Genomic DNA, 82,698 nt, shown 5'->3' with positions numbered 1-82,698 from the left:
CCGCACCCCGGGCACTTAACACTCGTCATTCATAACAGAGTGCCAAACCCCTAAAACACACCAACTACAACACCCAGTTTCCCCCGCAATAACGCCAAAAAATCCCGACAAAAGCAACACAATTTGTCCGACCAATTAGTTGACTACAACCAACTAAAACCCCCACTTTCGCGCATCAACACAACGAAAAACCCGAAAAATAGCAACACATTTTGTCCTATAACCCGGAAACTATGGGGGAATAGAGTTTTTAGAGGGTAACAAAAAATCCCGTATCTTCCCTGGTCAAACCGGAAAAACACGGGATGTGTAGTGGAGCTAACGGGACTCGAACCCGTAACCCCCTGCTTGCAAAGCAGGTGCGCTACCAATTGCGCCATAGCCCCGAGATCGCAACAACAAGCTGCTCGGAAAAGCCCTCAGGAATGATCGACTGAATCTGTGACCTCATGCCAAACCACGTGACGCTGATGCCGATCCATAATGGCCAGGAATAAACCATAACCACCGGCAAGGGCAAGGAGCGTGATGAAAAGTTTCTTCACCATCTCACCCTCCGATCTTCCGTGGGCGTAGGTGGACTCGAACCACCGACCTCCACATTATCAGTGTGGCGCTCTAACCGACTGAGCTATACGCCCGGATGCATTCTCAATGCTGGTTCAGATTAACGCATCTTGCCAGGAACATTCAAACCACATAATCACCAAGCAATGCACATCACATTTTCACCGGATAAGATGACGTTTTTCGTGAGCTTATTCATCCGTCACTGTGATATATAAACCACCAACCAGCATGGAAACGACGTTGTACAGCAAGGCGAGCACGCCACCTAAAGCGGTGAACAGCACAATCTCAATAACTCCCACCACCACGGCAAAAGAAACCACGCGACCAAATTCCATGAACTGACCCAGCTCAAGAAGATCCTTAGAATTCAGAGTCACCAATAAATCATCGATGCGCGCCCAGACATGCATTGAATCCAAAACAAACCACAAAACGATGGTTGCAATCACGATCATGATGCCGATTCCAACGGATAGTAAGAACGACAGCTTCAATGCTGACCAAGGATCAACTCGCGAAATAGTCATTCGCACACGACGAATACCGACGTCCTGGCGAGCAGGAGCAACTTCCGGCTCTTCGTTTTGCGTGTCCTCAAAAGCAGTGCTGGTATTACTCATCGCGTTCTCCGTTATTTGGTTCGTTCACGACGATGCTACCTTGTTTACATCGTCACATGATGGTTCCTGCGGGTGATCTTATCTGATTTCCCTTGGGTTCCCTATATCTTTTCGTCTCCTATGTGAGTGGGTAGCCACACATGGCAGCTACCCACTCATTGTTTGTCTCATTCTTCTCCAACAGGAGATGTTGCCTGCTCCGCATTTTGCTCAGATGGTTGTTCACTGTTTTCTGATTCAGATTCCACGTCAGCACTCTGCTCAACCTGTTCGGCATCATCTGCTTCATCAGATTCTTCGTCTTTTTCTTCAAAGTGCGGGGCAACTGCAATTACCCGATCATCCGAATCTGGCTTAACGAAGGTCACACCCTGAGTATTACGCCCCGTGAGATTAACCTCGGCAACCGCAGAACGGACGACTTTCCCGTTTTGCATGATGACAATAACCTCATCATTTGGCTGAGTAATCAGCGCTGCGATCAAATCACCGCGCTCCTCGACCAAATTTGCCACCTTAATGCCCAGGCCACCACGACCCTGCACACGGTATTCAGAAACCTTCGTGCGCTTCGCAAAACCACCAGCAGTAACCACAAAGACTTCTGCGTCTGCTCCTGCCGGAATAACCACCATGCTCAGCAAACTATCACCGGCACGGAACTTCATTCCGGTCACACCCGAGGTACCGCGTCCCATCGGGCGCAAAGCTGAATCGGTTGCTGTGAACCGCAGGGATTGACCTTTCTTAGAGACTAAGAGGATGTCGTCAACATCATCAACCAATCGAGCCGATACCAGTTGATCGGAAGAACCGTCCGAGCGTTCCCGCAGTTTAATCGCAATCAACCCGCCCGTGCGAGATGAATCGTAGTCAGCGAGAGGACTCTTCTTAACAAGGCCATCTTCCGTCGCCAACACCAGATACTGCGCCTGATCATAAGATCGCAACGTAATGGCCGACGCAATCTGTTCTCCGGGCTGCAAGGCCAACACATTCGCAACGTGTTGCCCTTTCGATTCCCGCGATCCTTCTGGAATCTCGTAACCCTTTACCCGATACACCCGACCAAGGTTCGTGAAGAATAAATGCCAATCATGCGTGGAGGCGATGCCCATGTGTTCTACCACGTCATCGCTGCGCAAGGTTGCCCCCTTCACGCCCTTTCCACCGCGTCGTTGAGCACGGTACTCCGAAACCTTGGTGCGCTTTATGAATCCAGAGCGGGTGAGGGTAACGACGACGTCTTCCTCAGGAATGAGGTCTTCCTCGCTCATTTCCCCGTCAAACGGCAAAATAACAGTACGGCGATCATCCCCGTGACGATCCACGATTTCCTGTAGCTCTTCAGAAATAATCGCTCGTTGCCGCTCCGGCTTTGCCAGAATATCTCGATAATCCCGGCACAACGCGATCTTTTCTTCCCGTTCGTCAATGATCTTTTGGCGTTCCAGCGCGGCTAACCGACGTAACTGCATTGCCAGAATATGATCTGCCTGGATTTCGTTGATGTCTAGCAGATCAATCAATCCCAAACGGGCTTCATTCGCTGTTGGAGAGCGGCGAATCAACGCAATGACCTCATCAAGCATATCTAAGGCTCGAACGAGGCCCTCCAAAATCATGAGGCGCTCTTCCGTCTTACGTAACCGATATTCAGTACGACGACGAATGACTTCAATTTGATGTTGCACCCAATGATGAATAAATCCATCTAGGGATAGTGTTCGCGGCACACCGTCAACCAAAGCGAGCATATTTGCCGGAAAGTTGTTCTGCATTTGGGTGTGCTTAAACAGGTTATTGAGGACAACTTTCGGTACCGCATCGCGCTTGAGAACAATGACGATACGCTGACCGGCACGACCGGAGGATTCATCGCGAATATCAGCGATACCCGGCAATCGACCGTCCTTAATCCCCTCAACCATCTTATCCAGGAGCCGATCTGGATTAACCTGGAAGGGCAGATCCGTCACCACCAAGCATTGGCGTCCGTTGATTTCTTCAATATCAACGACTGCCCGCTGCACAATTGAGCCATGACCAGTGCGATACATATCCTCGATTCCTTTTGAACCAAGGATGACTGCGCCCGTGGGGAAATCCGGGCCAGAGATGCGCTTCATCAGCTCTTCTAGCAATACCTCACGGGAAACATCTGGATTTTCTAGGTACCACTGCGCACCGGAGATAACTTCGCGTAGATTATGTGGCGGGATTCGGGTTGCCATACCCACAGCAATGCCCTCTGACCCGTTAATCAACAGGTTAGGAATTCGTGCTGGCAACACCACCGGCTCTTTGACAGAACCATCAAAATTTGGCTGAAAATCAACTGTATCTTCGTGAATATCACGAATCATTTCGACGGCTAATGGTGCCATGCGCGCTTCGGTGTATCGTGGCGCTGCCGCCCCAAGATCACCAGCCGTACCAAAGTTTCCCTGCCCAGCAACAAGGGGGTAACGCATATTCCACGGCTGGACGAGGCGCACCATCGTGTCATAGATTGCCGCATCACCGTGCGGGTGATAGTTTCCCATCACGTCGCCAACGATTTTCACTGACTTTGAGAAGGATGAATCCGGCCGATATCCGCCATCCCACATCGCATAGATGACGCGACGGTGGACGGGTTTCATCCCGTCGCGCACATCCGGGAGCGCACGCCCCACAATCACTGACATCGCATAGTCGAGGTAGGACGTCTCCATTTCGCGCTGGAGATCAACCTCTTTGATAGCGCCGTGAATACTGTTTGAGTTTTCTGGTGTTGTCTTTTCGTTCACGATCGTCCCTTAGCTGCTTTAGATGTCGAGGAATCGCACGTCTCGAGCGTTGCGCTGAATAAAAGAGCGACGTTCCGAAACGTCTTCGCCCATGAGAATGGAAAAGGCTTCATCCGTTGCAGCCGCTTCCCCGATGGTGACTCGTTTAAGAATCCGAGTTTGTGGGTTCATAGTGGTATCCCACAATTCAGAATCATTCATTTCACCCAAACCTTTATATCGCTGGATGCCCTGCCCTTCAGCTTTTGGCAAAGTCTTTCCAGCTTCCAATCCCGCCGCTAATGCGTCGTCGCGCTGTTCATCAGAGAACACGTATTCGTGCGCGGAATTCGTCCATTTAATGCGATATAGCGGTGGCATTGCCAGATATATGTACCCACCTTCTACCAAAGGACGCATATACCGATACACCAAAGTCAACAACAAGGTTGCGATATGCTGACCATCCACATCAGCGTCGGCCATGAAAACAATCTTGTGATAGCGCAGTTTCTCGATGTCGAAATCCTCGCCCACGCCAGTTCCAAACGCAGTGATGAGGTTCTGAATAGTATCTGAGGAGAGTGCGCGATCCAACCGCGCCTTTTCGACATTCAAAATCTTGCCTCGAATCGGCATAATGGCTTGATTATGCGGATCTCGACCATTAACGGCAGAGCCACCAGCCGAGTCACCCTCTACAATGAAAATTTCACATTCGCGGGGATCACGTGAGGTGCAGTCCTTCAATTTTCCTGGCATTGCTGCAGATTCCAGCACAGATTTGCGGCGCGTTGCTTCGCGGGCTTTTCGCGCGGCAAGACGAGCAGAGTATGCCTGCATTGCTTTGCGGATTACGTCGCGCGCCTCCGAGGGATGCATATCTAACCAGTCTGTTAGCTGTGCATAGGTCTGCTGCTGAACATAGGTGCGAGCCTCGGTGTTGCCAAGTTTTGTTTTCGTCTGCCCCTCAAACTGTGGCTCTCCAAGTTTGACCGAGAGCACAACCGTCAACCCTTCGCGAATATCCTCACCAGAAAGATTTGGATCTTTATCTTTCAAGATGTTTTTATCGCGAGCATATTTGTTAATGACGGAGGTCAGAGCTGTGCGGAAACCTTCTTCATGCGTTCCGCCCTCGGTGGTGTTGATCGTATTGGCAAAGGTGTGCAGCGTTTCTGAATATGCCGACGTCCATTGCATCGCGACTTCCACGGAGATCTTGTTCTGTTCGTCGTTCGATTCTGCTTCGAAATAGATCGGCTCGTCGTGTAACGGATCAGCTTTGCGGGTTTTCACCAGGTGGCGCACATAATCTTGCAAGCCGCCCTCATAACGGTAGCTGACCTCGCGCTTACCAGGCTTCGTCGTTTCCGAGCCAGTAACTTCTTCCCCTTCGCCAACAGCACCTTGACGTTCATCAACCAAGGTAATCCGCAGACCCTTGTTCAAAAATGCCATCTGCTGCAAGCGATGGCGCAGGGTTTCAAAGTCATACTCCACCGTCTCAAAGATCTCGGGATTAGCCCAGAAAGTCTGAGTTGTTCCGTTTTCTTCGGTGGCTTCGCCTTTTTCTAGAGGGCTGACGGGGACGCCGTTCTCATACGAAATCCGCCAGACAAAGCCGTCGCGCTTAACAATGGTATCCATTCGCGTGGATAATGCGTTTACGACGGAGACGCCCACGCCATGCAAACCACCGGAAACCGCATACGAGCCCGTTCCGAACTTGCCGCCGGCGTGCAAAACCGTCATAACAACTTGAACCGCAGGCAACCCTTCAGTGGGGTGAATATCAACTGGAATTCCGCGCCCGTTATCCTCAACCCGCACTCCACCGTTATCTAGCAGGGTGACGATGATGTTGTCACAATACCCAGCAAGCGATTCATCGACAGAATTATCCACAACCTCATAGACAAGATGGTGTAATCCTCGTTCTCCGGTTGACCCAATGTACATGCCCGGACGCTTACGGACGGCCTCTAAACCATCAAGTACGGTAATTTGCGACGCATCGTATGCTTGATCGGCAGATACCGTTCCGAGTTTAGGTTCTTCCGATGCCGACGTGCCGGCTGATGGCGTACTGGGCGCTGAGTTCTCAAAATCTGCCACGCTTGCTGATCTCCTTGACTTGTTATCCCCAACCGAAGATCACATGAAGTATCTATCGCCATCTCCTAAGATGAGCTCAGAAGTGTGGCACATATCTCTATTTTGCTCACGCATAGCGCTCTGAACGAAGAGAAGCCCGCATGTGTAGGAACCTACGGCAACAGGGTGCCGAACCATTCTACCCAAATTTCAGGTGCTATTCGACTTTCACCACAGCAGTTGCAACACCCACAGCACAAACACACACGAGGTCTTTTTATTTCGGATTTAGTCGTATGTATCGCGCGGTCCTCGCCCAGGCACAGAATATCGTCCGTGTTTCCACGAACGGACATGTGGCCCGTTCACCACAATCTTTTTGACCACGCCTTCCCCGATTTCCGTGGCAATCTTTTTATCCAGCATGGCGAGTAGCGCTCTAATCTGGGTATGCCACGAGGTTGTTCGTGTTCGCAGGGTCAGGATGCCGTCATCAGAGAATTCTTCGATCCAACAATTTTGTGCGATTGCTGGGCCTACTAAGCTCTCCCAACGATTTATCAGAGATCCCACCTCAAGCTGCGATGACCACCCGCGCGAGGAAAGGACCATTTCCATAATCTCGCTGAGCATCTTCGGATCTCGTTGCGAGGGGTGTGCACCAGAGCCGACCTCTTGCCCGGGGCTGGGAACAAAAACATCACTAATATGCTCGATCTGTAGCACGGGTTTTTGGCTTTCTAATCGCCGACGAACCCATCCATGATCGGCAGCCATTTGTCGCACTCGCGCTAAACATTTCATCGGAAGAAGATCGCCAAATTCTTCTCTGTCCCTGTTGTGCCGCCTTTTTTCGGTGGCATTGCGGGGTTGCTCGCGCTGCGCGTCAGTGTCTGAGGGGGAAAATGTTGGGGGTTTCATTGCTTATCACTTCTCCGTCACTGCCTGTTCGGAGAATCTTTCCCGAGTGCCCTCATTTTCCACTTGTGTAGAAATATCGCTATCTTGAACAACGTGACCAGCATGTACGCGAAATCTTATCCCGCCTAAATCTGGTAAATCGTCTCCCACGGCCGCCGTAACAAAAACTTGCTGCGCTTGGGTAACAATTTCGGCAAGGCGGGTTCGGCGGCGCGTATCAAGCTCTGCAAAGACGTCATCCAGAATTAATATCGGTTCATCGTCTTCATCATCGGCTCGTCGGCGCAATAATTCCCATGCTCCAAGACGCAAAGCCAACGCATACGACCAGGATTCTCCGTGTGAGGCAAAGCCTTTTGCTGGTAGTGAGCCGAGCGTCAATTCCAGATCATCCCGATGCGGGCCGACGAGATTCACACCCCGAGCAATTTCCTCGTCATGCCATGTGGATAATAATTCTCGTAATTTCTTTTCCACGGAAACGGTATCCGTCAGCTCGTTCTCATACAGATCACGTTGTGCACAGACCTGAGGATCAGTTCGCTGTGCCGGATCGGGCAACTCTCGACCAAGGCGCTTATCAATATTTGCCGCATAATCAATTCGGGCAATACCCCGACCACCAGAAACGTCGGTGTAATAATCCATAACAAAAGGTCGTAAATCGTGAATCATTTGCGCGCGGGCAGCGATAATCTGTGCCCCAAGCCGCGCCAATTGTTGATCCCAAATATCAAGTGACGTGTAATCAATAATCATTCCCCGCCGACGACTTTTCGCCAATGTTTTTAGTAATGCGCCCCGTTGCCGCAATACTTTGTCATATTCCGATTTCACGGCAGCCAGGCCTGGCCGTAACTGAACCATCAACGTGTCAAGGAATTTTCTTCGTCCTGCTGGATCATCTCGAACCAGATCAATATCTTCTGGAGCAAAAACCACGCAACGGATAATTCCTAAAACCTCGGCAGGGCGAACATTGCCCCTATTTATTCTCGCTCTATTTGCTCGCCCAGCATATATTTCCACTTCAACAATGGTTTCCGAGTGCCCCCGTCGAACTTTTGCGCGAACAACGCCCGCAGAACAACTTTGGCGAACTAATGCTGTATCAGAAACCACTCGGTGTGAAGTGAAGGTCGCCAGATATGCGATTGCTTCAACAAGATTCGTCTTACCTTGCCCGTTTTCCCCAACGAAGGTGACGACGCCCGGCTCAAAATGAAGCAGGACGTCGTCATATGAACGAAAATCGTTAAGCGCGAGATCTGTTAAATACACGAGACTTACGAGACGAAAGTACGAATTGGCATCAGCAACAGCTTGAAGGAATCGTTAACTTTTCCATCATTATCTTGCCCAACCATAATCACTGGCTTCGATGCCGTGGTAAACGAGATTCGCACATTTTCTTCTTCAATGACGGCAAACCCCGCTTGGAGGTATTCCGGTGAGAAGAAGATAGTAATATCTTCCCCTTCTAGCTGTGCCTCCATCGTTTCTGATGCTTGCGCTTTATCACCATGACCAGCCTCTACCGTGACCGATGATTCTGAAAGCGAACACTTCACAGCGGCATCTTTTTCCACAACCAGGCGGGCTCGCTTGATCGCATCAAGAAACTCCGTCCGGTTCATTACTACATTCCCGTTAACCTCTTCCGGAAAAAGCGCTCTTACCTGCGGATATTCGCCATCTATCAACTGAATCATGTTTTGCCGGCCCGCAGCAGAAATGCCTAACATTGCCGTGCCGCCTTCTTGATCAAGCGATAATTCAAGACGACCCGAGGACGCATATGATTTTGCGACGTCCAGCAATCGTGCCGCAGGAACAAGGATTCGTGCGGAAATATCGCTTTCCTTTGGCTCCCATGTGATTGTTCGCAGTGTTAACCGGAAACGATCTGTTGCCATCAACGAGATGGTATCCCCATCAATCTCAATACAAATCGACAAAAGTAAGGGCAGGGTTGCATCGTGCGATGCCGCAATACTGACTTGGGATACTGCTCGTTCCCACTCCGCACCATCTACTGTTCCAATAACTGGTGGCATCTGAGGTAGTTCCGAATAATCTTCCCGAGCCATCGTTTTAATCGAAAACTGTGCTGATCCCGCTTTAATTTCCAGTTTTCCGCCATCTACCGTCAAATTAACCTTGTTATTCGGTAGTGCTCGAGCAATTTCAGCAAGCAACTTTCCATTGACGAGAATATCACCCGGATCTTGAACGTCACCATCAAATGTAATGTGTGAGGTAACATCCGAATCCCGCGATCCAAGAGAAATTCGCCCGTCTTCTTCGGCAACAAATCTCATTCCAGCTAATACCGGAATAGCTGGACGATTTGGAATTGTTCGGGCATTCCACGTGACTGCATCTGCGAAGACGTCATGATCAACGCTTAGTTTCACCGCGACCTACTTTCCTTATGTAACTGAGATTTATTCTATGTTGCTAGCTGGATGTGAGCTAGTCAGATTAGATTACCTCGTTCCCAATAATTCGGCAGTCGATGGCAGCATGACGTGGAATATTCTTAAGTAGTAGTTGTAATAGGGCATGTGGATATCGTGGATAACAGTTCTTTTTATTGAGAATAAGCCGAAACGGAGGTGAATAAAACAGTGTACTTTGCTGTGTATAAGCTGTCTTTTTTGTGGATGAGACATTTTTGAATGGTATTTGTTCACAAGGAGAAAAGATCTTTCCACAGAAAAAGAAAAGTTACTCAGCAATAAAACACATATAATGAACAAGATAAAAAGGAAAAAGTTATACCGGGATGCTGTGCGGGGCATAGCTGTTTATTAGAGCAACACTCTCGGATATACGATGAGTATCTACCTCACAGAAGATGCCAAGGTATTTCGTATAGATCTTAGCGATCTTGACGTATTGGTTAGATGTGCCAAAGAGAAACGAATATAAAATAAAGCAAGAACGTATATCACTTTTGTGAAGTGAGTGTGCGCTTATCTTAATTTTCGCCAAGCTGTGACTGCTTCTTTGCACTTTGTTTGATGCGCGCCATTAACTCAGTAACCTGATTGAAAATGGTTTGTTTTTCTGCCATTACACCGTCAATTTTTCGGATGGCGTTCAAAACCGTTGTGTGATCGCGACGATCGAACACTTCAGCAATTTTTGGTAACGACAGATCCGTCATCTCTCGGCACAGATACATTGCGATGTGCCGAGGTTGAGTTAAGGTGCGCGTGCGAGCAGGGGATTTTAGGTCGTCAATTGTAACGTTGAAATAGCTCGCTGTTTGCGCCATGATAAGAGCGGCAGAAACCGTAATAGAAGAACTATCAGAAATAATATCCTTTAAGGCGTTTTCTGCAACGGATAAGGTAACAGGTTGGTGGAAAAGACCAGCGAACGCGGCAACTCGACGGAGAGAACCTTCCATTTCCCGCACATTCGTCGTGATGCGCGAAGCAATAAATTCGAGAACGTCACGCGGGACATCGAATTTTTCAGCGGCGGCCTTCTTCTCCAAAATAGCAATACGTGTTTCTAGGTTAGGTAAATCAATATTTGCCACAATGCCTGAGGAGAAGCGCGAAACCATCCTGTCTTCAAATCCGTCTAGGAGACGAGGCGCAACATCAGAAGTAATGACGATCTGTTTATTAGCAGTTGCTAACGCGTTGAACGTATTGAAGAATTCCTCAAGCGTTCCCTCCTTATTCGAGAGGAATTGGATATCGTCAATCAACAAAATATCCACAGAGCGGAAACGATTCTTGAAGTTATGCCCTTCGTTGTTCATCATCGCGTTAATGAACATATTTGTGAATTCTTCTGAGCTGACATACAGCACTTTTGAACCAGGGAAGAGATTTAAGTAGTAATTTCCGATGGCATGTAGCAGATGAGTTTTACCCATACCGGAATCAGAATATAGAAACAACGGATTGTATGTTGACCCGGGAGCTTCCGCTACGGCTAGTGCTGTGGCATGGGCAAATCGGTTTGATTCCCCAATAACAAAGTTTTCAAAGGTAAACCGCGGATTGAGATGTGCATCCGACTGAGATTTATTACTCTCTACCCGAGGCGGTGGATTTAGGGTGTTGGTTGTTCGGTGAAATTCCGGTTTCTGCGATGCTTCTGTGGAATATGTTTCCGTTGTGGATTCTTTATGGTGGTGTTCTCGTGAGTGAGTAACTGACTGCTGTAGGGATTCCACAGATGTCGGATGGGAATACGGATAAGACGGTGTTTCCTCTGAGTGCTCGTCGGAGGAATATTCAGAATAAGCCGAATATGAGGATCGGTCAGTCTGCGATTCATGCACATTAGCGCTATCTGCAACGGAAGAGGAGACGACGCTTTGTGATGAGAACGGATCTATCGCTTCTCCGTTATATCTAGGTTCGTCGGAGAATTGTTCCTTTGAGGAAAAAGACGAAAATATATGGGCTGTGGAGGAAGTTTCTGGCGTATTGGACTGTGGAGTGCTGGAAGATTCACCAGCGGAGGAAGGAGAAATCCACTGCGGCTGCGTCGCAGAGGATTGCGATATGGGTTGCTCGGAAAGAGAAGTATCCACAGATATTGTTAACTGAACGGCACGACCGAGGATTTCAGACAGGGTTTTTTGCATAATGTCGGCAACATTTTCGTTGATCCAGTCTTTAACAAAGTCTGATCCGACGCCGATCATAAACACGGAATCCATCGTGGCCAAGGGTCGCGCAAGATGGAGAAAAGCTATTTGAGAGTCCGAAAGACGGCCTTGTGCGCGAAGCAATTCGATTGCCGCTGTCCAGGCTGCCCGGGCGGGCGATTCGTCAGTCATGGACGATCCTTTCGCTGATTCTCTCGCATATCACGAACATAGTAGAGGAAAAAGTGTGGAGAGTCAGCACAGTTTTCCACAGACTTTCTCACAGGTGTGGATATTACATTCATGTAATTTATTCGCGCTTTTGGCGCGGTATCACCTCAAACAAGGGAAGAAAGAATTACACACAGATGTGGATGGAAGCCATAATTGGAATTGTCACAATTTTTCTACGGTTCATAATCGACGGGAAGCCTTGAGATATCTATCACCGGAGGACATGCTTCATTGACCGAATGCCAAAAACTCCAGTAGAGTCAGGTAGGCATGTGTGCTGGGGCTGTACCAGCGCACCGAAGAACATTCGTCAGAAACTAGAGGTGGTCACCAATGACTACGAAGCGTACCTTCCAGCCGAATAACCGTCGGCGTTCCAAGGTTCACGGGTTCCGCAAGCGTATGTCCACGCGCGCGGGTCGTGCAGTTCTCGCTGCTCGTCGCCGTAAGGGGCGGGCAAAGCTGTCTGCATAAACAGATACGAACCGGGAGAGCTGGTTGTTACCTAGGGCCAACCGGATGCGTCGTTCAGAAGTTTTTACCACAACGATGCGTCACGGGCGGCGCTGTGGAGATACTCTCCTCGTCATGTATATCAATGACGAGCCTGAAGCCGACCTTGAGGTCGGCTTCACTGTTAGCAAGAAGGTTGGAAACTCTGTCGTTCGTCATCGGGTGGCGCGCCAACTTCGGCATATCATGCGTGGATACCTTCCAATATTGGTGGAAGAGTCCATCTCCGGAGTTGTTATTCGTGCGCTTCCCCCAGCGGCTAAGGCATCCTCGTCGGAGTTACAAAACAGCATCGAAAAATGCTTAATGCGATGGGGGATCTGTGGCTAACTTTTTCGCACGCGGCATTATCGGTGCTATCAGGTGGTATCAACGCAGAATATCGGTTGCTTTCCCCCGTCGTTGTCGCTACGAACCAACATGTTCCCAGTATGTTGTGGATGCAATTCAGATTCATGGCGCAATTAAAGGTACACTTTTAGGTGGTTGGCGAATCCTTCGATGCAATCCGTTTTCGAAGGGTGGTGTGGATTGGGTTCCGCAACGCGGAGCGTGGCCCACGAAGCCGTTAGGTTATCAGGAACTGATTGCGCGTCGGGCGCATGAGGAGAACAATAATGGTCCTGATCATCCGGTCACGTGTGACAGCGCGGATGCTCCCAGGGCAGTGTAGGAGTACAGACTAGCGTGGATACGATCCTCTACCCTATCGTTTGGGTAATTTCCTGGATTTTGTACGGAGTTCATCAACTCCTCACCGTTATTGGATTCTCACAAGAATCCGGTCCTGCTTGGGTTTTGTCGATTGTTGGCATGACGATCGTTATTCGTACCCTGACGATCCCTCTTTTCAACAAGCAAACTCGAGCGAGCCGTGCAGGCCAAGAGTTAAACCCTGAGATTCAGAAGATTCAACGTAAATACAAGGGTCGGACGGATCAGGTTTCGAAGCAGCGTCAGCAAGAGGAGCTGATGGCACTGTATCGGGAGCACGGAACCTCACCTTTTGCTTCGTGTCTACCGGCACTGATTCAGATGCCAATTTTCTTCTCGCTGTATCGTTTGCTGAATTCTGTGCTACCTATTTCTCTTGGCAATAAGCAAGCTATCGGGCCAATTAAGCAGAGCATTGCGTCAGATATTGCTCACTCGACGTTCTTTGGTGCGCCACTGTCCTCTGCTATCGGGACGGCACACGGGTATCCACATCCGACACGGATTATCGTCGTTGCAGTTATCCTCATTTCTTTGATGATTATTACGCTGTTCTTCACTCAGCGTCAGATCATGACGAAGAATCTTCCAGAATCCGCTATGGATCCTAGTAATCCGGCGTACAAGATGCAGAAGTACATGCTGTATGGCATGCCGCTGATCTACATTTTCTCTGGTGCGTTCTTCCAAGTTGGTGTACTGGTCTACTGGTTAACAGGTAATTTCTGGACGATTGGGCAGCAGACGTGGCTTATTACCACGAATCCTGCTCCTGGTTCAGTGGCATACAAGAAGCGTCAAGCAAAGTTACGGGAAAAGCGTATTCAAAAAGGTTTGCCGCCAGAGGAGGACGCGGAGGCATCCTCTCTCCAAACTGGGCAGCGCGTACAGCCGATGGGTAAAGCCCGTTCAAAGAAGGCACGAAAAGCGGCGAATTCTCCGTTTGCAGTGAATGATTTTGAGCAGAACAACGATTCTGTATCGGAAGAAAGCGACGAGGAAGTTCGTGGTATTGACGGATTAACTGATGCGGAGCGTGCGAGGAAACGGTATGAGCGTCGGCTTGCTGAACGTCAGCGCTCGAAAGAAAAGAAAGCGGCTAAGGCAAAGCGCCAGCAGCAAAACCGCAAAAATCGAAATTTTTAAGCTATATCATCTCGAAGGACGATCATGAGTAAGCAACCAGAGCATCTGAATAAGCTGGATCAAGAAGGCGATATTGCCGCGGATTATCTCGAAGAGCTTCTCGATATTGCCGATCTTGATGGGGATATTGAGATCGGAGTGGAAGCAGACCGCGCAACAGTTGGTATTGTTTCGGACGATGGCGGCGATCGACGGTTGAAGCGGTTGATCGGGCGTCGTGGTGAAGCCCTTGACGCGCTTCAGGAGCTCACTCGTTTGGTTGTTCAGCAAGAAACCGGAGAGCGTTCTCGGTTGATGCTCGACATTCTTGGTTATCGGGCAGCGCATCGTGAAGAGATTGCGGCAATTGCTAGAGAAGCAATTGAACACGTTGAGGAGACGGGTGAGCCGGTTTCCATGAAGCCCATGAATCCTTTTGAGCGCAAGGTTGTGCATGACGTAGTTGCAAAGGCTGGGTTAATTTCTGACTCTTCGGGAACAGGGCCAAATCGTCATGTTGTTATCTCGCTTCCCGATGATTTAGATGAAGAATACGACGATACGGAGAACAGCCCTGCAGAATATGTGGAATCTGGCGAATCGTCTGACTCTGCCAATTCAGTAGATTCTGTGGATTCAGTCGATTCTGTTCCGTCGGCAGAATCTGGTGACGAGGATGCTGACGAGTAACTAACAGCAAATCCGGTCTGCTGTCAGGGATTGGTAGTGCAAGATGACGTTTTCTGAAGTTGCTCCACAGGGCGGAGCTGAACATTTTGGTGTTCCTACCTGGGAGAAGCTATGTCGTTTTGCTGATCTTTTGACAGCAGAGGGAGAGAAACGAGGGCTTGTCGGTCCGCGAGAGCTTGATCGGATCTGGACGCGGCATATCCTCAATTCTCTGGCGCCACTAGATTTCTTGCCTACTGCTGGTGATATTGCTGATGTAGGTTCCGGTGCAGGATTTCCAGGTATTCCTCTAGCTATTGTTTTGCCTCAATGCCACTTCGATCTCATCGATTCAATGGATCGCCGTATCCAGTGGTTAGGATATGTTCAGGAGCAGCTTCAGCTTGATAACGTTCGAGTGATACGCTCGCGAGCAGAGGAATTGTTGCCAAACTATGCTGTTGATGTGGTGACAGCGCGGGCAGTTGCTGCACTAAAGAAACTTGTTCTCTGGACGCTACCACTTCTTAAACCTGGCGGATCTCTAGTTGCTTTGAAAGGTGAACGAGCTGAACTAGAGATTGACGAAGCTGATCGACAATTACGCCAATACGATGCACAGTGGGTAGATATTCATAACGTTTTTGTGTGGGGATCAGAAGAACCGACGCGGATTGTGGAAGTTAGGAAAGTAGCATCTGGCTCGATGTGATTCGTCATGGATTTCATCATGACATGATGAAAGTGGGACTCTGACTAATACTGGTTATTTTCATCAATAGATTTCATTCAGTCCTTATCGGGATATGTAAACTGTTTAGCATTGCGCAGCATGTGTTCTGAACACACATTCACAACATAGTAGCTAGGTTCAAGCTGATAAGTTTTCGTGCTTTGTTTTTCTGATCGCTTCAGCATATCTCTATTTGAAAATATGTTTCACGTGAAACGATGATCAGAGTCTGGTGGAGCTTGTTAACAGGCACAGTTATTGTTGTGATAATGCTTGATTTGGCCGTGTTTTATTCTGTTGTTTATATGTAAAAGATGTGTATTCACAGAAAAGATACCACTCTGCTTTTATATACCAGTGGCACGATATAACTTCAGGCAGTCCTTTGTGGAATAAAATTGTGTGCGGCACATTTCTAGCAGATTAGTCATAGAGGAATACTGTGTTTTCCACAGAACTTTCATAGTCTGCGTTCTGAGCACAATATAGAATGTGTGGGCACTTAGTACTGGATCAGCAAGCGCTAATAGACCAATGCATAGTGAACCTGTGACTATGTGATTATAGATGTTTCACGTGAAACAATAATGTGTACTTGTTTCTATGTGCATGATGTCTTGCGAGTGATTTTGCTATTTGTAAGCAGTGACAGATTGTTTTGTTCCTTCAACACGTCTGTGTTTTGACGCATATAAGTCTCGTAACATGAATGTTTCACGTGAAACATTCATAGTGCGGGTTGGTATTTATTCTCTTGATACAACATGGTGGCAAAATTTGTTATCCAGCTTTACATGTAACTATGAGGGTTAGAACAGTGTAAGGAAAACAGAGCCCTGTTTTTAGATTGCTCCCCTGTCGCGACAACTCTTCTATTTCACAGTGCCAGCCAGCTCTCTATCCCATGCCTAGTTATGCAAAATCTCTGGCTATAGGAAAATATAGTAGGAGTGTTTAGCGCTAAATATTTACAGATGTAATCCACGTGCTTCTTGGTTAGCTATCATGACAGCATGACAAATCAAGCGATGTAACAACAGATGCCTGTGTACGTTGCGAGAACATGAGGAATTTTCCATGCGATGCCTGCTAAAACAAAACAAGAGGATTCTAGGTCTGTAGCAATTTATGATAAGAACATGCTAAAGCTGTGTTGTTGAAGATGGTTAACAGTAAAAACGAGCTTATATATGGCAGGGCGGTGCTTCATAAGCAATACGTGTTTTGGTGGAAAAACAAACCAGGAACACGAAATCGTGGCGTATTAGTCTATGGTTCCAATAGGCGTTGTTATCTTCCTTTTTCATAAAATACTATCGGTATTCCTTGGGGTAGACGGAGCATGCGCACATGTTTCACGTGAAACGAACTTGTGTGGAAGAAAAATCTGTCCTTGTGAATCTCGTATAAGATTATGACGTTAACTAAAGGAGAGAGCATGGGCGAGAGTACAACAGTGGATGGTCGTAATAGTTCGCGCCATAACAGGAGCTTCGATGGTATCGCGCAGCAATTTAGTGATGATTTATCACCATTAGGGGCAGAGTTGCTGCGTGATCGAGAAATGTTACGTCAGTTATCTAATAAGACGTTCCCCCAGCCAAAAACCACCCGCGTTATAACGGTTGCCAACCAAAAAGGTGGCGTTGGAAAAACAACGTCAACTGTAAATCTTGCAGCAGCCCTAGCACAAGGAGAATTACGAGTCCTTGTTATCGATGCTGATCCACAAGGTAATGCCTCCACTGCTTTGGGAATATCACATCCTAGTGGTACCCCCTCTGTTTACGATGTTATTACCGGAGAAAAAACATTAGCTGATGTTATTCAGCCATGTCCGGATGTTTCAGGTCTGTTGGTCGCTCCCTCATCTATTGATGTTTCTTCAGCGGAAATTTTTTTGGTGATGGAGGAGCGTCGGGAATATCGTTTACAGGAAGCAGTAAACGAATACCTAAAGGATAACGAATGTGATTATGTTTTGATTGACTGCCCACCCAGCTTAGGATTACTTACCTTAAATTCTCTCGTTGCGGCACATGAAGTTCTTATTCCGATTCAAACAGAGTACTACGCTCTTGAGGGATTAACTCAATTAATGAATACGGTAGATCTTGTTCGCCGCAGTGCAAATCCTGAGTTAATTATTTCAACAATTTTGTTGACCATGTTTGATCGTCGGACTAATCTCGCGCAGGAAGTCGCCGCCGATGTGCGGTCACATTTTCCGCAGCAGACACTGACTGCTGAAATCCCCCGCAATGTACGAATTTCAGAAGCACCAAGTTATCAGCAAACTGTGATGACCTATGATCCACGATCATCCGGGGCTGTTGCCTACTTGGCGGCAGCGTATGAAATAGCAGTTCGCGGTGCACAGACAGAAGACGATTCATCAGATAGCGGCATGGTAAATGAAGGGTAAGAGATCAATGGCAGGAAAACGAAGCGTACTTGGCCGAGGTTTGGGATCTTTATTTCCAGAGGAACAGACCGAACATAAACACAGGGCCATTGATGTCTTTTTTAGTTCTCATGATGAAAAAGAACGCGATAGCCAGCGTGTGGAGGCATTAACAGCAGATGAGTCTCATACTGCTGACAATGAAAGCTATCCATCTTTCCCTAACTCCACGCAGGGAATAACGGAAAATACAGAAAGTTCTCTTCATCCAGAGCAGGAGCCCGCCGAAACGGAAACAGCGAGAGCAACACAAAAGAATCTCCGCAATTCTCGGAAAAGTAGAAAAACACCGATTGAGAATCCGCAAAGCAGGCAATCAGACCAAGAAAAAGCAGGAAAGAAAGATACTGCTAGCGAAAAGAGCACGCCCTCGCGCTCTCGCTCATCTCGTAAGGGAGGAGAGGCAAGCTCTCATTCGTCTGCTCATACCACTTCCCTGAGTGTGAAAACACTTAACGAAAAACGTGAAGCTAAAAACGAAAATAAAACGCATATTAGCGTAAATTCGTCTGTTTCCTCAGCCGACCAACACTCTGTTGCAAAACCAAAGGGGCGTTCCGGTAGCGCCACAGATACAAACGCGGATACCAATAATGCGCAAAGGATGCAGACGGATACTCCTCAACTGGTACCTGTTCCAGGTGCTTCATTTGGGTACCTTAACGTCCGGGAGATTGTGCCGAATCAACGGCAACCACGAGAAACCTTTGATGAATCTGAGCTTGCGGAACTTGCTGAATCCATCCAGCAAGTCGGAGTATTACAACCAGTAGTTGTTCGCCCATTAGCCGCTCCTCTCGCAGAACACCCAGAAGCTCGCTATGAATTAGTGATGGGTGAACGCCGTTGGCGGGCAACACAGCGAGCCGGAGAAACAGAGATTCCTGCGATTATTCGCCACACTCAAGACGAAGACCTACTCCGAGATGCTCTTTTGGAAAATCTCCACAGATCCAATTTGAACGCATTAGAAGAAGCTGCTGCATATCAACAACTTCTTGAGGATTTTGGCTGTACCCAAGAGGAACTTTCCCGTCGGATTGCTCGATCACGACCGCAAATCTCTAACACCTTGCGTTTATTGAAGCTCCCTCCGCTTGTTCAACGCCGAGTTGCCGCGGGCGTTCTTTCTTCAGGGCATGCGCGCGCATTGCTCAGCTTGAAAGATCCGGCTGCTATGGAACGAGTCGCTCAACGGATTGTTGCTGAAAGTCTTTCCGTTCGCCAGGTAGAAGAGATTGTTGCTTTGGGCGAGGACGGAGCAGAAGAACGAGTGCGGCGCGTTCGCCGAGGTCGCTATCAAGCTGAATTGAATGAGCTTGCAATACGCCTCACAGACCGCTTCGATACCAGAGTGAAGATCAATATGGGAGCAACGAAAGGAAAAATTGCGATTGAGTTTGCCTCTATTGAGGATTTGAACCGTATCCTGGACACTATTAATGAACAACATGTTGATCTCATGGAATAGCTATATCTTCAGCGCAACAAAATAAGATAGCCACTTTTAGGATAAAACGGATCATGTGATGCTTGTCAGTGTAAAGATAGCTGATGAGCACCACATGACGTGATACAGAGAAACCTGGTAAGGGCTACCTGTTACCTGGTAGTAAGCGTCACCCGTTATACCTGTAACAGGTGGATACCGCTACCTCGAACAACAGCTACTAATCGCTGCTATAACCACACGCCCGAGCATGCAAAGCCGGCGTATTTCCCGTCGGTCTTTAAGAAGTACGGGCAGCAGTAGTGAGAATATCTAAGTAGACGTCATCCACAGAGCGCCTCTCACGACGAGCCAATGCCGCCGCTGCCTGCGGGAAGATTGACGTTTCCGTCATGCCTGGAGCGACATTAATATCAATAAACCAAGCCTGCCCGGAATCATCAACAATTACGTCAGTACGCGAAATATGGCGCAGACCCAACGCCCGATGAACATCCTCTGCGATCTGCTGCACGCTACGAATAACGCTATCGGAGGTATCTTCCGAGATCACATACTCCACTCGACCAGGATTATACCGAGCGTCATAGTCATAAAGACCGCTGGCGCGCACCTCAACAGGCGGCAAAGCTACTGGCCCCTCACCCAGATCAGCAACAGCAACGCCAAACTCACGCCCAGCAATAAATTGCTGAATCAACGCCACATCTCCGTAAGCAAAACAGTCCACCATTGCGCCAGGCAGTTGCGCCCGATCCGTTACGATGGATAGGCCCATTGAGGATCCCGCCCGCGTGGGTTTAACGACAAGCGGAAAATCGTAGCGCTCTTCCACTAAATTCAAGATATTGGATACGCCCACTTCACGGAAAAGCGTCTGCGGTAAGGCAGTTGATTCCGGCACGTTGATGTGTGCTCGCGATAAAACGGCAGAAGCCACCGATTTATCAGAAGCTAAACGGCAGCCATAAGATTCCGTACCAACAAAGGGGTATCCAGCCAAAACCAGCAAATCCTGCAACGAGCCATCTTCACCGATAGAGCCATGCACAAGTGGCCAGACGACATCCGGTGATAATGCGTCAAGGCGCTGTAACAGTTGCGCGTCAACGTCTAAGACCTTGACCTGAATACCGGAATTCTTCAAAGATTCAGCCACACGACGGCCAGAGTGGAGCGACACGTCACGCTCATGGGTCAAACCACCGGCGAGAACAGCGACAGTCAACGGATTCATGAAAATCTCCCTCCGAAGGAGTTACTGCTGGTTAGATAACGGCGTTTCAACCCCAGTATCAACATTGCGGGGTGGCGTGCCGAACATAGTGATCGTCTCAAGTTCATTCTTCAATACGACAGAAAGACGACGAACGCCCTCTTCGATTCGCTCCGGCGGCGGGTAGCAGAATGACAGGCGCATATGGTCAGAACCTTGCCCGTCAGCATAGAAAGCAGTACCTGATACGTAGGCGACAAGATTCGTGGTTGCGCGGGGAAGCATTGCTTTCGCGTCAATCCCTTCTGGTACTTTCACCCAGGTATAGAACCCACCTTGAGGGATATTCCAGGAACACTGCGGCAAATACTTCGCAAGAGCATTCGTCATTGCGTCGCGCCGCTCCCGATACATCCCGCGATACTCTTTGATTTGGGACATCCAATCGAAAGTGCGCAAATATTGCGCAATCGATAGCTGCCCGACCTTTGTTGGCGAGAGCACGGCACTCTCATTTGCCAAAATGAGACGTTGCGTGACGGCGTGCGGGGCAAGGGCCCAACCGACGCGATATCCAGGGGCGAACGTCTTGGAGAAAGATCCTAAATACACCACACCCTCTGGATTAAAGGTTTGCAGTGGCGGGTAGACTTGATCGTCAAATCCCAACATTCCGTAAGGATTATCCTCCAAAATGAGGACGTGGTGGCGAGCACAAATCTCTGTGATGCGCGGGCGGCGCTCCAAGGACATAGAAATACCTGCCGGATTATGGAAATTCGGCACAGTGTATAGGAATTTTACTTCCCGCCCCTCGCGTTCCAGTTTGGTTAGCGTCTCTTCCAAGGCCTCAGGAATAAGACCGTCTTTATCCAAAGGAACATGAACCACGTTAGCTTGATAGGCACGGAAAACGCCGAGTGCGCCCACGTAGGATGGGGCTTCTGCCACGATAACATCGCCAGGATTGATGAAAATCTGAGTGACGATATCGAGCGCCTGTTGCGATCCGGTTGTGATAGTGATGTCGTCCGGATGAGCACGGATACCTTCCGGGCGCATAACCTCAACAATTTGCTCACGGAGCTCTTCTTCGCCTTGACCACTGCCGTATTGCAATATCTGCGGGCCGCGGTCCCGGATTAACTGTGCCGTCATATCGGCAAGAAAATCCAGAGGTAGACTTGAGATATTCGGCATTCCCCCAGCAAGTGAAACAACTTCCGGGCGATTTGCGACTGCGAAAAGGGAACGAGTTTCTGACTGGCGCATCCCCAGGGCGCGGTCAGCATAGCGATCAAACCACGGGTCAAGACGGGTGCGAGATTCGTGCGATGCACGTACTACGCCGTTATTTTCAGAATTCGCCATCTACTCACTCCTCACACGCTTCGACCATAGGATAGGGGTTATTTGTGGGAAAAATTCTCCGTTAAATACATTTCCGCGTCGAGAGCGGCCTTACATCCCGAGCCGGCGGCGGTGACCGCTTGCTGATAACGGAAATCAACGACGTCTCCGCAGGCAAATACGCCGGGAACGCTGGTGAGCGTCGTTGGCTCGTTAACAGTAATATAGCCAGCCGGATTACATTCAAGCTGATTCGCAACAAGCGCTGAACGCGGTTCATGACCGATAGCAACAAATAAGCCTTTTACCTCAAGGGTGCTGGTCTGATTCGTTACCGTATCGCGCAATACCAGGGATTCCAGAGCGTCCTCGCCACAGATTTCGTCAACCACCGTATTCCAGTGAATGACGATCTTTTCGTTCGCCATTAACCGATCAACAAGAATCTGTGAGGCCCGCAATTCATCTCGACGATGGATGAGATGAACGGTTGATCCGAAACGAGAAAGGAATTCGGCTTCAGTCGCCGCGGAATCGCCTCCGCCAACAATAGCGATTTCTTGACCAGAGAAGAAGAAACCATCACAGGTCGCGCAGTAGGATACGCCGTGCCCGGATAGCCGTTCCTCGCCCGTAACACCCAATTTCTTATATTCCGAACCGAGCGCCAAAATGACTGTGCGCGCCTGATACGTCTCAGATTCGGTGACGATTTCCTTAATGTCACCCGCTAACCGCAGTTCGATGGCGTCCTCGTAACGCATATCTGCCCCGAAGCGGGTGGCTTGCTCTTCAAACTTTTCCATCAGCTCTGGGCCCATGATGCCTTCCGGCCAGCCAGGAAAGTTCTCGACTTCCGTCGTCGTCATCAATGCGCCGCCGGCGTTTAACGTTCCCGCTAACATCACTGGCTGTAATCCAGCGCGGGCGGTGTAGAGGGCTGCCGTCCAACCGGCTGGTCCGGATCCTACGATAACAACGTCGTGGATAGTCATGATGTCCTTTCGGTTACTTCACAGAGACTTCGTTGAGAACGAATTGGAATGTACCTTCTGAGCTTACCGGCATTTCAGTAATCCACAGCAGGAACGCGGATCCAGTAAAAGGCTCAGCTAGTTTGAATGTTGTTGTCGGTGAAATTGTGGATTCACCGAGAAGTTTGCCCGACGTGGGAGCGCTAGGCACAGTATCGCGCAGTTGGATATGACCGCCTTGCCCGCTGACGTTTAAGGTCACCTCAGTAATCGTCGCTGGTTGCGCCAATTCGATATATAGCCCAAGGCCGGTGCTGGGTGCCATTGAAGCTACCTGATACGTCCAGGTTTTCCAGGCGGTTTGCGGGTTTCCGTCGATTGCTTGCCCGACGGTTTGCGGATTATCCTGAATCGCTGGGTCGGCTGAGGTGATCTTTTGGGCGTCCGGATTCACCAAGGTTGCCTTGGCGATCTGCGGCGGCGCGCTCGGAGCTGGTGGCGGATTTTGCGCCGGTGCGGGCTCGCTATGTGCGGAGGTAACTTCCGGCTCACTGACGTCAACCGAGTGGAACGGCGCGAACAAATGCTGCAGTGCGAGCACGCCCAAAATCAGCACAATGATAAGGAAAAGCGGCAAAACAATTAGTTCGGCGCGGAACTTGCGATCCTGTGTCGGAGTGCGCGACGAGGTTTTCGCCTTGGTGGTGTGCGTTCTGCTTGCGCCCGCTGTTGCCGGATCTGCCTGTCGAGATGCGCTAGCAGCGGCAGGAAAATCTGGGTATCCCCGTGCCGGCTGTGCCTCTTGGTGATAACCGGCGGTGGCATGCGGCCCTGGGAACGGACGATTCTTCGCCGGAGAGGAAGCTGAAGAACCGGAGGAATCCGACGCGGTAACGGGGACACCATGCTGATCTGCCGCTGTTGGGGAATTGCCTGCACCAAATACGGATACCCGATGTGGCGCCTGCGGGATACGAGTGGTCACCTCTGCATCGGTGGCTGATACCACATCGTCAGGATCTGCCGGCTGCTCCTCGTCAGCGAAATCATCAACAAGCCCACCCGCTGCAGTAGATTCGCTATCTGCTGCTCTCTGCTCATCATCGTTGTTTTCGTCGGGGGAATCACTGACGGGAATCTCTGCCGTATGCGGCTCGCCAGCATCATGGCGCTCATAAGGCAGATTTTCTTCTGCTGCTGCGGCAGGTACCTCACTATCGTAAGATTCCTCGGATGGAGCTACTGCTGCTGGTTCATACTCAGGCAGATTCTCCGTCGCTTCCTGATCGGAGAGAGCAGTATCCTCGGCAAGAGATTCTGCCGGTAAATCTGAGTTAAACGAGGATTCGTCCACAGCGTTATCCGGAGCACTGGAAGTCGAATATTCCGGATCTGCCATACCGGACGCCGAGGCATCGTCTGAGGAAACCGCGGCGGCAGCGCTATCGTGGAGAGCTGGCCATTGAGGAGCCTCCGAGAGATCTGCGTCATGGCTAATGTTGAGCACTTCGTCAATTAATTCAGTGGCTTCTTCTCGGGAGGAGGCCAGTGGCTCAGCGTCAGTATCTGAATACGCTGCCAGCGGTTCATCCAAGGTATCCTGCTCGAAAAAGTCGCCGGTTTCCAAGGAATCTTCCTCAGATGTGGAAATCTGTGCGGCTTGCGGTAAAGCGCTATCCGCTGCGCCCTCGGCAGAAAATTCCGTGTTTTCCTCGGCATCCCCATCTTCCCAGGCACTATCGCTTTCCCCAGATGGCGGGGGCGGCGGCACTAAAGAGGCTTCACTACTCCCAGCTACCGCCTCGATTTCCTCGTTTTCTAAAGCGCTCGCATTTAGTGCTCCACCATCCGTTTCCGCTGTTGCAGCTACCTCAGCTACCTCAGCACCCGCGTTCTCAGCGAACTCGTCGTTAGCCGAAGGGTGCTCCACGCCAGGTAGCGGTGGATGTGAAACAGCATCAAAGGATGCGTGATCCGAGGGCGTATTCAAAGCATCGAGGACGGGTTCGTGCAGCGGAGGAAGCTGGGCAACGTCAATTGCTGCCCAAGGCACAATCCGACGAGTGAAATCAACCGGCGAAATGGGACCATCTGCGCTGATTTCGCTGTTGAGAACGTCAGCTAACTCTTCAGGAAGATCTTTATGTGCTGCACGCTGAATGATGTCATCATGCTCTGCTGGAGGCGGGAAAGTCGTTCCGCATAGCAGGCACGCAGTGAGTACGGTTAGCCCGCGAGCTTCATCGCGGTCGAGATCATGGCTGGATTTATCAGTATCGGCTTGCGCCATCGCTGCAGCAATTCCCAGTCCATCTAGAACGACATCGCCTTCACGTGTGAGGTAGATATTTTCTGGAGTGCATTGCAGATGGCGTACTCCGCGGCGTGCTCCCGTGGCAATCGCATTAGATACTTCGCCGACGATGGCATGTACCTGTTGCGGAGGCAGCGCCGTGCCGTCAAGCCGCGCACTCAGTGGAGAACCCGGGGGAATTTCTGTGATAACCGCAAAGGCATCGTGATCGACGACATGAATAATCGAAACGAGGTGCGGATCAGAGATCAAGGCCGCACGCCGTGCCGCGTCAGTAATTGGGCGAGCAAGCGGAGATTGTGGATCAATAACGATTGCCCGTACTTGCCGAGATAGGACTGCGTCGCGGGCAACCCAGGAGGCAATATGCGCGAAAGGTGGCTGATAGGCATAGGGAAAAACGAGGTCGAATCGACCTGCGATCCGCTGCCCGGCTCGTGCGAAAGAACTGCTCACTGTTTCCCCTGAAGTTGTATGTAATTGCGCTTATTCTAGCGCTGTGCCGTCGTTTGCTTCTAGCTCGGCGTCCTACTGTGAGTGGTGGATGCGCCACGTCCACGGAAGGATAAGAGCCGTCGTTTGCGGTCGCTTTGCGCGGCAACGAATTCTTCGGGCGCAATCGGTTGTGATCGCCGCCCGCGACGGACGGATTTAATTAATCCCAAAATAAAGATGCAACCGACGACAGTGGTGATGACCAGCGTCCCCACATGCTCCCAATCGGCGCGAACTCGGATTGTGAGGGTGTGCGGTGTTCCTACCACCTGCCCGCTGGTGTTCGTCAGCTCTACCCGAACGGAAACATTGCCGGATCCGTGCGCGTTGACGGGGACGGAAACAGAGGTTGTGGTATTCGCGGCAAGCGTAGCCGATATCGGTTTGGGTGCGCGCAGCCGATTGTCTTGGCTGGTGAGAGTGACAACGACGTTAACTGGCTCGTCGAATCGGTTACGAATAACAATTGGGAGGGCTGAACTCTCAGAGATCAGGTTAATTGTCGAGCTGGCAGTAACTTCGATCTTGTTGAGCTCGCGAGAGCTAGGCAGAAGCCCATTGCTGTGGTGTAGGCGAAGATTCGGGTGTTCTCGCCACGATACCGCCAGCAGGGTGCGCGCCTGGTGTTGAGCATATTCCATGTATTGCGTGCCGTGGCCTGGGAAAATTGCGGCAAATTCTTGGAACATGCTGAGGTTGTGGTCGATATTCTGGAGCTGATCTGCCAGGAGTTCCCCGAGATTTGCTTCGTTTCGGGTGCGAAGATCGCGGTGTTCTGGGCTTGGTGCACGGTCAGTAATATCGGATAGCGAGGCAGGTTTAACCCACGGGCTTGCCAGTACTTCTCTAACTACTTTCGCCGTATCCGTATCGACGTTGCGCGGTAGCTCGATAACCACTGAGCGCTGTTTATTCGGTAATTGCCGGTATTGCATTGCCGACAACGCGATGGCGGCCTGTTGGGTATCCAAAGAATCAAGTTTTATGGTTTCTCCGGAGGGATCGCTCAGATTCCCAAGAACGGCTTGTGAGAGCGCATTATTTGATACAACGACGGGAATGTTCTTATCCAAAAAGACGCTCCCGTGTGCATCTGGGGTGTAGGTGAGGGTATCTGCGGGAGTAACCCACTGATCTGAGGCAAGAATCGTCATGTGCAGATCACGGGCTGCGCGAATGGCTGCGTCGGAGGGAGTATCCCAGGGTAGATACACCGCATTGCGAGCGAAATCCTCGGCCTGTGTGATACGCCCCGCATCAGCTAAAGCCATGAGATCAATATCGTAGGTCGGGAGCGGATAGACCTGCGAATACTGCGGTTTGACGGAGAATTGTGGATCAGCGAGGAAACTAACGCCGGCCATATCCCAGCTTTTCACCAGATTATTACGGGATTTTTCGGCGTTATCCCGATCAGTATTCCAGGTGGATTCTGCGCGCGAATCAGAATTGAAAGCGTATTGGACGGCTGTTGGCATTGTGCTTAACGTGGTGTCAATGACGGGCACGGTTGCCGTTGTCAGCGTTGGAGTAACCGGATTTTCTGGGGTGGTGATGACGATAGAGCGGTCGGTGAACTGATCCCAATCGTCAGTATAAGCTGCTACTTCGATACCTCGTGGTCCCCACCCAAATTCACTGTGTGACCAGGGCAAATTCTGATATGGAATAACAATGGTGTGGTGCAGGCTTTGATAAGGATTGACGGTTAAATCGCAGTTCACGCTGTATAGCCGCACCGGATAGCTGCTCCCATTGAACCAACGGTACATCTGCGAGTTCGTGATGATGGTTGTGCTTTGGGCGTTAATATCCATCCAGGACATGTGCAGTGTTTCCTGCGTGGGGTTGGTGATCTCAATCGTAATAGAGAGATCGGTGTGAGCGGCAAGCGTGGCAGACCCCAGGCTTGTGATGTGCAAGGACGGCTCGGTAGCTGAATCTGTATTTGGGCGCGAGGGAGCCGCTGGCGTGCTCGGCTGGGTTGTTGCGGGGCGTTGCTGCGCTAAAGAGGTGGCGGATGCCGGCGCCGCGCTCAGGGGGTGAGTGGTAGGAGCATTTGCCGTGCCAAAAGCCATCGGCGCATCTAATCCAAGAAATGAGCCAGATACTGCCAGGGCGATAGCAAGGCTGGCGATAACCGTCTGAATAATAGGAATCCGACGACGGTGCAGGCAGCCTGTATGTGAGCGACGCGAGCGCCAAGGCTGCCAATGCGACCGGAAAACGCTGGTGGCGTGCACTGCGGCAGTGAGGCATTTAGTCAGAGCCAGAAGTATGCCCGCTGGTCTTTCTGCTTTCTGCTCTCCCAGCGGAGCAGCCGTGGGATCTTGGGTGGACGGCCAGTGCCTGCGCGACAATCGGGATTGTTTATCTGACGTCGGTTCATAATGCAAAGATGGGCGATGAGATGGGGAAATATTGGCAGAGCGCCTCAGGTTTTTCATGAGCGCTCCCCATACAGAATTGACCGCGCCATCCCGATGATTCGTCGCTCATTCGGATACGCTAGGCGGCCAGACACTTTATCAATATGGACCCATTCCACTCGTTCAGCTTCATGGTCGGGGTCGTTTTCCACGGTTAACGTCCCCGAGAGAGCTTCGAGGAGGAAATGATGCACGACCTTATGGACTCGGCGATCTGATCCAGAGAACCAATAATCAATAGAGGATAGATGGCACAATACTTGCCCGAAAATCCCCGTCTCTTCGCAGACTTCCCGAACTGCGGCCTGCTCTGCCGTTTCCGTGCCTTCAAGGTGCCCTTTTGGCAGGCACCATTCCAGGCGCCCACCCCGATTACGTCGAGCAATTACGGCCACGTAGGCTTCCGCATCAAAAACCGCAACGATAACCCCGCCTGCTGAGGTTTCGTGAACCACAGGCGGGAACGGACGACGCGGGGGAACTCCGTGTCGCCTTCGGCGCGGTCCCCTGGCGGAAGGAACCGGATGAATGCTCGACATACTATTTTCTACTGTCAGTGATATAGGTCTGCGAAGATGTGCATACCTGTGCTTTTCTGGCACTCTTGAAGAGTGACGACAAAACCAGACACCACATCCCATCAGACGACGGCCATCACTGGAATGAACCAGCGTGCCCAGTTGCTCGTCCAAGGGCAGGTGTCCTTGAATAAGCTTCCTCGGGCAATTCTTGAACTAGGATCTATTTTCGCACGTTCCGGAGAAGAATTGGCGTTAGTCGGTGGTCCGGTTCGGGACGCTTTTCTTGGACAACCGATTCACGATTTTGATTTCACTACCTCGGCGCGCCCGGATAAAACCGCTCAGTTACTTGATGAGTGGGGGGATACGACGTGGGATATTGGCAAAGAGTTTGGCACAATTGGGGCCGCTCGCTCTGGGCTTGTGGTGGAAGTGACAACCTATCGGAGTGAATCCTACGATCCGCACTCCCGCAAGCCAGAAGTCGTTTATGGGGACAGCCTAGAAGGCGATCTGACTCGTCGGGATTTTACCGTCAACGCAATGGCTGTTCGCTTACCGCACATGGAGCTGGTTGATCCGTGCGGGGGTGTGGATGATCTCATCGCCGGCGTGTTGGAAACTCCGGCTCCAGCAGAGCAATCTTTTGACGACGATCCCCTACGAATCATGCGGGCGTGCCGTTTTGCCTCGCAACTGGATTTTGACGTTTCTGAGCGGGTCATGCGGGCTATGGCCGATATGGCACAGCGATTGAGCATTGTTTCAGTGGAACGGATCAACAGCGAATTAACTCGGTTAATGACGGGCATACATCCACGTAAAGGCTTGGAGCTGATGGTGGAAACCGGCGTGTGCGATGTTGTTTTGCCGGAATTTTCACAACTGCGAGATATTAGTGACGAGCACGGCCGCCATAAAGACGTTTTCGAGCACACCTTAACCGTGCTGGATCAAGCCATTGAGCTGGAAACTGAGGCTGACGGGCCGGTTCCGCGGCCAGATTTCATTCTGCGATTCGCTGCCCTCATGCACGATATTGGCAAACCGGCTACTCGTCGATTTGAACCAGATGGCACAGTATCCTTTTATGCCCACGACATCGTCGGTGCTCGACTAACCAGAAAACGGATGAATCAACTGCGCTTTGATAAAGCAACAACGAAAGCCGTATCCCGACTCGTGGAGTTGCACATGCGATTCCATGGATACGGAGATAGTGCCTGGTCGGATTCTGCGGTTCGCCGATACGTCACCGACGCTGGAGAACTGGTTGAACGCCTCAACCGTCTCACCCAAGCGGATTGCACAACGCGTAACCGACGCAAAGCGGCGCGAATTCTTCATGGGATTCATGATCTGGAACGGCGGATTGCGGAACTTAAAGCCCAAGAAGAAATTGACGCGATTCGCCCGGATCTCGATGGCACACAGATTATGGAATTACTCCAGTTGCCGCCTGGTCGGCAGGTTGGTCACGCGCGTAAATTCCTTCTGGAACTGCGAATGGAAGAGGGGCCGCTCGGGGAAGCAGAGGCCACTCGGCGCCTTTTGCAATGGTGGGAAGAGAACCGCCCAGATCGGGCGGAGATGGAAGTGTCGGATGTGGTGGCGGATAGGGAGGCTGCTTTGCATCCGGCTACTTCAGATAGGGCTACCTCGGATACCGCCACCTTGGATGCAGTCACTTCGGATACAGCTAATACAGACGCGACCACTTCATGAGCCAGCCTTTCTCCCAAATTGGCGTGATCGCCCAGCTTAGGGCGTGCCTCGGTTACCGCTCCTACCGGCGATTATTGCTGGTACGGCTCATCTCCCAATGCGGCGACGGCATGTTCCAAGTCGGATTAGCGACCCTCTTTTTCTTCTCCCCACAGCATGCCGCCACGGTAACCGGAGTAGCTGGTGCCTTCGCGGTGCTCCTCATTCCCTTTACCGTGGTTGGCCCGATTGCGGGCCCGTTCCTTGATCGTTGGCGTCGGCGCAATGTGCTGTATTACGCCAACAGTTTGCGTATGGGATTAGCTTTAGTGATCGCAATATGTATTGCACTATCGCCAAAGAACCCAGTGATTTATGTACTAGCCCTCATCACCTTGGGGATCAATCGTTTTCTCCTGTCAGCGCTATCAGCCGGTCAGCCGCATACCCTGCCTGCGCACCTGCTGGTTATGGCAAATTCGATCACCCCAACCCTGGGATCTATTTCGGCTGGATGTGGGGCTGGCGGTGGCTTTCTCATTAGCCTTTTTGCCAGCGGGGCGGTGCGCAACGTCTTGGCATTGGGGATGGCAGCCATCTTGTTCTGTGTTGCGGCGCTATGTGCATTGCGACTATCCGCCGACGAGTTAGGCCCGAATCGGCATGCCGTGACGAATACTGCGTGGGAGAGTTTGCGTCATACCGTGACGAATATGCGGATAGCGACGCGATACCTCCGGGCGCGCGGCACCCCTTTTTATGCCTTAGGTGTGATGGCGACCCAGCGTTTCCTGTACGGGATGAACTTCATTTCTTTGCTGGTAATGAGCCGACATCTCTTGGTTAAATCGGGGGACATCACGGCAGGGTTAAAGATTTTTGCGACGATTGCCGCTATATCTTTTGTTGGAAATGCGCTCGCGATTCTGGTAACTCCGGCGGTGTGCCGGTATTGCCAACCAGCGTATTGGATTGTGTCGTGCTTGTGCTGCGGCATGATCTCTCAACTGCTGTTGGCAACAAGCTATGCTCGGCCAGTGCTGTATGTGAGCGCGGTATTACTAGGTTTTGCCGTCCAAGGCGGAAAAATTGCAGTGGATTCTATTGTGCAAAGCGATACGGAAGATCATGTTCGCGGTCGAGCCTTCGCCCTCTATGACATGATGTACAACGCGAGCTTTGTGGCGGCAGCCTTCCTGGCAGCTCTCACTCTCCCGCAATCAGGATGGCAACCGAAACTCTGCCTCGTTTTAGCAGCGGTCTACCTCGTTGCGGCTGGATGCTATGCCCGCGCAATCCGTCGTGTGGGCAACGCACCACGCTAATTTTCGCCGCTCCCTACTCCTGACGCATAATGTAGCCCATTATCAGAACATGAGAAGATAAGCCTATGAGTATTTCTGAGTCAACTTCTGCTGCTGAGTCATCGGATGTGGTTATCGAAGAAGTTGTTGTCGAGCCAAAAGACAATGACACGAACGGCATTATTATCCTCGCCGTCCTCGCACTGATGACCGTGGCAGGCCTTGGCCTGCACTTTATTGCCCCAGTTTTCACCCCGATTTTCTTGTCGTTCACGCTTGTTTTAGCCGTTCGACCTGTTGGGCGTGGGCTGATCCGGCGGGGTGTGCCCTCGTGGATAGCTTCCTCTTGCGTCATTATCGTATTGATTATTGTTGTTTTTGGGTTGCTGGGGATTACCGTTTTACTGCTGACTCCCGTTCCGCAGACGCTCATGAATTACTCGGAGAATTTCGAAGTAATAACCAAACAATTGATGGATTGGCTGGAAAAGCACGGATCAAAGACGATTGATCTGCAGTCTTTCCTGGAGCAATTGAACTTCAATTCACTGATTTCGATGGCCCTAGATCTCGTCGATAAGCTCACATCCTTTGGCGGGCTTATCATGATCGTTATCGTCGCGGCCTTCTTCATTGCTATTGATACCACGGTGACGGCTCGACGCTCCTTACTGGTCAACGAGCGGCACTCCAATATTGGTCGGGCGATGAAAGAATTTGAGCGGCGTGTGCGCTCCTACTGGCTGGTATCGACCTTCTTCGGTCTGATTGTGGCGGTAGTTGATGGTGCGGTTTTGCAGATAATGGGTATTCCCCTTGCCTGGACGTGGGCGTACTGGGCGTTCATCACGAACTACATCCCGAATGTGGGATTCATCGTCGGTGTTACCCCACCGATGGCAATGGCATTGCTGGATCAAGGGTGGCAGTCGATGGTGTGGGTGCTCGTGCTGTACTCCGTTATCAACGTCGTTATCCAAACCTTTATTCAGCCCAAGTTCACCGGAGATGCCGTGGGATTATCCCCGACGGTCACTTTCGTCTCCTTGGCGGTGTGGACCTCCATCGTCGGGCTATTGGGATCAATTTTGGCAGTGCCGTTGACCCTCTTTTTCAAAGCTCTTCTTGTGGATTCGGATCCGAAAGCTCGCTGGCTGGACGCATATCTCGTATCAGAAGCAGATATTACGAAACGTTTAGACCGAGGTATGTACGCGCCAGAAGACGAGGACGAGGAGGAAGAACAGCCGCGTCCTCGGAATCGAAAGTTGCGTATGCGGGGTCGTAAGCTCCGGTTAAAGCGGTAACGCTACTCATCACGAGGTAATCATGGTACGTACAGGGAAAAAGACCGCAAAGAAAACAACGAAGAAAAAGCGGAAAGGTGCCGGGTATCCCCGACGTGGCTATGGGCCGATTCGGCGCTGGCTCCCGTCGTGGCGGATTGTGCTCGGGTCGTTTTTCACCCTTATTGCCTTAGGTTTTGGGGCTATCGTCGGCATGTATGTGACTACTGATATTCCAGAACCAGATGATTTCGCGTTGGCGCAGACAACAACGGTGTATTACTCCGATGGGACGACTCGACTGGGATCTTTTTCCGAGTTAAATCGCTCCTCGGTGCCGTTAAACCAAGTATCCCCGTCCCTCCAACATGCAGTGATTTCCTCGGAGGATTCGTCGTTCTATGAAAATTCTGGGGTGGATCTGAAAGGCATTACCCGAGCGTTGGTGAACAATATGTTAGGAAAGCCGACGCAAGGTGGATCGACGTTAACTCAGCAGTATGTGGAACGCTATTACACGGGAACGACGACCTCGTTGCTTGGTAAGGCGCGAGAAGCGATTTTGGCGATCAAGATTGACCGCGAGCAATCCAAGGATGAGATTCTTGAAAAGTATCTCAATACGATCTATTTTGGTCGGGGAACGTACGGGATTGAGGCGGCGTCCAAAGCGTATTTCGGGGTGTCTGCAAAAGATCTGACCTTGGCGCAGTCGGCTATGTTGGCTGGAATTATTCCTGCTCCTTCGGCGTGGGATCCTGCGATTGATCCAGATCAGGCGCAGGCGCGGTTCCAGCGAGTGTTGGGGCTGATGGTTAAAGATGGCTGGATCACCCAAGCAGAAGCAGATGCGGCGGTGTTCCCGCAGGTGCTATCCCCAGAAGTGACGAATGAGTTCGCTGGAACGAATGGGTATTTGCTCGCTGCGGTGCGCGATGAACTGGTGGCGCAAGGATTTTCTGAAGAGGATTTAGCCACTGGCGGGTATTCGATTGTGTCAACGATTGATCCGGCTAAGCAGCAGGCGGCCGTGGCGGCGGTGGCGAAACTCCCGCCGGATCGACCTGCGAATAATCATGTCGGTTTGGTTTCCACGGATCCGCGTAATGGCGAGATTTATGCGCTTTATGGGGGCGCAGATTATTTGAAGCGGCAACGCAATGCGGTGACGCAGGATCGTGCGCAGGGCGGATCGACGTTTAAGGCTTTCGCGATTGTCGAGGCGATGGATTCTGGATATTCGCCGTATGATTCCTTTAATTCGCCAGGTTCATATACGCCAAAAGATGCTGGGCAAAACGTGGTATTCCACAATACTGACGGGTTGAGCTACGGTATGCAGACTATAGCTCAGATGACTGCGAAATCACTGAATACGGGGTTTATTAAACTCAATGAGAGTCTCGGCCCGCAGCGCACCCGCGATATGGCGATTCGGCTGGGGTTACCGGAAAATACGCCAGGTTTAGATGCGGGAGTGGGGAACGTATTGGGTTCTGCGTCGCCGACTGCCTTGGATATGGCGCGAGCCTATGGCACGATCGCTTCTGGTGGCACTCGTATTGATCCGCATATTGTGCGGGAGATGCGCGATAACGCAGGCAACCGAATTTATACGGCGAATTCGATGGGAGTGCCGGTTATCTCGGCAGATACGGCAACGCTGAGCACCTTTGTGTTGACTCAACCGTTGCGCCCGGGAGCTACCGGCGCGGTGGCGGCTTTGGATGATCGTCCGGTTGCTGGAAAGACGGGAACGTCATCAGGGCCGGTGTCGGCATGGTTTATCGGGTACGTGCCGCAGATGTTGACGGTGGTCAATATGTATGCGATTGGGGAAGACGGTTCGGAAGCAATTGTTGAACCTTTTGCTGGGGAGACGCAGGTGGCCGGTGGAAACTTCCCCGCGCAGGTGTGGCATGACTACATGGAGGTTGCTGTTCAGGGAATGGAGGTCAAGCAATTCCCGGACGCGACGAAGCTGATCTCGCATGTATCGCCGCAGCTAGCGCCTAAGGCGCCGACGCCAACACCGACGGTTTCCCCGACGCCTGATCCACAGCCAGCGCCGCAACCGGCTGCGCCAGCACAGCCGCAGCCGGCAAATCCGAATCCTGATCCGAATTCACCGCAGCCGGCGCCCTCGAATAATCCGAATCCAGGAGATGGGGGCACACAGCCAAAGAATCCGCCACCGTCAGGGAATGGATGACAGATAACGATAGGCGGGAGTGCGGTGTCGCAATATGCTCGCCGAACGTAGCACAGTGAGATTGGTCAGTTGTGACCAATCTCGTTGTATTTATGCGGGGTATTTCTATTAGAATTGCTCACTGACTGTGTGGCATCACGTCATGCAGCGCATGACCCTCCTGTCACGGATGGACCGTGACCGTAAAGACCAAAGGAGGTGGGTATAAACATGCGTCAGTACGAGATGATGATCATTCTCGATCCGGACGTTGACGAGCGCACGCTTCAGCCCACGCTGGATCGTTTGCTTGCCGTTGTTCCGGCCGAAGGTGGATCCCTCGATAACGTGGACATCATGGGCAAGCGTCGCTTGGCCTATGACATTAAGAAGAAGTCTGAAGGCATCTACGTCGTGGTGTACATGACGGCGACGCCGGAGACGGCTCAGGAACTCGATCGTCAGTTGGGCTTGAATGAATCCGTTATGCGGACCAAGCTGCTGCGTTATGAGCCTAAGCCGGAAGAAACTGAGTAACGAGAGGACTGCGATATGGCAGGCGAACCGAATATCACGGTCGTCGGTAACTTAACCGCTGATCCGCAACTGAAGTACACCCAGTCGGGCGCTCCTGTCGCAAATTTCTCGGTGGCGTGCACCCCGCGTTTTCGTTCGCGTAATTCGAACGATTGGCAGGCAGGCGAGACGATGTTCTTCAACTGCGCTGCGTGGGGAGCTCCGTTAGCGGAGAACGTGGCAGACACTCTCTCCAAAGGTATGCGAGTGGTGATTTCTGGCCAATTGCGGTCAGTACGTGCCTATGAGCGCAAGGATGGAACTCCAGGCGCTTCCGCAGAAATCACTGTCGATGAGGTCGCACCGTCGTTGCGCTATGCGCGCGCTGAGGTGACGAAGACGTCGAACGGTGGAATGTCGGAGTTTGGTAACGCCCAGTATGGCCAGGACAATCGTTCTGGTGGTTATGGCCAATCTGGTCACGCTTCTTATCATGCCCCTCAGGGCGGATCGATGAATGATCCGTGGGGTGGGCAGCCAGAAGGATCAGCATTCGATAATCCGCCCGGATTCTGATTCTGATTCCGACCGGCAGTAAATACTCCGGTTTATGTTCATGTGAAAGAGGATTCAAAATGGCAGCAAAGCCTGTTTTGCGCAAGCCTAAGAAGAAGTCGAACCCGCTGAAGTCGGCAAAGATTGAGGCAATCGACTACAAAGACACCGCAACTTTGCGGAAGTTTATCTCTGATCGCGGCAAGATTCGTGCTCGCCGTGTGACGGGAGTTAGCACCCAGGAGCAGCGTCAGATTGCTCGCGCCGTGAAGAACGCACGCGAGATGGCCCTGCTTCCTTACTCGAGCTCGAACCGCTGAGAAAGGGGACGTATATGAAGATTATCCTGACTCACGAAGTTGAAAAGCTCGGTCAGCCCGGCGATGTCGTCACGGTCAAGGATGGCTACGGTCGTAACTACTTGATTCCGCGTGGATATGCGACGGCATGGACGAAGGGTGCGCAGCGGCAGATCGATCAAATTAACGAGGCTCGTCGCCGTCGTATCACGGAAGATATCGAGTCGGCACGCGAATCACGCGATGCGCTCGAAGCTAACGTGTTGACGATCGCTAAGACTGCTGGTTCTAATGGTCGCCTTTTTGGTGCGGTAACTACTGCTGATGTTGCACAGGCAGCGAGCGAGGTTGCTGGCAAGGCGATTGACCGCCGCCAGGTGAATGTCAACGGCTCAATCAAGTCGGTTGGCGAATATGTTGGCTCGGTCAAGCTGCACGCTGATGTTGTGGCTACGGTGAAGATCTCCGTCGTTGCCGCAAAGTAACGCGCTCGGCTGGTGCTGAGCTGACTTCTATCTGCTTGGTACCTGCCTGATAAAACGACTGTGTCCCTCGCGCTTTCGCGCGAGGGACCTTTTCATACCCCTATTTTCATGCATGGGCTATGTGAGCTGGTTATTTTCCGGATGCATCCATTGGGTTCCATGTACTCGATAGATCATGGTTAATGCTCGTATTCCCATAAATACGACGGCGTATCCCATCCAGAGCCAGAGCAATCCAGCGCTTGCCCAGGAACGAGCTGGACCAATAAAAAGCAGTGCAATTGGAGTGAATACGGCAAGTGCGGCCAGCATATATCCAGCGAGGGGGCGGGTATCGCCAGCTCCCATAAGAACGCCGTCAAGCATGAATGCAAGTGCGGCGATGGGCAGAGTTGCAGAAGTAACCCACATGGTTCGGGTTGCCAGCCATGAGACGGCGGGGTCGTTCGTCATGATTGAGGGAATGACGAGAGAGCCGCCAATTAAGACGATTCCTAAGATGATTCCGGTACGCAAGGCATAGCGCATACAGCGATGTAAAATGCCGTGAACTCGTTGGTATTGGCCGGATCCAAGGTTTTGCCCGACGAGAATTTGAGCGGCTGTTGCGATTGCGTCCAGGCCGAAAGCGGAAAAGTTCCATACGGTCATCACAATTTGGTTGGCAGCAAGTGCAGTTGTTCCCAGTGCGGTGGCAGCCGAGATGTGAAGCATCAATGCGCCGCGCAGGCATAGTGTGCGGATGATGAGTGGGATAGCGGCGCGAACAGATCGCAGCACGCCTGCTCCGGTGGGCATGAGCGATAGCTTTGGGGCGTGGAGGTTTCGCAATCGAATAATTGCGCGGCATAGCAAGAACGCCATAAGGCTTTGCGCTATTGCCGTCCCGTATCCGGCTCCACTGATTCCACAATGGAATACATAGATGAATAGTGCATTGAGGGGCACGTTGACGCTAGCAGCAATTGTTACCCCAATAAGTGGGGTGCGGGTATCGGCAAAACCGCGCAGGGTTCCGGTGGCGGCATAGACGATGAGCATTGCGGGTACTCCCCAGGCGCACGCCTGAATGTATTGGAGGGCTTGGGTGTGGACTGCGGCGGTGGGATGGAACCAGGAGAGGATGGGAGAGGCGGCTAGTTCGAGGGTGGTGGTGATGGCTGCGCCAAGGACGGCGGCGATCCACAGTGCATCGATTCCGTGGCGTAAGGCTTGGGTGTGACGATTACTGCCAACAGCTCGTGCGGTGGCGGCGGTGGTTGCGAAGGAAAGAAAGACGCAGACTCCCACAATCGTCATCACGATAGTTGAGGCTAGGGCAAGACCAGCTAGGGGATTTGTTCCGAGCCAACCAACCATGGTGGTGTCAACTGCGACGAGAAGTGGTTCGACGATTAGGGTAGCCAGCGAGGGTAAGGCGAGCCGTCGAATGGCATGGTCAATTTCTCGTGGGGAATGTGGATCACTCATAGGAATATCCATTTTACGACCCGTACTGTACGGGACCGAATTAGCGGGTAAATGGTTGAGGAGGAGTGAGAGAGCGGGGAGCGGAAAACAGATGGAGGTGCCCGCCGTTTTTCGTAGGGAGGTTGCTGACCGCTGTGGTGGATAGTGGGTATGACGTAACACCCGTTATGCGTTCAAATAGTGAATAGATGTTTTACTATCTGGGACGCGCACTGGGGTGGCGAGGATCGCGAGAGTTGTGCCGACCTTTTCTTAGTATGTGGATAATCTGCTCTCTGTAATGTTCGCATGTTGGGTTGTTCCTACTTGATGTTTGGGCGTGTCGCTTCTGGCGTGTGGTGATTTGTGGATATATAAATTCGCAAAGGAAAGACAATTTATCCACGGCAGTGGATATGTTTGTGGCGAGATTTCGCGAGTGTTCCATATTCTGTCCACAAAATAACGCAACTGTGTGTAATCCTGTGGATAAATTCTGGAGGGGTGGCACATTTTCCGCAGCGACATGCCGCGTCTCCCACAGATTTTCTTCAACAATCCACAAAGGTGTGGATAAACTTGTGGTTTGTTTGCTGGGGTATGTGTCCGAGGTGAGAGCGCAGGTGTGGACAAAATTGAAAACCTCAGATAAGGCGACTGTCAGATATTGCATTGCGGAATGACCTTTAATAGATATGTTTTGGCGTGAGAAGCTATGCACATCTTCGGTGTAATACGAGTCTGCTGAGCTCGTGCTGTGCGCTGGCAGGTGTATGGGCAATTAGGTGCAAACATCTTAAGAACTCCACAAACAGTGTTTCGGAAGATCCACGCCGAGAGAATCTGTATCTGAAATTTTGCTTGTTATACCTTGGTATTGCAGATTCTGGTTTCGGCATAGCTGTGCTCCTATATACCGCAGAACAAGAAAATACTCTGCCCCTGTTCATCACGTGACCAGCGTCGAAACACCGGCTATCTGCGAGTAACCTCCAAAGTACTTTTATTGAGGAGGGTAGGCTGATGATTAAAACAACTCATGTGGGTTCATTACCGCGTTCTGCTGCGTTGTTAGCAGCTAATAATCGTCGAGCTGACTGCGCGATATTGGATGAAGAGTTCGACGATATTGTTCAACGAGAGGTCGCAGATGTCGTTGCACGTCAGAAAGCCATTGGCATAGATATTGTCAACGATGGTGAGTACGGTCATATAATGCGCGAAACTGTGGATTATGGGGCGTGGTGGTTCTACTCCTTCACTCGCTTGAGTGGCATTTCTTTCCGGGATAGCTCGGCATGGGATGCCACGAGCCCGAAACTATCACGGCCGGGTCATATCCAGTTGACGTCTTTTGATGATCGCAGAGATCGCAAACCATTTGCGCAGGCATATGCTGACCCGACATCTGGAATCCATACCGCCGCCAAAACGCCTCGTCGTGCTCCGGTTTTTACCGAGGAGATCCGGTATATCGGGCACGATGCGGCGCGCAGGGATATTGCCGCATTACAGCAGGCAATGGCAGAAAATCAGGTATCAGAAGGATTTATTGCGGCGCTATCCCCAGGATCTGCGGCGCGGTTGCGCGATGAATTCTATGGTGATGAATCCGCTTTGCTGACGGCGTGCGCGGATGCGATGGCTGAGGAATACAAGATCATCACAGATGCGGGATTGACGGTTCAAATTGATGCTCCAGATTTGGCGGAATCGTGGGATCAGATCAATCCAGAGCCGACCGTGGATGATTATTGTGCCTGGTTGCAGGGGAGAATTGACGCTATTAATCACGCGTTACGCGGTATTGATCCACAGCGTGTCCGTCTGCATATCTGTTGGGGGTCATGGCATGGGCCGCATACGACAGATATTCCCTTCGAGGTTATTGTGGATCAATGTCTGCAGGTCAATGCGGGATCTTTCTCCTTTGAGGCTGCCTCGGGGCGGCATGCGCACGAGTGGCGGGTTTGGCAAGGGGATCGGCTTCCGTCGGAGCGTAAAATTGTGCCAGGCGTAATATCGCATTCGACGAATATCGTTGAGCACCCGCAGCTAGTGGCGGATCGGCTTATTCGGTTTGCAGAGCTGGTTGGGCCGGATCGCGTTATTGCTTCTACCGATTGTGGCCTGGGTGGGCGAATTCATGAGCAGATTGCTTGGGCGAAATTGGAGTCGTTGGCGGCTGGGGCGCGGATTGCGAATGAATATTTTGCATAGGTGCTGAGGGCTTGCGTTGTGGAATAGGCGCGGTAGACTGACGTGCTGACGTGCTGACGTGCTGACGTGCTGACGTGCTGACGTGCTGACGTGCTGACGTGCTGACGTGCTGACGTGCTGACGTGCTGACGTGCTGACGTGCTGACGTGCTGAGGACGTATTATGCACATGCGGTGGGGTGGCAGCGCGTTGCGTCATGTGTAATTAACAAGCTGGGATCGGCCTGCACGCACTACTCGAAATTTTCTCGGTAGCCAGCTACATTAGAGCGGAGGGGTGCGAGGAGCGCTCCGGCGAGCACAGTGTAAGGAGCGTTCATGAGCGAAGTTATGCCCGCACAGTTTGAGCGTGTTCCGCCGCAGAATCTTGACGCGGAACGCTCGGTGCTCGGCGCTATGATGTTGAGCAAGGATGCTATCGCAACCGCATTTGAGATCGTGCGTGTCGATGATTTCTATCGTCCGGCACATGCGGAAATCTTTGCAACGATTTTGGATTTGTATGGGCGGGGCGAAGCTGCTGACGCCATCACTGTTGCGGCCGAACTCAATAAAAATGGCAAGTTAGAGCGGGTTGGTGGGCGCGCATATATTGGCGATCTCGTCGTCGGTATCACCACCTATGCCAATGTTGATTATTATGCGCGAATTGTGCGGGAACAGGCTCAATTACGGACGCTTATTGATGTGGGCACGCGCATTACGCAACTGGGTTACAGCACTGATGGATATGACGCGACTCAGTTAATCAATATGGCGCAAGCAGAAGTTTTTGCGATGACGGAGTCGCGCAGTTCCAATGATTACGCGATTTTACGGGAAATGCTCCCGGACGTCCTGCATGAAATTGAGGCGAATTCTCGTCGAGAAGGTATGGCGGGATTGCCGACGGGTTTTGCAGATCTTGATGAATATCTCAATGGGCTACGTTCTTCGCAGATGATTATTGTGGCTGCGCGTCCGGGCGTCGGTAAATCCACCTTAGCGATGGATTTTTGCCGAAATATCGCTATCCGGCAAAAGCAGCCGGTGGCGTTCTTCTCGCTTGAAATGAACCGCGTTGAATTAGTTATGCGCGTGTTGGCAGCAGAGAGTGAAATTTCGCTGTCGTCGTTGATTAAGGGGGAGCTGACCCCGCGGCAATGGGAGATCGTTGCGCAGAAGATTGAGGAAATTGCTAACGCGCCGATGTACGTCGATGATTCACCGAATCTGACGATGATGGAGATTCGCGCGAAGGCCCGCCGGATGCGTCAACAGCATGGCATTGAAATGATCGTTATTGATTATTTGCAGCTTATGACTTCTGGTGGGAGAACGCCGGAATCTCGCCAGCAGGAAGTGTCGGAATTTTCTCGCGCGATTAAACTGCTGGCAAAGGAGTTGGAGATTCCGATTATTGCGATTTCTCAGCTCAATCGTGATCCGGAGCGTCGGACGGATAAGCGCCCACAGGTTTCTGATTTGCGTGAATCTGGTTCTTTGGAGCAAGACGCTGATGTGGTGTTGTTGATTCATCGTCAAGAGAATCGTGATGAGCCGGCTGGTGATCCCACGGCTGAGGTTATTATCGGTAAAAACCGTGCCGGGCGCACCGGAATCGCAGAGTTGGCATTCCAAGGGCACTATGCGCGGTTCGCTAATTTTGCTGCGGATTACGGGGATATGTAGTGCAGTAACCGCTGTGAAGATGGTGCTCTGGGCTTAGCGTCTGCGTGGGCATGGAGCGCACGTATTGCTTGGCTGTTGTTTAGGGGCGCGTTCTCGTAATTGAGGGTGAGAGCATTCCTGGAATGACGAAACGTGTGCTAACTTTCAGCCAGGTCGGCGGCGAGCCGCGTGAAAAAGGTGCGTTGGAATTCTAGGCAGTCGATCCACAGTTCGTTAGCGGTTGCGGTTGCAGTTGGTAGCGTAAAGCCGGTATCTAAGATCTGTAGATACGAGTCAATAAATTCGCGTTGTTCGCGGGTGGATAGATCCATGAATGCTCGATATTTTAAGGTATCGGCGATGCGGTAGGCGGAAAATCGGTCAATATTATCGCAATCGCCGATGGAACGAGCGAGAGTCGTGGGTTCGCTATCGAAAATGAGGTAGGGGTTTGCGTGGGCGTCTGCGAGAGTCCCCTGATCGTCGCTAGATAAATAGCCATATTCAGCAGTACGTGGATTGGCGCGATCATCAACGTGCATTGCGATACCAAGGATGATCTCATCGGCATGTGGGCCGTGATAGCCGCATTCGGCAAAGAAATCACGGACGATAATGGCTCCAGCGCGACCATGATCGACGTGTGCAACTGCGTCATATTTGCCGACGTCATGTAGCAGGCAGCCAAGTTCTAGAACGTCAACAGGTAGCCCTTCAGCGGCAGCTACCCGACGTCCGATTCGGGCTACTCGGAGGCAGTGCTCGAAACGATAGCGCTGTTCTGCGGCGGAGGCCTTAGTATTCGCCAGATGGGTGCGCAATAGCTCGGTGGCGCGCGTAATGAGATCGGCGGCCTGAACCTCTGACATAAAGCATCCTTTCTTACAGATACGCTCGGGGAGGGGCGGCGCTCCGCTTCCTATGCTGTTACGGGTGCGCGCTCATCGGCAAAGAGGAGAGCAGTGCGCACCCGTCAGGGTCAAGTGTACCCTCGGGAAGCGCCGGAGGTATGTTGCGCGCGGGCGCCTCCTCACGGGTGTGCCTGCTGCCCGCCCGCGCTTATATAAGAGGCGCTTCCCGAGCGTGCCATTTCCTCTGGCCTGCATGGCCGACGAAAGGTTCTGCATGACCGCGTACCTGAACCCGTGATCGCCACAGCAGAAACCCGCGCGAATACGCAGTAAAAGCAGACGCCAACCCCGCGCCAGAGATGTCGGTGGTAGACCTGCCCTTTCGGCCATGCATTTTGCCATGCAGGCCAGAGCGCGTCGCTCCCGTATATTCTGCGGAGCGCCGCCCGGCAACCCACAGTCAGGCATGGCGCAGCACCCGCGCCGTGCCTGACTGCGCCGGCTTATTCGGCTACCGCCGAATAAGCCCCCTGCCACACCGTGTTGAACGGGGTATTTGCAGGGACTTGTTCGTGGATTCCGGCTGTTACGAAATCTTTGGCGGTGGTGACTGCGCAGATGACGTCTGCTCCCTTAGCGAGCTCGGCGGTGATAGCTGCCGCGAGTGTGCAACCAGCCCCGGAAACGCGGCTGGTGCCGCACTTTGGCTTGCTCAGCACGGTGATGTCACTGCCATCCCAGATGACGTCAACGGCGTCATCTCCAGGGAAATCAATGCCACCTTTAACGACGACGGTCTGTGGCCCGTAATCGCTGATTCGCTTCGCGGCTTCGCTCAGATCTGCAATTGTTTCCAGCTTTTCCAGCCCTGATAACAACTGCGCCTCAAATAGATTCGGGGTGGTAACTGTGGCCAGCGGCAGGATCTTTTCTTTCAAAGCATTATCGGTATCGAGAGCTTGACCAGGCTCTTGACCTTTACAGATCAGAACGGGATCAACGACGATATTGCGCCACTTTTGCTGCCCTAATCCAGCGGCAACAGTTTCGATTGTCTGCGGAGTGCCGAGCATGCCGATCTTAACGGTGTCGAGATGCTGATGAGCCATAGCGGCTTCCATCTGGTCGTGGATAACCTCGGGGGCAACCGGAACGAAGCGGTGATTCCAATTATTCTTCGGATCGAATGAGACAATACAGGTCAGCGTCCCTAAACCATAGACGCCGAGTGCGTGGAAGGTCTTGAGATCAACTTGAAAACCAGCACCTCCGGTAGCTTCTGAACCGGCGATGGTATATGCAAACGAAACCATGAGACTCCTTCAATAAGCACTGCGAGATGAGTAGCGTATCTGCCCTTTGATTATAGGCGTGCGTTAACCTGATCTGAGGTGTCGGCGATTACGCCTGTCGCTTGAACAACAATCAGAATATTTCTGGATAAGCCCGACGAGAGAGTCGCGCCACCGCCGAGGTAAAAAGTAATAAAACAGTGTGATAGCACAATCGGTACAACACTTTCCCGCACTACCCTTCATACTGAGCAGCAGCAATGCAGCAAAATCTCAGGGTAATTGGATGATTGCAGGCTATTATCCAATTACCCTGAGATGCTTCACCGCCGTATCGGTATAAAAAGTCAGAGTGCCTCCCAAGGATCCGCCTAGGACACATTGCGCAGCGTTTCTGCTTGGGCGTATGCGATTTCCAGAACGCGCAGTTACTAGGAATACTCGTTCATGTGTTAGAGCCGCGAAAAGACGTCAGGATGCTGGCCGGTTCGCCCGTCTTCCCCTTTATCTAACTCATCAATCCGAGCAATATCTTCCTCAGATAGCACACATTCGGCGGCAAGGAAATTCTCTCGTTGCCGCTCTTCGTGCGTGGATTTCGGAATAGCAATATAGCCTTTGGCAAGATGCCAGGCTAAAACGACCTGCGCGGGAGTGATCTCTAACCGTCGGCCAATATCCGTGATCGTGGCATCTTGCAGCACTCGACCCCGCCCTAAGGGCGACCAGGATTCTACAGCGATCCCGTGCTCCTGGCAGTAGCTAGCAAGTTCACGATTTTGGAAATACGGGTGCAATTCGATTTGATTCACCGCTGGAACGGTCTGCGCCCCAGCTAAGAGCTTATCGAGATGATGTGTTTCAAAATTAGAAACCCCGATAGTTCGCGCGCGTCCGTCGGCAAGGAATTCTTCCATGACGCGGAACGTCGTGACAAAATCGCTGTTGTAATACATTGGCATAGGCCAGTGGATCAAGAACAGATCCACATAAGAGGTCTGCAGATCCTGCAAGGATTGAGTGAAAGTTCGGCGAACATCATCCGGCAGATGATTAGGCGTATTGAGTTTCGTGGTAATAAAAAGATCACGCCGCGAGATCCCCGCACCGATGGCGTTAGCTAAGGCCTGCCCGATTCCGGCTTCATTTCGATACATCTGCGCAGTATCAATATGGCGGTAACCGAGGCGCAAGGCGCTGGCAATAACATCCGACGCCTGCTCAGGATCAACCAAATATGTGCCAAATCCTAACTGGGGAATAGTGACGGATTCCGATAGTGGCACATTGACGATCATGACTAACTCACTTTCCCACAAGATACGAGCGACCAGCTCTCCTGGCTGCTTCCCTAATCTGACTCCAGTCTATCGAGCCGCCAGCGCGTTATAGGTAACGGTTTGCTATTAGCTAGAGTCACCGTCTGATATGTGAAAACGATGATCGGATATATGGGCTGACGTGAGAGCGGCGGCCTACTAACAATGACCTACTAACAATGACCTACCAACAATGCACTCTGCACTGCACGCATAACATGACCGGCGGCCTACCAAACAATGCCGTATGCCGCTACCTATAACGCAGCATGCCATGCCGCCACCCAGCGAGGTATTACGAATTCTCGGTGTCTTCAGAACGCAGCCTCGGCAACGTATTGCGCTCGGGATGGAAACCAGAGGTTTGCCGGTAATATTCGCGAATGACGTCCATATCCGCAGCGACGTCACCACTGAGCGTGATAGTTTTCGTCCAACCATACGATTTACGCTGTGAATCAATATATGCCAAGGTGACGGGCAGCCCGGAGTTTAGGGCAATATAGTAAAACCCTGACTTCCAATACTCGCGCTGTTTGCGCGTGCCCTCTGGCGCTAACACCAGTTGGAAAGGTCCGTCCGTCGCGCGAAGCTGATCGGCGATATCGCTGACCATGCCGGAGGCGGCAGAACGATTAACGCCGATACCGCCAACAGCACGAATGATTGGCCCGATTGGGCCGCGAGCGAGGGAATCTTTCACCAAGAATTTGAACGGCATATCCAAATCCCACATGGCCATCAGCATGAACCAGCCGTCCCAATATGAGGTGTGGTAGGCGCCGATGATGATTCCCTTTTCAGGTAGGGGGCTAATCGGTTCAAAATTCCATCGGGAGAACTTCTGATAGGTCCGCGAGATAAAACGTTTGATTCCCATGATTTTCTCACTTTCTGACCTGCAATATCAGGCTTTCTGAGTGGTAGCGTCGGCGGGCAGACTTGGCGTGCCCACCGCGTGCCAGTGATTGCGGATATGTCACTGGTGTGGGCGAGCTAATTCTTCTTGAATAATCTCATTAAGCGTATCGGATGGAACATTGCCAGGGACGAACGAGTATCCAATCAGGAAAGCTGGCGTGCCAGTGATACCCAGCGTGCCGGTGAGATAGGTCTTGCGTTCGTTGACTTTTGCGACCGTCTCTGGCGAGGTCATATCCGCAGTAAATGCGTTAATATCAGGGACGCCGATTTCTTGGGCAATCTTGATGATGCCCTCTTGTGAGAGGTCAGCTGGTTTCTGGGCGGCACGTGCCGAGAAAATGTAGTTGAAATACTCGAAGAACTTTCCTTGTTTAGCGGCGGCTTCTGCTCCTTGTGCGGCCAGTACTGAGGCATCCCCTAAAATCGGGAGATTGTTGTACTCGATACGGGCTTTTCCAGAATCGGCAAGCTGCTGGAGTTGATCTTTGTGCTCTACCGCAGATTCTGCACAGTGCACGCACTGGAAGTCGTAATAAATTTCAATGACGAGGGGAGCATCGACTGGGCCAATAGCCATCGGATCGCCTGCCGCCCGCCGCCACTGCTTCTCGATCAGCGCGCGAATCTCCGGATTATCGTAATTGCTTGCCGACTTTGAGGACGGATCCTCGGATGGCTCTCCCGAAGCGGTGTTATCCGACTCCTTTGGCGCATCTGTGCTGTGCGATGCCGTCGTGCTAGGAGAATCCGAACCAGCCTGCGGATCAGATTTTCCTCCGTGGCGGTTGACCAAAATTGCAATAACAACGAGAACAACCATTAGCAGAGCAAGGATCACCGATCCGATAATGCGCTTGTTTCGCCGTGAGGAATTCACTGACGATGAAGCAGGAGATTGCATCGTAGGCAATTCAGACATGATGATCCTTTCGTTGAGGTGCGTCGGGAGGAGAACTCTTCAACACACAATAATCCGTCATCCCTTGTAAGCCTAGAGGACGAAACGGAAAGCCGGCGAATTAGGCTCCAACTTTTCAATATCGAGTTCGGAGGCGTGCATACGTTCGAGCAGGGCGTCAATACCGGCAGGATCGTCAATTTCGATACCGACGAGTGCTGGCCCCATATCGCGATTATTTTTCTTCGTGTACTCGAATTGGATGATGTCTTCCCCGTCGGAGAGCACGTCATCCAGGAATCCGCGCAAAGCTCCCGGTTTTTGTGGGAATGTGACGAGGAAATAGTGGCGCAACCCTTCGTGGATCATGGAGCGCTCAGCAATATCGTCATAGCGCAAAACGTCGTTATTTCCTCCGGAAACGATACAGGCAACTGGGCCTTCCGGCAGATAGTCGTTGACATATCCGCGCAAGGCGGCGCTCGCGAGCGCACCGGCTGGCTCAGTGATAATCCCCTCGACGTGGTATAGATCCAGCATCTCCGAGCAGATTGCCCCCTCTGGCACGGTGATGACGTGATCGCATAGCTCTTGTACCAGGGCGAACGTCAGATCTCCGACGCGAGCAACGGCAGTGCCATCAGCAAAGGTGTCAATATCGCTCAGGGTTTGGGGTGCACCTGCGTCAAGGGCGGCGCGCATGGAGGCCGCTCCGGCTGGTTCGACGCCGATGACCGTCACGTCCGGATGGAACTGCTTAATCCAGGCCAGCGTTCCAGCGAGTAAACCGCCGCCGCCAACCGGCACAAGAACACTGGCGGGTTGCTGTGGGACTTGGCTGAAAATTTCTTTAACGACGGTTCCCTGACCGGCAATGGTTCGCGGATCGTCAAAAGGATGGATGTAGGTTGCTCCTACTTCTTTGGCGTAGCTGATTGCGGCTTGTGAGGATTCGTCAAAGGTTGAGCCCACAATTTGTAAGGTCACCCATTCGCCGCCAATATCGGCAATGCGGGAACGCTTCTGGCGCGGAGTGGTGGATGGGATGAATATCGTGCCAGGGATTTGCTTATTGTGGCAGGCAAAAGCCACCCCTTGTGCGTGATTACCGGCTGAGGCGCATACGACTCCGTGGCGCACGTCCTGTGCAGATAGCCCAGAGATGACGTTATATGCCCCTCGCACTTTATATGAGCGCCCGACTTGGATATCCTCACGTTTGAGATAGACGGGATAGCCGCACATATTGCTGAGCCGCGCTGAGGGTTCGCACGGGGTGGTGCGCACGGTTTGACCGAGGGTTTGTGCGGCGACGACAACGTCGGTACCGCTTACGCGCTGTGTATCCATACAACTCCATTTTTCGATGACGGGATTCAGTGTGCCAAATTTCGCCGTCACGTTCCGTCATAGTTCACAACTCGATATGGGATAAACCCCGTATATTAGGCTAGCTGGATCGTGGAAGAAGAACAATGCGGCGAGGTATGGGCGTTGAAGCTCAGGCGATGGGGGGGGTAAAGGCTGTGGAAATACCCCCAGATTATCCGCATGAGCCCAGCTTTAACCGCTAGGGTGAAGATATGAGTGCGCAAGAGCGGGAATACTCCTTTGAGTTTGAGCGGAAGTTCCTCGTCCGGGAACTACCGGAAGGGGTGCGCGAACACGGTTCGCCGCAGGCAATTATCCAGGCGTATGTTTTTGCAGAAGCGGGATACGCCATTCGGGTGCGAGTCTCTTTCCGAGGAGTGACCTTCACGCATGAGCCATTTGACTGGGCGACAGACCAGGTCGGCGCCTACGAGCGGCGGCTTTTGCGCTCTGTTATGAAAGATAATGCCGATCAGGCGGTAGCGACGATTGCGGTGAAGTCTCCGTCCGTCAACGGGGAACGCTATGAAATGGAATCTGAACTAGATCCCGACGTGGCGGTACAGATCATCCAGCGAGCGAATCGAGTGGTAGCGAAAACTCGGCACTCATTGTGGGTCAACGAGGATGGCTGGGAGTTCGACGTATTCGTCGGGCAAAACGAAGGTTTAATCATCGCAGAAATTGAACGATTAACGCCGGTGGTCGATTTAGTGATTCCCGAGTTTTGTTGTACGGAAGTGACGGCAGATCCGCGTTTTACTAACGACGCGCTATCCAAAGAGCCGTGGCATAACTGGGACGCCATGTTTTTGCAGGAATTAACTCAGCGCGGGCCATTCTTCTTGGATTTGCGGCACGGCTGACACGGGAATGCGTTAATAGCTACTCCCTCCTAAGGATGATGTGCCGCTATCACTTGCGGGCAATAATGAATACATGAATCGTCGTCAATCTGCTACGAATGTGCCACTTGCCGTGATATGCGTCGGTTTAGTGCTGCTTGTCGTAGTGGGTTTCGTTATCGGCTGGTATCACATGGATCGCACGGAGAATGTGGCGGTATCACCAGCAACGAATTATGAGACGCACGAATTGGAATCTATTGAGTCCTACCGCAGTCAATACGTGGGGAATAACTCCAATACGGTCAATCTCATCAATGCCTTGCCGTTAGCTGATCGAGTGCAACGGATAGAGATTTTAGGGCAGGATGTGGTCATCACGCTTGGTCCGGATCTGAATACGGATGACGACGAGACGGTGGCGCCCAATGTGCTCTATTCCGCAATTGCCATCATGGCCAGTATCGATAACGTGCGCTCGGTTATGTACGATACCCCCTCGTCCTCTTATGTTGTCTCGCGTGACGATGTTGAAGCTCGTTTTGGCGCGCCATTAAGCGGATTGCTGGAAAATGAGGAGAAGTGGCAAGGCATGCGCAACGTGATCCCGATGGAAGTTTCCAGCCTGGTGAAATGATCTGGCGGCGCCGGCAGAAAAATTGCCGGAAATCTCTGCCGAAAATCAGTTGACACTACTGGCAATATCGCAAATACTATTCATGTAAAGCGTGCGCACCCATTATGGTGGGGCGCGGGTGGTTGCAGTAGCGATGATATATCTGAGGTGAGCAGATCCATCGCTTCCACCCAAACGGGCTGGCACGAGGAGTTTGCTGTCCTCTCGTGCTAGCCCGTTTTTTATCTACCACCGCTGCGCGATCTTTTCTCGCGGCAGCTAGAATCGTCGGTATGCAGTCACTGTCTTCCATACATCCCGATGCGCCCCGCATGTTGACCGCCTCGGCGCTGATGTCTGCCCCGATTGATCTGGAGGCGGCCGTACAACGATTCGCCTTGCTGTGGTCAGAGAAAATCGAACCAAGCTGGGAGAGCGCAACTGGCAGTGACGGGGTAGAACAGCGCATATTGCACTGTGAAACTCGGGGAGTGCATATCCTGCTTACACCGGTCAATATGCCGCTGGTGGTAGCGGGCACGCTCCCGGAACACTGCTTTTATGTGGCGGCAACCTTCTACGCGCCCCCAACCGTCGGCACCCAAACCAGGTACGAGGGCGAATCGGCACACGATACAGAACTAGGGCCATTGCATTTTCGGCATCGTATGGTGGACGCGCACGTCGTCATGACCGAACTAATGGACGCAATGATGCGCGAACCGGCCGCCGTGGGGGTGTATCGAGAAGAACTCGGCGTCGTCCTGCCTCCCACAATGGTGACGAATTTTGCCAATCTCCTCACCCAAGGGCAGCCCCCTATTCCCTTATGGGTGAACTGCCGGGTACAACGCCCAGACCTCAGCTTCGGACGCACCTTTGGTTTGCCCTGTTTTGGCCATCTGGATCTACAAGTACGTGAATCTACCCACGGTGAAGATGACGTCTACGATCTGCTATCCAATATCGCCTCCTACATCATCACCAGCGATACCCACCTACTACCAGGGCAAACCTTTGGAATGTCAGCCGATCAGCCCATCGGGATCTCCCAAGAAATCTCCCATGTGGACGGCGCCAGCGTTATTCGTCTCGATTTTTAAGGATGCTGCGCTTCGGCAAGAAGGTGCTACCATAATCGCGAACGTGTGAGTGATCCGCGTTCCGGGCGGATACGTCCGTGTGTGGGTGGTGGCAGCGCCCGGCAGAATCATCAGTCTACGTGTTGCGTCATATCCTGATATGCGCACCCATTGTTCTCTGGAGTTCATCATGGCGTCTGCCGAAACGATTCGTTATGCGCGTGTGCGTTTTAGCCACTATGAAATTTTTCTTGCACTGTTTATTGCCTGCCTGCTGTTGTCGAATATCGCGGCAACGAAGCTGATCTCGGCCGGTCCACTCGTTTTTGATGGTGGGGCAATCCTGTTCCCCCTCACCTACGTCATCGGTGATGTGCTCGCAGAGGTCTACGGCTTCCGCGGTGCACGGCGGGCAATCATTCTCGGATTTTTAGCTTCCGCCCTGGGGTCGTTGACGTTCTGGCTCGTGGCGATCGCACCATCGGCAGCGGAATACACCGGTCAAGAGGCATTCGTGACGGTCTTAGGCGTGGTACCGCGTTTCGTTTTAGCCTCACTGCTGGGATATATCGCTGGGCAGCTACTGAACGCATACGTTTTGACCTGGATTAAAGATCACTGGGGAGAAAACCAACTTTGGGTTCGCCTGATCGGCTCGACCGTCGTCGGAGAATTCGCTGATACCATCATCTTCTGTATCGTGGCATGGATCGGCACGGTTTCCTGGGGAACGATCTTCAATCTGACGGGAACAGGATTTATTTATAAAGTGCTTGTCGAAGTGGCAATCCTTCCGATTACCTACCCAGTTATTCGTTGGGTAAAGGCCCATGAGCCGCACTATCAGGAAAGTTTGATGTGATATGAGTTTTACGCTGGGCACTCGCCTGCCAGATATGTTGGGGCGCACCGGGCGAATCGATACCCCGCACGGGTCAATCTGCACGCCAGCTTTTATTCCGGTTGGCACGAAAGCGACGGTCAAAGCGACCCTGCCCGATGCTATCGAGCAGGTGGGTGCGCAAGCGGTTCTATCCAACGCGTATCACCTATATTTGCAGCCTGGTTCCGATATTGTTGACGAGGCAGGGGGCCTCGGAAAATTCATGAATTGGTCGGGCCCGACTTACACGGACTCCGGCGGCTTTCAGGTGATGAGCCTGGGAGCCGGATTCAAAAAGGTTCTATCGGAGGAGTTTTCCGGTAAGGCGGTTGCCGATGACGCAGTTCGCGTCGGCAAAGAACGGCTTGCCCATGTGGATGATGACGGGGTGTGGTTCCGTTCCCATCTGAATGGCTCCTTACACCGATTCACTCCAGAGATCTCCATGCGAATCCAGCATGAGCTGGGGGCAGATATTATTTTTGCGTTCGACGAGTTGACCTCCATTATGCATTCGCGCAGTTATCAAGAGCAGGCATTGGAGCGAACCCGCCTGTGGGCGCAACGCTGTTTGGTTGCCCACCGTCAGCTCACGCAAGAGCGGGAAGGCAAGCCCTACCAACAGCTTTTTGGTGTGCTGCAAGGTGCGCAATACGAGGATTTGCGTCGGAAAGCCGCTCGTGATCTCGGGGCAATGGAAATGGACGGGCAGGTATTCGATGGTTTCGGTATCGGTGGCGCGTTAGAAAAAGAGAATCTGCGCAAAATCGTTTCGTGGGTGTGTGAGGAATTGCCGGAGGATCGCGCTCGCCACATGCTCGGTATTTCCGAGCCGGACGATTTCTTCAACTGTATTGAATCTGGCGCGGATACGTTTGATTGTGTGAATCCGTCGCGGGTGGCCCGCAATGCAGCTATCTATTCGCCTGATGGTCGGTTTAATATCACGCGAGCGCAGTTCCGCCGCGATTTTTCCCCGCTGGTTGAAGGCTGTGAGTGCTACACCTGCACGCATTATTCGAAAGCCTATATGCACCACGTATTCAAAGCGAAAGAAATGATCGCCTCGACTTTAGCCACGATTCACAACGAGTATTTCACCGTGCGCTTGGTTGATGGGATTCGCGAGGCGATTGACGGGGGATATTACGCTGAATACAAGGAAGAAACCTTGGGGCGTTTCTACGGCACGTCCACCCCGCGCAATGCGAGTGCGAATAGCTAAAATTCCCGCTGGGCGGCGTCGCGCAACGCTAACAAGGTGGCCTCGTCGGGAAATCCGGTAACGCGCAGCCGAGGTGGCCAGACTGATCTATCCATCATGAATCCGTCAGCCCAAATCTCTTGGGCAATGTGAAGCCGGATTGTGAGGGAAACCGACGGTTCTTTTTGCCAAGGAAATTCTGGGGCGGAACGGGTAAAAGTGATGAAGTCAGTGATCGGGATGGATCCTTCGCCGTCGCGAGCATCCCAGATGGTTGACGAGACGCGCTCCCCGTTTGCTAACTGGCGGGGATAGAATTCTTTGATAGTTCCAAATTCTCCCCACTGCTCCAAGAGTTTTCGTTGGGTGGCATATATGCGCTGACGGAAGGTGTTGCGCAAAGTGCCGAGAACTTCGGAGAGTTCATCGCCAGGCAAGGGGATCCATTCAGCCCAGCCGTCGGCAGCAACAGTGTGTGGCAGTGGGTAGAGCGCATGGGCGGAGTCGCGTTGATCTAAAAGGAGCTGGAAGAAATCAGCTAGGTGTGGATCGCCAGAAAAAACGATGAAGAGGCGGTAGGGCGAGGCAGGGACGAATAGGGGAATATCGTCAGGATGCTGTTCGGCAAGTTGCTGGGCTAACTGTTGGGCCATATCGACGTCGGCAAACCAAGAGGCTTGATAATGCTCAGGATCGGTAAAGCACAGGACGTGCGCTCCGGCAATATTCGTCACCCCAAGTGAGACGTGACTGGCTTCCGGGTCAGCGAGATAGCGCAGTTGCAGGATAGCTTCGCCCATCATCTCATGAACCTGCAGATCTTGATTCGGGAAATCGGAGTAGGAGAGCGGTTTGATGACGTCGGGTAGGTCGCGCGCTAAACCGACGCCGATGAAATCCGTCATTGGCAGATAGATGATGGAGTCGCGCTCGCGGTGTGAGGAGAGGAAGAGATCTGCTGAGCGCACGATAGGCATGAAGCCGGGTGCGTGCGTGGAGTCATTATCTTCGCCGTATTCCTCGCCATCTTCGTCAAGTTCGCCGGCAGTTTTCTCGCTAGTGGCGGCATCTTGTTCGGCGTAGGCGGCGCGGAGCTCATCTATTGGAAAATCAATTCCGCGCAGTTGTTCGGTAATGCGCCAAAATTCATCGTTTTCTGCCTGTGTGGACGGCACTGCGTCACTATGCGCGCAAGCGTCGCTTGTGGAGTGATTCTGTGCGGATGTGTCTTGCGGAGTTTTGCCCTGGCTGGTGTGCCTATGCTCTGCCGGGTGTGCTGTTTGTGGTTCTAACGCGCCAGCAGGCTCAGCGCAGGCCGAGGATGAATGGTTTCGCTCGATGGCAGCACTATCTGAGGTGTGCGGATCATCGGTGTCAGTCGGCTTATCACTATGGGGGTTATCGGCATTGGTTGGGGCGGCAGTGCTAGAGGTGCTATTCGCATCAGTATCAGGGTGGGAGCTGGCGTCGGAATGGGAACCGTCATCAATGCGGGAGTTGCTGGCGGTTGAGCTACTCGCCGAGCGGGTATGTGTTTCGCTGTTGGTTGGCTCACCGGAATTCGTGGGAGTTGCTGGCGACTGGGAAGGCGTTGAGGTGCTCGATATGGCCGTTGACGTATGTGGCGAATGGGAATCTGGATGTGATGGCTGGTGAGTGGGTTCCTTTTCCGACCCTGTCGGTGAAATATCGGCGGGTGGAAGCGAAGAATTACTTGCCGGCTGGGTGTGATCTGGCGTTTCTGGTTTCTTTTGCTCCTCATGTAGACCGGCAACTCCGATGGAGATGAGCCGGTTGAGTAGTTCTGTGCGCAGGGCTTCTGGAGCGTCAGCTTTGACCATGTGCCCTGGGCGGAACCGGAAAGTCTGCCCGTCAGGGAAAAGGATTTCAAGCCATTGCCCGTTAATATGCACCATTGCTTCGCGTAACTCAGGATGTTGGCTAGCAATGTGTAGGGCCCAGTTCATGAAATCCATGGCACTATTCTTTCACGTGCACCGATATTGGTGTAGTCGAGATAATTCATAATCGATCGACGAGAACCGCTAGACTGGCGTATGTATAAGTAAAACCGCTGGCTATGTGGTGCTGCGTAATGAAGCGTATGTGGTGGTAGGCGCGAGAAAAGAGGGAAATGTAATGAGTCCGAAGATTTCTGCCGCCTCCGTCAGAGAGCACCACGAGATTGTTTTTCATCGGATTATTGACGCGGCAGAGAGGATTCTTCGGGAGGACGGTCCGAGTGCCTTGACGGCTTCGGCGGTGGCAAAGCAGGCGGGCATGGCGCGAAACTCTATTTATCGCTATGTGGATACCGTGGACGACCTGCGTATTCATGTTTTGGAACGGTATATTCCGGCGTGGGTGGAGCGCTTGCATGCGGCTATTGAGAGCGCGCCGGAGTCGTATGAGCGTTTGCGTGCCGTGATTTCTCTTAGTTTGGATATTGGCGCGGAATCTGGGCATCAATGGCTGATTGATGTGATGGGAACTGGGCGCCGGAGTGCTTTTACTATGCGTTCTGGGGCGCAGTTAGGTGCGGTGATGAATTTCCATCACGAGTTAGCGCGAACGATCGCGAAGATATGGGCGCATATTACCCCGCAGCACAGTGATATTAATGCGCGGATGACGCGAACGGTGTTGAATACGGGTTTGGCTTTGATTGATGACGGGCATGACGTGGAGACGGTGAAGCAGACGACGATGCGCATTTTGGCGAGTTTGGCGAATTCTTAAGCGGGGTTGATGAGTCCCTGCGTGGATTTGGCAGGTTTTGATGTGCTCGGGGATGTGCATGTTCGTGCTGGGTGTTATGCGGGTCTGATCGACATACCACGCGGCTTTGGTGGCTGTGTTCCCAGGGCGGTTTGGGTTGTGGTGGCGTCCTGTGTACCTACATAACTGTGTAACTACGTAATTCCAGCGGGTGCATGTGCGTGAAATTTGCGAAATGGAATGGCGTGTGTAGTGGTGTCGATAAGCGTTTTAGGGCGCTGGATAAGGAAATCTGTATTGACCCCTTGACAATGATGTCATTTTGATGTCAACATGGTGTCATGTTGATTGGTAAGTATGTGGCATCGTATCGAGCGTCAGTGGATACGGCACTGTCCTTTGCTGATGAATCGACGCGCGCGCTCGCACATAAAATTCTGGATGTCGTCCAGGCGAATTTCCGTCTTTCCCTGCTGGATCTAGTGCATGATGTGGCTAATCGGGTGGAGCAGCAGCTCCCCGACGGGGTGGATGTTCGCGCCCAAAGCAGTCGCGATGATATTGATGTCATTGTGACGTCTAAGATGACTGTAACTCAGGAAGAACTGCCGGCAGATGAGGCGGCAGACGAGGATATGACCGCGCGGTTGACCTTACGGCTACCGCAAGCGTTAAAAGAAGAGATTGAACAAGAAGCCGCTCGGCGCTCTATGAGCCTGAACGCCTATCTCGTGCAACTCATTCGGGAAAACCTAAAGACGCGGCGGCGCCGTGGTGGAATATCGCGTCCAGTGGGGATTTCGATCGAGGGGTGGATCTAAAATGGAGAACAGGTTTTTTACCTTCACACAGGTAAATATGCTGAAAATTATTCTGCCGAGTTGCCGAATTCAGGCACGGCTTCGATGGGAACAGCGCGAGGATATTCGCGTCACCGTCTGCATGGCTGAGGCGTCTATTGCTGAGCATTTTCAGTCGAATATGGAAAACGGTATTGCTGTAGTGAGCCTCGATGAAGACGTGGCTGAGTCGCTATCGCGAAAAATGCTGAGTCTTTTCTCCTCGAAGGAATACCGCGTCGAACTGGATATTGCCCTCCCTCAGGCATGCGGGCTTTATCTGGAAGCAAAAACGGTTTCTGTGGATTCAGGAGAAGCCGGCGGGCGGCTACATTGTGCATCGGGCGTTGCGGAAATTAATGGTGACGCTTTCGAGGAACTGATGATTGAATCGGGAACAGCGAAGATTGATATTGCTTCTGTTGTGCGCAGCCAACTGGAATCCGGAATGACGAATATTCACATCGGTGAGGTTGTGGAAGAGTTGACAGTGGAATCCGGGAAGAGTGATATACAGGTTGGCGCCGGTTGTGCAGCGAATATCCATATTAGTTGTGGAATGGGAAAAATAACGATCTTTGTGCCGCGCGATGTTCCGGTGTGGCGTTCAGTTGATATGGGTCTAGGGAAATGCCGGGCAGATCTGAATCCCGTCGGGGAAGCGCAGCCTGGTGAACCCCATATTCGTGTGAAGGTGGATGCAGGGAGCGGCTCTGTTACGCTCTGCCATCCTGATACGGAAAGTGCGTGCGTGCCCGCAGAATAAAGTGAAGAACGCATACACGTAACCTGCCTCTTATCTGGTCTTCATGGATAAAGGCATGGATTATGTGCAGACGCGAGAATCTACACAGGCAGCTCAACAACGCCCAAGCATAGGAACAAGCATAGGAATACGCACAACGTGGAATCTACAAAGGAGTAGAACATCGTAAAACATAAAACGTCGGCGTAAGCGCGTAGCGCGATAGTGTGCAAGGTTCTCTGGCGCTGCGGCTTGCGGTATTGCGGGGCATTAGTAGCGTCAATATTGGCTATCGGCATGAATAGAAACCGATATGGGGCGGCAAGTCATAGGAATTCTAAGGCGGGTATGACGTCGGGATATAGCAGATGCGTAGCAGCACGTAGGATAGAGGGGTGAATCAGAGACGGGATACGCAGCGCAAGGATACGCGACATAACGATCCGCTGTTAGCATGTGAGTATTTCCAGGCTGGTCAGTGTCGATCGTGTACGGAGATTCGCGTCCCGCAAAATCTGCAATTGGCGGCGAAATGGGAACGAGCCAAAGAATGTATCCCAGCCCAGGAATGGTTAGCTCCACTACCCTCTCGTCGCGATGCCTTTCGTAATAAGGTCAAACTGGCAGTTGGTGGGCGGCGCGGCGAGATTCGGCTGGGGGTAATGAATCCAGACGCCACCGTCAGCGATTTACGATATTGCCCGCTACCAACGCCAGGCATCCAGTACGCCACCCGCCAACTCGTGCGATTCCTCAACGAAATTGATATTGCGCCCTACCATATCCGTACCCGCCAGGGATTGATGAAGTTCGTGATCGTTACTGAATCGCCTGACGGTGAGCTGATGATCCGCTTTGTGGCGCGCCGACGCGGAGTGCAAGGCCTACTGTTTAAGAGGCTTGAGCGGCTACGGGAGCTGATCCCTGCGGCGAAAGTCGTCAGTTTGAATGTGCAAAGTGAACCTGCCGCCATTATTGAGGGTCCGGAAGAAATCCTGATCTCGGCGCAGGCAGAATTGCCGATGCGCCTATGCGTCGCAGATAAGGAAATGACCTTGTATGTGCGCCCGCAGTCATTTTTTCAGACGAACACGGACGCTGCCCAAGCCTTATATACACGGGCGGTGGAATGGTTGACGCCGCGAGTACACAAAGCGTGGGACTTGTACTGTGGCGTGGGTGGTTTCGGGTTAGCGCTCGCGCTTCACGGTATTCAGGTGACGGGTATTGAGGTGCAAGAACAAGCGGTTGCAGCAGCGCAGCGGGCAGCCGACGAATATGTCGAGGGCAGGGCACAATTTCTGGTTGGGGACGCTCAGACCTGGCCGCTCAGCCCCGATGTTGACGCGATTATCGTCAATCCCCCGCGCCGAGGAATCGGAACAGATTTAGCGCGGTGGATCAATGATTCTGAGGTGGAGCAGGTGCTGTACTCTTCCTGTAACGTGGAATCGTGCGCGCGTGATATTGCGCAGCTTTCGAATTATCGTGTCGAGCGAGCGCAGGTGGTGGAGATGTTTGCGCACACCGCCCATTTTGAAACGATCTGCCTCTTATCGCGCATAGCCTGAGTAATAGCGGCAAGGCGGCTACGGGATGCTAGCGTTCGTGTTTCGCGGTTTTCGCGTCAGGGGGATGCGAAAGTGTTGTCAGTAAAGCCGGAAAATCTCCATAGCGGAGGGGCTGATAGTCGCAGCTGCAAATAGGAGGAGCCGGAGCGGTAAAAGAAGAGTGTTCGAAGGAGTGTTCGGAGCGAATCCGACGTTTCTAGCCGCCATTGCGGGATGTTGTTGTTCCGCGGGCAACACGGCTACGCGATTATCGGGCTCATAGCGGAATTCGTGTATTTTGCCGCAGAATGTTGCCACAGTCTATTAAGTAGGTGTTTCAGAAGTGCATGCTTCTTGGCGTGGCACCTGGCATAGCCTGAGTGATGTATCGGATCTCGCTATGTGCGAGGTCAAGCTAGGGGTGGCATGATGACGTATAAGAAGAACTCGCTGCGGTTAGTTCTCCGAGATCTGCCCTGTGATATTCGGTGTGATCCACAGGTGGCGGGGATTGAACTTGCTATGAGTGAGCCGTTGCGGGCGTATTTTCGCTATGAAGAAGATGCAGATACGTTGTCGATTATCCAGACGCGAGGGTTTTGGGAGCAACGCCGCCCACATATTTTTGACGTATTGCGGAAGAGAAAAATTGTTATCACGGTAGGGGTGCCCCTGAATGAGCTTCAGGTGCAGGTTGGCGCTGGATTGCGTATGAATGGTGTGCACATCGGCTCAGGTATCTTCCGTGTGGATAACGGGAGCGTTGAGCTGCGCAATACGATCTTCAGGTCTGCCGATTGTGCTGGTTCATCGTGTTCTTTTCATGCCAAAGACGTCAGTATCGCTGATCAGCTAGTAGTTGATATTAAAAATGGGTCATTCACCTGGGAAGATACCCCTGGTAGTGCTGGTGTTGACGTGCATAAGAGCATCGGTAGGGTGACGTTTTATGGAAAAGAAATGCGCTCTGGGCAGTCAACACAGAGCGCACGTAAGCCGCGTCTTAGTATTTCGTGTGACGGTGGATCGGTAAAGCTCGGGAAAAGCTGAGAAGCGAGGATTTTAGGCGCTTTCCGTTGCTTGCGTAGTAAGCATGACGCTCGGCGCAATGGAATTTTCATCGTGAATGAATAGCGATCGCCCAGTATCTGTTGATGATGCAATGCGTGCTGATATCAGCAGATACTGGGCGATAACACTAATAAAATAACTCGCTTACATGTCGCCATTTCGTCGGCGCAACGCGGTTTTGGCTGTACCGATGAAATGACTGCGCATAGCTTATGGGATAATGTGCTGCTCCAGATTTCTTAAATATGGTTGCCCTAATGTGATGGTGGTTTCAGAAGGCCAGGCTAAATCATCTTGTGATACCGCTATGGTTATCTTCTTATCGCCATAGGCGGCATATTTCGATAAATCATCATTTTCAGAAGTCGAGAATAGGCTGAGCATTTGTGCGGAACGTGAGGAGTACCCACCGCCAGCACCTCTGCGTGCGGTGACGGAGGTTGGTTGCGTGAATACAAATATGGCACAGGTTTCCTTATCAGGATGTAGATATTCCATACCACTTTGCCCAGGGAAAAATTGATTGAGGATTTCCGAGCCTTTCATAACTTTGATTTGCCCTTCAAAAACCTGTAATCCAGCGTTCTTTGCTTCCGCAACCCGTTTCTCGTGGGCGGCGCTTGATGTTGCAGCCGCTTTTTCTTGAACCTTTTGCTCCAACGCGGCGACGGTATCTTTTCGGATTTTCAGTGCCTCTCGCAGTGGTTCAAGGTTTGATGTATCAGACCACTTTTCAATCTCTGCAGACGTATCCTTATAAACTTGCGGGACATTGAATTCCGTAAAAGACTCCTGATGTACCTTAAGAATCTCCCCGTCTTTTACCTGCCAGAGAGTGAGCTCACCATCGCCGGTGGCAGAGTTAAGCGTGAGGTGTTGAAGTTCGTCCTTATTCTTTGACGGGTTCAGACTTGCTTCAAAGGAACTCGACCCGAATCCGCTCGTAAATACTTTATCTGTTTTTATTAGCGTGTTGCTGTTGGCGCTATATAGATAGGGTCTGATGAATGAAAGAGAGCCGAGATACATTCCCTTGGCATCTTGGGAGATAAGTAAAGCAGGAATTCCCGATTGGTCGATATCAACCAAAGCATAGGAATAGCTGATGCTTTGTGCGTTCCAGATTTCCGCAGGATCTGCTTGCACCGCTTCTTCCGGGGCGTTGAGAATATTCAGGTACTGGACGTATGCCTGATAGTTTGGCGAAGAAAGCGGATCTTGATTCAGGGCGGCAATACCCTGGCGATTTTCCTCGTCGGTTTCGGCGCTGTTAGCAGCAACTAGCTCAGTGATTTTGTTGTTCTCAACTGCCCAAATGCTATTGCCGATAATGCTGGCAATCACTGGGTGATCGTAGCTCTTAACCCACAGTAGCTTCTTATCGGCCGATAGCGCGGCAATGAAATATGGCGAATGGGTGGGGTCGCCGTAGACGATAGTAGTGTCGTCAATTGTGCCGGCGACGGTTAGCGAGCTGCCTAAGTTTTGCACCTGGACCGCAGGAACATCAACCAATTCTTTACTGGTGATTGCTGCTGGTGTGGTCGTATTGCATACCACCTTGCCATCTTTGACGGTATATGGGCGAGCGAGACTGGTATCGCATTCCGGCAGGTCTGTGATCTCTTCGCTGGTCATAACGTTCTTTGATCTAGAGGGATCGCTTGCGGTGGCATGGTTGGTATCGCCGCTGTTTGACGGGGAATTATTGGTGGAATTATTAGCGGAGGTGTCTGGGGAGGTGTTGGGAGAGGTGCCTGCAGAAGTGTTCGGGGAAGCCGGCGCAGTGCCAACAGAATTGCCGCCAGTGGTTGTTTCTGATGTTTTTGGTTGATCTTTGCTGGCTGTGGCGTCGGAATGGCTGTCTTGCTTTGTGCTGGAGTTAGCTGACGGCTCTTTCTTTGTTGAATCGTCGTTTGCAGAAGAGGCGCTACCGTTGCGTTGTGCCAAATTGATATAGACCGCCTGAACCTCGCGTGCTTTGCTTATGCTCACCAGTAGAAGGCGGTTTTCGTCAACGGATTCGACGTAGCGAGTGCCATCAAAGTCGGGAAGCTCTAGTACCCACTGGGCTTTTGCTCCATTGGCGTAAGAGGGGTTGTCAAAAATTTTGTCTTTGAAATAGAAGACGAGTCCCCCACCGATAAGAGCCAGGCATAGGACGCAACTAATAATCGCATAAGCCCACGTCTTTTTCCGACGTTTTTGTACTGGTGAGGCGCTGGGATAAATGTTCGCATTATATGGCTGTGAAACGCTATAGTATTGCGATTCAGTAGTTGGTGCCACATAAGGGGGTGGAGGAGGATAAGCGATATTATTAGGAAAATCTCCTGTGTGGTTATTCGTGTTACTCATAAGTTTCTCGTTTTGTGCTTTATGACGGGAATATAGGTGGATACCAGTGCCGGCTTATTATGATACGATAATAAGCCTTAATGTTTAGGGAATCATCTCTCCTATTAATGTGAGATATAGATTTACATGTTATTTCTCTGAGAAATATGCGTTTTGTGGTTTTATGTGAATCCTTAACGAAATGCTTAAGGGTGGGGAGCGTATTACTATTTCGCGCGGTTAATGGCTGTCTATTAGGGGCTGTGGAAAATGGCGGATCTAGTTTTGCCCTATATGTATTTATGTAGGCACAAGTTGCTGTGGATGTTTTACATGTCCACATGGTGTACGTATGGCTGAGGGGTATAGCTTTACGGTGTCGCGCATTTATCCTGTGTTCTCTTTTTGTGCTCTTTTCCTGTTGTCAACGCTAAGCTTGTGGAAAATAAAGAGTAAGTTGGCACGGCGTGGCAATGCAGTATCTCTGATTGGCTACGCTTAGTACGCGGTGGATTCAGATGTGTGACGAGTATGTGGAGGATATGAGATGGTTGCCCATAAAGTCATTCTTCCCTTAGATGTCTCCTATGCAAGAATGACGGCGCAGTTGTTACTTCCGTCTGTGCATAAAGATTCGGTTGTGGATATTGTTGGGCATATGCTCGCGATGCAGGGGCAGTCGGTATATGCCTTTCCACATGCGGCCATTATCCGATCGCGAGAAAGCTCTATAACGGATGTTGTCGAGGCTTTTGAGCGTGGTGATTTGGTGCGGCACCGGCCTATACGTGGAACGGTGCATATTACTCGAGCACAGGACTATCACTGGCTTCGTCAGGCGTTAAATCATAAGCAAGGGAGCTTTACTTCTCGCCAGGAAGAATTTTTTGGCATAACAGAGCAGACGTATCAGGAAGCCTTTAATATTGCCTGTGAGCTGATTGCTTGTGGTGGTGGATCGGTGCGTCGGCGTGAGTTATTCGCAGCTTGGATTGAATGTTTTAGTAAAGCGCATGCTGGGCAGGATGCGGGCGAGGGTAATGGGCGTTCCCTGCCGCAGCGATTTGCTCAACTGTTAATGTGGGGTTTGGACCGGCAAGGTCTTCTCGTCGAAGGACCGATGCGTAAGAATGAACATTATTTCATTGATGCCCGACGCTTACCGGCTGCCGATAGCGCTGCTAGTGGGTTTTATATGGATGCAACAGTGCCGCGAGAACAGGGACTCGCAGAAGTGGCCTATCGGTATGCGCGTGGCCACGGTCCAGTAAGTATCTCTGACTTGGCGCGATGGGCCTCGCTCAAGAAGTCCACAGCGCGGAATGCTTTGGAGGAAAATGTCTACTGTGGACGACTGGGCCGTTACATAATTGTGGATAATAAACTCGCGCCGTTATCGGCGGTAGCAGGATCGGATGTGACGTTCTACTGCGAACCAGATCTAATGGACCGTGCCGCTGACTATCGGCATGAGGCAGAGCGGATATTTTATTTGCCTAGTTTTGATGAGCTACATGTGGGGTATCACAATCGAACCTGTTTAACGGATGAAATGGGTGAACGGGTGATTTGTCCAGCGGGAAATGGTATGTTCCGATCGTTAATTGTGGATAGTGGTCGTGTCATTGCGGTTTTCCCCAGTTCTGGTGTGGAATGGATAAAGGCGCCGACGGTTACTCGTCAGCGTCAAGTGCAAAAAGTGATTGATGGTATCACTCAACGTATGGAATTGCTGGGTTAGAGAAAGTAGCGCGGTCAAGCGGATTGATGGTACCAGAGCCCGTGGTGAAGTAGGGTTTGCTTCCGTGTTCTCTGTACTGATTTTAGAGTTTCGCGGGCTTTAATCGAGTTTGAGCGGCAGGCAGGCCGTGGCTCTTTTTATTTTCGGTTAGTGACGTTCTGATGGAATGTGTGGTTAACAGATTGAAATGTGGCTAACAGATGAACGGCGCTGACACGTGATGTCAGATTTTGCTAGTCCTGGGGATTGTACTGCTACGTTGCTGGAACTGGGGATAATGCGAATAACGGGTTCTTTGTTGGGTAGACGGCGTTTAGCTGTGGAAAACGATGAAATTGTATGATCTCTGATGGATCTACTAGATAAAGACTGGATATCTGGTATTGGCTATGAAGTAGCTTGTGCGGAAATGTCCTTTCATGCTGTGGGCGATCATTGTGGACAGATCGCGCGCTAAATGCCGTTACCCCGTACTATGCAGATAACTATTTTCTGCTACAGCGCGATGAGCGCATGATAGATAGGACGAGGAGGCGAATATGATTCGAGTCGCCATTAATGGATACGGCAACCTGGGTCGTGGTGTAGAGCTGGCAATTTCGAAGTGTGCTGATATGGAGTGTGTGGCGGTATTTACTCGGCGTGACCCGCAGACGCTCACCACATTAGGCGCTCCAGCAGTGCCCTTGGCGGATGTGGAGAAATGGCGGGGCAAGATTGATGTTGTGATTAATTGTGGTGGTTCGGCGACGGATTTGATTGACCAAGGCCCACAGATTGCGCAGTGGTTCTCGTGTGTGGATTCTTTCGATACTCACGCAAAAATTCCGCAGCACTTCTCCGCAATGGACGAGGTGGCTCGGCAGGCGGGCACGCTAGCGCTCATTTCTAGTGGGTGGGATCCAGGATTGTTCTCTATGATTCGGGTATTAGCGGATGCGGTTTTGCCAGGCGGAACAGCTACGACGTTCTGGGGGCCAGGTGTTTCACAGGGGCATTCTGATGCGATTCGGCGAATTGAGGGCGTCCAAGATGCCAAACAGTACACCGTGCCCATCGATGCGGCGGTGGAGACGGTGAAGAGTGGTGGCTCAGTAAACGTTCCACGTCAGATGCATACTCGTGAATGTTTTGTTGTGGCAGAAGACGGCGCTGATCGAGATGCTATTACCCAGGCTATTGTGACCATGCCGAATTATTTTGCGGATTATGACACGACGGTTACTTTCGTTACCCCAGAAGAGTTCGCTCGGGATCACAGCGGTATGCCACATGGTGGAAAAGTTATTCATGTGGGGAGCACTAGTGAACACCGCCATTCAGTGGTCTTTGATCTCCAACTGGATTCAAATCCAGAGTTTACTGGTTCTGTGTTAGTGGCTTCGGCGCGAGCAGTTGCTCGAATGGCGGGTCGTGGGAATACGGGTGCAATCACCATGATGGATGTGACCTTAGGTGACCTTTCGCCACGGGATAATAGCGAGCTGCGTGCGCATTTCCTGTGACGAGATATTTTGCTAGGCGGTGCAGTGCTCAGTGAAGTATGTGCTGCACCGCCGATTCTTTTGCGGAAAATACAGAGCAGAGAAACTGCGGAAGAGGGAATTGAAACTATAAGGGTAGAGGCGGATTTCGGCCTATATGCAATGCGGGTTTAGGGTTATAGGGCAAATTCTGGGGTTATAGGGCAAATTCTGTTGCTCGTGGGGGCAGACCCACGGGTCTGGTTAGGGTCTGACGCTGTGTAGGTTCTGCCCGGAGTTGGGTTATAGGACATTTCTGTTGCTGGTGGGGTTTATCCCCAGGTGTTTGACTTATGTTTGGGCAAACATAGCCGAGATGGCAAATAGATTTTAGGCAAACAGATTTTTAAGCAAACAAATGACCGGCCCCGCGCCACTCGCAAGAACCGGCCACTTTGCGCGCCCGAAGGGATTCGAACCCCCAACCTTCTGATCCGTAGTCAGATGCTCTATCCATTGAGCTACGGACGCTTAGCGCAATCAGTTTACGACGGAAATGCAGTGAAATGCCAGTTGCGGAACGTGTCCTTGCTTACGATTTTGCATAGATGTGGGCAGACAGTTCGGATTCCATGACGGGTATATGGTCGCCACTACGCCTAATGTGTGCCTATGAGTAACTCCCCTGAGGGCAGGGAGGACAACAGATGTTATCAACTGCGCGGCGAAACAAAAATCAATCGAGGGTGCCACGGCCATGTATGTGCTGTGGTGACTGTAGCTACCATAAAAGCCATATAAGAGGGATATGTTCAGGCGAAATATCCACAGTTTTTGCTATCGAATACAACTATTCACAGCGCGGATGTATGCACAGCGTGCCACTATGCGCGATGAAGATATATTCATCGGCTGTGGAAATTAACGTGGGTAAGAGTTATCCATATCCTGCTGCTGTGCATAGCGGTGGGGTATCTGTTTTGTAGATGAAAACACTTACCGACTTGACGTGCGTAAAAGAGGGGCAGACCTTGATAGCACAAGCTACTGTGAGGCGTCTCGTTGTGGATTCACGAGCGTTTTCGTGGATAGAAAACAGGAAATATCTACACGTGCGTCCACATGCACAACACCAAGCTGATATGTGTAGCAATCATATGTATGTCCACGCCATATTGGAGGGCTGACTGTGGATATGTGGAGGTGAATGTTTGCGGCGAAACGTCTATAGCAGTGTTTCCTTGCGATATGTCGAGCATGAATATTGGCGGTATCCACACCTTTAGATACCGCCAATATAGACAGGAATTAGTTGTGTTGCTACAAGTGGAAGCCGAGTAGTAGTGGGCCTAAAACAACGGTAAAGAGGGTTACAAGCACAATAGCGATGATATTCAGCCAGAATCCTGCTTTGACCATGTGGGAGATCCTGAGGTATCCCGATCCGTAAGCGATAGCATTTGGAGGTGTTGCCACTGGAAGCATAAATGCGCAAGTGGCAGTGAGAGCAACAGGAATAACGAGAAGTTGCACGTCAACACCCATTCCTACCGCAACTGCCCCGATGATTGGCAGGAATGCCGCGGCGGTTGCCGTATTGGAGGTCATCTCCGTCAGGAAAACAACGATGGCTGCAACGGCAATTACGATGATAATGACGGGCAGACCAGCCAGATGGGAAGCGACTGAGCCGATCCAGTTCGATAATCCTGATTTACCAAATGCGGCAGACAGAGATAGACCGCCGCCAAACAGCAGAAGAACATCCCAGGGGATTTCCTTGGCGGTTTCCCAGTCGAGAATGGCGACGCCTTCTTTGGGCTTGGCTGGAGTAATAAAAAGAACGAGCGACAGAATCATTGCGATGGTGGAATCGGTGATCGGTCCGTCGGGCCACAGGGTGGGGATGATAATCCACGATAAAGCGGCTAAAACAAAAATAGCTCCGACGATTTTCTCTTGTGCGCTCATCGGTCCCATCTTTTTTAGCTCGTTCTCGATCAAGGCGCGACCGCCAGGCAATTCGTCAACTTCAGGCTTGAACAGGCGAATAAGCAGTTGCCATGTGATTAGAACAAACAGCCATGCCAGCGGTGTAGCAAAAAGCATCCACTTGCCAAATGACAGCACAATACCGTGGTTATCTTGCAGGTAGCCACGCAGTAGCGCATTTGGTGGCGTGCCAATCAAGGTAGATAGTGAGGCGATGGAGGCGGAATAGGCGATTCCAAGCATGAGGGCAATGCCGAAATTCGAGTTCTTTGCCGTGTTGCCCTTTCCGCTTTCTGCGCCGACCGTCGTCAACACGGAAATGCCGATAGGTAACATCATGACGGCGGTTGCGGTATTGGATACCCACATGGAGAGAAAGCCGGTTGCCACCATGAAGCCAAGAATGAGGCGCTTGGGTTTGGTTCCGACGAGAAGCACGGTCAAAAGTGCAATGCGTCGGTGGAAATTCCATCGTTGCATGGCTAAAGCCAGGAAGAAGCCACCCATGAAAAGGAAGATGGTGGAGGAGGCATACGGGTTGCCTGCGTCGCTAAATTTCATGACCCCTAAGACGGGGAATATGGCAACAGGAACAAGCGCGGTGGCGGCGAGGGGGATGGCTTCCGTCATCCACCATACGCCCATGAGGACGGCGACTGCGGCAGTGGCAGAGATGATATGACCGCTTGTTTTTATCTCTTTCTTCGCTAAAGTCACTAGGAGGTCTTCGGATAATTCCTTGGGGAATATGACGTAGACGACGAGGGCGGCCGCAATTCCTAGGAGGATACCGCCGATGTGACGTAGCCACGGACGGCGAGTGGGCATGATGGCGTCATCGTGATGATCGAGAGAGCCGGCGGAGACGGTGGAGTCTTTGTGTAGGACGGGAATACTCACGCTCGTTCCTTTCTGGTGTGATGGAGCGACGCTGGTGCACAGAGGGGCGACGGCCCAGATTCGACGCTGAATCAAGGCCGCCACGTTTTATGACGAGCAAGCGTTGCTCGCGCATTGCTTGCAAAGTATGAGCGATAGCAATGCGCCTTAGCCTGCGTGCTGCGGGTCACAGATACATTGCCGTGATGTGTCTACCTTATGAAAAATCCGATAAAGAAAAAAGCCTTGATGTCAAGATGTTATGAAATTGTTATAAACTTGCGGCTTTGCTAATAATGCTCGCTGCTACTTGGCGTTGTGTTGTGTTTAGCTTGGAAGTGAAGCGGTGGTGTTGCCTGGTGCTGGCTTAAAACGGTGGGAGATAGGAGCTAGTTGACCTGGCTGCCTGCGTAGATCTTATTTTGATGGCGTATGGAGTGTATTAGCTGGGTATTTGTGCGATCTTTCCATGGGCTATGACGAGATTGTTGCACGGTTTGATGTTCTTATCTTGGCGGGTGAATGGCTCTAATGCGGGTGTGTTTATCCACCCACGCGCTCCATTTCTTAGCCTTTGACCCCTGCTTCTGTGTGCAACTGCGATGTAAATATGGCTAATCGCGCCCTGTTTGCCAAATTTTGGGGAGTGTAGGACATTTTATGTGGGTAGGATTTAGTCTTGGGTGATTATGCTTTTTTATCGGATTTTGCCGCACCCCGCACAATGCGATTCGAATACGGCTTTGGCTCTATATCAACGAAAACCCCTCTCAGAAAGATGAGAGGGGTTTTGCGGCGGAGACAGAGGGATTTGAACCCTCGAGCCGCAGTTGCGCGGCTACTTCCTTAGCAGGGAAGCGCTTTCGACCGCTCAGCCATGTCTCCATGCAGAATCAAGGGTATCGGATTATATCCGTCACGCATAATTCTGCGGCGGAGAGTGGGGGATTCGAACCCCCGATGCGGGGTTGCCGCATAACGGTTTTCAAGACCGTCTCATTCGGCCGCTCTGACAACTCTCCTTATTGGGAACACTCCCGTGCCAGTGTTGGAATCATGACGATTCCGCGATAGACACCGTAAAATTCTGGCACGTTATACCTAGTAAACGCAACTAGATCTAAACCCACCTCAAGCAACCTCACATATACGCTGGTTAATCACATTCTTTGGCAAGCGCTCAAGCGGCAAAAAGAACGCTGGTAAACGCATGGCTTAAGAATGTAAAACGCGCACTCGACCGGCACAAGAGTAACGGAAATCTGCGCTAAAACGTTGCCAGTAGGGCAGGCGGCTTATGCAAACTCTTTAAGGCCATAGGCATGACCTTAAATATTCATAAAACAACTCCGTCAGCGGGCAACTGTCGTCAGCCCTTAATTCCCGTGATGGTCTGTCTGCCTGCGTATAGAGCACTCTTTTTGGACATCCAGCACCCCACGCCGTACCAAGTACATATCCCGCCCGCTAAACGGACAATGCCATCCACAACGTAACCTCCCGTCAACATGTGAAAAACAGGAGGAAAGCACGGCAAGGTGGTAGGAAAAGGCGCCAGCAAAGTAAAACTCAAGACCAGCGCGGTGATCCGCTAGAGCTAACCTCAGAGCAGAGTCTCTAAGAACTGGGCAAGCCCATCTTCATCAACTGGTGGGCAGACGGTATTGGCAGCCGCACGCACATGCGCAATAGCATTCCCCATAGCGACGCCGACCTCAGCCCAGCGCAACATGTCGCAATCATTATCAGAATCCCCCACCGCAATAGTGTGATGAGCCCCGACAATATCCACAACATCTTGCAGACCCACAGCCTTATTGATGCCTTGAGGCGCCAAATCCATCCACGCTGACCAGCCAATATTGTAATGCACCCCAGGAAGCCCCAGATCCTTAACTGCATCCAACATCTCTTCAGCGCTCATGGAAGGAGCGCGAACCGTCACGCGCGTTGTCAACGGCACGACCAGCTCTTCAACAGGGACGATCGTCGTTTCCCCATTTAGCTCTCCCGGCGGGAATGGGCCAGTAATGCGAGGCGTCGTCGTCAGGGATTCCAAAGCCATCAACGCTTGAGGTAGCGCCTCGTGGATAATGGCAATTTCCTTACTGGGATCGAATGTGTGGGCACGCACGAGCCGGACGTCAACCAGATTATTGCGTGCATGGGCAGCAATCTCTTCGGTGGGCACGGGGGAGTTCTCGCCAATTGCCAAGATAATCGCACCATTAGCCGCGACGGCAAACCCGCACTCCATTCCCAGTTTTTCCAAGACGATCTGGGTGCCCTGAATTCCTCGTCCGGTCGTGACGACGATATGCGTACCAGCAGCAATATGGGCTTGAATGGCATCCCGCACACGCTCAGAGAGCGAGGTGTCGTGGCGCAAGATCGTCCCGTCTGCATCCAAACCGATGACGAGATCTGATCCCGCGTGAATCCCCTGGGCGACCTGCCGCCAATCGACTTGCGAACTCTTGGCGGTTACATCCGACTCTGAGGAGAACATATTCTCAATTCCCATATCTCACACACCTGCAATGTTGATTCACGGACGGTAGTGAATACGCGTCACGCAATCGGCTCAATAAGGTCACGGCCACCAAGATAGGGGCGTAACGCTTCGGGAATATACACCGATCCGTCAGCGTTCTGGTAGTTTTCCAGCATTGCCACTAGCCAACGCGTCGTTGCCAAGGTGCCGTTTAAGGTTGCGACGGTGCGAGTGCCAGCCTCGTGGCGCTCGCGAATCTTCAACCGCCGCGCCTGGAATGTCGTGCAATTGGAGGTGGATGTGACCTCCATAAAGCGCTGCTGGGATGGCAACCAGGCTTCACAGTCAAATTTTCGAGCAGCAGATTGCCCGAGATCGCCAGCGGCAACGTCAATAACCCGATAGGGTAGCTCGACTTTTTGGAGCATCTCCTCTTCCCACGCCAGGAAACGCGCATGCTCATCCTCGGCGTCTTCAGGGCGGCAGAAAGAAAACATTTCTACTTTATTGAACTGATGGACGCGGATAATGCCGCGCACATCACGCCCATGCGAACCGGCTTCTCGGCGATAGCAACTCGACCATCCGGCATAACGCAACGGACCGTCAGATAAATCCACAATTTCATCGCTGTGATAGCCAGCCAACGCAACCTCAGATGTTCCAGTGAGGTAGAGATCATCTGCCGGCAAATAGTAGATTTCGTCGGCGTGTGCGCCAAGGAATCCAGTCCCGCCCATCACTTCGGGCTTGACCAAAGTCGGCGTATTCATCAGAACAAAGCCATTTTCTTGCGCTTGATCGGCAGCCATCGTCAGCAAGGCCAACTCTAACCGAGCGCCGATACCGCGCAAATAGTAGAACCGCGCCCCCGAAACCTTCGCGCCGCGTTCCATATCGAGCGCACCGATTCCTTCGGCAATATCGAGATGGTCGCGAATCGGGAAATCCATCTGGCGGATCGTACCCACTTCCCGCAGCACCTCGAAATCATCTTCGCCGCCAGCGGGAACGCCATCAATAATAAGATTCGGCAGTTTGCTCATCGCGGCTTCAAATGCGGCCTTTGCTTCGGCAGCTTGGGCTTCAAGGACCTTGACCTCTTCAGACATTTCCTTTGCACGGGCCAAGATAGCGGGCCGCTCTTCGCTGCTCGCTTTACCAATTGAACGAGAGAGCTCTTTTTGTTCAGCGCGGCGATCTTCAAAGGTCTGTAGCGCGTGACGGCGGAGAGAATCGGCCTCGAGGACGGCGTCCACATCGGCTTCGTTGGCGCCGCGCGCCCGCTGGGAAGCTTTCACGGCGGCGGTATTGCTACGGATAGTCTGAATGTCAATCATGAAACCAGAATAGAGCGAAGCGGGCAGAGGGGCAATTGCGGCCGTAGTACGGAAACCGTAGCGTATGATGTACGCCATGATGTGGCTATACGTTGCGGCGGTCCTGGGAGCGCTTTCTCTCGTCACTGTTGTTATCTTGGGGCTTCGCCAGCGGGCTATGCGTCGGGAACTACAGGATATGCACCGACGCTTGGCGGAGCTGAAGAATGACGTAGCAAGCTCGCAGCCGGAGTGCACCCCAGCACTGACACGTGATAACGCCGATATAGCGCACATATCCTCAGCAGAGCCAGAGCTTCCGGCGGAAAACAATGAAGACCATGCTCATGTAGTACGACCGCCCGGGCCGATTGTCGTGGTGTATAACCCGACGAAAAATGTTGATTTTGACTATATTCAGCGGTTGCTTGCGAGGGTGGCAAATGACGCCGGTGCGGCCGATCCTATATGGATTCCGACCACGCAGGAGGATCAGGGTCATGGTCAAACCCGGCAGGCTCTCGCAATGGGCGCTTCGGTGGTGATCGCTGCCGGTGGCGATGGCACGGTACGTAATTGCGCGGAGGTGTTGGCTAAAACGGGGACGCCCCTAGGCTTGCTCCCAGTGGGCACCGGAAATCTGTTGGCCCGTAATCTTGATCTGCCGATCCATTCTTTGCGGCGGATGGCACAGATTGCGATCACCGGAAAAAATGGGGCTATCGATGTGGGCTGGATTGAGATTCCCACACATCGTCCGTTTGTTTCGGGGAATACGAATTCTGCAGAGGAGACGAAAGACGTCAGCCATGATTATCGCTGGCAACATCGGGCTGCGTCGGGAAAATATGCGTTCTTGGTGATGGCCGGTATGGGCTTTGATGCCGATATGATGGCCTCGGCTGACGAGTATTCGGAATTGAAGTCGAAGATCGGCTGGCTGGCTTATGTGCGGGCAGCGCTACCGCATTTGCTTGCCCCGAAAATGCGGGCCCGTATTCGGACTGGGCCAGATACTCGGGGCGTAACGGTGGACGCACGGACGATCATGCTTATGAATTGTGGCGAGCTCGTTGGCGGCATGATTCTCGATCGGCACACCACTCCCGATGACGGGTGGCTAGAGTTGGCGGTTCTCGACACTCGTCATGGTTTGATTGGCTGGGCAGATGTCGCTCGCCAAGTGGGATTTAATGGTATTGGTTTACAGCCAGTGCAATTGCCAGGATTTGAGAACTCGGGTGAGATAGACGTTCATCGGGTGGCGCGTGCGCAAATTGAGGCTATGACGGCGCAGCGAGTTCAGGTTGATGGCGATGTTTTAGGGTATTCTCGCCATATTCGCGCCTATATTGATCCTGCGGCGCTACTTGTGCGAATGGGATAACAGGTGCTTTATAGGCGGCTCTGTGGCGTGGCTAGCAGTAACAGATAGATATGGGCGTGCGCCGGATCGGTAAGAAAACCGCGTAATACGCTTCGACAGGGAGCGCAGGGAACGTCGGTAAGAATAACGACGAAGAAGACCGACGGAACGACCTGTAAAGAATGTTGGTAGAGGTCGGCGCGGAATACTGATAACAACTCTTGCGCAGAGTGCTCTGCCAGCAAAGCCTGACGGGAATAAACAAGACGCCGGCAAGAAAAGATCAACTTATCAATGCGCGGTAAGGAATAAGTAAGCATTTCAGTACAGCGCAATACTAGAGCAGCGCAAGCACGGAACTGCCTGCCGCGCGGATACAGAGCTTGCCTGACCACCTGCCTGCCTAAGAGGCGGTGCAAGTGTGTTTAACCGAAATTCTCTCTCAATTCTCTCAACCCAGCTTTTCCCAGCCGGATAGGTAAGGAGAGATTATGAAAACGCAGCAGGCTAGCGACTGCGGTTAAGCAGGTTCTCTAACCAAGCTCGTGCAGAAGCAAAATCTTCGTCTGCCGTACCAGGTTGAGGGCGGATATAGTGCCGATCTGCCGTCGGATATGAGCCCAGGAAAGTCACCTTCGGGCATACTCGGTGGAGTCCGCGCAAAACAGCTTGAATTCGCTCATCAAACAGATGACCTTCGGCGTCAATAGAGAAAGCATAACGCCCCAAGGAATCCCCCACCGGCCGTGATTCGATTCGCGACAAATTCACACCCCGCGCAGAGAACTGCTCCAGCATGGTGAGCAAAGCGCCGGCTTCGTCGGTTGCCAACTGGACCATTAGCGTGGTCTTATCTGAACCTGTGCGCTCCGGCAGTACCCCAGCCCGCCCAATCAACACAAAACGGGTGACTGCATCCGGATTATCAGCGACGTCACTCCTGAGAGACTCCAAGCCGTACTGTTCGGCAGCCAACGGAGAAACAAGCGTCGCCTGATAACCAGGATCCCCGTCAGCAGCCAAACCTGCCGCGCCAGCAGCCGTAGATGAAGCGGGTAGGTGAACAACATGAGGCAGATGCTCCCCCAGCCAGCTACGACATTGACTCCATGCCGCGTTATGAGTAGAGATATGGGTGATGTCTGCCAAGGTTGTGCCAGGGCGCACCGCTAAAGTGAATGTAATATTGACGAGCGCTTCGCCATAAATCAGTAAATCTGACCCAGCCGCCAACGTGTCTAGAGTGGCATTAATGCCTCCCTCAACGGAATTTTCGATAGGTACGACGGCATAATCCGCCTGACCCGAACGCACCATTTTTATCGCTCGTGGGGAATCAATAGCTGGAATATGAATGGATTCGCTCTCAGGGCTAAATTCATTAAGCGCTTGCTGAGTGAACGTTCCACGCGGACCAAGAAAAGCGAAACGAAGCTGAGACATGGCGCTATTCTAACGAGGAAAGATACGTGCTGCCCGATTGCCCACAACCAAGATAGCTGCCTGTCACATTGGATAACTGCGGGAAGAAAACTAGGCTACACAGTATGAAAGACGGGACGCAGCGCTATGGTGCATGGTGGGGAGTGTGGGGACTCATTGTACTGACGCTTGCCGCTGTGATTATCACCCCGATAGTGATTCCGAGTCGTAGCACGGAAGATCCGACGCGCAATGACTCCGTAGTTGTTATCGGAATGTCGGGTGTGCCCTGGTCAGGTGTCGATGCGCGCACTCCACATTTGGCGGCTCTCGCCCAGGCAGGGGCAATCGCCAACATTTCTGTGCGAACCTCTGCAGTAACAACCTGTGCGGATGCGGGATGGTTGACTTTTGGGGCGGGAACTCGCGCTCGCGGTTTTGCCTCAGATGATGCGTCATGCGCGCGGGCAAATGAAGTCATGGCCACGATAGATCGCTCTCTTGAGCAGAATTCAGCGACCGGCAGTGACCACAATAATTCCCATACGTCAGATGCCGTGCCGGTGCCGCCCGCACAAGGGCACGGGCAAGACAAAGCGATGGGCGGCTCGTCGGATATAACTCAAAACGACCAGGCGAGCCAAAATACGGGGCAGAACTCCCAGACGAGCCAAGATAAGAGCCAAACTGCAGGGCAGAATACGGGCACGTCATCGAGTACGGAACCCATTGCGCAGTGGGTAGAGTTGCAAAAACGCAACCGTGCCAGCTCTTTCCATCCGCAGCTCGGAGTGCTCGCCCACAAGATAATAGACGCAGGATATAGCGTTGCAGGGGTTGGCCCAGGAGCGGCTTTAGCATTAGCCGATCATGAGGGGAATCCTCTCGGTCCAATCCGTTCCAGTGGGCTTGTCGACGGGGTAGCGAGCAGTGCCGCAGAGGCCTATCGGCAGGTAAAAGCCGCACATCTCGTCGTTGTTGATCTTGGTTCGGCCTACAAAGATTCCTCCCCAGGTAACGTCGTAACGGCAGCCTTTATCCCTCCAGGTGATATTTCTACGGCAACGCGAGCGGCAGTGAGCCGCATAGATGCGGAGCTAGGTCGGGTGTTGGCAGAGATTCCTGCGGGAACAGATGTGATTGTCATGTCTGTTGGGGATGCCGATCGCACCACCTCACGTCTGCAACTGTATGCTTCTGCTCGCGCTCCGATCGCGCCGGTAACAGGCGATGATATGGCTGATATTGACGATATAGAGAGCCAATCGGTAGCGACGTCGCCAGCTACTCGCCAATCGGCGTTGATCCGCAATGTTGACATTACGGCAGAGGTGTTAGCCCGTTTCGGAATCTCTGCTTCCGGCGACATTGCCGGGACGCCAGTGCGTTACGAAACTGGCGGCACATCCATCGCCCACCTGGAGGACGTCAGTGAACGAGCTGTGATGACTCGTGGATGTGTGGGGCATTTTTACACGATATTTATCGTTGGCGCGGTGCTCGCTATCGTCAATACGGCACGCACGATTCGCCGGCGGCGTTTAGGTGCTCATCACGTCCTATCTATGTACTGGGTGGCCGCTTTGCCAGTCTCGTCGTTCCTGATGAACCTGGTTCCCTGGTGGCATGCACAGCGCTATGCGGCAGTATCGTTCTTTGCCATGCTTTTCGGTTGCGCCACCGTACTAGGGCTTATTGCCTTGCGGATTGGCTGGCGCGAAAGTCGCTATGGGGCAACGTTCCTGGCTGCGATAACCGCGCTGACGATTGGAGTGGACGCCTTGCTTGGCTCTCCGCTACATTCCATCTCAGTGTTGGGCGATCAACCGCAGTCGGGCGGGCGCTTTTACGGTATCTCTAATGCGCCATTCGCTATCTTTGCGGTAGCTATGCTGTTAGTGGCGACGCAGGCTGTGCGCGTGTTATCGCAACGGGCAGAGAAGATCAGCGCTCCACTTGGGGTTGGCCTCATCGGTCTTATTGCGGTAATTATTGACGGCACTCCAGCTATCGGTGCGGATTTCGGCGGGGTCCCTCCCTTCATTATTGGTTTCGCCGTGTTTGCGTTACTTGCTTGGGGGCAGAAGATAACCTGGTTGCGGCTGCTTGTGATTGGCCTGGCGGGTGCTGCTGGGGCGATTGGTGTGGCGTTCCTGGATTGGCTGCGTCCTGCTTCGTCGCGTACCCACTTAGGGCAGTTCTTTGAATCCTTGCGTCGCGGGAAAGCTGCAGACATCGTCCTACGCAAAGCTGACCAGGTGATAACTCAAGTGCCGTGGATCGGATGGCTGGGAGCAGTGATAATGATTGTGCTCCTGGTCATGCAATATCGGATGGTTAAACGTTATGGGGATGGGCGCGTCATCTGGGATACGCAGTTGCGTCGGTCTTTCCTCGCAGGGGTGATCCTGCTGGGGTGCGCCTTGCTAATAAACGACTCGGGAATCGTCATTCCGGTTATCGGTGGAGCCTATATGGCATTGCTGTGGGCAGTGAGCGCGATCTGCAGTAGCCGTTCGCGTATTCCGGTCTCGTTCCACGGCGCTTCTGTCTGATCTGCTACGTCGCTATGCTGAGCATGGTGGAAAGCTGACGGTCAAGGTAAACAGACGGAGTTGGGAACCAGGATCTAATCGGGTAAAACTCGCTTGGGTAGAACCGTAGAATCAAGAATCATCTGGCGGGAAAGTTAAAGCCTGTTTGCCAAAGTGCGGATTTCCCCGTCCTACGTTAAACGACGGTAAACAGCCCAACACATGAAGTTGTGCAGGTGTAGAGCAACCCCTAACACTATGCAGATAGTCCGGTAAATATTAAATAGCTGGCAGGCGGCTGGGCCTCGCCCCCCTCCCCAAAAAGAGTAAAACGCATGCACGCAAGCGGGTGGAGGCTATGTAATCCCTGCTGAGCGAGCGAAAAACAAGTGGGGTTAAGGAGAGGCCTCAAATAACGAGAAAGACGCAGAAGCGCCACGCAGATCGACCTAACCGAAAGAGATATATCACCAGTTAACCAGGCAAGGCTTTGCAGCCCAGTAAAAAGAAAGTCATACATACAGCGTCACAAAAGAAACGCGATACAAGCGAATAAAGAACAAAGCGTGTATAGGGGCCTGTAATCTGCCAAAACAAACTGTGCCAAACGGGGAGGAGAAAATAATATCTGCTGATCCTGCGCCCATCTGGCGCCTTACCATCCGAGAGTTAAATAGCCGAGCCGACGCCCGGAATGTAAAGGCTAAATCCCTATTCCCTAATCGCTAGCGAATCTTTTGCTGCCGTCAGCGTACAAAAGCGGTAAAAGGCATACCCGGCTGGGGTGGCGTAGTGTTGCGATTCTTTTTCGGCACATGAATACGACGAAGCCGACGGGACACGACCGCACGGATAACATCGCGATATTGCGTGGCTCGATGTATTTGCCCAGCCAAATTGCGCCCAGAGGCGCGATGGAAGATAGGGCAGGGGATTTCTTGCACCGTAAAACCTTGGCACAGCAGATCAATCGTCATCCCGACCTCGACACCCCAGCCGGCAGCTAAGGGGAAGGCCGCTTCTAAGGCTTCACGGTTTAAGCAGCGCTGCCCGGATAAGGGCTGACGCGGTATCCAGCCGGTGAGCCGCCAGATCCACCGTTTAGCATATCCGGTGACGATTCCATGACCGCCAGCGCCTTGTTGCGGAGGCAGATACGCAATCGTCATATCGGCAGTTCCGCGCACTACCGGCTCAATCAATGCGGCACATTCAATAGCGGAGTCGCCGGTATCTGCGTCGAGAAATAGGACTGCGCGCGGGGGAACTCCGTCAGCATCGCGCATAGCAACCACGGATGATCCAGTTTCCAATGCGGAGGCCTTCCCGTGATTAACGGAATGACGTACCACGGTTGCCCCGGCAGCGCGGGCAATTTCGCCGGTGTTATCGGTCGAGCCGTCATCAACAACGACGATCAGATCAACGCGCGGAATAGCTCGGGCAGCGCGAACTGTTGCGCCAATTCGATCCGACTCATTTTTCGCAGGAATGACAACTGCGACTCGTTCACAATGCACAGCATGATTCTAGCGAAATTTCGTATGGGTAGAGTAAAGATCTCACCTGGCTTTTTACCAGATTCGTTATCTGGGTACTGCGCTATGGTGGCACATTTGTACCGGCTAACTGTTATCCCTAATGTTTGTTTTGCCAGTTAGCCAGTACAGATGTGAATGAGTTATGCGCAGATCCCTAACGCAAGGTGACTTGGCGGGAAATAATCCCGGAGCGGGTACGGCGTTCTTCGGCGGTTAATGGCTCGTCAGAAGCGATTTCGGTAGTCAGCTTCGCGTCAAATTCCGCTAGAGAATCTGAGAGTTCTTCCGCTTCGGTGCCGGGGGCTAGTTCAAAAACGGGAATCAGAAGCCCCATTGCGCGGAATGCCCCAACGAAACGAGCATCATCGAATGTCAATTCGCGACGGTGATGTAGCCGAGCGAGCGCATCGAGGACGCGATCTTCCTCTTCTGAGCGAACGAGCCGGATGAATTCGCGTTGCATTCGACACCAGAAAGCGTGTGGAACCCCAGGAACCTGCCGAGTCGGAATCATCTGCTGTGACATTTGCTCAATAGCTTCGCGCACGCGCGGATCGTCAGCTTCGGACGGATCAACCCAGAAATCGTAGCTATCGCACAGCGTCATGTGTGTTTCGACGGAGGTATCGAGGATGTCCTGTAGGCGCTCGCCTGGTTCAGGCTGTGTGGTCTGTGCCAGGGTTTGCCCCGGTTTGAGTTGTTGGGCTTTGAGTAGGCGATCGGCAATATCAAGTGAAATATCGCCAGAGGACATAACCGTCTGCACGGCCACCAGTAGGGTGCCGTCGGTACGCCGTAATGCGCCAGCCATTCCGGGCAGTAGGGTAACGAGAGTGACCTCATCGCTGCCGTGCTCGGCATTGGTTTGAACGGTCATGGTGGCAGCGGGGATAATCTCGCGCATGGCCACTAATTCGGATTCGAATGGCAAGCCTTCAAAGGGGCGATCAACGTATTGGATACGAACTTTCTTTGGTTTGTCGGCCTTATCGCGACGGCTTTTCTTACCCACATTTCCTCCAGTGATACTCATGACGCGCAGGGTGAATCGAAAGCTGTGGCGTCAACAGCTTTGCCTCAGTATTTAGCTAATTTAATCGACGACGCCGTAAAGACGATCGCCAGCATCGCCCAAGCCAGGGACGATAAAGCCTTTATCGTTGAGCTTCTCGTCAACGGCAGCAACAACGATACGGACGTTGCCCCGATCAGCCAGATGTTCTTCCAATGTGGCGATTCCTTCGGGAGCAGCAAGAATACAAATGGCAGTGACGTCCCGTGCGCCGCGTTCGAGCAGATAGTCGATCGAGGCGATCAAGGTGTGCCCGGTTGCCAGCATGGGATCAAGGACGAAGCACTGACGGTCGGTTAGATCATCAGGGAGCCGGTTGGCATAGGTGATTGCTTCAAGGGTGTCCTCGTCGCGCCGCAATCCTAAAAAGCCCACTTCAGCCGTCGGCATTAGGCGCGTCATGCCTTCCAACATGCCCAGTCCGGCCCGCAAAATTGGGACGACAATGGGCTTTGGTTCACGAATTGCGGTGCCGATCATCGGAGCGATAGGGGTTTCGATCTCGCGGTCAACGACGGCGATCTCGCGGGTGCACTCGTAAGAGAGCAGCATAATGATCTCTTCAACGAGCTGGCGAAAGACCGGACTGGGGGTGTTCTTATCCCGCATCACGGTGAGCTTATGAGCCAACAATGGATGGTCAACCACCTGTAATTTCATAGCTCTAATGTAGCGTGCTGACGGTGGGTCGTGCCACCACCGGAATAGAGGCGGGTACTGCGTATTATGGCAGTGTGTATGAGCGCGAACGCGAATGGTTGGCCATCGCCCAAGAACTTGCTCGGCAAGCTGGTGATAGTGGGGATGTGCCGGTGGCAGCATTGGTCTATGACGAGCTGGGGCGTGAGCTTGGCCGCGGCGTCAATACGCGGGTATGTGATAACGATCCGACGGGGCATGCGGAAATTAATGCGCTACGAGCTGCTGGACGGGCGCGTGGATCGTGGAATCTCAGCGGCTGTACCTTGGTGGTCAGTTTAGAGCCGTGCACGATGTGCGCTGGAGCGATTGTTAATGCACGGATTAGCCGGTTAGTGTTTGCTGCTTGGGATGATAAAGCGGGGGCTGCAGGTTCGGTGCGTGATGTGGTTCGCGATTCTCGATTGAACCACCAAGTCGAAGTGATTGGTGGGGTGTCGTGCCAGCGAGCGAGCGAGGAGCTACGCCAGTGGTTTATTCAACGGCGTGGTGAATAATTGCCATGCCGTTGAGATAAACATCCGTGGCTTGCGGAAATAAGTTTGTGGTTTGCAGTAAAACCCGTAGTGCATGGGATAACGACGTAGAGATGGCGGTATGGAAATACGGTGTGGTGTGCCGTGGTCTGAGGCTGTCGTTTGAATTTTATCGTCAGTTTTATTGTCGGTTGTGAAGTTTTGTATGAGATCTAGGATGGCGTATGTGAGGTCGTAGTAGCTTGACGTGAGATTTTACAGACGCGTGATCTGAGATTTATAGACGCGTGAGGTGAGGAGGAACGCCTTTGGTGGAGCGGTCCGTCGGAACGGACGGGGCGCATGGGCTAGGAAAGTGTTGGAAGAATAGTTGCGGGAGTGAGGGGTGGCATAATCTTCAGTGCTTAATGCGAGTTGCCGATCACATTTTGTGGCGCGCTTCCTTTAGTGCTTGCACAGTTAACGTAATATCGGTAGGCTGTTCCAGCAATATGAGGTGGAGTGTCCGAGCGGCCGAAGGTGCAGCACTCGAAATGCTGTGTAGTGAAAGCTACCGAGGGTTCAAATCCCTCCTCCACCGCGAATGAGCCCCTCTCAGGGAATCCTGAGGGGGGTTTTTCGTTGCTATCAAGCCAAAAAGTGCTAATCAGGGTGTTAGGTCGAGCCTGACGGAAAAAGCCGACAAAAGGTGCA

At 52.1% G+C, this 82,698-nt stretch carries 64 protein-coding genes and 6 tRNA genes; 34 read left to right on the top strand and 36 right to left on the bottom strand.

Going from position 1 to position 82,698, the window contains the following annotated elements; all coding sequences use genetic code 11:
• Positions 1 to 313 precede the first annotated feature (313 nt).
• The 10 genes from ACLHIL_RS06925 to dnaA all read right to left on the bottom strand — a co-directional run bounded on the left by ACLHIL_RS06925 (position 314) and on the right by dnaA (position 11,795).
• Positions 314 to 386: transfer RNA gene (locus ACLHIL_RS06925), tRNA-Ala, on the bottom strand.
• 33 nt (positions 387 to 419) lie between these two features.
• Positions 420 to 548 (bottom strand): hypothetical protein, encoded by a 129-nt coding sequence (locus ACLHIL_RS06920; RefSeq protein ID WP_411297226.1) that lies wholly within the window; start codon positions 546 to 548, stop codon positions 420 to 422.
• Positions 549 to 567: 19 nt separating this feature from the next.
• Positions 568 to 641 (bottom strand) — tRNA-Ile (locus ACLHIL_RS06915).
• Positions 642 to 758: 117 nt separating this feature from the next.
• Positions 759 to 1,193 carry a DUF3566 domain-containing protein gene (locus tag ACLHIL_RS06910; RefSeq protein ID WP_411297225.1) on the bottom strand — a complete coding sequence of 145 codons (435 nt, stop codon included), beginning with the start codon at positions 1,191 to 1,193 and terminating at the stop codon, positions 759 to 761.
• A 167-nt stretch (positions 1,194 to 1,360) separates the two neighbouring features.
• The gene (gene gyrA, locus ACLHIL_RS06905) at positions 1,361 to 3,910 is read right to left on the bottom strand and encodes a DNA gyrase subunit A (RefSeq protein ID WP_411297230.1); all 2,550 of its coding nucleotides are present in this window, start codon (positions 3,908 to 3,910) and stop codon (positions 1,361 to 1,363) included.
• A 93-nt stretch (positions 3,911 to 4,003) separates the two neighbouring features.
• The gene (gyrB, locus tag ACLHIL_RS06900) at positions 4,004 to 6,082 is read right to left on the bottom strand and encodes a DNA topoisomerase (ATP-hydrolyzing) subunit B (protein WP_411297224.1); all 2,079 of its coding nucleotides are present in this window, start codon (positions 6,080 to 6,082) and stop codon (positions 4,004 to 4,006) included.
• A 267-nt stretch (positions 6,083 to 6,349) separates the two neighbouring features.
• Positions 6,350 to 6,838 (bottom strand): DUF721 domain-containing protein, encoded by a 489-nt coding sequence (locus tag ACLHIL_RS06895; protein WP_411297223.1) that lies wholly within the window; start codon positions 6,836 to 6,838, stop codon positions 6,350 to 6,352.
• A 150-nt stretch (positions 6,839 to 6,988) separates the two neighbouring features.
• Positions 6,989 to 8,263, bottom strand: coding sequence for a DNA replication/repair protein RecF (gene recF, locus ACLHIL_RS06890; protein ID WP_411297222.1), 1,275 nt, complete (start codon positions 8,261 to 8,263; stop codon positions 6,989 to 6,991).
• A gap of 5 nt (positions 8,264 to 8,268) precedes the next feature.
• Positions 8,269 to 9,399 carry a DNA polymerase III subunit beta gene (gene dnaN, locus ACLHIL_RS06885; protein WP_411297221.1) on the bottom strand — a complete coding sequence of 377 codons (1,131 nt, stop codon included), beginning with the start codon at positions 9,397 to 9,399 and terminating at the stop codon, positions 8,269 to 8,271.
• Between the two features lie 566 nt (positions 9,400 to 9,965).
• Entirely contained in the window at positions 9,966 to 11,795 is a 1,830-nt protein-coding gene (gene dnaA / locus ACLHIL_RS06880) for a chromosomal replication initiator protein DnaA (RefSeq protein ID WP_411297220.1), read from the bottom strand.
• 375 nt (positions 11,796 to 12,170) lie between these two features.
• Here dnaA and rpmH point away from each other — a divergent pair, with 375 nt between their 5' ends.
• The 8 genes from rpmH (at position 12,171) to ACLHIL_RS06840 (ending at position 19,526) form a co-directional block, all read left to right on the top strand.
• Positions 12,171 to 12,311, top strand: a complete 141-nt coding sequence (rpmH, locus tag ACLHIL_RS06875; RefSeq protein WP_411297219.1) for a 50S ribosomal protein L34 — start codon at positions 12,171 to 12,173, stop codon at positions 12,309 to 12,311.
• Between the two features lie 24 nt (positions 12,312 to 12,335).
• A complete protein-coding gene (rnpA, locus tag ACLHIL_RS06870; RefSeq protein WP_411297218.1) occupies positions 12,336 to 12,680 on the top strand; it encodes a ribonuclease P protein component in 345 nt (114 codons plus the stop codon).
• Positions 12,673 to 13,023 carry a membrane protein insertion efficiency factor YidD gene (yidD, locus tag ACLHIL_RS06865; RefSeq protein WP_411297217.1) on the top strand — a complete coding sequence of 117 codons (351 nt, stop codon included), beginning with the start codon at positions 12,673 to 12,675 and terminating at the stop codon, positions 13,021 to 13,023. Before rnpA ends, yidD begins: the two co-directional genes overlap by 8 nt.
• A 14-nt stretch (positions 13,024 to 13,037) precedes the next feature.
• The gene (gene yidC / locus ACLHIL_RS06860; protein WP_411297216.1) at positions 13,038 to 14,210 is read left to right on the top strand and encodes a membrane protein insertase YidC; all 1,173 of its coding nucleotides are present in this window, start codon (positions 13,038 to 13,040) and stop codon (positions 14,208 to 14,210) included.
• Between the two features lie 24 nt (positions 14,211 to 14,234).
• Positions 14,235 to 14,879, top strand: a complete 645-nt coding sequence (locus ACLHIL_RS06855; RefSeq protein ID WP_411297215.1) for a protein jag — start codon at positions 14,235 to 14,237, stop codon at positions 14,877 to 14,879.
• Between the two features lie 43 nt (positions 14,880 to 14,922).
• On the top strand, positions 14,923 to 15,570 hold the full coding sequence (gene rsmG / locus ACLHIL_RS06850) for a 16S rRNA (guanine(527)-N(7))-methyltransferase RsmG (RefSeq protein WP_411297214.1): 648 nt from the start codon (positions 14,923 to 14,925) through the stop codon (positions 15,568 to 15,570).
• A gap of 1,459 nt (positions 15,571 to 17,029) precedes the next feature.
• Positions 17,030 to 18,016 carry a ParA family protein gene (locus ACLHIL_RS06845; RefSeq protein WP_411297213.1) on the top strand — a complete coding sequence of 329 codons (987 nt, stop codon included), beginning with the start codon at positions 17,030 to 17,032 and terminating at the stop codon, positions 18,014 to 18,016.
• Between the two features lie 7 nt (positions 18,017 to 18,023).
• On the top strand, positions 18,024 to 19,526 hold the full coding sequence (locus tag ACLHIL_RS06840; protein ID WP_411297212.1) for a ParB/RepB/Spo0J family partition protein: 1,503 nt from the start codon (positions 18,024 to 18,026) through the stop codon (positions 19,524 to 19,526).
• Positions 19,527 to 19,785: 259 nt separating this feature from the next.
• Here ACLHIL_RS06840 and ACLHIL_RS06835 read toward each other — a convergent pair whose 3' ends face one another.
• From ACLHIL_RS06835 to ACLHIL_RS06810, 6 genes are read right to left on the bottom strand one after another with little or no spacing between them, the layout of a single operon-like run.
• On the bottom strand, positions 19,786 to 20,742 hold the full coding sequence (locus ACLHIL_RS06835) for an ATP-grasp domain-containing protein (protein ID WP_411297211.1): 957 nt from the start codon (positions 20,740 to 20,742) through the stop codon (positions 19,786 to 19,788).
• 21 nt (positions 20,743 to 20,763) lie between these two features.
• Positions 20,764 to 22,092 carry a PLP-dependent aminotransferase family protein gene (locus ACLHIL_RS06830; protein WP_411297210.1) on the bottom strand — a complete coding sequence of 443 codons (1,329 nt, stop codon included), beginning with the start codon at positions 22,090 to 22,092 and terminating at the stop codon, positions 20,764 to 20,766.
• 38 nt (positions 22,093 to 22,130) lie between these two features.
• Complete coding sequence (gene trxB / locus ACLHIL_RS06825; protein ID WP_411297209.1) at positions 22,131 to 23,066, bottom strand: thioredoxin-disulfide reductase; 936 nt, start codon at positions 23,064 to 23,066, stop codon at positions 22,131 to 22,133.
• Between the two features lie 13 nt (positions 23,067 to 23,079).
• Positions 23,080 to 25,815, bottom strand: a complete 2,736-nt coding sequence (locus tag ACLHIL_RS06820; protein WP_411297208.1) for a hypothetical protein — start codon at positions 25,813 to 25,815, stop codon at positions 23,080 to 23,082.
• Positions 25,816 to 25,874: 59 nt separating this feature from the next.
• The gene (locus ACLHIL_RS06815) at positions 25,875 to 28,301 is read right to left on the bottom strand and encodes a DUF6049 family protein (protein ID WP_411297207.1); all 2,427 of its coding nucleotides are present in this window, start codon (positions 28,299 to 28,301) and stop codon (positions 25,875 to 25,877) included.
• The gene (locus tag ACLHIL_RS06810) at positions 28,298 to 28,822 is read right to left on the bottom strand and encodes an NUDIX hydrolase (protein ID WP_411297206.1); all 525 of its coding nucleotides are present in this window, start codon (positions 28,820 to 28,822) and stop codon (positions 28,298 to 28,300) included. The genes ACLHIL_RS06815 and ACLHIL_RS06810 overlap by 4 nt, the downstream gene beginning before the upstream one ends.
• Before the next feature lie 123 nt (positions 28,823 to 28,945).
• Here ACLHIL_RS06810 and ACLHIL_RS06805 point away from each other — a divergent pair, with 123 nt between their 5' ends.
• The 8 genes from ACLHIL_RS06805 (at position 28,946) to rplI (ending at position 37,144) form a co-directional block, all read left to right on the top strand.
• Positions 28,946 to 30,529, top strand: coding sequence for a CCA tRNA nucleotidyltransferase (locus tag ACLHIL_RS06805; RefSeq protein WP_411297229.1), 1,584 nt, complete (start codon positions 28,946 to 28,948; stop codon positions 30,527 to 30,529).
• Positions 30,526 to 31,833, top strand: a complete 1,308-nt coding sequence (locus tag ACLHIL_RS06800) for an MFS transporter (RefSeq protein WP_411297205.1) — start codon at positions 30,526 to 30,528, stop codon at positions 31,831 to 31,833. Before ACLHIL_RS06805 ends, ACLHIL_RS06800 begins: the two co-directional genes overlap by 4 nt.
• 65 nt (positions 31,834 to 31,898) lie before the next feature.
• The gene (locus ACLHIL_RS06795) at positions 31,899 to 33,119 is read left to right on the top strand and encodes an AI-2E family transporter (protein ID WP_411297204.1); all 1,221 of its coding nucleotides are present in this window, start codon (positions 31,899 to 31,901) and stop codon (positions 33,117 to 33,119) included.
• Positions 33,120 to 33,141: 22 nt separating this feature from the next.
• Positions 33,142 to 35,310 carry a transglycosylase domain-containing protein gene (locus tag ACLHIL_RS06790; protein WP_411297203.1) on the top strand — a complete coding sequence of 723 codons (2,169 nt, stop codon included), beginning with the start codon at positions 33,142 to 33,144 and terminating at the stop codon, positions 35,308 to 35,310.
• 210 nt (positions 35,311 to 35,520) lie between these two features.
• Positions 35,521 to 35,826, top strand: coding sequence for a 30S ribosomal protein S6 (gene rpsF / locus ACLHIL_RS06785; RefSeq protein WP_411297202.1), 306 nt, complete (start codon positions 35,521 to 35,523; stop codon positions 35,824 to 35,826).
• A 15-nt stretch (positions 35,827 to 35,841) separates the two neighbouring features.
• On the top strand, positions 35,842 to 36,381 hold the full coding sequence (gene ssb / locus ACLHIL_RS06780; RefSeq protein ID WP_411297201.1) for a single-stranded DNA-binding protein: 540 nt from the start codon (positions 35,842 to 35,844) through the stop codon (positions 36,379 to 36,381).
• Between the two features lie 59 nt (positions 36,382 to 36,440).
• Positions 36,441 to 36,680 carry a 30S ribosomal protein S18 gene (rpsR, locus tag ACLHIL_RS06775; RefSeq protein ID WP_411297200.1) on the top strand — a complete coding sequence of 80 codons (240 nt, stop codon included), beginning with the start codon at positions 36,441 to 36,443 and terminating at the stop codon, positions 36,678 to 36,680.
• A gap of 14 nt (positions 36,681 to 36,694) precedes the next feature.
• A complete protein-coding gene (rplI, locus tag ACLHIL_RS06770; protein ID WP_411297199.1) occupies positions 36,695 to 37,144 on the top strand; it encodes a 50S ribosomal protein L9 in 450 nt (149 codons plus the stop codon).
• A gap of 117 nt (positions 37,145 to 37,261) precedes the next feature.
• On the opposite strand, the gene ACLHIL_RS06765 is transcribed toward rplI, so the two are convergent.
• Complete coding sequence (locus ACLHIL_RS06765; RefSeq protein ID WP_411297198.1) at positions 37,262 to 38,614, bottom strand: MATE family efflux transporter; 1,353 nt, start codon at positions 38,612 to 38,614, stop codon at positions 37,262 to 37,264.
• Positions 38,615 to 39,613: 999 nt separating this feature from the next.
• Here ACLHIL_RS06765 and ACLHIL_RS06760 point away from each other — a divergent pair.
• Complete coding sequence (locus ACLHIL_RS06760; protein ID WP_411297228.1) at positions 39,614 to 40,813, top strand: cobalamin-independent methionine synthase II family protein; 1,200 nt, start codon at positions 39,614 to 39,616, stop codon at positions 40,811 to 40,813.
• 317 nt (positions 40,814 to 41,130) lie between these two features.
• A complete protein-coding gene (dnaB, locus tag ACLHIL_RS06755; protein WP_411297197.1) occupies positions 41,131 to 42,483 on the top strand; it encodes a replicative DNA helicase in 1,353 nt (450 codons plus the stop codon).
• A gap of 137 nt (positions 42,484 to 42,620) precedes the next feature.
• Here the strand turns inward: dnaB and ACLHIL_RS06750 are convergent, their stop codons facing one another.
• The 6 genes from ACLHIL_RS06750 to ilvA form a co-directional block, all read right to left on the bottom strand.
• Complete coding sequence (locus ACLHIL_RS06750) at positions 42,621 to 43,331, bottom strand: HD domain-containing protein (protein WP_411297196.1); 711 nt, start codon at positions 43,329 to 43,331, stop codon at positions 42,621 to 42,623.
• A gap of 485 nt (positions 43,332 to 43,816) precedes the next feature.
• Entirely contained in the window at positions 43,817 to 44,626 is an 810-nt protein-coding gene (thiD, locus tag ACLHIL_RS06745) for a bifunctional hydroxymethylpyrimidine kinase/phosphomethylpyrimidine kinase (RefSeq protein WP_411297195.1), read from the bottom strand.
• A gap of 431 nt (positions 44,627 to 45,057) precedes the next feature.
• Positions 45,058 to 45,903, bottom strand: coding sequence for an aldo/keto reductase (locus ACLHIL_RS06740; protein ID WP_411297194.1), 846 nt, complete (start codon positions 45,901 to 45,903; stop codon positions 45,058 to 45,060).
• Positions 45,904 to 46,219: 316 nt separating this feature from the next.
• Positions 46,220 to 46,804, bottom strand: a complete 585-nt coding sequence (locus ACLHIL_RS06735) for a 1-acyl-sn-glycerol-3-phosphate acyltransferase (protein WP_411297193.1) — start codon at positions 46,802 to 46,804, stop codon at positions 46,220 to 46,222.
• 99 nt (positions 46,805 to 46,903) lie between these two features.
• The gene (locus ACLHIL_RS06730; protein ID WP_411297192.1) at positions 46,904 to 47,767 is read right to left on the bottom strand and encodes a DsbA family protein; all 864 of its coding nucleotides are present in this window, start codon (positions 47,765 to 47,767) and stop codon (positions 46,904 to 46,906) included.
• Between the two features lie 72 nt (positions 47,768 to 47,839).
• Positions 47,840 to 49,096 carry a threonine ammonia-lyase IlvA gene (ilvA, locus tag ACLHIL_RS06725; RefSeq protein ID WP_411297191.1) on the bottom strand — a complete coding sequence of 419 codons (1,257 nt, stop codon included), beginning with the start codon at positions 49,094 to 49,096 and terminating at the stop codon, positions 47,840 to 47,842.
• Between the two features lie 233 nt (positions 49,097 to 49,329).
• Between ilvA and ACLHIL_RS06720 the strand changes: the two genes are divergently transcribed.
• The 5 genes from ACLHIL_RS06720 (at position 49,330) to tgt (ending at position 53,768) form a co-directional block, all read left to right on the top strand.
• Positions 49,330 to 49,983, top strand: coding sequence for an adenylate cyclase (locus ACLHIL_RS06720; protein ID WP_411297190.1), 654 nt, complete (start codon positions 49,330 to 49,332; stop codon positions 49,981 to 49,983).
• Positions 49,984 to 50,056: 73 nt separating this feature from the next.
• Entirely contained in the window at positions 50,057 to 50,599 is a 543-nt protein-coding gene (locus ACLHIL_RS06715) for a DUF4825 domain-containing protein (protein WP_411297189.1), read from the top strand.
• A 272-nt stretch (positions 50,600 to 50,871) separates the two neighbouring features.
• On the top strand, positions 50,872 to 51,681 hold the full coding sequence (locus ACLHIL_RS06710) for a DUF4261 domain-containing protein (RefSeq protein WP_411297188.1): 810 nt from the start codon (positions 50,872 to 50,874) through the stop codon (positions 51,679 to 51,681).
• Between the two features lie 169 nt (positions 51,682 to 51,850).
• Entirely contained in the window at positions 51,851 to 52,522 is a 672-nt protein-coding gene (locus ACLHIL_RS06705; RefSeq protein ID WP_411297187.1) for a queuosine precursor transporter, read from the top strand.
• 1 nt (position 52,523) lies between these two features.
• Positions 52,524 to 53,768, top strand: a complete 1,245-nt coding sequence (gene tgt / locus ACLHIL_RS06700) for a tRNA guanosine(34) transglycosylase Tgt (protein WP_411297186.1) — start codon at positions 52,524 to 52,526, stop codon at positions 53,766 to 53,768.
• Here the strand turns inward: tgt and ACLHIL_RS06695 are convergent.
• Positions 53,765 to 55,723 carry a hypothetical protein gene (locus ACLHIL_RS06695; protein ID WP_411297185.1) on the bottom strand — a complete coding sequence of 653 codons (1,959 nt, stop codon included), beginning with the start codon at positions 55,721 to 55,723 and terminating at the stop codon, positions 53,765 to 53,767. The two genes, tgt and ACLHIL_RS06695, sit on opposite strands and share 4 nt — an antisense overlap.
• Before the next feature lie 163 nt (positions 55,724 to 55,886).
• Between ACLHIL_RS06695 and ACLHIL_RS06690 the strand changes: the two genes are divergently transcribed.
• The 5 genes from ACLHIL_RS06690 to ACLHIL_RS06670 all read left to right on the top strand — a co-directional run bounded on the left by ACLHIL_RS06690 (position 55,887) and on the right by ACLHIL_RS06670 (position 60,649).
• Positions 55,887 to 56,486, top strand: coding sequence for a TetR/AcrR family transcriptional regulator (locus ACLHIL_RS06690; RefSeq protein WP_411297184.1), 600 nt, complete (start codon positions 55,887 to 55,889; stop codon positions 56,484 to 56,486).
• Between the two features lie 320 nt (positions 56,487 to 56,806).
• Positions 56,807 to 57,286, top strand: a complete 480-nt coding sequence (locus ACLHIL_RS06685; RefSeq protein ID WP_411297183.1) for a hypothetical protein — start codon at positions 56,807 to 56,809, stop codon at positions 57,284 to 57,286.
• Positions 57,287 to 57,323: 37 nt separating this feature from the next.
• The gene (locus tag ACLHIL_RS06680; RefSeq protein ID WP_411297182.1) at positions 57,324 to 58,070 is read left to right on the top strand and encodes a hypothetical protein; all 747 of its coding nucleotides are present in this window, start codon (positions 57,324 to 57,326) and stop codon (positions 58,068 to 58,070) included.
• Positions 58,071 to 58,444: 374 nt separating this feature from the next.
• Positions 58,445 to 59,620, top strand: a complete 1,176-nt coding sequence (locus tag ACLHIL_RS06675; protein ID WP_411297181.1) for a methyltransferase domain-containing protein — start codon at positions 58,445 to 58,447, stop codon at positions 59,618 to 59,620.
• A 405-nt stretch (positions 59,621 to 60,025) separates the two neighbouring features.
• Positions 60,026 to 60,649, top strand: a complete 624-nt coding sequence (locus ACLHIL_RS06670) for a hypothetical protein (RefSeq protein ID WP_411297180.1) — start codon at positions 60,026 to 60,028, stop codon at positions 60,647 to 60,649.
• 231 nt (positions 60,650 to 60,880) lie between these two features.
• Here the strand turns inward: ACLHIL_RS06670 and ACLHIL_RS06665 are convergent, their stop codons facing one another.
• Positions 60,881 to 63,028 carry a hypothetical protein gene (locus ACLHIL_RS06665; RefSeq protein ID WP_411297179.1) on the bottom strand — a complete coding sequence of 716 codons (2,148 nt, stop codon included), beginning with the start codon at positions 63,026 to 63,028 and terminating at the stop codon, positions 60,881 to 60,883.
• Positions 63,029 to 63,554: 526 nt separating this feature from the next.
• Between ACLHIL_RS06665 and ACLHIL_RS06660 the strand changes: the two genes are divergently transcribed.
• Together ACLHIL_RS06660 and ACLHIL_RS06655 are read left to right on the top strand one after the other, a co-directional pair.
• Positions 63,555 to 64,748 carry a DNA glycosylase AlkZ-like family protein gene (locus ACLHIL_RS06660; RefSeq protein ID WP_411297178.1) on the top strand — a complete coding sequence of 398 codons (1,194 nt, stop codon included), beginning with the start codon at positions 63,555 to 63,557 and terminating at the stop codon, positions 64,746 to 64,748.
• A gap of 539 nt (positions 64,749 to 65,287) precedes the next feature.
• Entirely contained in the window at positions 65,288 to 66,253 is a 966-nt protein-coding gene (locus tag ACLHIL_RS06655) for a diaminopimelate dehydrogenase (RefSeq protein ID WP_411297177.1), read from the top strand.
• Positions 66,254 to 66,669: 416 nt separating this feature from the next.
• Here ACLHIL_RS06655 and ACLHIL_RS06650 read toward each other — a convergent pair.
• From ACLHIL_RS06650 to serS, 6 genes are all read right to left on the bottom strand, one after another.
• Positions 66,670 to 66,742: transfer RNA gene (locus ACLHIL_RS06650), tRNA-Arg, on the bottom strand.
• Positions 66,743 to 67,531: 789 nt separating this feature from the next.
• Positions 67,532 to 69,103, bottom strand: a complete 1,572-nt coding sequence (locus tag ACLHIL_RS06645) for an SLC13 family permease (RefSeq protein WP_411297176.1) — start codon at positions 69,101 to 69,103, stop codon at positions 67,532 to 67,534.
• 775 nt (positions 69,104 to 69,878) lie between these two features.
• Positions 69,879 to 69,967: transfer RNA gene (locus ACLHIL_RS06640), tRNA-Ser, on the bottom strand.
• Positions 69,968 to 70,016: 49 nt separating this feature from the next.
• A tRNA-Ser gene (locus tag ACLHIL_RS06635) sits at positions 70,017 to 70,104 on the bottom strand.
• Positions 70,105 to 70,685: 581 nt separating this feature from the next.
• Entirely contained in the window at positions 70,686 to 71,606 is a 921-nt protein-coding gene (locus ACLHIL_RS06630) for an HAD family hydrolase (protein WP_411297175.1), read from the bottom strand.
• A 47-nt stretch (positions 71,607 to 71,653) separates the two neighbouring features.
• Positions 71,654 to 72,916 (bottom strand): serine--tRNA ligase, encoded by a 1,263-nt coding sequence (gene serS, locus ACLHIL_RS06625; RefSeq protein ID WP_411297174.1) that lies wholly within the window; start codon positions 72,914 to 72,916, stop codon positions 71,654 to 71,656.
• Positions 72,917 to 72,992: 76 nt separating this feature from the next.
• Here serS and ACLHIL_RS06620 point away from each other — a divergent pair, with 76 nt between their 5' ends.
• Positions 72,993 to 74,282 (top strand): diacylglycerol/lipid kinase family protein, encoded by a 1,290-nt coding sequence (locus ACLHIL_RS06620; protein ID WP_411297173.1) that lies wholly within the window; start codon positions 72,993 to 72,995, stop codon positions 74,280 to 74,282.
• A gap of 8 nt (positions 74,283 to 74,290) precedes the next feature.
• Here the strand turns inward: ACLHIL_RS06620 and ACLHIL_RS06615 are convergent, their stop codons facing one another.
• The gene (locus tag ACLHIL_RS06615; RefSeq protein ID WP_411297172.1) at positions 74,291 to 74,581 is read right to left on the bottom strand and encodes a hypothetical protein; all 291 of its coding nucleotides are present in this window, start codon (positions 74,579 to 74,581) and stop codon (positions 74,291 to 74,293) included.
• Between the two features lie 187 nt (positions 74,582 to 74,768).
• A complete protein-coding gene (pheA, locus tag ACLHIL_RS06610) occupies positions 74,769 to 75,704 on the bottom strand; it encodes a prephenate dehydratase (RefSeq protein WP_411297171.1) in 936 nt (311 codons plus the stop codon).
• 104 nt (positions 75,705 to 75,808) lie between these two features.
• On the opposite strand from pheA, the gene ACLHIL_RS06605 reads away from it, so the two are divergent.
• Complete coding sequence (locus ACLHIL_RS06605) at positions 75,809 to 78,238, top strand: hypothetical protein (protein WP_411297170.1); 2,430 nt, start codon at positions 75,809 to 75,811, stop codon at positions 78,236 to 78,238.
• 725 nt (positions 78,239 to 78,963) lie between these two features.
• On the opposite strand, the gene ACLHIL_RS06600 is transcribed toward ACLHIL_RS06605, so the two are convergent.
• From ACLHIL_RS06600 to upp, 3 genes are all read right to left on the bottom strand, one after another.
• On the bottom strand, positions 78,964 to 79,737 hold the full coding sequence (locus tag ACLHIL_RS06600; protein WP_411297169.1) for a glycosyltransferase family 2 protein: 774 nt from the start codon (positions 79,735 to 79,737) through the stop codon (positions 78,964 to 78,966).
• Between the two features lie 175 nt (positions 79,738 to 79,912).
• Positions 79,913 to 80,791, bottom strand: coding sequence for a DUF5926 family protein (locus tag ACLHIL_RS06595; protein WP_411297168.1), 879 nt, complete (start codon positions 80,789 to 80,791; stop codon positions 79,913 to 79,915).
• A gap of 60 nt (positions 80,792 to 80,851) precedes the next feature.
• On the bottom strand, positions 80,852 to 81,490 hold the full coding sequence (gene upp, locus ACLHIL_RS06590; protein WP_411297167.1) for a uracil phosphoribosyltransferase: 639 nt from the start codon (positions 81,488 to 81,490) through the stop codon (positions 80,852 to 80,854).
• 74 nt (positions 81,491 to 81,564) lie between these two features.
• Between upp and ACLHIL_RS06585 the strand changes: the two genes are divergently transcribed.
• Positions 81,565 to 82,026, top strand: coding sequence for a nucleoside deaminase (locus ACLHIL_RS06585; RefSeq protein WP_411297227.1), 462 nt, complete (start codon positions 81,565 to 81,567; stop codon positions 82,024 to 82,026).
• A gap of 474 nt (positions 82,027 to 82,500) precedes the next feature.
• Positions 82,501 to 82,585, top strand: a tRNA-Ser gene (locus tag ACLHIL_RS06580).
• Positions 82,586 to 82,698: the final 113 nt, after the last annotated feature.

Origin of the sequence: Trueperella sp. LYQ143 (genome assembly GCF_046599595.1) — a bacterium.
Classification (GTDB): domain Bacteria; phylum Actinomycetota; class Actinomycetes; order Actinomycetales; family Actinomycetaceae; genus Trueperella.
The sequence above is the reverse complement of the archived record's forward strand: the minus strand, read 5'-3'. Positions and strand labels throughout refer to the sequence as shown.

Bases quoted from the DNA above. Each gene is read 5' to 3' on its own strand.
- ACLHIL_RS06715 (WP_411297189.1), top strand. From the start codon at position 50,057: ATGAATCGTCGTCAATCTGCTACGAATGTGCCACTTGCCGTGATATGC.
- ACLHIL_RS06665 (WP_411297179.1), bottom strand. From the start codon at position 63,028: ATGAGTAACACGAATAACCACACAGGAGATTTTCCTAATAATATCGCT.
- trxB (WP_411297209.1), bottom strand. From the start codon at position 23,066: ATGACTATCCACGACGTTGTTATCGTAGGATCCGGACCAGCCGGTTGG.
- ACLHIL_RS06630 (WP_411297175.1), bottom strand. From the start codon at position 71,606: ATGGGAATTGAGAATATGTTCTCCTCAGAGTCGGATGTAACCGCCAAG.
- ACLHIL_RS06655 (WP_411297177.1), top strand. From the start codon at position 65,288: ATGATTCGAGTCGCCATTAATGGATACGGCAACCTGGGTCGTGGTGTA.
- ACLHIL_RS06660 (WP_411297178.1), top strand. From the start codon at position 63,555: ATGGTTGCCCATAAAGTCATTCTTCCCTTAGATGTCTCCTATGCAAGA.
- rplI (WP_411297199.1), top strand. From the start codon at position 36,695: ATGAAGATTATCCTGACTCACGAAGTTGAAAAGCTCGGTCAGCCCGGC.
- ACLHIL_RS06730 (WP_411297192.1), bottom strand. From the start codon at position 47,767: ATGTCTGAATTGCCTACGATGCAATCTCCTGCTTCATCGTCAGTGAAT.
- ACLHIL_RS06920 (WP_411297226.1), bottom strand. From the start codon at position 548: ATGGTGAAGAAACTTTTCATCACGCTCCTTGCCCTTGCCGGTGGTTAT.
- ACLHIL_RS06845 (WP_411297213.1), top strand. From the start codon at position 17,030: ATGGGCGAGAGTACAACAGTGGATGGTCGTAATAGTTCGCGCCATAAC.
- ACLHIL_RS06895 (WP_411297223.1), bottom strand. From the start codon at position 6,838: ATGGCTGCCGATCATGGATGGGTTCGTCGGCGATTAGAAAGCCAAAAA.
- ACLHIL_RS06735 (WP_411297193.1), bottom strand. From the start codon at position 46,804: ATGGGAATCAAACGTTTTATCTCGCGGACCTATCAGAAGTTCTCCCGA.
- ACLHIL_RS06795 (WP_411297204.1), top strand. From the start codon at position 31,899: ATGAGTATTTCTGAGTCAACTTCTGCTGCTGAGTCATCGGATGTGGTT.
- ACLHIL_RS06615 (WP_411297172.1), bottom strand. From the start codon at position 74,581: ATGCTTACTTATTCCTTACCGCGCATTGATAAGTTGATCTTTTCTTGC.
- ACLHIL_RS06750 (WP_411297196.1), bottom strand. From the start codon at position 43,331: ATGTCAGAGGTTCAGGCCGCCGATCTCATTACGCGCGCCACCGAGCTA.
- ACLHIL_RS06790 (WP_411297203.1), top strand. From the start codon at position 33,142: ATGGTACGTACAGGGAAAAAGACCGCAAAGAAAACAACGAAGAAAAAG.
- ilvA (WP_411297191.1), bottom strand. From the start codon at position 49,096: ATGGATACACAGCGCGTAAGCGGTACCGACGTTGTCGTCGCCGCACAA.
- ACLHIL_RS06705 (WP_411297187.1), top strand. From the start codon at position 51,851: ATGGCGTCTGCCGAAACGATTCGTTATGCGCGTGTGCGTTTTAGCCAC.
- ACLHIL_RS06595 (WP_411297168.1), bottom strand. From the start codon at position 80,791: ATGAGTATCACTGGAGGAAATGTGGGTAAGAAAAGCCGTCGCGATAAG.
- ACLHIL_RS06710 (WP_411297188.1), top strand. From the start codon at position 50,872: ATGCAGTCACTGTCTTCCATACATCCCGATGCGCCCCGCATGTTGACC.
- dnaB (WP_411297197.1), top strand. From the start codon at position 41,131: ATGAGCGAAGTTATGCCCGCACAGTTTGAGCGTGTTCCGCCGCAGAAT.
- rpmH (WP_411297219.1), top strand. From the start codon at position 12,171: ATGACTACGAAGCGTACCTTCCAGCCGAATAACCGTCGGCGTTCCAAG.
- ACLHIL_RS06815 (WP_411297207.1), bottom strand. From the start codon at position 28,301: ATGAAAAACCTGAGGCGCTCTGCCAATATTTCCCCATCTCATCGCCCA.
- ACLHIL_RS06830 (WP_411297210.1), bottom strand. From the start codon at position 22,092: ATGGCGAATTCTGAAAATAACGGCGTAGTACGTGCATCGCACGAATCT.
- ACLHIL_RS06835 (WP_411297211.1), bottom strand. From the start codon at position 20,742: ATGAATCCGTTGACTGTCGCTGTTCTCGCCGGTGGTTTGACCCATGAG.
- serS (WP_411297174.1), bottom strand. From the start codon at position 72,916: ATGATTGACATTCAGACTATCCGTAGCAATACCGCCGCCGTGAAAGCT.
- gyrA (WP_411297230.1), bottom strand. From the start codon at position 3,910: ATGGAGACGTCCTACCTCGACTATGCGATGTCAGTGATTGTGGGGCGT.
- thiD (WP_411297195.1), bottom strand. From the start codon at position 44,626: ATGGTTTCGTTTGCATATACCATCGCCGGTTCAGAAGCTACCGGAGGT.
- ACLHIL_RS06810 (WP_411297206.1), bottom strand. From the start codon at position 28,822: ATGTCGAGCATTCATCCGGTTCCTTCCGCCAGGGGACCGCGCCGAAGG.
- ACLHIL_RS06740 (WP_411297194.1), bottom strand. From the start codon at position 45,903: ATGATCGTCAATGTGCCACTATCGGAATCCGTCACTATTCCCCAGTTA.
- ACLHIL_RS06800 (WP_411297205.1), top strand. From the start codon at position 30,526: ATGAGCCAGCCTTTCTCCCAAATTGGCGTGATCGCCCAGCTTAGGGCG.
- dnaA (WP_411297220.1), bottom strand. From the start codon at position 11,795: ATGACTGACGAATCGCCCGCCCGGGCAGCCTGGACAGCGGCAATCGAA.
- ACLHIL_RS06680 (WP_411297182.1), top strand. From the start codon at position 57,324: ATGCTGAAAATTATTCTGCCGAGTTGCCGAATTCAGGCACGGCTTCGA.
- rsmG (WP_411297214.1), top strand. From the start codon at position 14,923: ATGACGTTTTCTGAAGTTGCTCCACAGGGCGGAGCTGAACATTTTGGT.
- upp (WP_411297167.1), bottom strand. From the start codon at position 81,490: ATGAAATTACAGGTGGTTGACCATCCATTGTTGGCTCATAAGCTCACC.
- ACLHIL_RS06765 (WP_411297198.1), bottom strand. From the start codon at position 38,614: ATGAGTGATCCACATTCCCCACGAGAAATTGACCATGCCATTCGACGG.
- ACLHIL_RS06840 (WP_411297212.1), top strand. From the start codon at position 18,024: ATGGCAGGAAAACGAAGCGTACTTGGCCGAGGTTTGGGATCTTTATTT.
- tgt (WP_411297186.1), top strand. From the start codon at position 52,524: ATGAGTTTTACGCTGGGCACTCGCCTGCCAGATATGTTGGGGCGCACC.
- ACLHIL_RS06910 (WP_411297225.1), bottom strand. From the start codon at position 1,193: ATGAGTAATACCAGCACTGCTTTTGAGGACACGCAAAACGAAGAGCCG.
- ACLHIL_RS06685 (WP_411297183.1), top strand. From the start codon at position 56,807: ATGTTGATTGGTAAGTATGTGGCATCGTATCGAGCGTCAGTGGATACG.
- rpsF (WP_411297202.1), top strand. From the start codon at position 35,521: ATGCGTCAGTACGAGATGATGATCATTCTCGATCCGGACGTTGACGAG.
- pheA (WP_411297171.1), bottom strand. From the start codon at position 75,704: ATGTCTCAGCTTCGTTTCGCTTTTCTTGGTCCGCGTGGAACGTTCACT.
- ACLHIL_RS06620 (WP_411297173.1), top strand. From the start codon at position 72,993: ATGATGTGGCTATACGTTGCGGCGGTCCTGGGAGCGCTTTCTCTCGTC.
- ACLHIL_RS06720 (WP_411297190.1), top strand. From the start codon at position 49,330: ATGAGTGCGCAAGAGCGGGAATACTCCTTTGAGTTTGAGCGGAAGTTC.
- ACLHIL_RS06855 (WP_411297215.1), top strand. From the start codon at position 14,235: ATGAGTAAGCAACCAGAGCATCTGAATAAGCTGGATCAAGAAGGCGAT.
- ACLHIL_RS06805 (WP_411297229.1), top strand. From the start codon at position 28,946: ATGAACCAGCGTGCCCAGTTGCTCGTCCAAGGGCAGGTGTCCTTGAAT.
- ACLHIL_RS06690 (WP_411297184.1), top strand. From the start codon at position 55,887: ATGAGTCCGAAGATTTCTGCCGCCTCCGTCAGAGAGCACCACGAGATT.
- rpsR (WP_411297200.1), top strand. From the start codon at position 36,441: ATGGCAGCAAAGCCTGTTTTGCGCAAGCCTAAGAAGAAGTCGAACCCG.
- ACLHIL_RS06695 (WP_411297185.1), bottom strand. From the start codon at position 55,723: ATGGATTTCATGAACTGGGCCCTACACATTGCTAGCCAACATCCTGAG.
- ssb (WP_411297201.1), top strand. From the start codon at position 35,842: ATGGCAGGCGAACCGAATATCACGGTCGTCGGTAACTTAACCGCTGAT.
- ACLHIL_RS06605 (WP_411297170.1), top strand. From the start codon at position 75,809: ATGAAAGACGGGACGCAGCGCTATGGTGCATGGTGGGGAGTGTGGGGA.
- ACLHIL_RS06670 (WP_411297180.1), top strand. From the start codon at position 60,026: ATGATGACGTATAAGAAGAACTCGCTGCGGTTAGTTCTCCGAGATCTG.